The 115343-nt window shown below is 37.1% G+C and carries 92 protein-coding genes and 1 pseudogene (1 of these 93 running past the window's edge); 38 read left to right on the top strand and 55 right to left on the bottom strand.

Features of this window, described 5'->3' with window-relative positions; all coding sequences use genetic code 11:
- A protein-coding gene (locus tag MP478_RS19005) for a Na+/H+ antiporter (protein WP_257201338.1) crosses the window boundary here: on the top strand, positions 1 to 380 show its 3' portion. It extends 1204 nt beyond the left edge of the window; only the last 380 of its 1584 coding nucleotides appear in the window; its start codon lies beyond the left edge, outside the window; it ends in the stop codon at positions 378 to 380.
- Between the two features lie 184 nt (positions 381 to 564).
- Complete coding sequence (locus MP478_RS19000) at positions 565 to 1836, top strand: Y-family DNA polymerase (RefSeq protein WP_257201337.1); 1272 nt, start codon at positions 565 to 567, stop codon at positions 1834 to 1836.
- Positions 1837 to 1894: 58 nt separating this feature from the next.
- Here MP478_RS19000 and MP478_RS18995 read toward each other — a convergent pair whose 3' ends face one another.
- Together MP478_RS18995 and MP478_RS18990 are read right to left on the bottom strand one after the other, a co-directional pair.
- Entirely contained in the window at positions 1895 to 2506 is a 612-nt protein-coding gene (locus tag MP478_RS18995) for a YdeI family protein (RefSeq protein ID WP_257201336.1), read from the bottom strand.
- Positions 2507 to 2509: 3 nt separating this feature from the next.
- Positions 2510 to 3643 carry a serine hydrolase gene (locus tag MP478_RS18990; protein WP_257201335.1) on the bottom strand — a complete coding sequence of 378 codons (1134 nt, stop codon included), beginning with the start codon at positions 3641 to 3643 and terminating at the stop codon, positions 2510 to 2512.
- 99 nt (positions 3644 to 3742) lie between these two features.
- Between MP478_RS18990 and MP478_RS18985 the strand changes: the two genes are divergently transcribed.
- Complete coding sequence (locus MP478_RS18985) at positions 3743 to 5056, top strand: M48 family metallopeptidase (RefSeq protein ID WP_257190294.1); 1314 nt, start codon at positions 3743 to 3745, stop codon at positions 5054 to 5056.
- A gap of 21 nt (positions 5057 to 5077) precedes the next feature.
- Here the strand turns inward: MP478_RS18985 and MP478_RS18980 are convergent, their stop codons facing one another.
- The 3 genes from MP478_RS18980 to MP478_RS18970 form a co-directional block, all read right to left on the bottom strand.
- Positions 5078 to 6610, bottom strand: coding sequence for a hypothetical protein (locus MP478_RS18980; RefSeq protein ID WP_257201334.1), 1533 nt, complete (start codon positions 6608 to 6610; stop codon positions 5078 to 5080).
- A gap of 103 nt (positions 6611 to 6713) precedes the next feature.
- Complete coding sequence (locus MP478_RS18975; RefSeq protein ID WP_257190296.1) at positions 6714 to 7535, bottom strand: hypothetical protein; 822 nt, start codon at positions 7533 to 7535, stop codon at positions 6714 to 6716.
- Positions 7536 to 7644: 109 nt separating this feature from the next.
- Complete coding sequence (locus MP478_RS18970) at positions 7645 to 9186, bottom strand: glycine--tRNA ligase (RefSeq protein ID WP_257201333.1); 1542 nt, start codon at positions 9184 to 9186, stop codon at positions 7645 to 7647.
- Positions 9187 to 9438: 252 nt separating this feature from the next.
- On the opposite strand from MP478_RS18970, the gene MP478_RS18965 reads away from it, so the two are divergent.
- Together MP478_RS18965 and MP478_RS18960 are read left to right on the top strand one after the other, a co-directional pair.
- Positions 9439 to 10134: a pseudouridine synthase gene (locus MP478_RS18965; protein ID WP_257190298.1), complete on the top strand. Its 696-nt coding sequence runs from the start codon at positions 9439 to 9441 to the stop codon at positions 10132 to 10134.
- Between the two features lie 432 nt (positions 10135 to 10566).
- Positions 10567 to 11604 carry a quinone-dependent dihydroorotate dehydrogenase gene (locus tag MP478_RS18960; protein WP_257201332.1) on the top strand — a complete coding sequence of 346 codons (1038 nt, stop codon included), beginning with the start codon at positions 10567 to 10569 and terminating at the stop codon, positions 11602 to 11604.
- A gap of 48 nt (positions 11605 to 11652) precedes the next feature.
- Here MP478_RS18960 and MP478_RS18955 read toward each other — a convergent pair whose 3' ends face one another.
- Positions 11653 to 12471 carry a hypothetical protein gene (locus MP478_RS18955; RefSeq protein ID WP_257201331.1) on the bottom strand — a complete coding sequence of 273 codons (819 nt, stop codon included), beginning with the start codon at positions 12469 to 12471 and terminating at the stop codon, positions 11653 to 11655.
- 92 nt (positions 12472 to 12563) lie between these two features.
- Positions 12564 to 13808 (bottom strand): DUF445 domain-containing protein, encoded by a 1245-nt coding sequence (locus MP478_RS18950; RefSeq protein WP_257190301.1) that lies wholly within the window; start codon positions 13806 to 13808, stop codon positions 12564 to 12566.
- Positions 13809 to 14069: 261 nt separating this feature from the next.
- Here MP478_RS18950 and msrB point away from each other — a divergent pair, with 261 nt between their 5' ends.
- From msrB to MP478_RS18930, 4 genes are all read left to right on the top strand, one after another.
- Entirely contained in the window at positions 14070 to 14510 is a 441-nt protein-coding gene (msrB, locus tag MP478_RS18945) for a peptide-methionine (R)-S-oxide reductase MsrB (RefSeq protein ID WP_257201330.1), read from the top strand.
- Between the two features lie 65 nt (positions 14511 to 14575).
- Positions 14576 to 15874, top strand: a complete 1299-nt coding sequence (locus MP478_RS18940) for a Fic family protein (protein WP_257201329.1) — start codon at positions 14576 to 14578, stop codon at positions 15872 to 15874.
- Positions 15875 to 16017: 143 nt separating this feature from the next.
- Entirely contained in the window at positions 16018 to 16770 is a 753-nt protein-coding gene (locus MP478_RS18935) for a murein L,D-transpeptidase catalytic domain family protein (RefSeq protein ID WP_257201328.1), read from the top strand.
- Positions 16771 to 16929: 159 nt separating this feature from the next.
- Positions 16930 to 17352 (top strand): hypothetical protein, encoded by a 423-nt coding sequence (locus MP478_RS18930; RefSeq protein WP_257190306.1) that lies wholly within the window; start codon positions 16930 to 16932, stop codon positions 17350 to 17352.
- A gap of 99 nt (positions 17353 to 17451) precedes the next feature.
- Here MP478_RS18930 and fabF read toward each other — a convergent pair whose 3' ends face one another.
- The 4 genes from fabF to MP478_RS18910 all read right to left on the bottom strand — a co-directional run bounded on the left by fabF (position 17452) and on the right by MP478_RS18910 (position 21313).
- On the bottom strand, positions 17452 to 18693 hold the full coding sequence (fabF, locus tag MP478_RS18925; protein ID WP_257190307.1) for a beta-ketoacyl-ACP synthase II: 1242 nt from the start codon (positions 18691 to 18693) through the stop codon (positions 17452 to 17454).
- A 201-nt stretch (positions 18694 to 18894) separates the two neighbouring features.
- Complete coding sequence (locus MP478_RS18920; protein ID WP_257201327.1) at positions 18895 to 20163, bottom strand: acetyl-CoA C-acetyltransferase; 1269 nt, start codon at positions 20161 to 20163, stop codon at positions 18895 to 18897.
- A gap of 10 nt (positions 20164 to 20173) precedes the next feature.
- Entirely contained in the window at positions 20174 to 20779 is a 606-nt protein-coding gene (locus MP478_RS18915) for a TetR/AcrR family transcriptional regulator (RefSeq protein WP_257201326.1), read from the bottom strand.
- A gap of 114 nt (positions 20780 to 20893) precedes the next feature.
- Entirely contained in the window at positions 20894 to 21313 is a 420-nt protein-coding gene (locus tag MP478_RS18910; protein WP_230033632.1) for an OsmC family protein, read from the bottom strand.
- 203 nt (positions 21314 to 21516) lie between these two features.
- On the opposite strand from MP478_RS18910, the gene MP478_RS18905 reads away from it, so the two are divergent.
- The 12 genes from MP478_RS18905 to MP478_RS18850 all read left to right on the top strand — a co-directional run bounded on the left by MP478_RS18905 (position 21517) and on the right by MP478_RS18850 (position 41294).
- Positions 21517 to 22395 carry an AraC family transcriptional regulator gene (locus tag MP478_RS18905; RefSeq protein WP_230033636.1) on the top strand — a complete coding sequence of 293 codons (879 nt, stop codon included), beginning with the start codon at positions 21517 to 21519 and terminating at the stop codon, positions 22393 to 22395.
- 379 nt (positions 22396 to 22774) lie between these two features.
- On the top strand, positions 22775 to 25732 hold the full coding sequence (locus MP478_RS18900; protein ID WP_230033645.1) for a SusC/RagA family TonB-linked outer membrane protein: 2958 nt from the start codon (positions 22775 to 22777) through the stop codon (positions 25730 to 25732).
- Positions 25733 to 25742: 10 nt separating this feature from the next.
- The gene (locus MP478_RS18895; RefSeq protein ID WP_230033647.1) at positions 25743 to 27368 is read left to right on the top strand and encodes a SusD/RagB family nutrient-binding outer membrane lipoprotein; all 1626 of its coding nucleotides are present in this window, start codon (positions 25743 to 25745) and stop codon (positions 27366 to 27368) included.
- A 165-nt stretch (positions 27369 to 27533) separates the two neighbouring features.
- Positions 27534 to 28826, top strand: coding sequence for an MFS transporter (locus MP478_RS18890; RefSeq protein WP_257201325.1), 1293 nt, complete (start codon positions 27534 to 27536; stop codon positions 28824 to 28826).
- 43 nt (positions 28827 to 28869) lie between these two features.
- The gene (locus MP478_RS18885; protein WP_230033651.1) at positions 28870 to 29841 is read left to right on the top strand and encodes a glycoside hydrolase family 130 protein; all 972 of its coding nucleotides are present in this window, start codon (positions 28870 to 28872) and stop codon (positions 29839 to 29841) included.
- A 114-nt stretch (positions 29842 to 29955) separates the two neighbouring features.
- Positions 29956 to 32187 carry a GH92 family glycosyl hydrolase gene (locus tag MP478_RS18880; RefSeq protein WP_257201324.1) on the top strand — a complete coding sequence of 744 codons (2232 nt, stop codon included), beginning with the start codon at positions 29956 to 29958 and terminating at the stop codon, positions 32185 to 32187.
- A 32-nt stretch (positions 32188 to 32219) separates the two neighbouring features.
- Positions 32220 to 33647 (top strand): glycoside hydrolase family 125 protein, encoded by a 1428-nt coding sequence (locus MP478_RS18875; RefSeq protein ID WP_257201323.1) that lies wholly within the window; start codon positions 32220 to 32222, stop codon positions 33645 to 33647.
- Between the two features lie 112 nt (positions 33648 to 33759).
- Positions 33760 to 36165, top strand: coding sequence for an endo-beta-N-acetylglucosaminidase H (locus MP478_RS18870; RefSeq protein ID WP_257201322.1), 2406 nt, complete (start codon positions 33760 to 33762; stop codon positions 36163 to 36165).
- Positions 36166 to 36266: 101 nt separating this feature from the next.
- Positions 36267 to 37601, top strand: a complete 1335-nt coding sequence (locus tag MP478_RS18865) for an alpha-L-fucosidase (RefSeq protein ID WP_257201321.1) — start codon at positions 36267 to 36269, stop codon at positions 37599 to 37601.
- Between the two features lie 12 nt (positions 37602 to 37613).
- Positions 37614 to 38474: an ROK family protein gene (locus tag MP478_RS18860; RefSeq protein WP_257201320.1), complete on the top strand. Its 861-nt coding sequence runs from the start codon at positions 37614 to 37616 to the stop codon at positions 38472 to 38474.
- Positions 38475 to 38490: 16 nt separating this feature from the next.
- Positions 38491 to 40773, top strand: coding sequence for a GH92 family glycosyl hydrolase (locus MP478_RS18855; RefSeq protein ID WP_257201319.1), 2283 nt, complete (start codon positions 38491 to 38493; stop codon positions 40771 to 40773).
- A 23-nt stretch (positions 40774 to 40796) separates the two neighbouring features.
- Positions 40797 to 41294, top strand: a complete 498-nt coding sequence (locus MP478_RS18850; RefSeq protein WP_257201318.1) for a phosphoheptose isomerase — start codon at positions 40797 to 40799, stop codon at positions 41292 to 41294.
- A gap of 429 nt (positions 41295 to 41723) precedes the next feature.
- Here the strand turns inward: MP478_RS18850 and MP478_RS18845 are convergent, their stop codons facing one another.
- The 8 genes and pseudogenes from MP478_RS18845 to MP478_RS18810 all read right to left on the bottom strand — a co-directional run bounded on the left by MP478_RS18845 (position 41724) and on the right by MP478_RS18810 (position 53817).
- Positions 41724 to 42263 carry a suppressor of fused domain protein gene (locus MP478_RS18845; protein WP_257201317.1) on the bottom strand — a complete coding sequence of 180 codons (540 nt, stop codon included), beginning with the start codon at positions 42261 to 42263 and terminating at the stop codon, positions 41724 to 41726.
- Positions 42264 to 42578: 315 nt separating this feature from the next.
- Positions 42579 to 43622, bottom strand: coding sequence for an ankyrin repeat domain-containing protein (locus MP478_RS18840; RefSeq protein WP_257201316.1), 1044 nt, complete (start codon positions 43620 to 43622; stop codon positions 42579 to 42581).
- Positions 43623 to 43753: 131 nt separating this feature from the next.
- Positions 43754 to 44539, bottom strand: a complete 786-nt coding sequence (locus MP478_RS18835; RefSeq protein WP_257201315.1) for an ankyrin repeat domain-containing protein — start codon at positions 44537 to 44539, stop codon at positions 43754 to 43756.
- Positions 44539 to 45201 (bottom strand): hypothetical protein, encoded by a 663-nt coding sequence (locus MP478_RS18830; RefSeq protein ID WP_257201350.1) that lies wholly within the window; start codon positions 45199 to 45201, stop codon positions 44539 to 44541. Before MP478_RS18830 ends, MP478_RS18835 begins: the two co-directional genes overlap by 1 nt.
- Before the next feature lie 51 nt (positions 45202 to 45252).
- Positions 45253 to 45369 (bottom strand): annotated as a pseudogene (locus tag MP478_RS18825) (type IV secretion protein Rhs); the annotation flags it as partial.
- A 381-nt stretch (positions 45370 to 45750) separates the two neighbouring features.
- The gene (locus MP478_RS18820) at positions 45751 to 49107 is read right to left on the bottom strand and encodes a DUF6443 domain-containing protein (RefSeq protein WP_257201314.1); all 3357 of its coding nucleotides are present in this window, start codon (positions 49105 to 49107) and stop codon (positions 45751 to 45753) included.
- A 5-nt stretch (positions 49108 to 49112) separates the two neighbouring features.
- The gene (locus MP478_RS18815; protein ID WP_257201313.1) at positions 49113 to 52391 is read right to left on the bottom strand and encodes a hypothetical protein; all 3279 of its coding nucleotides are present in this window, start codon (positions 52389 to 52391) and stop codon (positions 49113 to 49115) included.
- A gap of 13 nt (positions 52392 to 52404) precedes the next feature.
- The gene (locus tag MP478_RS18810) at positions 52405 to 53817 is read right to left on the bottom strand and encodes a T9SS type A sorting domain-containing protein (protein ID WP_257201312.1); all 1413 of its coding nucleotides are present in this window, start codon (positions 53815 to 53817) and stop codon (positions 52405 to 52407) included.
- 289 nt (positions 53818 to 54106) lie between these two features.
- On the opposite strand from MP478_RS18810, the gene MP478_RS18805 reads away from it, so the two are divergent.
- Positions 54107 to 54328 carry a hypothetical protein gene (locus MP478_RS18805; protein ID WP_257201311.1) on the top strand — a complete coding sequence of 74 codons (222 nt, stop codon included), beginning with the start codon at positions 54107 to 54109 and terminating at the stop codon, positions 54326 to 54328.
- Between the two features lie 52 nt (positions 54329 to 54380).
- Here the strand turns inward: MP478_RS18805 and MP478_RS18800 are convergent, their stop codons facing one another.
- From MP478_RS18800 to MP478_RS18780, 5 genes are all read right to left on the bottom strand, one after another.
- Positions 54381 to 57068: a TonB-dependent receptor domain-containing protein gene (locus tag MP478_RS18800; RefSeq protein ID WP_257201310.1), complete on the bottom strand. Its 2688-nt coding sequence runs from the start codon at positions 57066 to 57068 to the stop codon at positions 54381 to 54383.
- A 68-nt stretch (positions 57069 to 57136) separates the two neighbouring features.
- Positions 57137 to 57496 (bottom strand): hypothetical protein, encoded by a 360-nt coding sequence (locus MP478_RS18795; RefSeq protein ID WP_257201309.1) that lies wholly within the window; start codon positions 57494 to 57496, stop codon positions 57137 to 57139.
- 19 nt (positions 57497 to 57515) lie between these two features.
- Positions 57516 to 58139, bottom strand: coding sequence for a hypothetical protein (locus MP478_RS18790; RefSeq protein ID WP_257201308.1), 624 nt, complete (start codon positions 58137 to 58139; stop codon positions 57516 to 57518).
- Between the two features lie 78 nt (positions 58140 to 58217).
- A complete protein-coding gene (locus MP478_RS18785) occupies positions 58218 to 58904 on the bottom strand; it encodes a response regulator transcription factor (protein WP_002982671.1) in 687 nt (228 codons plus the stop codon).
- Positions 58905 to 58993: 89 nt separating this feature from the next.
- Positions 58994 to 60529, bottom strand: a complete 1536-nt coding sequence (locus tag MP478_RS18780; RefSeq protein ID WP_230033695.1) for a sensor histidine kinase KdpD — start codon at positions 60527 to 60529, stop codon at positions 58994 to 58996.
- Positions 60530 to 60729: 200 nt separating this feature from the next.
- On the opposite strand from MP478_RS18780, the gene MP478_RS18775 reads away from it, so the two are divergent.
- Entirely contained in the window at positions 60730 to 61215 is a 486-nt protein-coding gene (locus MP478_RS18775; protein ID WP_257201307.1) for an SRPBCC domain-containing protein, read from the top strand.
- 111 nt (positions 61216 to 61326) lie between these two features.
- Here MP478_RS18775 and MP478_RS18770 read toward each other — a convergent pair whose 3' ends face one another.
- The 5 genes from MP478_RS18770 to MP478_RS18750 all read right to left on the bottom strand — a co-directional run bounded on the left by MP478_RS18770 (position 61327) and on the right by MP478_RS18750 (position 68063).
- Positions 61327 to 61665, bottom strand: coding sequence for a hypothetical protein (locus MP478_RS18770; protein ID WP_047484784.1), 339 nt, complete (start codon positions 61663 to 61665; stop codon positions 61327 to 61329).
- 256 nt (positions 61666 to 61921) lie between these two features.
- Positions 61922 to 63967 (bottom strand): S9 family peptidase, encoded by a 2046-nt coding sequence (locus MP478_RS18765; RefSeq protein WP_230033704.1) that lies wholly within the window; start codon positions 63965 to 63967, stop codon positions 61922 to 61924.
- Positions 63968 to 64125: 158 nt separating this feature from the next.
- Positions 64126 to 66471, bottom strand: coding sequence for a T9SS type A sorting domain-containing protein (locus tag MP478_RS18760; RefSeq protein WP_257201305.1), 2346 nt, complete (start codon positions 66469 to 66471; stop codon positions 64126 to 64128).
- 170 nt (positions 66472 to 66641) lie between these two features.
- The gene (locus tag MP478_RS18755; protein ID WP_047485086.1) at positions 66642 to 67382 is read right to left on the bottom strand and encodes a uroporphyrinogen-III synthase; all 741 of its coding nucleotides are present in this window, start codon (positions 67380 to 67382) and stop codon (positions 66642 to 66644) included.
- Positions 67383 to 67394: 12 nt separating this feature from the next.
- Positions 67395 to 68063: a DUF4271 domain-containing protein gene (locus MP478_RS18750; RefSeq protein WP_257190331.1), complete on the bottom strand. Its 669-nt coding sequence runs from the start codon at positions 68061 to 68063 to the stop codon at positions 67395 to 67397.
- A 224-nt stretch (positions 68064 to 68287) separates the two neighbouring features.
- On the opposite strand from MP478_RS18750, the gene MP478_RS18745 reads away from it, so the two are divergent.
- From MP478_RS18745 to MP478_RS18730, 4 genes are all read left to right on the top strand, one after another.
- Positions 68288 to 69004 (top strand): polyprenol monophosphomannose synthase, encoded by a 717-nt coding sequence (locus tag MP478_RS18745; protein ID WP_257201304.1) that lies wholly within the window; start codon positions 68288 to 68290, stop codon positions 69002 to 69004.
- A gap of 86 nt (positions 69005 to 69090) precedes the next feature.
- Complete coding sequence (locus MP478_RS18740; RefSeq protein ID WP_257201303.1) at positions 69091 to 69456, top strand: DUF4296 domain-containing protein; 366 nt, start codon at positions 69091 to 69093, stop codon at positions 69454 to 69456.
- A 67-nt stretch (positions 69457 to 69523) separates the two neighbouring features.
- The gene (gene tgt, locus MP478_RS18735) at positions 69524 to 70654 is read left to right on the top strand and encodes a tRNA guanosine(34) transglycosylase Tgt (RefSeq protein WP_230033720.1); all 1131 of its coding nucleotides are present in this window, start codon (positions 69524 to 69526) and stop codon (positions 70652 to 70654) included.
- 6 nt (positions 70655 to 70660) lie between these two features.
- Entirely contained in the window at positions 70661 to 71773 is a 1113-nt protein-coding gene (locus MP478_RS18730; protein WP_257190333.1) for an LptF/LptG family permease, read from the top strand.
- Here MP478_RS18730 and MP478_RS18725 read toward each other — a convergent pair.
- Positions 71767 to 72480, bottom strand: a complete 714-nt coding sequence (locus tag MP478_RS18725) for a biotin--[acetyl-CoA-carboxylase] ligase (RefSeq protein ID WP_257201302.1) — start codon at positions 72478 to 72480, stop codon at positions 71767 to 71769. The two genes, MP478_RS18730 and MP478_RS18725, sit on opposite strands and share 7 nt — an antisense overlap.
- An 87-nt stretch (positions 72481 to 72567) precedes the next feature.
- On the opposite strand from MP478_RS18725, the gene rsfS reads away from it, so the two are divergent.
- The 5 genes from rsfS to MP478_RS18700 all read left to right on the top strand — a co-directional run bounded on the left by rsfS (position 72568) and on the right by MP478_RS18700 (position 77246).
- The gene (gene rsfS, locus MP478_RS18720) at positions 72568 to 72936 is read left to right on the top strand and encodes a ribosome silencing factor (RefSeq protein ID WP_230033733.1); all 369 of its coding nucleotides are present in this window, start codon (positions 72568 to 72570) and stop codon (positions 72934 to 72936) included.
- A gap of 17 nt (positions 72937 to 72953) precedes the next feature.
- The gene (gene ftsH, locus MP478_RS18715) at positions 72954 to 74975 is read left to right on the top strand and encodes an ATP-dependent zinc metalloprotease FtsH (protein WP_257190335.1); all 2022 of its coding nucleotides are present in this window, start codon (positions 72954 to 72956) and stop codon (positions 74973 to 74975) included.
- A 134-nt stretch (positions 74976 to 75109) separates the two neighbouring features.
- Entirely contained in the window at positions 75110 to 75691 is a 582-nt protein-coding gene (locus MP478_RS18710; protein ID WP_209800513.1) for an LUD domain-containing protein, read from the top strand.
- A gap of 24 nt (positions 75692 to 75715) precedes the next feature.
- Complete coding sequence (locus MP478_RS18705; protein WP_257201301.1) at positions 75716 to 76588, top strand: phosphatidate cytidylyltransferase; 873 nt, start codon at positions 75716 to 75718, stop codon at positions 76586 to 76588.
- Positions 76589 to 76592: 4 nt separating this feature from the next.
- The gene (locus tag MP478_RS18700) at positions 76593 to 77246 is read left to right on the top strand and encodes a phosphatidylserine decarboxylase family protein (RefSeq protein WP_257190337.1); all 654 of its coding nucleotides are present in this window, start codon (positions 76593 to 76595) and stop codon (positions 77244 to 77246) included.
- A 151-nt stretch (positions 77247 to 77397) separates the two neighbouring features.
- Here MP478_RS18700 and MP478_RS18695 read toward each other — a convergent pair whose 3' ends face one another.
- The 4 genes from MP478_RS18695 to MP478_RS18680 form a co-directional block, all read right to left on the bottom strand.
- A complete protein-coding gene (locus tag MP478_RS18695; RefSeq protein WP_257190338.1) occupies positions 77398 to 77745 on the bottom strand; it encodes a DUF1801 domain-containing protein in 348 nt (115 codons plus the stop codon).
- A 19-nt stretch (positions 77746 to 77764) separates the two neighbouring features.
- Positions 77765 to 79603: an ABC transporter ATP-binding protein gene (locus MP478_RS18690; protein ID WP_230033751.1), complete on the bottom strand. Its 1839-nt coding sequence runs from the start codon at positions 79601 to 79603 to the stop codon at positions 77765 to 77767.
- A 232-nt stretch (positions 79604 to 79835) separates the two neighbouring features.
- On the bottom strand, positions 79836 to 80759 hold the full coding sequence (locus tag MP478_RS18685; RefSeq protein WP_257201300.1) for a M28 family peptidase: 924 nt from the start codon (positions 80757 to 80759) through the stop codon (positions 79836 to 79838).
- Between the two features lie 177 nt (positions 80760 to 80936).
- The gene (locus tag MP478_RS18680; RefSeq protein ID WP_230033755.1) at positions 80937 to 81326 is read right to left on the bottom strand and encodes a DUF4293 family protein; all 390 of its coding nucleotides are present in this window, start codon (positions 81324 to 81326) and stop codon (positions 80937 to 80939) included.
- A 144-nt stretch (positions 81327 to 81470) separates the two neighbouring features.
- On the opposite strand from MP478_RS18680, the gene rho reads away from it, so the two are divergent.
- Positions 81471 to 83309 (top strand): transcription termination factor Rho, encoded by a 1839-nt coding sequence (gene rho, locus MP478_RS18675; RefSeq protein ID WP_257201299.1) that lies wholly within the window; start codon positions 81471 to 81473, stop codon positions 83307 to 83309.
- A 218-nt stretch (positions 83310 to 83527) separates the two neighbouring features.
- Positions 83528 to 84124, top strand: a complete 597-nt coding sequence (locus tag MP478_RS18670) for a superoxide dismutase (protein WP_230033759.1) — start codon at positions 83528 to 83530, stop codon at positions 84122 to 84124.
- 56 nt (positions 84125 to 84180) lie between these two features.
- Here the strand turns inward: MP478_RS18670 and MP478_RS18665 are convergent, their stop codons facing one another.
- The 4 genes from MP478_RS18665 to MP478_RS18650 form a co-directional block, all read right to left on the bottom strand.
- Entirely contained in the window at positions 84181 to 86019 is a 1839-nt protein-coding gene (locus MP478_RS18665) for a T9SS type A sorting domain-containing protein (protein WP_257201298.1), read from the bottom strand.
- A gap of 17 nt (positions 86020 to 86036) precedes the next feature.
- A complete protein-coding gene (locus MP478_RS18660) occupies positions 86037 to 86774 on the bottom strand; it encodes a hypothetical protein (protein WP_257190343.1) in 738 nt (245 codons plus the stop codon).
- A gap of 199 nt (positions 86775 to 86973) precedes the next feature.
- Positions 86974 to 87393, bottom strand: coding sequence for a DUF6146 family protein (locus MP478_RS18655; RefSeq protein WP_230033766.1), 420 nt, complete (start codon positions 87391 to 87393; stop codon positions 86974 to 86976).
- Between the two features lie 52 nt (positions 87394 to 87445).
- The gene (locus MP478_RS18650) at positions 87446 to 88645 is read right to left on the bottom strand and encodes an endonuclease (protein WP_257190344.1); all 1200 of its coding nucleotides are present in this window, start codon (positions 88643 to 88645) and stop codon (positions 87446 to 87448) included.
- A gap of 393 nt (positions 88646 to 89038) precedes the next feature.
- On the opposite strand from MP478_RS18650, the gene MP478_RS18645 reads away from it, so the two are divergent.
- Both MP478_RS18645 and MP478_RS18640 read left to right on the top strand, forming a co-directional pair.
- Positions 89039 to 91783: a TonB-dependent receptor gene (locus MP478_RS18645; RefSeq protein WP_257201297.1), complete on the top strand. Its 2745-nt coding sequence runs from the start codon at positions 89039 to 89041 to the stop codon at positions 91781 to 91783.
- Positions 91784 to 91793: 10 nt separating this feature from the next.
- A complete protein-coding gene (locus tag MP478_RS18640; RefSeq protein ID WP_257190346.1) occupies positions 91794 to 93953 on the top strand; it encodes a DUF5689 domain-containing protein in 2160 nt (719 codons plus the stop codon).
- Positions 93954 to 94022: 69 nt separating this feature from the next.
- Here MP478_RS18640 and MP478_RS18635 read toward each other — a convergent pair whose 3' ends face one another.
- The 6 genes from MP478_RS18635 to MP478_RS18610 all read right to left on the bottom strand — a co-directional run bounded on the left by MP478_RS18635 (position 94023) and on the right by MP478_RS18610 (position 98452).
- Positions 94023 to 94592 carry an inclusion body family protein gene (locus MP478_RS18635; RefSeq protein WP_257201296.1) on the bottom strand — a complete coding sequence of 190 codons (570 nt, stop codon included), beginning with the start codon at positions 94590 to 94592 and terminating at the stop codon, positions 94023 to 94025.
- Between the two features lie 256 nt (positions 94593 to 94848).
- Positions 94849 to 95319, bottom strand: a complete 471-nt coding sequence (locus tag MP478_RS18630) for a DUF6702 family protein (RefSeq protein ID WP_257190348.1) — start codon at positions 95317 to 95319, stop codon at positions 94849 to 94851.
- A 58-nt stretch (positions 95320 to 95377) separates the two neighbouring features.
- Positions 95378 to 96130 (bottom strand): TIGR00730 family Rossman fold protein, encoded by a 753-nt coding sequence (locus MP478_RS18625; protein ID WP_230033778.1) that lies wholly within the window; start codon positions 96128 to 96130, stop codon positions 95378 to 95380.
- A 10-nt stretch (positions 96131 to 96140) separates the two neighbouring features.
- On the bottom strand, positions 96141 to 96854 hold the full coding sequence (locus tag MP478_RS18620) for a nucleotidyltransferase family protein (RefSeq protein WP_047484835.1): 714 nt from the start codon (positions 96852 to 96854) through the stop codon (positions 96141 to 96143).
- A 71-nt stretch (positions 96855 to 96925) separates the two neighbouring features.
- On the bottom strand, positions 96926 to 97342 hold the full coding sequence (locus tag MP478_RS18615) for an RNase adapter RapZ (protein ID WP_257190349.1): 417 nt from the start codon (positions 97340 to 97342) through the stop codon (positions 96926 to 96928).
- An 84-nt stretch (positions 97343 to 97426) separates the two neighbouring features.
- The gene (locus MP478_RS18610; RefSeq protein WP_257201295.1) at positions 97427 to 98452 is read right to left on the bottom strand and encodes an aminoglycoside phosphotransferase family protein; all 1026 of its coding nucleotides are present in this window, start codon (positions 98450 to 98452) and stop codon (positions 97427 to 97429) included.
- 121 nt (positions 98453 to 98573) lie between these two features.
- Between MP478_RS18610 and xrtF the strand changes: the two genes are divergently transcribed.
- Both xrtF and MP478_RS18600 read left to right on the top strand, forming a co-directional pair.
- Positions 98574 to 99104 carry an exosortase family protein XrtF gene (gene xrtF / locus MP478_RS18605; RefSeq protein ID WP_257201294.1) on the top strand — a complete coding sequence of 177 codons (531 nt, stop codon included), beginning with the start codon at positions 98574 to 98576 and terminating at the stop codon, positions 99102 to 99104.
- A complete protein-coding gene (locus MP478_RS18600; protein WP_257201293.1) occupies positions 99091 to 99525 on the top strand; it encodes an exosortase F system-associated protein in 435 nt (144 codons plus the stop codon). Before xrtF ends, MP478_RS18600 begins: the two co-directional genes overlap by 14 nt.
- Positions 99526 to 99556: 31 nt before the next feature.
- Here the strand turns inward: MP478_RS18600 and MP478_RS18595 are convergent, their stop codons facing one another.
- The 11 genes from MP478_RS18595 to dnaB form a co-directional block, all read right to left on the bottom strand.
- Positions 99557 to 100555, bottom strand: coding sequence for a cation diffusion facilitator family transporter (locus MP478_RS18595; RefSeq protein ID WP_257201292.1), 999 nt, complete (start codon positions 100553 to 100555; stop codon positions 99557 to 99559).
- A gap of 56 nt (positions 100556 to 100611) precedes the next feature.
- Positions 100612 to 101604, bottom strand: coding sequence for an aspartate-semialdehyde dehydrogenase (locus tag MP478_RS18590; protein WP_115916649.1), 993 nt, complete (start codon positions 101602 to 101604; stop codon positions 100612 to 100614).
- A gap of 74 nt (positions 101605 to 101678) precedes the next feature.
- On the bottom strand, positions 101679 to 102119 hold the full coding sequence (locus MP478_RS18585; protein WP_230033799.1) for a hypothetical protein: 441 nt from the start codon (positions 102117 to 102119) through the stop codon (positions 101679 to 101681).
- 85 nt (positions 102120 to 102204) lie between these two features.
- The gene (locus MP478_RS18580) at positions 102205 to 104808 is read right to left on the bottom strand and encodes a TonB-dependent receptor (protein WP_257190353.1); all 2604 of its coding nucleotides are present in this window, start codon (positions 104806 to 104808) and stop codon (positions 102205 to 102207) included.
- A 208-nt stretch (positions 104809 to 105016) separates the two neighbouring features.
- Complete coding sequence (nadC, locus tag MP478_RS18575; protein ID WP_230033810.1) at positions 105017 to 105877, bottom strand: carboxylating nicotinate-nucleotide diphosphorylase; 861 nt, start codon at positions 105875 to 105877, stop codon at positions 105017 to 105019.
- A 13-nt stretch (positions 105878 to 105890) separates the two neighbouring features.
- Entirely contained in the window at positions 105891 to 107462 is a 1572-nt protein-coding gene (gene nadB / locus MP478_RS18570; RefSeq protein WP_257201291.1) for an L-aspartate oxidase, read from the bottom strand.
- 30 nt (positions 107463 to 107492) lie between these two features.
- Entirely contained in the window at positions 107493 to 108119 is a 627-nt protein-coding gene (locus MP478_RS18565) for an NAD(P)H-dependent oxidoreductase (protein ID WP_257201290.1), read from the bottom strand.
- Positions 108120 to 108239: 120 nt separating this feature from the next.
- Entirely contained in the window at positions 108240 to 110501 is a 2262-nt protein-coding gene (locus tag MP478_RS18560; RefSeq protein ID WP_257201289.1) for a T9SS type B sorting domain-containing protein, read from the bottom strand.
- A 93-nt stretch (positions 110502 to 110594) separates the two neighbouring features.
- Positions 110595 to 112850, bottom strand: a complete 2256-nt coding sequence (locus MP478_RS18555) for a T9SS type B sorting domain-containing protein (protein ID WP_257201288.1) — start codon at positions 112848 to 112850, stop codon at positions 110595 to 110597.
- 165 nt (positions 112851 to 113015) lie between these two features.
- The gene (gene rnhA / locus MP478_RS18550; RefSeq protein ID WP_257190358.1) at positions 113016 to 113492 is read right to left on the bottom strand and encodes a ribonuclease HI; all 477 of its coding nucleotides are present in this window, start codon (positions 113490 to 113492) and stop codon (positions 113016 to 113018) included.
- Between the two features lie 46 nt (positions 113493 to 113538).
- A complete protein-coding gene (dnaB, locus tag MP478_RS18545; RefSeq protein ID WP_257201287.1) occupies positions 113539 to 115128 on the bottom strand; it encodes a replicative DNA helicase in 1590 nt (529 codons plus the stop codon).
- Between the last annotated feature and the right edge of the window lie 215 nt (positions 115129 to 115343).

The raw sequence follows: 115343 nt of genomic DNA, 5'->3' as shown, positions 1-115343 counted from the left end.
AAGGACTTACATTGCCTTATTTTATAAAATATGGAAAGGTATTTGAGGATTTTATAGATGAAGAAAAAGAAGAGCTAGCCCGGAAGGAAGTCAAACAAAAATTAAGAGAACACGTTTATCATTTTCTTAAAAATAAGCATGAAAGTGAACTTCACAGTCATGCAGGAATAGAACGGCTGTTGAGACATTGGGAAGAAAAAAATAAAGCCAATGATGCAGACTGGATGAACGAAAAATTCAAAGCTGTTTTTATTGAAATGCTTGAAAGTCAAAGGCAGTTTCTCACAGAGCTTAACAAGGATATTTCGATTGATGAAGAAATCATTCGTCATCAGCTTTTCCAGCTTGATCTGGAAGAAGAACGTCTGAAAATGATCTAAGGCTAAATATGCAACGGATACTGTTTTTGAAGACCAAATTAAAGCGCTGATGCGACAAAACCTGTCGTATTATAAAAAATTAATTATTTAAAATACAGTATGTTAAAAGTGATGTTAATGTTTAACTGAAACTGATTTTATACTTTAAAAGTTATAATTTTGCAGTATATATTCACACTTCATCATGTATGCCCTCGTAGATTGCAATAACTTTTTTGTTTCCTGTGAAAGGACTTTAGACCCTTCCCTTGAAAACAAACCCGTTGTGGTTCTTTCCAATAACGATGGATGTGTGGTATCCCGGAGCAAAGAAGCAAAAGAGCTGGGAATTCCTATGGCAGCTCCTGCTTTTAAATATAAAGAACTCTTCCAGAAGTATGATGTGAAAAGCTTTTCGGCAAAATTTGAATTGTACAACTACAAAAGCCAGCAGGTGATCAATATTGCTAAATCTTACGTTATTGAATACGAAGTATACAGCATTGATGAGCTTTTCCTTGATCTGACAGGCTTTAAGTATATTGATATCCACGAATACTGCGATAACATCAGAAAAGAAATTGAAGAAAAAGAAAGTATTCCTGTAAGCATAGGAATTGCCCCCACCAAAACGTTGTGTAAGGTGGCCAACAGAATCGTTAAAGACTTTCCTGCTCAGTTTAAAGGGGTATATATTCTGGATACGCCTGAAAAAATTGAGAAAGCCCTGAAATGGCTCAATATAGGTGATGTATGGGGAATAGGAAGGAAGCTGGCTGTAAAAATGAATGACAATGGGGTTTACAAAGCTTGGGATCTTCTTCAGAAACCTGAAATGTGGATCCGCAAGATTATGGGGATTCATGGGGTAAGAATGCTTAACGAGCTGAAAGGAATCCGCCAGCTGGAACTGGATGCACCATCGCCGAAAAAATCTATAGCCGTTACCCGAAGCTTTATGGAAATGCTGACACAAAAAGAGGAGGTACGGGAAAGAGTAGAAACTTTTGGAATGTACTGTTCAGAAAGACTGCGGAAACAAAGCACATGCTGTAAAATGATCACCGTTTTTGTGCAGACCAATCGTTTCAGAAAAGATCTTCCCGAATATAGAAATGCAGTGACCCGGATCCTTTCCAATCCTACCAATTCCTCCATTATAATAGGAAGAGTGGTGAACGAGCTTTTTGAATCAATTTATAAAGATGGTTTTCATTATAAAAGAGCCGGCGTTATGGTCAATGATTTTGTTCCCGAAGATCAAAGACAGATTGGTCTTTTTGAAGAAGATACCCAAAACCAACACCTTCCTGTAATGAAAGCCATGGATGCTATGAACAGGAAGTTTGGAAAAGATAAAGTGCGTCTTGGAAGTATGAGCGGCGAAAATACCTTTGGCCGGGCACAGCTGTCCCCTGAATATGAAGCTTTCTTAAAGAAAAATACACTTCCTGAAGCTAATTTTAGGTTTCATTAGTCTTTATTCCTGTCTTATGTTTAAATGTCTTGAAAATTCTGTTTCTTTCCCGAAGTCTCTACTTCCTCTCATATTTCCAATTCCGCCCTTTCCCTTCTGCAATCCATTCCAGGGCCTGTTCCATCCTTTTATTCCGGGTGGCTTCAGTTTTAGCTTCAGTGATCCAGGTGATGTATTCTTTTCTGAAGGACGGTGAAGCTTTCTCAAAGACGTCCAATGCTTTTGCATTAGCGTGTAAAGCATCATGAAAATATTCCGGAACCTCCATTTCTGTTTTAGAAGGAGCTGCTTTCTTCATGGTAACTCCCATGTCCGTAAGCTCCATAGCCTCTTTAATGGCTTTTTTAAGTTGAAGTTTTGAAGGAAGATCTTCCATTTTGGTGATCTTGCCCAAGCTGAACATCGAACTCTTTTCGGCTGTAGTTTCTATTTCCTTTAAAGTTTTCATTTCCTGGTGTAGCCAGAACCCAAGACTGCAATAGTGCTTAAAAGAAGTAATAGAGCAGAGAATCTTTCCTTTATACATAAAGGTGGGAAACTTCCATTTGATAGCTTCTTCTGCATCAGGGCAGGCTTCATGAATTATTTCACGAAGATAAATTAAGACAGGTTGAGTAAAATCCGGAGATTTATCGATATATTCATCAACTTTGATGCTGTATTTTTCCATGTTTTATTGAAATAATTGTACGGTTTCATTCACCAGGAACCCTACCTGGTCCGGCCTTCCTCTGTCATTTTTAGGGCTGTTGAAGTAGCTTCCCGTTCTTACAATGACCATATTATATTCAGGGATCATAATGATATACTGCCCCTGAAGTCCCAGAAAATAATAATGTTTGATTGGGTTGTCGTGATTGATCCAAAGGCCCATTCCGTAAATGTTTTCAGACTTTTCTGTAGGAGTTCTCATGTGTTCAATAAAATCTGTATTAAGAATCTGCTGATCCCCAACTTTGCCATCATTCAGAAATAGCTGTCCCAGTTTGGCAAAGTCTCTCGCATTGGAGTGGATGCAGCAGTATGCTTTTTCTATTCCGTGGTTGTCTGTGCTCCATTTGGCATTTTGTTCCATGCCCAACGGAATCCAGAATTTTTCAGAGAGGTAGCTTGCCAGAGGCTTTCCTAATGCTTTTCTTACCGCAAAACCCAGAAGCTGTGTAGATCCGCTTTGGTATTCAAACCTTGTTCCCGGCTCTTCTTTAAAATTTCTTGTGAGCACGGCTTTTACAAGATTTTTCCCGTAATAGGCTTTAGCGTTGGGAAGGAAAGGATTATTGTAATTCTCATCCCAGTCGAGTCCGGCTTCCATTTGAGCCAGATTTTTAAGTGTGACTGTATTTCCGAATGTTTTCTCTTTGAGTTCAGGATAAAATTCTGAAATTTTTTCATCAATACTTCCTATAATACCTTCTTCCAGAGCTTTTCCCAGAAGCATTACCGTAACGGCTTTTGCCATAGAGAAAGAGTTGGTTTGTGAAAGCTGATTATAGCCGGCCCAATACTGCTCGTGCAGAATTTTACCATTTCGGATTACCACAAAAGCAGCCGTTTTAGACGCTTTTAAATTATCAATTAAATGCTTCGGTAATTCCTTTTGGTTGTAACCGGAATCTTCTTCCCAGAGCTCGGGTGCTTCAGTATCAATAGGGTTGCTGGGGAAAAGATCTCCGTCATCAATATAGGCGCTTGATTTTCCTTTAAGGTAGGTTTTGGAAATACCACTAAACAAATAATCATATCCCAAAAAATAAGCTGCCACAGCACCTGCTGCCGCTCCACCTATCATATACTTTAATATTCTCATATTCACGTGAATCGGTCTCTAACAAATTTAAAATAATTTAGTTAGAAAAATGAAAATGAATGGTCAAATAAGCTATTTTTGTTTTATTGATGAAAAAATATGATCAGAAAACTTATTGTATCGATGGGCTTCCTATTTTCGATAATGGGAATGGCACAAGCTTATAAAGCGATAGACACAGCAGATTATTTACAGAGAAAAGAATTTTTGAAGGGTTTTGCCGGGAATAACGAATCTACCATTAAAAGATTAAAATCACAGTATTCCGGGAAAACAGGTTCAGCGTTATCTAAGATTTATAATGAATTTGAAACAGACTTTGAAAAGCAGGTGAAGAATAAAGACTTCATCTTTAAATCTGAATTTGAAACCAGTATACAGTCCCTGATTCAGCGCCTTAAAAAGAATAATCCCCAGATTCCCCAAGATCTGAAAATTTTAATAGCAAGAGATAATACCCCTAATGCTTACTGTCTTCCAGATGGAACTTTTGTTATTAATATGGGACTTTACAGCTGGTTTAAAAATGAAGAACAGATTGCAGCAGTGATCTCACATGAATTGGGGCACAAAATACAGGAGCATTCCCTGAAATCTTTTTTAAAGCTTATTGAGCAGGATAAACTTGATAAAATTACAGTTCAGGATATAAAGGCCACCACTTCCAGCCGCAGCCAAAGTCAGAACCAGAAAGCTTTTGATATTTTGAAAAACAAAGTCTACAAAAAAGGAGTAGAAAGAAGGCAGCAGGAAATGCAGGCAGATTCTTTGGGATATATCATTTTTAAAAACAGTAATTTTAAGAAGTCCGAATTTGTGAATGCACTTCAGAGATTGCAGGATTTTGATACCATTTCACCAAGGGAACTTAAGATGGAAACATATAAAAAACTTTTTAATCTTCCAAAGCAGACTTTCAATGATAAGTGGATGAAAAAAGAAGACTTTTCGCTATACAATTATAATTTTTATAAAGAAAAACTGGATAAAGATTCTCTGGCCTCCCATCCTGAAATGTCGAGAAGAATAACTATGCTGAAAAAAACGTTTACAGAACTTACAGCTTTAGATCCATCGGGAGACCCTGCCGATTCTTTTATTGCGTTAAAGAAAACAGCGAGGGCGGAAGTCTTGCCCAATTATTTTCATGCAGAAGACTACGGTGTAGGGATTTATGTAGCCATGCAGTTTTTACAGGATAGTGAAGAAGAAAAATATTATAAAAGCTGGCTGGGGAAATGTTTTTCTAAAATATATGAAGCCAGAAAAAATTATAATCTCAACAGATATTTAGATAGAGTAGATCCCAAAAACCAAAGTGAAAGCTATCAGCAGTTCCTGAGCTTTATGTGGAATCTGAGTCTGGATGAAATAAAAAATATTGCAGATTATTATCAAACAAAAGAATCCTGATGTCATCAGTATTCTTTTTATCTAGTAGTTCAGTTTTTCCAAACGGATTTTATTGAATTTCTCTTTTTCATTAAACTCACGAAGTAAAATATAACCTTCTTTTCCTACGTACGGGATTACCGTGTAATTATCTTTTTCTGAAATAGGAATGGTCTCCTGCTTAAACTTTCCGTCGATAATGGTGTTGATGAAAAGGTTCCATCTTTTCTGTCTCGTTACTTCGTCTTTTTGATAGTCGCGGTAGAAAAATACTACATCTTTCCCTCCATTGAGGTATTGTGAGAATAGATAATCATTGTTACTCCATTTTGTTTTTTCTTTTTCAAAAACTTTAAGATCTTTGATTTTAAAATCCTTATCAGTGTAAACATACACTAGATCTGTAGTTTTTGGAGCGTTATATTGCCCTGCAGGTTTATATTTTTCTGTAAGGATACCCACACTGCCATCACTCATAAAATATAAATCTTTAGTTTGAAGATAATATCCACTTTCTACAAACCCATGTCCATCAATTTTAGGGAGATAAGGCACAAAATCCGGTTTATAATCAAGTGTTTTTACACTAACGGTGAAGTCGGATTTATTAATCATTAATCTTGCAAATCCTGTATCATAGTCGTCGATCCCATAATTTCTGCCTGTTAATACTATTTTGTCATCAAAAGTTTTATCATTATCAATGGGACTGTAATTGGCGACAAAAGTATTTATATATTCAATAGTCTTGTCAGAAACTCCTGTGATGGGCTTACTCACAACCTCCTTTCCTGTTTTCATATCCAGCACAAGAAGGCTGAACGTTTTCTTCCTGTCATCTACTTTTTTCATGATGCAGTACATATAGTTGTCATCTTTTTCCAAAGGAGACAACGTAGAGAAAACCTTTTTGTCGCCATTGGTATTGTACTGATACTTCCATACTTCTTTTTTGTTTTCATTAAATTTCATCAGGCTATTGTTGTTCACATACTTTCCGTAATCTTTGTATTCAATAACAAAGTAGCCGCCTTCTTTTATTTCTCCCACCGCCGAAATGTAATTGTAGCCTTTTTCTTTTTTCTCTTCCCTATTTTCTTTACGCTGCTCTTTCCAGCTTTTAGGTTCGTTAATCTCTTTGAAACTTCTGTCTTCGAGATAATCATAATAAATTTTTCGGGTAATGGTATTGGTTTTCGGATCAATTATCATGGAAACAGGTGTAAATACTTCTCTGCTTTTTATCAGAGAATAATCGATCATGGAAGGTTTTAAGATAATCTGTCCTTTGAAGTCAACATAGCCCATATAGGAAGCCGCGGTAATATCTCCTTCGAATTCCTTATTGGCAACGGGGTTGAGGTTTTTGTCTAATACTACGTATTCAAATTTTTTGGTCTTGTCTCCGGATTTCCCATAAGAATATAGTGAAATATAGCCATAAAGATTATCTTTATCGTCAAACAGGGCATTCATGCCCACATGGTCTCCTGTGGCCAATGCTGTCAAATCCTGAGTTTGGGAAAATACTAATGTTTGGATGAGCCCAAACATTAAGAAAGTTATTTTTTTCATATTTGAATTTTTTGAGATCTAAAATAATAAATTAAGAGATAAGGTTGAAAATAAAAAAAGCCCTGAAATTATTCAAGGCTAAGTATGGTAATAAATAAGATCATTACTTGTTATACTCATAAAGATAAGTATGCTTATTGGTTCCCAAAGCAGAACTGGTATATGTCATAACCGATTTGGTAGGATAATCGGAACTGTTAAGCGTATGAACCCCGGTGGTTCCACGTGTTCCACTTACGGTTCCTGAATAACTTCCGTTGTAGCTTAACAGGTTATTGTAAGCCATTTCACCATCATCAAGCGAAAACATCTCCATTTTTACGAAACCTTTTACATTTTTCATAGGATGGTTATTGGAGTCATACATAAATGTGGCATTGTATGTAGTTCCATTGCTCGTATAGCTGGAAGAAGCTATATTCCCGTTAGAATTAAGATAAACATCTTTCTGAACGTATTGTATATTGGAATAAGTTCCTGTTGACGGATTATATGTAGCGGAGCTATACTTATTATACCTTACATGGTTATCGCTCAGGTACTGGTAGTTTTCTGTGTATACCAACGTTCCAGCCTGTTCTTTATCAGTCACTTTTTCAGAAGCAAGCCTTCCGTTAGAATAGGTAAATTCTCTCATGAATTTCATGACTCCATTCCTGAACAGTTCTGTTTTTACAATATTATCCCCGTCATAAGTGTATACTTCCTTTTCGTTGTCTGTAACGTCAAAAGCCTCAGTTATTTTATTTCCGTCGTACTTATATTCCACAACATAAGATTGCCCGTCTTGTGTAACTTCGGTAAATTTTTTTAAAAGATAAGGGGTATTGTCATTAGTATTGTTGTTGTCTTCCGGATTATCGTTGGATGAACTACAACTTACGATCACTGCCATAGCCAGTGATGAAATAATTAATTTCTTCATAGTTATTATTTTTTTAGCTTTAAAAGTTCTCCAAAAATAATAATTTCCGTAATATATTTATCTATTGTGTGTAAAAATAAAAAAGCCCTGAAAAATCAGGGCTCTTACATTATATTTTAGAAAGTAAATTTCTGAAGTTGGTTTTCTCATCAATGATCCTTCTCAGTTCAGAAACAGGAACTCTTTCCTGCTTCATCGTGTCTCTGTCTCTTATCGTTACAGTGTGATCCGTTAGAGAGTCATGATCAATGGTAATACAGTAAGGCGTACCAATCGCATCCTGTCTTCTGTATCGTTTTCCGATTGCATCTTTCTCTTCGTAGAATAAGTTGAAATCATACTTCAGGTCGTTGAAGATATTTTCTGCATACTCTGCCAAACCATCTTTCTTCATCAATGGAAGAATAGCTGCTTTAATTGGTGCTAAGGCTGGTGGTAAAGATAAGACCGTTCTCTCAGATCCATCTTCCAATACTTCATCTCTTAAGCAATGAGAGAAGATAGAAAGAAATAACCTGTCTAAACCTACCGAAGTTTCCACCACATAAGGAACATAGTTTTCGTTTCTTTCAGGATCAAAGAACTGAAGTTTTCTTCCTGAGAATTCTTCGTGAGCCTTTAAGTCGAAATCCGTTCTTGAGTGAATCCCTTCCAGTTCCTTAAATCCAAACGGGAAGTTGAACTCAATATCAGCCGCTGCATTCGCATAGTGAGCCAGTTTTTCATGATCATGGAATCTGTAATTGTCATTCCCTAATCCTAGAGCCAGGTGCCAGTTCAGACGTTTTTGCTTCCATTGTTCGTAGAACTCTAATTCAGTTCCGGGAGCAACGAAGAATTGCATTTCCATCTGTTCAAATTCACGCATTCTGAAGATAAACTGTCTGGCAACAATCTCATTTCTGAATGCCTTACCAATCTGTGCAATACCGAAGGGAAGTCTATGACGTGAAGTTTTCTGAACATTCAGGAAGTTCACAAAAATACCCTGAGCTGTTTCCGGTCTCAGGTAAAGGTCCATAGCACTGTCTGCGGAAGCACCAAGCTTGGTTCCGAACATTAAGTTGAACTGTCTTACTTCCGTCCAGTTTTTAGAACCTGTATCAGGATCAGCAATTTCAAGCTCTTCAATTAAAGATTTTACATCAGCAAGGTCTTCGTTTTCCAAAGACTTTGCCAGCCTTGAAAGAATAGCCTCTCTTTTTGCTCTGTATTCCAAAATTTTTGGATTGGTAGCTTCAAACTGAGCTTTATCGAAAGAATCACCAAATCTTTTCGCCGCCTTTTCGATTTCTTTATTCTCTTTATCTTCAATTTTAGCGCAGTAGTCTTCTACCAAAACATCTGCTCTGAAACGCTTCTTAGAATCTTTATTATCAATCAATGGATCATTGAAAGCGTCTACGTGGCCCGATGCCTTCCATGTAGTAGGGTGCATAAGGATTGCTGAATCAATACCCACAATATTTTCGTTAAGCTGTACCATAGCTTTCCACCAGTATTGTTTGATATTGTTTTTTAGTTCAGCCCCGTTCTGTCCATAATCATAAACAGCGGATAAACCATCATAGATCTCACTCGATGGAAAAATAAAACCATATTCTTTAGCGTGAGAAATCACTTTCTTGAAAACATCTTCTTGCTTTGCCATAATTTTTTTAACGTCTGATGTGCAAAAATATGAATTTGAATTCCAATTCCATGAAATTCAACAAAAAAAGCAGTAAATAAAAGTTCAAAAATTTACATTTTAATTCCTAGGAGCCGGGAACCTGCTTTCACTACTCGCTATTTTGTAGGAATTGGCGCGGCGGCAGAGCCGCCGCGCCAATTCCTACAAAATGAGCTCAAACATACCGCTTCAATCAGGGCTAGATCGGTCGAAAATTTCTATTTTTGTCCCATGTTAGAAATTCTTTATCGTGACGAACATATTATTGCCATCAACAAACCCAGCGGATTACTGGTTCATAAATCCTTCTATGCGGGAGAAGCTGATACTTACGCTATTCAGGAGCTGAAGAAACAGATTGGACAAAAAGTGTTTCCTGTACATCGTTTAGACCGGAAAACTTCAGGTGTTCTGCTGTTTACTTTAGATAAAGAGACCCTTAGAATCATGAGCGAGCAGTTTGCCTCACGCGAGGTGGAGAAGAAATATCTGGCAATTCTTCGTGGTTGGACAAAAGAAGAAGAAACAATTGATTATGATTTAGTTAATGAAAATGAAGTCAAGCAAAATGCAGTTACCTACTACCGTCGTTTGCAGACTTCGGAAATAGATTTACCCTTTTTAAAACATCAGACTTCGAGATATTCTTTGGTAGAAGCCATTCCTGAAACAGGAAGATTTCACCAGTTAAGAAAACATTTTAAGCATATTCTGCATCCTATTTTAGGTTGCCGTAAACATGGATGCAATAAACAGAATAAGTTGTGGCTTCAAACATTTGAGATTAGCAAAATGACGCTGCATGCCCATCAATTGATTTTTAATCATCCTATTTCTAATGACAGGATTACGGTAAATGCTACTATAGATGATGAGTTTGAAAGGGTAGGGAAGATTCTGAACTTTGATTTGAGCCCCTATTCTTAATTTAACCAGATATTTTAAACATTTTATAAAGGAATCTTCAGGATAGAGCCTTGCCAAGGTTTTAAACCTTGGCAAGGCTCCGTTACCACATCACCACAAAGTTTGCCATCCTGTAAGGATTTTAAGATTGTATTAGAAAATAGTATGGAAAGATCTAGGTCTGGATTCCTGCGGAATGACAAACTTTGTGGTTATTTCATCATGTTGGAATAAAAGACCGCAACCTTAGCCCCGATTGTAATGAAAATCCTTTTTTTGCAAAAAAAGATTGCAATGAAAAGCGGGAAATAGCTTCAGCTAAAAATTTTTATACAACTGTATCTTGCAAATGTTCCTGCTTTATAGATACTGTTTATCAGCTATTTTGATAAAAGGACATATGTTAATCCACGATTAATTTTAAAATGAGTAATTTTGTAAAACTTTTTTTCAATGTACAAATCGCTCATTCGTCCGATTCTTTTCAAATTTGATCCTGAAGAAGTGCATCACTTTACTTTTTCAATGCTCAGGAATTTTGGATTTCTCACCAAATTATTTCTCCCAAAACCTATTGAAGACAAACGTCTGGAAAGAGAAGTTTTCGGATTAAAATTTAAAAATCCTGTAGGACTGGCTGCCGGTTTTGATAAAAATGCTGTTTTATTCAATGAATTGGGAGACTTAGGTTTCGGTTTTGTGGAAATAGGAACTGTGACACCAAAAGCTCAGGCAGGAAATCCTAAGAAAAGATTATTCCGTCTTATTGAAGATGGCGGAATCATCAACAGAATGGGCTTCAACAATGAAGGGCTTCAGGCAGCAATCGAAAAATTAAAATCCAACAAAGGAAAAATAATTATCGGTGGAAACATCGGAAAAAACACCAATACAAATTCGGAAAACTATACACAGGATTATCTGGATTGTTTTGAAGGTCTCCATCCTCATGTAGACTATTTTGTACTGAATGTAAGCTGCCCGAATGTGGGAAGTCATGCCAAACTTGAAGATGTAGAATATCTGCGTGAGCTGATTACGGAAGTAAAGAAAATCAACCAGTCAAAATCTGTACAGAAGCCGATATTACTGAAAATTGCTCCGGACCTTAATCACACTCAGCTGGATGAAATTGTTGAGCTGATTGCTGAAACAAAAATAGATGGAGTAATCGTTTCCAATACCTCAGTAAACAGAGAAGGTCTGAAAACCTCTCCTGAAGTTTTAGAACAAATAGGAAATGGAGGTTTAAGTGGAAAACCAATTCGTGAGAGAAGTACAAAGATGATCAGATACCTCTCTGAAAAAAGCAACAGAGCTTTCCCTATCATTGGGGTGGGAGGAATACATTCTGCAAAAGATGCCATTGAAAAGTTGGATGCCGGAGCGAGCTTGATACAATTGTATACAGGGTTTATTTATGAAGGCCCACAACTGATCAATGATATCAATCAGGAACTGTTGAAGAGAGCAGGCCGACTGCCAAGATAAATATAAAAGAGAGTTTGAACAGCTCTCTTTTTTGTTTTTATATTTCCGTTACTTTGATTTGGAAACCGAAGCATTTTTTATATCCACGGTCAGAATATAAGGAGCAGCAGCATATGATTTTTTAACATTAAACTGTAATACATTGGGATCTTTGGTCTTTATCTTTTGTGTTTCTGATATTCCTTCCAGACAACTTTCAGTAAGGAATTCTTCATAGTTTTTATAATTCCAGTTCTTGGTAAAATACAAAACCCTGTATCCTTTTTCACCATCACTGGCTCCGCATATTCCGCAAAAATTAAAATTGGACAGGTTTTCAAAATAAAGCAACACCCTGTTTCCTGTACTATAAGAGGCTGTTGATAACAGTGTATTTCCTCCCAGCCGGTTCATAAAATCAAAAGTATTGAGTTTCTTATTGTCCGGAAGAAGTAAATAGTTATTATACCGGTAGATTGTCGGATTGCCGGTGTATAATTTAGCGGGTTGGGATTGCTTTCCCATATAAAAAGTTCCGGAAACATCCTGTTTAGTATCATTTTTTTCAAATAGCAATGCTTCTTTGGGCTTTAAAGTGCGGGCAATGCTGTCTGTTTTTTCTACTTTACGCGGAGAAGTGATCACTTTCCTTAATTCTTTTGCATACAGTGTATGCTTATTTCCAAAATTATAGAGATAAAGAGTTCCCAAATCATAAATTCCTGTAAGTGGAATTTTCTTTTGATATTTGTCATAATAGTACCAGCCTTCTACAAAATGCTGATACTGATTACAATCAACAATTCCTGTATAATTAAGCTGCATTGTAATAGGAACTCCCGAAATTGCTCCTTTGAAAACCTGGGAAGAATCTGTTATAGCTTTCAATTCAACTTTTTGACTCACACAAAAGATGAAAAAGGGTAGGAATACTGCGGTGCATATTTTTTTCATGGCTGGAAGATGGCGGATTTAATTTTTTAAATGAAAAAGTTGGCTACGGTATAGATAATCAACCCTACCAGGCCGCCCACTAAAGTTCCATTTACCCTGATAAACTGTAGATCCTTTCCTACTTCCAGTTCCATTTTTTCACTCAGTTCTTTTCCCTGCCAGTTTCCTACGGTTGTACTGATGAGGTTTCCAAATTGGTGGGTGTTTTTAAGAATATATTTATAAGCGGTGACACGAACCCAATGATCTATTTTATTCTGAAGGTTTTCATCAGTCTTTAAATTTTGTGAAAATTCATCCAGGTTTTTATACAGATAATTTTTCAGTGCTGACTGCTCTTCCTGAAGTTCTTTCATGAGTGTTTTCTTGATAGAAATCCAGATATCACTGGAATATTCATCCAGCTTATCATTTTTCAGAAGTCCGTTTTTGATGGTTTTAAACTCATCATCCCATTTCGGATCTTCTTTAAGATCAACAGAAAATTCATATATTTTTTGTGTGATTAATGCCCTTACTTCATGTTGGGAATTTTCTTCAATTTCCCTGAAAAAATCAGAAAGCCCATCTGTAATCTTGTCTGCTATTTTATTATCCACAAAAGAGGGAACAAATGAGTAGCTTCCCTGTTTTACCCGCTCTTTGATCATTTCATCATTTTCAATAATATAATCTTTAATCTGCTTAGAAAGATTGGTGATAATTCTCTGATGGTCGTTCTTTTCCAGGATATAATGAATTCCGTTTCCTACGACTTTGTTGAGCTTGATATCATCTGTCATGTCAGATACCTTCTTACTGATGAATTGACTTACCGTAGAATCATCAAGCTTATTAAGGATATCCAGTACGATATCTGAAATATTTCTGATCAGGATATTTTGGTTTTTTTCCTTACCCAGCCATTCGCCCACAAAGTTTGAGACCTTAATTTTTTGAATGTAGGGACGTATATTTTGAGGCGAAAGAAAATTACTGACCACAAAACTTCCCAGATTATCACCGAGCCTTTGTTTGCTGTTTTCAATCAGGTTGGTATGCGGAATCGGCAGCCCGAGTGGATGACGGAATAAAGCCGTTACAGCAAACCAATCTGCCAGTGCACCCACCATTGCCGCTTCAGCAAAAGCCCTGACATAGCCTATCCAATGAGAATGGTTAGATTTCTGTAAAATTGTGGTAATAATGAAAATAACGGCCATCAGAACAAATAATCCCGTGGCAAATGCCTTGTATTTCCTTAGCTGTTTTCTTTTTGCTTCGTCATTCATATTCTCAAATTTACTAAATTTGGCTATTAAACCATTTACTATTTAAACCACAATAGACACAAAATTTTTGTTTTTAAGACTTTTGAACACTTTAGTGGGTTGAGAATAATACCCTATTGACTTAAGTGTTTACATTTCCTATCACTTTTGTGGTTAAGATATGAGCAATTAAAATTGACGGTGAAATTTTTAGTTTCAATCATCATATTAACTTTTCTGCTGGGATGTAAGCAGAAACATCAACCTATTAAAATTACTTCTATGGAAAATAAAGAAGCAAAAAACAATCCATATTATTCAAGAACTGATACCACCAAACTGAGCATTTCCAATGAGGAATGGCGAAAAATTCTGGCTCCGGACCTGTATGCAATATCCAGAGAAGCCGCAACAGAAAGAGCTTTTACCGGAAAATATAATGAATTTGATGAAATAGGAGATTATTATTGCGCCGTTTGTGGAAACCACCTGTTTCGCTCTACATCAAAATTTGCAAGCAGCTGCGGATGGCCAAGTTTTTTTGAAGCAGACAAAGAAGGGGTGTATTACAAAAAAGATCAGACCTACGGAATGGAAAGGGTAGAGGTGCTTTGTAAACGATGTGATTCCCATCTGGGACATGTTTTTGATGACGGCCCAAAGCCTACCGGATTGAGGTATTGTATGAATTCTGTGAGTCTGGAATTTGTTGCTAATGAGTAAAAATTGCGAGATTTCGATAGAATATCGCAATTTTTATATATATTTGGTTTACTAATAATTAAGGTATGATAGAGAAAACTCCGCAATACATAGAAGATGCTGAAGCCTTGGAATTATCTATTAAAATTAGACTTTCTGGGGAAATGAAGAGAATTGATGATGATTATTTATATTGGGATAAAGTTAAATATTTATCAAAAGAAACAGAGCCTCAAAAGTATTGGAATGCTGTAAAATTTTATCGTAACCTTAGAACAAATAAAATAAAATTTGGGAAGTATTATTTTAAATACTTCTTGACAGAATATATACAAAAGTCATTGCACTTATTTGATTTAAATATAGGGGGGAGTTTAGGTAGTAACATTGGTATTGCAGAAACAGATAAAAATAAATTTGTTATTAGTTCTATTATGGAAGAAGCTATTGCAAGCAGTCAAATGGAAGGAGCTAATACAACTAGAAGGAAAGCAAAAGAGATTATTCAAAAAGAACTCAAACCAAGAACAAAATCTGAGCAAATGATTGTAAATAATTTTATAACTATGCGCCATATTGTTCAGAATAAGAACTTGGATCTAACAGTTGACAATTTACTTACAGTTCATCAATTGATTACTAATGGTACTCTTGAAAATGAAGAGGAAGAAGGAAACTTCAGAAAAAATGATGAAATTTTTGTCGCAAATTTTTCAAATGGAGATATTGTTCATATTCCTCCCGATCATAAAGAAGTTAATGAGTTAATTGCTGATTTATGCCTGTTTTTTAATAACGAAGGTGAAGATTTTATACATCCAATTATTAAAGGTATTATTATCCATTTTATGATTGGTTGGATTCATCCATTTAGTGATGGTAATGGAAGAACTGCACGTTCGGTTTTTTATTGGTATATGCTGAAAAGAGGTTATTGGCTTACAGAATATCTTTCAATATCTAGAATTATAAAAGATACAAAGAATCAATATGAGAGAGCTTATTTATACACAGAGAATGATGAAAATGATTTAACCTATTTCATTAATTATAATATTAAGACTATGGATAAGGCTTTTGTTGCTTTAAAAAATTATATAGGAGAAAAGCAAAGAGAAGTTATTCAGGCCTCAAAATTTTTAAGAATTCCAAATGTAAATGAAAGACAAGCCCAAATTCTTAAAATACTTAATGAAGATTCTGATAGGATCTTAAATGTTAAGGAAATAGAAAACCGTTTTAAAATCTCAAGTTTCACTGCAAGACAAGATCTGAATGGGTTAACAGAACTAGGTTTTCTTCAAATTATAAAAGTAAATAAAATTAAGAATAACTATATAAAATCGAAAGATTTTGATAAGATTTTAACTTCACATTCTTTATAAAAACAGCGAGATTCTATTAAAATCTCGCTGTTTTTATTAGGTTAAAGTTTCTTAAATTGCGTTAAACTTTTTGGATTTATAAGTGTCTGACAGTTATGTTTTTATAATTTTGCCCCACTAATTTGGAATTAATATATTATTGAATGAAAGGATTTTATGGCCTGATCGGCCTTGTATACATGGTAACGACTTCATTCTATCTTTCTCCAAGACTGGCGGTAAAGAATGAAAACGGTATTACGACAAAAACTGAAAAAGTAACTGACATGAAATCTGAGAAGAAGGCAGCTGCATCTTCATCAGAGGTATTATACCAATCAATTGCATTTGACCCGGAACATGAATTAAACTATGAAGTGTTCTCAAAAGCATTGACGGGATTTGAAAATTTAAAGAAAGCGGGATTGCTTACTGAGGAGTCGCATTTATTAACAATCTGTGATTTTTCTATGTCCTCCAATACAAAAAGACTTTGGGTAATTGATCTTAATGACAAGAAAGTGCTGTTCAACTCACTGGTTGCTCACGGAAAAAATACAGGTGAAGAATTTGCGACGAATTTTTCTAACAGGGAAAGTTCGTTGCAGAGCAGCCTGGGATTTTATATCACGGATGCAACATATCAAGGGGACAACGGATATTCTCTTAAATTGTTAGGAATGGATAAAGGCTTTAATGATGCAGCATACAGAAGAGCAATTGTACTGCACGGTGCCAATTATGTAAGTGATGACTTTGCTGCAATGCATAAGAGAATTGGAAGAAGCTGGGGTTGCCCTGCTGTTCCTAAAGAACTTACACAGTCTATCATCAACAGTATAAAAGGGAGAAATCTTCTGTTCATTTACTATCCTGATCAGAATTACCTTTCCTCCTCAGAATGGTTAAAAGCATAAGAGAAAAGCAGTCAATTTTGACTGCTTTTTTTATCAATTTCCGTGAAATCTTCCGGGTATGAAAATTATGTAGGGACTTCCTGTTTTATGTAAGAAATGGTTGTTTTTATTTTTAAATAATTAAATTTATCAAAGCCAACTATGTAAGTATTGACGAATATGAATGCAGAGCACGAAAATAACCTCGATATAAACCTGACTTCGGAAATTTTCACAGAATTTATTCCCGCTGTAAGGCTTTTGAATAATGCCGATGGCTCATGTACATTCGAAAAAGGGAAAATGCCCAGCCTGAAACTTATACCCACTACAGGATTTTGGTTCAGTACGAGAACCGAAGAATGGGAGAAAAATGCACATGTTGCTCCCCGAAAACAGTACGTTATTACAATCAAAGGAAATATAAGATTTAAAGTAAGTGATGGTTCAACATTTATGATTGAACCGGGAATTGTTCTTTTAGCAGAAGATCTTAAAGGAGACGGACACAGTTGGGAGATGGTAGAGAGTAATGAATGGGAAAGGCTCTATATCCCAATGACAGAGAGTATTGAAGATTTTTTTATTCCGGATCCAAAGTAATAATCTCTTATGTGGTAATCTACCCAATCTGCAATAAAAAAACAAAATCCCCTGCATTATTATCATGTAGGGGATTTTAAAATTATTTTTAGTTGAAGGCTAGCTGAATTTCTTAAATACAACAGTTGCATTGTGACCTCCAAATCCAAAGGCATTACTTAGTGCAAAGTTGATTTCCTTTTCTTTTGCCTCTCCGAAAACAATATTGATATCCCTCGGAATATTTTCATCAATACTATGAAGGTTGATGGTTGGAGGTATAATACCATTTTGAATAGCCTTAATAGAAAGAATAGCTTCAACAGCTCCCGCAGCACCCAATAAATGTCCGGTCATTGATTTAGTAGCGCTGATATCAAGGTTTTTACTTCCTTTAAATGCATTGTTGATTGCTTTCAATTCAACAAGATCTCCCAATGGAGTGGAAGTTGCGTGGGGGTTGATATAGTTGATATCTTCCATATTGATACCGGCCTCTTTCACTGCCAGTTGCATTGCTTTGATAGCTCCGGCTCCTTCAGGATGAGGGGCTGTCATGTGATAAGCATCTGCAGTCATCGCTGCTCCTGCCAGTTCTGCATAGATTTTGGCTCCTCTGGCTTTTGCATGCTCATATTCTTCAAGAACCAAAGCTCCTGCGCCTTCACCCATTACAAAACCGTCTCTTTCCGCATCATAGGGACGGCTGGCTGTAGCAAAGTCATCATTTCTTGTAGACATCGCTTTCATCGTAGAGAAACCACCAATAGAAGCTGGCGAAATAGCTGCTTCAGATCCTCCGCTGATGATCACTTTTGCTTTTCCGAGACGGATATAATTAAATGCATCCATTAATGCTGTGTTTCCTGTAGCACAAGCAGAAATAGTGGTGTAATTAATCCCCTGAAGCCCATATTTCATGGAAATCATTCCCGATGCCATATTGGCAATGAACTTAGGGACAAAAAATGGATTGAAACGCGGTGTACCATCACCTTGAGCAAAATCCATCACCTCTTTTTCAAAGGTCCACATACCGCCTTGTCCTGTACCCCAGATTACTCCGGTATCAAAAGGGTCCATTTTTTCAAGCTCCAAACCTGAATCCTGAATAGCTTCTGAGGATGCATACAGAGCATACTGTGTAAACAGATCGCTTCTTTTGATTTCGTTATGGTTCAGGTAAGCTTTCGGATCAAAATTCTTAACCTCACAGGCAAAGTGTACCTTAAACTTTTCAGTATCGAAATGAGTGATTAATCCAGCACCGCTAACCCCGTTAATACTGTTTTGCCAAAATTCTTCGACATTATTTCCTAAAGGCGTCACGGCGCCTAATCCTGTAATGACAACTCTTTTCATATCTAGTTACTAATTTTAAATAGGCAAAATCTCTATAGACTACTATCAATGTATCTACAGTCTGTTTTGCTTCTTTATTGTATCAATTTAGTTTTAACCTGCAATATTATCAATTTTCTTTCGCTATACACGAATATTTAGACATATTATTTGTGGCATAGCAAAAGAATTTTTGCCGTTAAAAACTCTTTTATTATATTGTTACTTTTCTAAGATCATTGTGATGCCCTGCCCACGGGCAGCGCAGATAGAAATAAATCCTTTTCCGCTTCCCTTTTCATTAAGAAGTTTGGCCAATGTGGCAATAATTCTCCCACCGGTTGCTGCAAACGGATGCGCTGCTGCAAGGCTTCCTCCTTTCACATTCAGTTTATTCCTGTCAATCTTTCCTAAAGACTTTTCTAAGCCGAACTTTTTAGCAAGCTCATCATCTTCCCAGATTTTTATAGTGGCTAATACCTGAGCGGCAAAAGCTTCATGAATTTCATAATAATCAAAATCTTCAAGGCCTATCCCGGCTTTTTTAAGCATCCTTTCTGCTGCAAAAACAGGAGCTAAAAGTAGATTCTGTTTAGTGTCAACATATTCTATCCCTGCCAACTCTGAAAAAGTAATATAGGCTAAAATTGGAAGATGATTGGCTTTGGCCCATTCTTCACTGGCCAGCAAAATGGCGGAGGCTCCATCGGTAAAAGGAGTGGAGTTTCCGGCTGTTAGAGTGCCATTTTGCTTATCAAAAGCTGGTTTTAGCTGAGAAAGTTTTTCCAGGCTGGTATCACGGCGAAGATTATTGTCTTTATCCAAACCAAAAGCTGGAGTAATCATATCATCAAAAAATCCTTCGTCATAAGCTTTTGTCATATTTTGATGGCTTTTAAATGCCAGCTCATCCTGTTCCTCTCTGGAAATTTGATAATATTTGGCCGTAATTTCTGTGTGTTCACCCATAACAAGCCCTGTTTTGGGTTCCTGTCCTTTATAGGGAACAGGCATCCAGTCTTTCAGTTTTGGGCTTAGCAGGTGTTTCAGTTTCCCGAATGCAGATTTTTCTTTATTGGCTTTTAAGAGTGCTTTTCTTAATCTGTCAGAAGACTCAAAAGGAATATTACTCATAGCTTCTACACCACAGGCAATACCGCTTTCTATTTGACCAAGAGCAATTTTATTTCCGATATAAATGGCAGCTTCAATCCCGGTATCACAAGCCTGTTGAAGGTCACAAGCCGGAGTAGCAGGATCAAGAGAGGTATTCATGACGGATTCTCTGATGAGGTTACTTTCTGAAATATGTTTAATCACAGCACCACCGGCAACTTCTCCAAGAAGCTTACCTTTTAATCTGTAGCGGTCTATCAAACCATTGAGGGCAGCCAGTAAAAGATCCTGATTTCCCTGTTCTGTATAGGCTGTATTCATTCTGGCAAATGGGATTCTGTTGTATCCTACAATAGCCACTCTTTTTGTTTCCATATGGTGAAATTTATGATGGAAGAATAGTTAGTTCATGGTCAATCATGTGGGTGATTTTATCCAGGGCGTCATTCAGAAAACTTTGAGTACCCATGGTTTTTGAAAGCAGGATTCCACCTTCAATAAGCATAATAAATAGTGAAGCATATTTTTCAGCATCTACTTTCTCATTGATTTCTCCGTTTTTTTGGCCCTGTAAAATGACTGTTGATATTTTTGCCATCCATAGTTTAAAAGAATTTCTGACATAAGGCTTAAGAGCCGGAAAGGAGTCATCTGCTTCTGTTGCTGCATTCATCAGGGGGCAGCCTCCATTGGAAAAGACCGTCTTCCAGTTTTTTCGGTAAAACTCTACAAAAGCATGTAATTTCTCAGCTGACGTAGGATATTCATCCCCAAAAGAATAATTAATTGTTTTACTTAATAGTCCAGCATTGTATTTGTAAACTTCAATAGCCACTTCATCTTTATTTTCAAAATTTCCATAAATACTGCCTTTGGTAAGGCCGGTGGCCTCCGTAATATCCGATAGGGATGTAGAAATATAACCCTTTGTGTTAAATAAAGTTGCTGTTTTTTCGATGATGTGCTGTTTCGTTTTTGCTGCCTTCGACATATTGGTATAATCCTGAATACAAATATACAAAAATATACCACTCGGTATATTTTGTTTTAAGATTAAATCTGAGAATTTATAAGACTCAGATTTAATATATGATAAATTTGAATTTTACTGTTCTAAAGTAGCATTCAAAGTAATCTCAAAATTGAATGCGGCGCTTACAGGACATCCTTCTTCAGCAATTTTAGCATATTTCTGGAATTCTTCTTCAGAAATTCCCGGAACTTTAGCTGTTAAAGTCAACTCAGATTTTGTAATTTTCCCAATGTTTGGATCAAGAGTGATTACAGAAGTTGTTTTAAGCTCTTCAGGATTGTAGCCGGCTTGTGAAAGTTCTGCGTCTAGCTTCATCGTAAAACATCCTGCGTGAGCTGCGGCCAGTAATTCTTCAGGGTTTGTTCCCACGCCATCAGCAAAACGGCTGTTGAAAGAATATTGAGTCTGGTTTAAAGTAGTACTTTGTGTTGTTAAATGTCCTTTACCTTCTTTGATAGTACCGTTCCAAACGGCTGTTGCGTTACGTCTCATAATGTTTGTTTTTTATTTTAATACTAATTGTTTTTGATGTTACAAAGAAAGGATTAATTATTTAAACAGTGCTGTATTGTGATATCGGAACTATTTTACGAATAAAAAAAATCAAAAATATATTTTTACATTGATATTATTTTATCACTTTTACAAAGATTTGTACTACACCCTTATTGCTTAATTATTTTCAAAACTGCTGCATGAGTGAATTAGAAAATATTTTGAGAGAAATAACTCCACTCTCTCCGGAAGACAGTTTTCTTGTATTCGACAGGATCAAGGCTTCCTTTGATTTTCCCTATCACTATCATCCCGAAATTGAAATCAATTTTATCTATAAAGGAAAAGGATATCGAAGAATGGTAGGAGACCATACCGGGGAAATTGGTAATATCGAATTGGTACTTATAGGTCCCAATTTGCCGCATTGTTGGGCAAATCATAATTGTAAGAACAGGAAAACGCACGAGATTACCATACAGTTTAATCAGGATTTCTTTAGCCAGTCTTTAATGCAAAAAAATATCCTGAAACCCATCAGTAACCTGGTAAAGGATTCCATCAGAGGAATTCTTTTTTCTACTGAGACAGCTGAAAAACTAAAGGACTCGTTTCTTAACCTGTCAAAAATGAACAGCTTTGAATCTTTTATAGAAATGATGAAGATCCTTAATGAACTGGCAATTGCGGAAGATAAAACGTTTTTATCCTCTTACAGCATAGAGCTTGAAAGTTTCGCGGATAATGATAAAATGAAGATTGTTCATGATTTTGTTCACAAAAATTTTGAAAATAAAATAACTCTGGATGATGTCGCTTCCCTTATCAATATGAGTAATGTTACTTTTAACAGGTTTATTAAAAAGAGGACAGGGAAAACTTTTGTTAATTACCTTAATGAAATAAGAATCAGCTATGCTGCCCGCTGGCTGATGGAAAAAAATCTTACCGTTTTTGAAATCGCTTTTGAGGCAGGGTTTAATAATATTGCCAATTTTAATAAAGTCTTTAAATCTATTAAGAAAACAACTCCTACAGAGTTTAAAGAGCAGTTTAAGGGAGTTAAAAAAATTGAATAGTCTATTAAAACTTAATAAAATACTTTATCAGAGATCCGGATTTGATTATCGGATCTTTTTTTTAAATAAAAAATGAAATAAATTCTCTTTAATTACATGCTTTCAGAGTATTGTATATTGTTGTAAATCACTTATTTGTGATAGGAATTTAAAATTGTATGAAAGAATAATATCGTTTTATGACAAAATAGTATTATATCGGACTGCCAACAAAATTTAGATTTGCTAATATGAATTAAATCTTAACAAAACTTTAAATTATTTAATACATAAAGAGCATTTTATTGCTTAAAAAATAAAAGAATTTTGTATTAAACACTAAGGAACTATTTAAAGGGATGTGATTGATTTTCAAATAAATCTAACTAATCTAAACCTTATGAGAAAAGCAGTTATACCGGTTCTATTAGTTTTTTCCTTTTTTGCAAGCGCACAGGAGAAAAAAGCAGCCGACACCACGAAGGCAACCGATATTCAGGAGGTCGTTGTCACTTCTTTGGGGATAAAAAGACAGGCTCGGTCTCTTACTTACTCCAGCCAGCAGATTGGTGGAGATGAGCTTACAGAAGTGAAAACTCCCAATCTTTTAAATTCTATCAATGGGAAAGTTTCTAACGTGCAGATCAATAGAACAAACGGAGTAGGAAGTTCTGTAAGGGTGATTATGAGGGGGAATAAGTCCGTTTCTAACAGCCAGCCATTGTATGTAATCGATGGGATTCCTATTATTAACGGATCAGGGAAATCTGCGGATATAAGCCAGTATTCCAATATGCCGGATCCCGGAGATGTATTGAGCTCGATTAATCCGGACGATATTGAAAGTATCAATTTCTTAAAAGGGGCTTCTGCGTCAGCATTGTATGGTTCTGCAGGAGGGAATGGAGCCATATTGATTACCACAAGAAAAGGAAAAATAGGAAGGAGTTCTATCTCTTATAGCACCAGCTTAACTGTAGAACGCGCATACAGTCTTCCAAAACTGCAGCACAGCTATTTATCTTATGATCCATCTGTATCTGGCCAGGTTCCGGGGGATAATATTGAGAGTTGGGGTGCAAAAGGAGGTTCCAAGGATTACCTTAAAGATTTCTTACAAACAGGAACGACATGGGTTAACAGCCTTTCTTTTCAGTCAGGAAATGAAAAATCAACCAACTACTTTTCTATTGGAAATACAACTAATAAAGGAGTTATTCCAATGTCATATTTTGATCAGTATAACATCTCTTTCAGAAACTCAAGCAAGTTCTTGGATGATAAATTAACATTGGATGCTAACTTCATAGGCTCTTTACAGGATTCTAAAAACAGACAAACTCCTGGGGCTTCTTTTTCACCGTTGGTAAGTTTATATTGGTTGCCGAGAGGAGTGGATTTTGATCAGTATGGGCCAGATAATTATTCCTATTTAAATAAAAGCAGGCTATTACCTGCACAAAACTGGTGGGAGGTAAAACCTGACGGAGCCTTTAAAGGGAATCCGGAAACACAGAATCCCTATTGGATTTTAAACAGAAATCAGGTAGCAGTTAAAAATAAAAATGCATACAGTGCAGTTACGTTATCTTATGAAATCAATCCATGGTTGACGGCAAGGGTAAGAGGAAACTATAGCTGGAATAGTTCGGATAGCCAGCGTGATATTTCTGCATTTTCAGCACCAAGTTTGTTGGCTGGAGGTGAAAATGGAAGAATTCTTAAGAATGTATATGAAAATTCTTCTACCTACGGCGATGTTTTGCTTATCGGTAGCCCGAAGTTAAGTGAATCTATTTCTTTGGACTTTACGATAGGAGGAAGTGTAAATTCTACCAGTAATAAAGTAACACAGGTTGATAATGCTTACTTGGCAAATCCAAATTTGTTTGCATTAAACAACCTGCAATGGAACGTAGACAGAAGTCCAGGGGATGGATACCACAATATTTATTGGAACCTAAAGAAACAGGTTCGATCAGTTTTTGCAAGTGCTTCTGTAGGATATAAAAATATGTTCTATATTGATATGACCTTTAGAAACGATTGGGATTCTACTTTGGCATTAACCGGAAGAAGTGGGTTTGACTACGAATCTATAGGTGCTAATGCTATATTATCTTCAGTTTTTAAGCTTCCGGAAATATTTAATTTCTGGAAAGTAAGGGCTTCTTATGCCAGTGTGGGGTTGGGGTTACCAGCGAATATATCTAATGCAATGGTTGCTTATTATAATGCCTATTCTTATGGAGTAGATGCAGGAACTATTGTATATCCAAAAAGTTCGTTTGTTACCGACAGAGCAGAACTGATACCAAAACCGGAACTTAATAAAACATTTGAGGCAGGAACGGAACTAAGAATGCTTAATAACAGGTTAAATTTTGATATTACCTATTATAATTCCAATGCTACCAATCAATTGTTAGAGACCACGATAGGTTCTAACTTTGGAGGAATTCCATCAGGTTCGTATTACATTAATGCCGGAAAGATACGCAATACAGGTTTTGAATCATCCGTATCATACAAAGTGTTTAATACAGAAAAATTTGGTTGGACAACTACATTAAATGCTTCAGCAAACAAAAATGAAATTGTTGAATTATTTCCATCAAGTTTACCTATTTCAGAAAAACAGCTTTTCTCACTAACAGGAGGAGGAGATTTTACAAAGCTTAGGCTGGGAGGGTCTTTTGGAGATCTTTATGGAGTTAAATTCCAAAGAGATGATCAAGGCCGTGTTTTAGTAGATGCCAATGGAGTTCCATTAGGCACTACAGGAGATCCGCAATATTTAGGTAATCCAAATCCCAAATTTATTCTAGGGTTTAATAACTCTTTTAATATTGGTAAACTGGGAATATCTTTCCTTATTGATGGTAAATTTGGAGGTAAAGTATTATCTCTTACGGAGAAAGCAAATGATTTGTATGGTGTAAGCCAGACTACTGCTGATGCAAGAGATGCCGGAGGAGTGTCTATCCCGAATGCTGTTTATGCTCCGGGAACACCTTTGGCAGGACAAGCCTATACTGGAATAACCGATCCAAAAGCTTACTATAAAAGAACCGGAGGTGCCGGAGGTATGGGCACCGGAATTGATGAAGCCTATATGTACAATGCTACAACAGTTCGTCTGCGTCAGGCATCTATTTCATATACTTTTGATATTAATACAAAATATATGAGAAATGCTACCGTAAGTTTGGTGGGAACTAATCTGTTCTTCTTCTATAAAAAAGCACCATTTGATCCTGAACAGGTATCCGGAAATACACCGGGGGGAGTGGGAGTTGATTCATTCGGACTTCCTATTACACGATCTATCGGACTATCATTAAAGGCTAACTTCTAATTTAACGAAAATGAAATTCAATAATATTAAAACATTGGCATTCGGAGCAATAGTATTGTTTTCCGTTTCAGGATGTGGTGATCTAGATCAATATAACCAGGAAAAGCTGGGAGATCCTGAAAACTTTTATGCAGATTATAATGCGGTTGTAAATCCTCTGAAATCCATTCAAAGAGGTCTGCAATCAGATTATCAGCTGTATCCCAATCTGAGTGCAGATATGTTCAGTGGCATGTTCAGTACGGCAACTCAGTTTAATGGGGGAAAAAATAATATGTCCTACTTTATGATGGATGGGTGGAATAATAGGATTATTGCAAGACAACAGGATATTTTTAATTATTCTATCATCATTGACAATGCTGCTAAAAATTTCTACCCGGATGTAGACTTTACCGCTACATTTGCGGTTAAAAAAATATTAAAAGTATTCACTGCTGCAAGAGTATCAGATAACCATGGCCCGGTAGTATACAGTAAATATGAAACACCGAATGCTAACGGAGTAACCGATTTTGACTCCCAGCAGGATGCATACCAATATTTTATCAATGACCTTAGTGCGGCTATTATTAATTTGCAGAAAGTACAGAATATGCCTGCTGGAGAAAATGAAGGAGATAAATCTGCACTGAAAAGAGCAGACTTGGTGTTTAATGGAAATATTGGCCAATGGGCAAAATTTGCAAACTCTCTTAAGTTGAGATTAGCTATGAGAATGAGCTATGCCGATCCTGCAAAGTCAAAGCAATATGCTGAAGAAGCGCTTGCATCATCTGCAGGATTGATTACTGATAATGCTGATAATGCCTTGATCAGTGTAGGACAATCTGAATTGAGTTTTATCATCTACTCTTGGGGAGATTGTTTGATAGGAGCTCCTTTAATGGCCTATATGAACGGGTATAATGACCCAAGGCTGCCTGCATATGCAATTCCTGCAACAGACAGCCAGGTTCAGGGAAAATATATCGGAATTCGTCAGGGAATAGATTTGTTAAATGGAAAAACTACTTACGGAGGCTTTTCTCAGCCACAGGCAAAATCAGCTAATGGAGATTATTTCTCCGGAACAAATGGAAAACTTAAATTATTTACTGCTGCGGAAGGTTGGTTCCTGAAGGCTGAAGCTGCTTTGAGAGGTTATGCAGGCGCTGGAGATGCCCAAACCAATTATGAAAGCGGTGTAAAACAATCTTTTGGAGAATGGGGTAAAAGTGCAGATGTAGCAGCTTATCTTACCAACACGACGGCTACCGAAGCGCCTTATATTGACCCTAAGAATGCTGCCAACAACATCAATATCGGAGATACTCAGCTGAGCACCATTACCATTGCCTGGAACAATGCTGATTCTCCTGAAAGAAAATTAGAAAGAATTATTACCCAAAAATGGTTATCCCTTTATCCCAACGGACCTGAAGCATGGGCTGAACAAAGAAGAACGGGTTACCCTATTTTGTTCAAAATCAGACAAAATGATAGTGGCGGACTGATCAGTACAGAGGCAATGATCCGAAGAATTCCTTTCACTACAGATACAAAAACGTCTCTTTATAATTATCAACAGGCTTCACAAATGCTTAATGGACCAGATAATGGAGGAACAAAATTATGGTGGGATAAGAAATTATAATTAATCAGAATCATTTATATACAGAGGCATCTCAAAAAATCAGGTTGTACCTGAGTATTCATTTCAAGGAGAGGAGAATCTCCGATAATTTATTCTTCTATAGTTTCGTTTTAAGTCGGAATGAAATTTTGAGATGTCCTCTTTTTCTTAGAATCTTATTTTAATATGGGAAAAAACAACTCTGAACCCCGTTCAATACAACCCATCCTTTGGATATCCACATTATATTTTGCAATGGGAGTACCCTTTGTAACCATTAATGCAGTTTCCGGGATTATGTATAAAGATATGGGAGTTTCAGATGCCCAAATTACATTTTGGACAGCTCTTGTTATGTTCTCATGGACGTTGAAGCCTCTTTGGAGTCCTTTTCTGGAGATCTATAAAACCAAAAAATTCTTTGTTGTGGTTACCCAGTTTGCGATAGGAATTTTATTTGCTTTGGTGGCATTAAGCCTTCCTTTGCCGGATTTTTTCAAATACAGTATTGCTCTTTTTGCGGTTATTGCCTTTTGTGGAGCTACTCATGATGTGGTAGCAGACGGAACCTATATCAGTTTCCTGACCAATAAAGAGCAGGCAAAATATATAGGCTGGCAGGGAGCTTTTTACAATCTGGCCAAAATTATCAGCAGTGGGGCATTAGTTTATTTTGCAGGAGTTTTAGAAAAAACAAAAGGGGTAACCCATGCATGGATGATCATTATGGTGATTTATGCTTTATTGTTTTTTGTATTAGCCATATATCACTACCTGATCCTTCCAAAAGAAACCAAAGAAGTATCAGAGGAAGATAAAAAAACAGCAGGAAATGTCCGTAAAGAATTGCTGGAAGTTATTACTTCCTTTTTTACAAAGAAGAATATCCTATGGTCTGTACTGTTCATTATTTTGTACCGTTTTGCTGAAGGATTTGCTATAAAAATTGCTCCGTTATTTTTTAAAGCACCAAGATCTTCAGGAGGATTAGGATTATCAACATCAGATATTGGACTTATTTATGGAACGTATGGTTCTGCAGCATTTATTTTAGGATCTGTACTGGCAGGCTATTTTATTTCAGCCCGCGGATTGAAAAGATCATTGATATGGCTATGCTCGGCATTCAATATTCCATTTATAGTCTATGCCTTATTAGCATACTACCAGCCTGCAGACCTCTTACCGGTAGGAATTGCGGTGGTGGTGGAGTATTTTGGATACGGCTTTGGATTTGTGGGACTTATGCTGTATATGATGCAGCAGATTGCCCCGGGGAAACATAAAACTGCCCATTATGCATTTGCAACGGGGATTATGAATCTTGGGGTGATGATTCCGGGAATGTTCAGTGGGATGATCAGCGACTGGATAGGATATAAAATGTTTTTTATCTGGGTACTGGTGGCCACTATTCCGGCATTTCTTGTCACATTATGGGTGCCGTTCCCGTATTCGGAAAATCAAAAAGAACAATAAATCAATTAGTAAACAAATTTAAATAAAAAAGTAAAAATACTTTATGACAGCTCAATCAGTAATGATCCCATGGCAGGATCGCCCGGAAGGTAGCAATGATATCATGTGGAGGTTTTCCGAAAACCCGATCATTAACAGATATGCAATACCAACGTCAAACAGTATATTCAACAGTGCAGTGATTCCTTTTGAAGATGGATTTGCAGGGGTGTTCCGTTGTGATAACAAAGCGGTACAGATGAATATTTTTGCAGGTTTCAGTAAAGATGGAATCAACTGGAAAATCAATCATGACCCTATTGAAATGAAGGCCGGAAACACAGAGATGATTGAATCTGACTACAAATATGATCCCCGCGTTACTTTTATCGAAGATCGTTACTGGATTACATGGTGTAACGGATATAACGGACCTACCATCGGAATTGGATATACTTTTGATTTTAAAGAATTTTTCCAGTGCGAAAATGCTTTTCTGCCGTTCAATAGAAATGGAGTGCTTTTCCCTGAAAAAATCAATGGAAAATATGCGATGCTGAGCCGTCCGAGTGATAACGGGCATACACCTTTTGGAGATATTTATATCAGCTACAGTCCTGATATGAAATACTGGGGAGAGCACCGTTGCGTAATGAAAGTAACGCCTTTTGAAGACAGTGCATGGCAGTGTACAAAAATCGGGGGAGGTCCGGTTCCTATCAGAACAGAAGAAGGATGGCTGCTTTTCTATCATGGGGTAATCAATACCTGCAGAGGGTTCAGATATTCAATGGGAGCGGCATTACTGGATCTTGAAGATCCTACAAAAGTATTGTACAGAACAAAGCCTTATCTGCTGGCTCCGGCAGAAGTGTATGAACTGACAGGAGACGTGCCGAATGTGGTTTTCCCATGTGCTGCACTAACTGAAGGGGATAAAGTAAGCGTATATTATGGTGCTGCAGATACAGTGGTGGCTATAGCGTTTGGATATATTTCAGAAATTATTGATTTTATGAAAAAAAATTCAATCTAAATGAGGTTCTTTAATATGTTGATCAGCTTAATTCCCTTTATTATTGGGATCTTTGTAATGGTTTTCATATTTTTAAACCAATTTTTAAAATAAAAAAATACTGATACTCTTATCATGAAAAAAGAATTGCTTATCTGTTTTTTTACAGTCCTGGTTTCTACGGTGAATGCCCAACAACAAAAGGGTGATATCTTGTCCTGGGTAGATCCTTTTATCGGAACAGGAGGCCACGGCCATACGTTTCCGGGAGCTACCACACCGTTTGGGATGATTCAGCTAAGCCCGGATCAGAATACAAAAAGTGGAGACTGGGACTGGTGTTCCGGTTACCATTACAGCAGTAAGACGATCATGGGATTCAGTCATAATCACCTTAGCGGAACAGGATGGGCAGATCTTGGAGATATTCTGGTTATGCCTACTGTGGGCCAGGTAAAGATGGTTCCGGGATCAGAAGATAAACCTGAGACAGGCTACCGCTCAAAATTCAGCCATGAAAAAGAAACGGCGGCACCGGGATATTATTCTGTAATGCTGGACAGCTATGGAATCAAAGCCGAGCTTACCGCTTCCCCAAGAGTGGGATTTCATAAGTATACATTCCCCAAGAGTGATGAATCCAATATCATTATTGATCCAACCAATAAAATTTTTGGAAATATTTACCATACCCTGGTGAGTGTAGAAGGCAATAATAAAATAAAAGGATACTGCTACAGCAATGGTTGGGGAGGTAAGCGATTTGCTTATTTCGTGATGGAGTTTTCAAAACCGTTTAAATCTTACGGGGTGTATGCGGAAGGGAAAATAAAAAATAACGAAAAAATTGCCCTTGCTAAGGACGCGAAAGCTTTTGTAAGGTTTTCTACAGAAGATAATGAAAGTATCGAAGTGAAAGTTTCTTTATCTCCGGTAAGTACAGAAAATGCACAGGAGAACTTTGATGCTGAGGCTACGAATGTGGATTTTGTAAAAGCTAAAGAAACGGCACAAAAGACATGGAGAGACCTTATCGGAAGATTTCAGGTGGCAGGAGGTACAGACAGTCAGAGAAAGATTTTCTACACAGGGGTTTATCATACATTTATAGCTCCTAACCTTTATATGGATACCAACGGAGATTATGTGGCAGCTCAGGAAAACATGAATACCAAATGGTTTACCAACTACAGCACCTATTCTTACTGGGATGGCTTCAGAGCAACCCATCCTCTGCTGACCATTATGGATCAGAAACATACCAAAGAATTTGCCAATTCCCTGATCAGCAGATATACAGACCGTAAAGACCATATGCCCATCTGGGAACTATGCGGATATGATAATTTCTGTATGCTTGGCTATCACAGTGTATCGGTCATTTGGGATGCTATTTCAAAGGGGGTACCGGGTATTGATGCTGAAAAAGCGTTTGCTGCCATGAAAGATGCTTCTTTAACAGATAAAATGAGCAGCAGTGACGGCGGCGGAGGCCTCAACGATTATATTAAGCTGGGATATTCTCCTTCAGAGAATGGAGCTTCTGTTTCTGCCACCCTTGAATATGCTTATGATGACTGGTGTATTCAGCAGCTTGCAGAAAAATTGGGTAAAAAAGAGGATGCAGAAGTCTATAAAAAACGTTCTATGAACTTCCTGAACACCTTCAATAAAGAAAATAACCATTTCTGGCCAAGACAGAAAGATGGAAAATTCTTAGCAGATTTTACACTGAACGACTGGAAAAAGCTTCAGCCGCATTGGGTTTCAGGGAATATCTGGGCATATGATTTTTTTGCCCCTCATCAGATTGATGAAATGATGAACCTGTACGGAGGGAAAAAAGGGTTTGAAGAAAAACTGGATAAAACATTTACTGAGGCTCTTAATATGCAGGGAGAGCAACATGTGGATATCTCAGGGTTCATCGGATCTTTAGGATTTGGAGACGAACCTGGGCATCATGTTCCATATCTGTATAACTATGCGGGAAGTCCTTATAAGACTCAGAAAATGATCAAATATATCCGTGATAATATGTATGCAGCTAAGCCTGATGGAATTGTGAATAATGAAGACTGCGGACAAATGTCAGCATGGTATATTTTCTCTTCATTAGGATTTTATCCGGTGACACCGGGGAAACCAGTCTATGCAATTGGCGCTCCTCAGTTTCCTAAAGCTTCATTGCAGCTGGAAAATGGGAAAACATTTACCGTGGTAGCGGACAAGATATCCGATAAAAATATCTATGTTCAGAAAATGTTCCTGAATGGGAAAGAGTACAAGAGCTGGGAATTGAACCACAGTGATATTATGAATGGCGGAGAGCTGAGATTTGTAATGGGAAGTAAGCCTGTAAAATAAGACTCATAAAAATAAACGAAATAAAAGTATCAATGGAAAGGAGAAATTTTATTAAAACAAGTGCACTGGCAGGAGCCGGATTGCTGTTTACACAGAATGTTTTTGCTAAGAATCTGGTTGTGGACGATTTTCCTATTGTTCGTGTTCCAAAGGATAAAAGACATTTTACCAGTGAATCCGTAGAAAGTGCTATTGCAGCTTTTAAAAAGAAAGTAAAAAATAAAGAATTAAACTGGCTTTTTGAAAACTGTTTTCCGAATACATTAGATACGACTGTTTTTTACAGTGAAAGCAACGGAACTCCGGATACGTATGTGATTACGGGTGATATTGATGCCATGTGGCTCCGTGACAGCTCTGCCCAGGTTTTTCCTTATCTGCAGTTTTCAAAGAAGGATGAAAAACTTCACAAACTTATTTCAGGGGTTATCTATAAACAGACGAAGTTTATTCTTAAAGACCCTTATGCCAATGCATTTTATAATGATGACAAAAAAATAAGTAAGTGGAAAGAATATGATCATACAGATATGAAACCCGGTACCCATGAAAGGAAGTGGGAAATAGACTCATTGTGTTATCCTATCCGTCTGGCTTATCATTTTTGGAAAACAACAGGAGATACAAAACCTTTTGATGCTAATTGGCTGCAGGGCATTAAACTTACGCTGCAGACATTTACAGAGCAGCAGAGGAAAAAAGATCTGGGGCTTTACAAATTTGAGCGTACAACGGCTTGGGCTACAGATGGGGTTCCTATGGGAGGATATGGATATCCTACAAAACCGGTTGGACTGATCAGTTCCATGTTCCGTCCAAGTGATGATGCTACGATTTATGGATTTTTAATTCCTTCTAATTTATTTGCGGTGGTAAGCCTACGTCAGGCAGCAGAGATGGTTTCTCAGATCAAAAATGAAAAAGGATTGGCTCAGCAACTTACAAGCCTTGCCGATGAGGTGGATGCTGCCATTAAAAAATATGGAATTTATAATCATCCTGAATATGGAAAAATATATGCTTTTGAAGTCAATGGCTTTGGAAGTTATAACCTGATGGATGATGCCAATTGCCCTAGTTTATTAGGTCTGCCTTATTTAGATGCTGTAAAGGCAGATGACCCTGTGTATATGAACACAAGAAAATTCGTCTGGTCAGAAAATAACCCATTCTTTTTCAAAGGTAAACTGGCAGAAGGTATAGGAGGACCACACATTGGACTTGATATGATCTGGCCGATGAGTATCATTATGAAAGCACTCACCACTAAAGATACGGGTGAGATTAAATGGTGCATAGACACCTTACAGAAAACGCACGGTGGGACAGGCTTTATGCATGAGTCCTTCCATAAAGACAACGACAAAAAATTCACCAGAGAATGGTTCGCATGGTCGAATACTTTATTTGGAGAATTATTATGGAAAACCTTTAACGAAAACCCGGAGCTGCTGACATAGCCTCCTTATTTTATATTGCCTTTCTATATTAGGTATGTTTCTTTAAAATGGGCATACCCGGGGAGTGGTATATAAAATCCAAACACCAAAAAACATCAAAATAATGTATACTATGAAAAAAAAATCCTTTTTTATGGCGCTGATGGCAATGATGCTTCAGTCAGGTTCTCTTCTCAATGCACAACAGCTTAATAATCCTGTCGGAATATGCTATGTGGAAGTAAATAACAACAATATGCTGAATGCAGGATCCTATACCCTGCAGAACAGTGGAAAACAGCTCTTTGATGTCGCTATTATTTTTGCAGCCAACATTAATTATGATGTGTCCAAAAGCAGAGCCTACATCTCAAACAATAACAATGTTACTAAAGTATTGAATGATGTCAATACGTATGTGAAACCTTTACAGCAAAAAGGAATTAAGGTGTTACTTGATATTCTGGGAAATCACCAGGGAGCTGGGATCTCCAATTTCCCGAACAGAGAAGCTGCGAAAGATTTTGCCTTACAAATAGCAAATACTGTTTATACATACGGCCTGGATGGGGTAGACCTGGACGATGAGTATGCTGATTATGGAAATAACGGAACAGGACAGCCCAACAGCAGCTCTTTTGTAATGCTGCTGCAGGAGCTTAAAGCGGCAATGCCTGATAAACTGATTACCTTCTATTATCTGGGCCCTGCAACTTCAAGACAGAGCTACAATGGAGATCAGGCCGGAAATTATATTGATTACAGCTGGAATGCCTATTACGGAACCTACAGCGCGCCCAGTGTACCTCCTCTTACCAAAGCTAAGCTTTCTGCTGCGGCAACATGGATCAATAATACCTCTACTTCTACGCTTTCCAGTTTGGCTACCAATTCAAAAAATGACGGCTATGGCGTATTTATGTGGTATGACCTCCCTGGAACGAACATGGCCAGCTATTTAAGTACAGGATCCAATATATTGTATAACCAAAATACATTATTGTCTGGCCAGCTTTATTCATGGACTCAGGGAGCCGCCTGTGATCCGCCGCTAGGATTAGGAACCAGCAATCTTACAGGAACTTCTGCGAAATTAAACTGGACCTCCAGCGGTTCCCAGACTTACAATATAGATTATAAGCCGGCCGGTTCAACAACCTGGACAAATGTAACAAGTAATTACACGGGAAGCAATATTGTAGTAAATAATCTGACAGCAGATACAGAATACGACTGGAGAATACAGTCTAACTGTTCTTCAACGTCAAAAAGCACCTACATTTTTGCCCCAAGATTTAACTCAGGAAACGGATGTGCCACTCCATCCAATTTAACGGCATCCAATACTCTTGGAACGACCACCAAATTATCCTGGGATACCGTAGGAACAGCAGCTTCCTATACTTTACAATATAAAACTTCAGCAGCCACAACATGGACAACGGTTCCCAATATTACCGCCAATACGCATACTCTTCAGAATCTGACTGCCAATACCAACTATGTATGGAAAATACAGTCTGTATGCGGAGGAACAACCACCAGTGCCTATTCAGCAGATACTCCATTCAATAGTGGGATCGTTCCTGTTACCAGTCCTGGTCCGAGATCTCTTTCTTTTAACGGCAGCAGCCAATACCTTAATGGCGGACAATTTAATCTCAGTGGAAATGCTGTGACCTTTGAAGGCTGGGTAAAAGTAAATGCATTCAAAACTGCCTTCCCTTATATTTCGTCAGTAATCGGGATTGAAGTGGGAGATAATAATTCCGCAATACTAAGATTGGGAGATGCTAATCTTGCCAACAATAAACTGCAGTTCACCTTAAGTTTTGGTTCATCCCAGATAAAATTGAACGGAAATACAGCTCTTAATGCCAATACATGGTATCATGTGGCAGCTACTTATGATGGTGCAGCTATGAAGCTCTATGTCAATGGTAATCTTGATGCAAGTACTGTGGCTACCGGCAATTTTACAGCAAACGGTATCCTTTATATGGGCAGAAATTATGATAACTCCCGTGCACTTAACGGATTGCTGGATGAATTCAGAGTATGGAAAAAAGCATTGACCGCTCAGGAAATCCTGGATAACAAATGTGATATTGCGGCTAGCTCAACGAGCCTGGAGGCCAACTGGAAAATGGATGACGGAAGTGGAAACGGAGCGGTAGATGCTACTCCAAACGGTCATTCCGCTACTTTAATCAGTATGTCGGATGCGAACTGGAAAACAGAAGTTCCTTGTCCTTCATCTTTATCTGTAAAAACAGCAAAAGGAATTGAAAATAAACAGGAAGGTACAGCTTATCCGAATCCTGTTAAAAGAGGAGAAGATATTAAGTTTAGAATTGACGACAGGTCTGCAAGCGAAATATCAGTGTATGGAGCTTCCGGAACATTGTCTAAAAAACAGAATATCAATCAAAATAATAATGTAGTTAATACACAGGATTTGCCAGCCGGTACTTATCTTTACAAAATCACATCAGCCAATGGTAAGGTGATATCTTCCGGTAAAATACTTGTGAAGTAAAATAAAATATAATAAAAAAACTGCGTTATGTTCTTATGGCATAAGGCAGTTTTACCTGTTTTACCCGTTGAAGTTTAGAAAATAATTTAAAAAACCAAATCATGTTAAAAAAAGTACTATTAATAACACTGATGATGAGCTCTTATGTAGGGTTCTCACAGCAGAAAGACCAGCCTTCGCAGGTTAATCTTAAAGCAAGAACAGAATTTCAGAATGAAAAGTTTGGTATGTTCATCCATTTTGGATTATATAGTGAATTGGGCAGGGGAGAATGGGTGATGAATAATGATAATATCCCGGTGAATGATTATGCTAAACTGAAAGGTTTCTTTAATCCTATTGAATTTAATGCCAAAGATTATGTTTCAATGGCTAAAAATGCAGGGGTAAAATATATTACACTGGTTACGCGGCATCATGATGGATTCAGCATGTGGGATACCAAGTATTCAGATTTTAATATTATGAATACCCCTTTCAAAAGAGATTTGGTAAAAGAACTGGCGGATGAATGCCATAAGCAGGGGATAAAAATAGTCTTTTATTATTCACTGCTGGATTGGACAAGAACTGATTATTCCTACTGGACGGGCCGCACCGGGAAAGGAACCGGCCGTACTGAGAAAGGCAACTGGGATGACTATATCCGGTTTATGAAAAATCAACTGACGGAATTATTAACCCAATACGGTGAGGTTTCCGGAATATGGTTTGATGGATATTGGGATCAGATGGAAGAAGAGAAGGCAGGCAGAAACGAAAAAACGTATGTAGATTGGAAAATGCCGGAGATCTATGAACTTATTCATAAGCTTCAGCCTCAGTGTCTTGTAGGGAATAACCATCATATCAGCCCTTTGGCGGGAGAAGACTTTCAGATGTTTGAAAGAGATATTCCGGGAGAAAATAAAGGTGGACTTAGCTTTCAGAAAACCTCACAGCTACCTTTGGAAACCTGTGAAACTTTAAACGGCTCCTGGGGATTCGACTTAAAAGATAACAAGAACAAAACAGGGAAAGAGCTTTTAGATTTATTGGTCAATGCAGCAGGAAGTAACGCCAATTTACTCATGAATGTAGGACCTATGCCTAATGGTAAAATTCCGGAACCTTTTATTCGCTCATTTACAGAAATCGGAGATTGGATGAAAGTTTATGGAGAAAGTATCTATGGGACAAGAGGAGGATATATGCCTAAACAGAAATGGGGAGCAATCACTCAGAAGGAGGGTAAAATCTATGTTCATATTCTTAATAATAATGGAGGAAAAACAATTACTTTGGAGAAATTTCCCTTTAAAAAGATTAGCTCTGCTTATTTGCTGAAAGATAAAAAATCAATAAAATATAATTTAAAAAATAATATCTTAACATTTGATAGTTACCCTGTGGATAATGAAAACCCAGATGTTGTGATAGCTTTTGAAGGAAGATAAACAAAAAAAATAATGCAAAATATACTAGGAATAGATATTGGAGGATCTCATATTACGCTGGCTCAGGTAAGTCCTGAAAAACGCGAAATCATTTCTTCAACATATGTGCGGGAGCACGTCGATTCTTTTGAATCTAAAGAAATTATTTTCTCTGCATGGGTTTCAGCGATTGATAAAGCAGCTCATGATTTGAATAAAGAGGATCTTTTATTGGGAATTGCAATGCCCGGGCCTTTCGATTATGAAAATGGAATATCTCTGATGCAGCAAGGGAAATTTATAGACATCTATCAGGTTAATATCAAAGAAGAACTGGCCAAAAGATTGTTTATTTCTCAGGATCGGATATATTTTGCGAATGATGCTGCAGCCTTTATGGAAGGTGAAGTTTTTGGAGGTTGCGTGCAGGATTTCAACAAGGTTTTTGGAGTAACATTGGGAACAGGGCTGGGGACTACTTTTTATAACGGGGAATTTGCCACTGACGAAGATTTGTGGGATTCACCGTTTAAAAACTCTATTTGTGAAGACTATCTGGCAACACGTTGGTTTGTTAATTATTACGCTGAATTAACGGGGGAGCAGATTTCAGGAACCAAAGAACTGTTAGATAAACCCATTGAAATACAAACCAAAATATTTGATGAATATGCAGATTCTTTTTCCGAATTTGTCGTAAAATATGTGAGCCATTATGAGTCCGAAGTTTTAGTAATAGGAGGGAATATTGCGAAAGCATATCCTTACTTTGAGAAACGGTTTATTCAGAATTTAACAAAGAATAATATTAACTTGCCCGTTAGAATTTCTGCTATTTTTGAAGATGCAGCCATCTTAGGTGCAGCTAGTTATGCTTTGAAAAAGTTTAAATAAATAATAAAACGATACAATGAAGTCTCTATTTTCTACTTTTTTTCTTTTATTACAGGTCTGTGCATTCAGCCAGAACGTATCTCTGGTAGATTACGTGAACCCGTTAATGGGAACTCAGTCTAAGCCTTCTTTATCCAATGGAAATACCTATCCGGCAGTCGGGCTTCCCTGGGGAATGAATATCTGGACTCCACAGACAGGTAAGATGGGTGACGGATGGGCGTATACTTATGATGCCGACAAAATAAAAGGATTTAAACAAACCCATCAGCCTTCTCCATGGATGAATGATTATGGCGCTTTTTCTATTATGCCGGGTGTTGGTCAGCTAAAATTTAAAGAGGACGACAGAGCAAGCTGGTTCAGCCATAAAGCTGAGGTCTCAACCCCTTATTTTTATAGTGTATACTTAGCTGATATTAATGTAACTACTGAATTTACACCTACAGAAAGAGCCTCTTTCTTTAAGTTTGATTTTCCTAAAACAGACAGTGCTTACGTAGTCATTGATGCTTTGAATAAAGGCTCTTACATTAAAATTCTTCCTAAAGAAAAAAAAATCCTGGGGTATACGACCAGATATTCAACAGGGAAATATGAGAATTTTAAAAACTATTTTGTGATTCAGTTTGATAAAGATTTCGAGCTGACAAGAGCCTGGAAAAATGATAAACTGGTCAATGATCAGTTAGAAATTACCAGTGATCACGCTGGTGCAGTAGTTGGATTTAAACTCAAAAACAAAGAAGCTGTTTATGCAAAAGTAGCCTCTTCATTCATAAGCTTTGAGCAGGCTGAGCTGAATCTGAAAAGAGAAATTGGCAGCAAAAATTTTGATCAGGTAAAAACCGATGCTAAAAATGTATGGAACAAAACATTAGGAAAAATAGAGGTGAAAGGAGGAACGGACCAACAGATGAGAACCTTTTATTCTTCTTTATACAGAACCTTGTTTTTCCCACAAAAATTATATGAGGTTGATGCTCAGAATAAAATAAAGCACTGGAGCCCTTACAATGGCAAAGTGCTGGATGGGAGAATGTTTGCAGGAACCGGTTTCTGGGATACATTCCGTGCCTTGTATCCTTTCCTGAATCTGGTATATCCGGGGATCAATGTTGAAATGCAGGAAGGATTGGCTAATGCCTATAAAGAGGGAGGTTTCTTACCGGAGTGGAGCAGTCCGGGATATTCCGATATTATGATTGGAAACAATTCTGCATCCGTAGTGGCAGATGCTTATATAAAAGGACTTCGTGGGTATGATGCAGAAACCCTTTGGCAGGCGGTAAAACACGGAGCCAATAATGAAGGACCTATAGAAGCTGTAGGACGTGCAGGTGTAGAGTATTACAATAAGCTGGGCTATGTTCCTTATGATGTAAAGATTAACGAAAACGCAGCCCGGACACTGGAATATGCCTATGATGATTTTTCTATCTATCAATTGGGTAAAGCATTAGGAAAACCGGCTTCAGAAATTGATATCTATAAAAAAAGGGCCTACAATTATAAAAATGTGTTCGATAAGGAAACGGGCCTAATGCGTGGTAAGAATAAGGATGGTAACTTCCAGAAACCTTTCAATCCCTTCAAATGGGGAGATGCCTTTACAGAAGGAAACAGCTGGCATTACACATGGTCTGTTTTTCAGGATATTGATGGGCTTGCCACATTGATGGGAGGTAAAAAGAAATTTGAAGCGAAGCTGGATGAGGTTTTCTCTCTGCCACCGGTTTTTGATGATAGCTATTATGGAAGTGTGATCCATGAAATCAGAGAAATGCAGATTATGAATATGGGACAGTATGCCCATGGAAACCAGCCTATTCAGCATATGATTTATTTATACAATTACGCCGGCTCTCCCTATAAAACACAATATTGGGTAAGACAGGTTATGAATAAATTATATATGGCAACACCTGATGGGTATTGTGGTGATGAAGATAACGGGCAGACTTCCGCCTGGTATATTTTCTCAGCATTAGGTTTTTATCCGGTGACACCGGCCACAGATCAATATGTTTTAGGGGCTCCATTGTTCAAAGAAGCTACTGTTCATCTTGAAAATGGCAAAAAAATTGAAATAAAAGCTCCGGAAAATAATTCCGAAAACCTGTATGTAAAATCATTGAATGTAAACCAACAGCCCTATTCCAAAAACTGGTTAAGCCATAAAGAGCTGATGAATGGTGCTGTGCTGGATTTTAAAATGGATAGCCAACCTAATAAAGAAAGAGGTTCACAGGAAAAAGATTTTCCATATTCAATGTCAAAAGAAGAATCAAATAAATAATTTTAACCTACAAATATAACTGTATGAGTACAGAAAAGAAAGAAATATTCGATAGAGTAGAAAAAATGCTGGCGACGCAAGGTTTTAATCTTGCCGCAAAAGATGATACAAGACCATGGGGTGGTTTTTTTGTGATTGATGAAACCCAGGCACAGGATTTTGCCAACCAATATTTTGATGGGATTGATGTAGACCGTTTAAGAATAGGAGGAAAATTAAGTCCTAAAATTCTTATAGTGGCTCCTGCAGCAAGATTAAGCTGGCAGTATCACCACAGAAGAGCCGAGATCTGGCAGGTAGTGGAAGGAACAGTAGGTATTAAAAGAAGCAATACCGATGAAGAAGGAGAATTGAAAACCTACCATTCGGCAGATCAGGTAAAACTTCAGCAGGGAGAAAGACACCGTTTAATCGGTTTAGACGGTTGGGGAGTTGTTGCTGAAATCTGGCAGCATACCGATGCTTCTCATCCTTCTGATGAAGATGATATTGTAAGAGTACAGGATGACTTCGGAAGATAGTTCAGGATAAGTACAAATAAATATCCCATTTTAGCTGATCATTTGATGTCTAAAATGGGATATGTTTATTTCATTCAGGAAGAGATGCTAAACATTCAATTCTTATTTTCCTGCCATGTATTTTTCTGCGCAGGAAAAGAAAAAAGATACTGTAATCTATCAGTACAAACCACGCATTTTTTATCCGTATGATTGCTCCTGACGTGAAAAGGTTATTTACAAAGAGCTAAAACCAGGAGATAAAGAGTTAATCCTTACGAGTATAAAGCAAAAACCAATTAGAATGGATTCACTCTACAACAAAAAAGATCTGCCTTTTGATAGGTTGATATAACCGAAACAGACTGCTTTGAAAATGGCAGCCTATTTATCTTTATTCTAAGGCACGAGCATGATGCTCAATTAATGTTAATTTCTTTATTTTTTAATTTACCATGAGTATGATTCTCTGTTTAAATCCCATAAATCGTCTATTTCATTTTCTTCCAAAAATTCTTCAAAACTATTCCATCCCTTTTCTCTTATCAATTCAGCTTCTTCATTATAAATGGGAATGATTAATGGAAAAATCACTGCTCTATCTTCCAATTGCAGTTCTTGTAAATCATAATCAAAATAAAAAGGCAAAGTAAAATATAATGAATTCATTTTAGTCTCCGAAGTCAGAGTAAAATCAAATGTTATCACATCACCTTTAAGTATTCCTTTTTTACCATCAATAAGGTATTCTGAAAAACTCGTTAGAAATGAGGCTATTTCATTTTCATCATAATTGGATTTACAAACAAAAATTAACTCAAAATAATAGTCAATAAAATAACGGTTGAGCCCTAATGTTATAAAGGTTCGAATTCCTTCAAAAGGAATATTGTCATATAATGATATTGTCAGGTCATATTTTTTGTCTACAATATCTGCACCTCTGGATATTTCACCAATATACTTTTCTAAATGTTCTATTACTTTCATATATTAAATCTTAGATGAATATACTTTATGAATCGATTAGAAGTAATGAGATTTTTTTATAAAACAATTAGCTTATAACCAATAAACTAACTGTTACTGAATTTTATAGATTGCTTATATGGGTTTCTGAAAGACAAGCTTCTTTGTAATCGAATGTATTTTCAGATGCATACTTGGTTCCCATTCCTACACCTGCAGCATTAAAAGTAATGGCGGCATTTCCGGTAAGATTGGAATTAAGAGCTGCCTCACCTCCTCCTAAAGAGTGACCTAATCATAAAAAGAGAGACTGTTGTAAAAACAGCCTCTTTATAATTATAAACATCCTTTTTTCTTCAGAAGTGCTACGATCTTAGAATATTCCTTGGCGGAACGATTTGCTTCAGTCTCTATCCAGTCCCGCATGTAAACACTTCTTAAACTATCACCACTGTCTTTTTTGTATAATACTTTACTACAATCAGCTCCCTTTTCTAAAAGATATAGAACAATATCATAATGACTTAAGGCGGCTGATAAGGCATACTCACCATTAGGACTGACATAATTTATTTTCGCTCCATTTTCTATTAACAGCTTTACAGTATTAATATTTCCTCTTATTGATGAATAGATTAAAGGTGTTCTATTAGTTTTCTGTTCTTCTTTACCACTACTACATTCAACATAGTTAACATCTGCATTATACTTAATTAATTCTTCAACATACTCAGTTCTATTATCAAAATTTTCACAAGCAGTTATCAAAGGAGAACTACAGTGCATAGAATCTGATATATTTGGGTCTGCTCCTAATTTCAACAATTCTTTAAATCCTTTATAATTATCATTATAGATACTTAAATGTAGTAATATATTCCCATATGTTTTTTCCTGATAATTTAATATTTCAGGATTCTTCTTTACTTCTTCATCTATCTTATCTACATCGTTATCCCAAACTGCTTTTGCCAGTTCCCAAGCAGCCGTTTCCTGAAATAATCTGTAATCTTTTCCCAAAAGTCTACCTTTGTCAACTTTTCTATCCCTAGTTATTTTATTACAAGCTATTGTCGAAAGGAGCAGGATACATAATATTATTTTGTTTTTCATTTTATTTTTTTTGTATTTATCCGAATTAATACCAAATTCTTTCAACATATTGTCCATACTGTGTCCATTATATAGAGAACCTGCACTCGTAGGTGTTACATAAAGTCTTTTTCCATTTACATTAGGCAGAGCACTGTTATTTTGAAGATTGTTAAGAGGATCTGTCCGCATAATATAGGCGTTAATTTTACCTTCTGTTCTTAAGGCTGCTGTAAGTCCTCCAAACCAACCGCCTTGGTTTTTCCCATTTAAATACTTGGTTCCCATTCCTACACCGGCAGCATTAAAAGTAATGGCAGCATTTCCGGTGAGATTGGAATTAAGAGCTGCCTCACCTCCTCCTAAAGAGTGACCTAATTATAAAAAGAGAGACTGTTGTAAAAACAGCCTCTTTATAATTATAAACATCCTTTTTTCTTCAGAAGCGCTACAATCTCAGGATATTCCTTGGCAGAACGCTTTGCTTCATTTTCTATCCAGTCCCGCATATAAATACTTCTTAAACTATCACCACTGTCTTTTTTGTATAACACTTTACTACAATCCGCTCCCTGTTGTAAAAGGTATAAAATAACTTTATAATTACGAGATAAAGTTGCCGAACCCAAAGCTGAACCCGCCTGCCTACCATCATTATAGTTAATCTTAGCTCCATTTTGGACTAAAAGTTTTACTATATCCAATTGGTTCCTACCCGACGCTGTAATTAGCGGGGTTCTATACATCTTCTGTTCATTTTTACCACTGTTACATTCTACATAATTAACATCGGCTTTGTATTTAATCAACTCCTCTACATATTTTGTTTTATTATCAAAACTTGCACAAACTACAATTAAAGGAGAGCTACATTGCATAGAATCAGATATATTAGGATTAGCTCCTAATTTCAATAGTTCTTTAAACCCTTTATAGTTATCATTATATATACCCAAATGCAAAAGAGTATTTCCATATTTGCTTTCCTGATAATTTAATGTTTCAGGATTCTTTTTCACTTCTTCATCTATTTTATCAACATCATTATCCTGCACCGCTTTTGCTAATTCCCACGCTGGGGTAGCCTGGAATAACCTGTAATCTCCCGCTAAAATCTTGTTTTTATCTACTTTTTTATCCCTGTCGATTTTATTGCAGGATACTGCCAATAATAGCAGCCCAAATAATATTATAATTCTTTTCATTATTTATTTTTGTATTTATCGGGATTAATACCAAATTCTTTCAGCATATTGTCCATGCTATGCCCGTTATACACAGAACCCGCTGTTGTTGGAGTGATATAAAACCTTTTGCCATTAGCACTAGGCAGTGCGCTGCTGTTTTGAAGATTATTAAGCGGATCTGTTCGCATAATATAGGCATTTATTTTCCCCTCTGTTCTAAGAACTGCTGTAACGCCGCCAAACCAGCCTCCTTCTTTTGCACCATTCAGATACTTTGTCATTTTGCCAATGCCGGCAGCATTAAAGGTCATTGCCGCATTTCCGGTAAGATTAGAGTTAAGTGCAGCCAATCCTCCTCCTAAAGAGTGTCCGGTAAAGGTAAGTTCTTTATCACCTACCTGATTGGAAATTTCTCTGGCATTTGATGCAGATATAGAATATTGTTTTGAGGCTCCTAAAGGCTGCGCCGCATCCGCAAGGCCATCTTTTTTCAAATCCTCTGTTCCTGCTGTAACATAAGAATATTCTGTAACCTTTCCACTTACTACCCGTTCATAAATCTGAGATTTAAATCCTGTCTTTTGATTTTCTAATTCAACACCTTCAAATTTCGTTTGCGACACTCTCCACCCACCAGTAAGAATATTATCTTTTTTATCCCCATACACATGGGCTGCCATGGCTGCGGCTTCTTTAGGGGTGGGTTTGTAGGGTTCTCTTCCATCGGGATCCATAAATGAAACCGGGTTACTTAACCCAAAAGCATACGGCGAGATAAACGGCATCTTTTCAGCAGCCGGATCTATCTGCCAGAAGTGAGGAGCATCCGGAGAGTACATCCTTGCTCCGAAACGGTATCGATAAGAAGGATTTCCGGTATTTCCGCCTGAACCATGCCTTGACCCAAAAGGATGGTAGTTATTTTCCTTTCTTGTTTTTCACTTTAAAGTAATATAAAACCAGCTTGTATAAGACAAACCATAGAATTAAAAAAACTATTGATTGAAGTATGAAAATGGATAGAATTGAGTTATCAACCATTACCAACCCAAATAAAGTGATATTTACAGGAAAAGTCACTATCACTAATGGCATCCATAATGGACTGTTATAATCAAAGCCTAAAATTGAATATTTAGGAAAACTTACAACTACTGCAATAGTACCTAATATTACATAAATCAAACTAAACAACATTGTATTAAATAAAATTTTTCTGTTTTTCATACCTAGGGATGTGTTAATATTGATGGAACTGTTATAGCTTCTCTTACTTTACTTATTATTTGTTTTGGAGCTGAAGCGCTACCTAACCCATTTCCTATTACGGTAGACTGAAGCATCAATTTATACTTACCTTCTTTTTCATACTTATCAGATAGTTTTCCCATTCGCTCAACAAAACGATTATCAGCAGATATAGTCGCAGGGTTCACAAAAAGACCATTTGCACCTTTTGCTCCCAGCGCATCATAATCCTTATCGTGAAGATAAGCAGGAACTTCAATTTCTGTAGGAGGGACAGAATAATCTGATTTTCCATTATACTTTCTCGGATTATCAGGACCTGGATAGCTGTATCCGAATATATTCTGATTTAGGGTTTCCGGATTTAACTTATCAAGATTTACTTTACCGTCTTTTAATGAAGAGTATAAAGTTTTAGCCGCAGATTCACTCAACTTTGCATCTTTATAATTTTTATTAACATATGTCTGTAACGTTTTTGCATTATCTCCTTTATCTTTAATCAGACTCCCTTTGCCATCTTCATGCCAATCAGGTTTTTTATTAATATCTTCCGGTATCATTCCTGTCGGATCAATAAATCTCAATGGGTTATTAAGCCCAAAAGCATAGGGCGAGATAAACGGCATCTTTTCACTGGCAGGATCTATCTGCCAAAAGTGCGGAGCATCCGGAGAGTACATTCTTGCCCCAAAATCTATAGCCCTGAGTTCGTCCTGATCTTCCTTCCCGTTAAAACGGTATTTATAATCAGGATTGTTGGCCAAACTGTTATACCCGGAATGGCGCATCCCAAACGGATAGTAATTGTTTTGTTGAAGAACTTCTGCGCTGCCACTTAATGCTTTAGTGTAAGAGAGACGAATATTTCCTACCTGATCTGTGTAATTGTAAATATAAGAATACTTTTTAAAATCATAATACCCTTCTGAGGTAGGTACAAAACTTAATTCATTATTAGTATACTGAAACCCATTCAGATAATCCGTAGTTTCAATAGTTTCAATTTGTGCTCTTCCCGGTCCATAAGTATAGATCTTTTTTAGTTTGGCTCCCGCTGCATTACAGAGATATTTTGTATTGACATTATATGTGTTTTCGCCATCATGAGTGAAATACTCTTTATTAAATTTTATGGAGTTGGAAAGATTAAGGTAGTTGTAATCAATCTGCAATATGCCTTTATCAATCTGGCTCGTCATATTCCCATTATTATCATAAGTGATAAGATTGCCGGAAGTACTTGGATAGCCTCCATAATTTCCTGAAGTATCGGCTACTGTATTAAGCCTGTTCCCGGTATAGGTATAGCTGAGGTTATCCATCACTACAGCTAAATTTGATAACAACCTGTTTCTTTTAAGGGTTTGGATATTTCCGTTTACATCATAGGTCAGGGTCTCATTATAGTAGTTATTCTGTGGAACCGTGGCAGTAGGTTCTGAGTATATTCCATTCTTTAGCCTATCCAATCCATCATACTGATAATTGTACCTTTTCAGTTTTCCATCATCCGAGCTTGCCCAGTCGATCTCTGCAATATTTCCATTGTACTTCCCTGTAGAAACATTAGAGTAAGAAGGATTATGGTATTTGATTTCATAGGCAAAAAGCTTCCCATTTAAAGTGGCAGGATCGTTGACTTTGCTAAGCCATCCCCTGATATTGTAAGAAAGATCTACAGACTGCAAAGGGATCCCTGTAGTATTGCCTGTTTTTTTATTGACTAACTGCCCCAGATCATTATAGGTATTCTCTGCCAGTAATTCTTCGGGCAGACTGTTTACCTGATGATATTGTTTGAGAATTCTTTTCTGATTGTCATAAACAAATCTTTCCTTGATTTTCACCTCCGTGTCTGAAGGACTTTTAAGATGCCAGGTGTAGCTTTCTTCCGCCATACCGGAAAAATCAACCTTAAAATCTCTTTTGGTATACCCGCCAAGATGATTCCAGCTCTTTTCCCCAACTTTTCTTCCTTTTGTATCGTAATAAAAGTAAGTTTTGGTCCAGTTGTCGTCTTCAATGTTTTTTACATAAGAGGCAGTGGGCATACTGGAAGTGGACACCCCTCCATTAGCAGTACCATCGGCATTAATTACAAATTGATCAAGAATTTTGGAAGGTGGAAATTCTTTCGTATCCCTTGGGTAGCTATCATAATAATTAACTGTTAATACCGTAGATATTGTACCTGCAAAATAATTGTCTGTATAATAGACCATTATCCCATTCTTATTAAATCCGGAGGTAGTCTGTGTTTCGGTAACATTTAAATTATTAATCGCATTTTGATAGGTTGTTCTTTCTCCCCCCGTAATCAACCCCGTATAGGCCACTCTGCCCAACTGGTCATATTTTGTGATCATCCATTTACTCTGGGCACGTAGGTTAACATCCTGTGAAAGAATAGGCCTATCAGCATTATCATAGACTGTATATTCCCAGCCTTTTCCTGGTAGCTTTTTTTCAACCTCTCTGCCCTGTCCGTCATAACGATACTGATAACATAAGTCATCAAGAATCGGCTGGCTGATCACATTATTATTTTGTTCAACTTGTTTGATTGCTAATGACGGAATTACAAATGCTTTCTGATTGTATTCGTTATAAACATAGTAAGTATCAATATTTTGTGTTCCATCATTCCTCCTGATAAGTAATGTCTGTCTACGCGCATTTTCAAACTGAGTGACAGGATTTCCATCTTCATCGGTTACCGTATTTTTATAAAGTGTGCCTGCATTATGAAAACCACTACCAGCAGCAACAGGTATAGAATTAACAGTAGTTGAAATGCCATTTGCCGTACTTATAGAGGTACTTGTTACAAACTGCTTTACTTCATTCCCGGTGTTGCTTTCATATTTGTATTTTGTGGAATGTCCTGATCCCAATTTCCAAACATCGCCTGCCTGTCCCTGTTGCAGCACCCTGTCCAGGGGAGAGTTTTCTATTTCTTTTTCAGCATAGGCATTGCTTACTCCATAATAAGAATTAGCTGTATTTTCATTCGTTACTCCTGAATGGATGGATGAATTTTGTGTAGCTATTGGAACCGGAAGTATATCTTTGGTTTGCCTGCCGAAAACATCATAGGTTATTGGTGTAACTAGGTCTTTTCCAGTTGTCGTGGCTTTTACATTGATGACCTGCTTAGCTCTTCCTAATCCATCAAAGTACGTAATCGTTTCTGATTTTTGTGTACAATCACCATTCAGACAAGTTTTTGACTGGATATAGTTTTCCGTTTGGGTTTGTGCATTGGATAATGATAAGGTTGATATAGACAATAAACCTGTTACTGCCAATAGTTTTCTAATAAATTGCTTTTTCATTGGTGTTACGGTTTATAGTTAAACGTGAATTGCTTAACGGTTCTCATGATGTAATTTCCCGAAGCGTCTTTTTCCCTGACCTTTACTTCTTTGAGCCTATTGGTAGTATCGTAAATATATTGCTCTCTGATTCCGGATGGAGGGATAATATGCGTTACACCCACCAACGGATCATAGGTGTATTTTGTGACCGAACCGATCGGCTTAAAATTTTCAAGCGCTATAAGCAAGGCCGCTTCTTTTGTAGGATCTGTGGCATCTTCATTCGATTTGGCTACAATATCAGAGATAAGGCTTTCAACCTGGCTATAGGTCGCTCCAACAATCTCTGCAATTGGTTCAGTCTTATTATATCCCCAGACAATACTAACTGGAATACCATCCTTTTTCGTGTATTGCAGAATATTCCCCTGTTCATCATATTTATCAAAGCTGACCTCTTTAGAACTTGCATTGTTTAGATTATCATAACTTAAAATAGAAACAGGAAGTACGAGGTTTCCAGTGGAAACGTGTGGTAAAACCGTTGGATAAATGGTCTCTGTTCTGGAAAGGGTTTTTGTTACATTATTTACTGTTTGCACCGTTTTCGTTTCCAAAGGGATACCAATCATATTTTTACTGATCATCAGTGGATTTCCTTTTTCATGGGCATAACTATAATTTGTCTCCTGAGCCGAGCCGTCCGTAAATACAGTTTTTGAAGAAGTTACCTGATAATGATTCGGGTTGGCATAACTACTGAAGCTGGTGGTAGTCATGGTAGAATTGTCCGGCAAGTATTCTGTTGTTTTTACTTCCGTAGGATTGTAAAAACCATAATAATTGTCATAAAATCCATATGAGACATTGAGGAGCTGATCCTCCGTAGGGTCTGGATAATAAGTAAAATTTTCCTTAAAGACATAGTTTTTAAGGCTTTTTAGCTGGCCGTAATCATACTTATAAGCTTTTGTAAGCTGCTTTTTAAAAACTGCATTCTCATATTGATAGCTGTTTTCCTCCAATAGTAAATAAGATTTTTCCTCTCCAGAATTGGTATCCGCGGTATTATAAATCGCAGGTGGCCTTCCTATACTGTATCCTGAGTTGGGAATATAGCTAAACTTTTTCTCTACCGCACTTTTATTTTCTATAATCTCTGTAATCTCTGTATAGGTCACCTTATTTTTTCTATGGTTAAAATTAGGGACCAGGTTGTCCTGGCTGGCTGTATAGATATTGACTATTTCTACAGATGGAAATGTACCGGACAGACATGACCTTGAAGTTTCACGCAGCGCTGCTCCTATATAATTCGGGTTATAATCTGCAACCGAAGTCTGGGAGCTCGCAATATTGGCAAGAGGATTATAATAAAACTTCCGGGTATAGCTATGACCTTCTACATCGGATTCTTTGATGGATGAAACCCTACTTCCTCCAAAATATATGGGTTCATAGGTTGTAACATCATGGGCATTATAGCTGGTACTAGCAGCTCCGGATACTGCCCCGGTTCCTCCGACGCTATATTCCACTTTATAAGTATGTCCGGCTACGGTATTGACAGGATGATAAGCTCCGCTAGCTTCAGAATCGAAGTAGACAGAAGCTTTACCACTCACTGAATACACCAGCGTTGCCGTTGTTTCATCCCTGATAGACAAACTATGCCTGTCCCTTACGGGATCCGGCTCACCGCATGCTTCTACCGGATCATAAGATGCCGATGCATAAAAATGGATAGGCTTTCCATTGGAAACAAACGTAAATGACTTCTTGGGATAATTTTGTTGTGCATTACAAGGATTATACCGGGCTTCTACACCACCTGTTTCTTCTACCACTCTGGTGATAGGGGCAGCGCTCGAATTGGGATCATAAAAAATTTCAGAAATTCCTTTGGTGGAATGTGTGATCTGCTTTAAATTCCCTGTTGAAGCCCATGATGGCAGCACTTCCCTGTTAGCAGAAAGCATTGTTAAAGGCATATAAGCTCCCATCAATTTAAAAATACCAAAGTTATTGGTAGGTCCGGGAACAGGGAAAGGGGAAACATTACTGGCATTATTGGGATATCCGTAATAATCCGTATTTAAACTGAATCTTGCCGGAAGCTTTTCCAGACTGTAATAGCTGAAATCTGTACTGATATTTTTAGTAACGTTTTTTAATGATTTTAAAAAATGCCTGTTTCTGGTAGTTATTTCGTTAGAAGGAAGGCCATAATAAGTAGCTGCAGTTAGTGCCTGGACATCCTGATATTCCAAGCTATACTTTTCTACCAGTAAATTCCCGTTTTTTATTTCGATGGAAGTCAAAAGGTTATTTTCAGCATTGCTGATAAATAAATCATTTCGTGCTTTTCCATAAATGAAAGACACATTTTTATTATCTTCTGAAATAAGAGTAAGTCTTGGTTTATAGGATTGCTGGCTTACTTTGTTTTTAACGATATCATTATAGGTATATTGATCACCAGTTGGAGCACTTGGACATTTTTGAAGTAAGTTAAACCCGGCATTCAATGAGGAATAATAATTAACATTTTCTGTGATATAGGTAAAATTAGTTTCCTGTTTGTCGGGGCTGATGATTTTGTATAAATACCAGCCTGTAATAGCACTACGATCGGGTCCGGCGCTTTGAGTAGTGGACCTTTCAATATTCTCTACCGACCCTCCGAAATAATATTCTGTTCCGGTTTTATCGGTCAGCTTAAAACGGAAAAGTTTTCCGTATCCCATGATTGGTGCATTCAGGTCAAAAATCTCAATTTTAACTTTATCTTTTGACTCCGTAAAAACCTGTAAATTATTGTTAATGTAGAAGCTCCCGGATAATCCATTGGCCACAGAAAAATTAAACCAGTCGTATTCAGTATCTATTCCATTACCTGTTCTTGCAGCTTCTTTTATGGCGAATAAATCAACTGTCTCACTAATCGTTTCGGGTTTCCAATTGGTGTTATTTTCGTCTGTTTCATCTTTTACCACTCTTGAAATAACGCCCGGAGCAGTCAACATCCATGACATTCCTGTACTTGTACCAATATCATCTGCCTTTACACCACTGGAATAGCTTAAAGATATTGGCGTTCTAAGCTGGCTATAAATGGGAATCTGATGAGTAAAATCACCATTGGAAGATTGTTCAAAGCTGATCCTGCTACTGGCAAAAGTTTCCTGGGATGGCGCTACTATTTTGGGTAATCCGTAGTTATTATTGGGCTCGGATGACGCCTGCCCACTGTATAATTGAAATGCCAGAAGCATACAAATGGGCACATTTATTTTTTTCATGATTTCTAGTTTTTTATTTTTTAATCAGCTTAGCATTTGCTGTTTTGTTTGTATCCGTTTTTATGGTCACCAGATAAGCACCCTGAACAAGCGCTTGTGTATTGATTTTGGTAACATTATTTTTAGTTTTTATATTCTGAAGCTGTCTTCCACTCATGTCGTACAGCATAATGTCAGCTTCCTTAAAATCAAAGCCTATTTCTACATAAGCATAATCTGAAACCGGATTCGGATAGATCTTTATATCATGCTTTTCGATCAGCTGATCCACCTGTTTGTCTCCCAGCTTTACGATCTTCCAGTTCTCTTTTCCTAATTCCTCAGCACTGGTTCCGGCCAGAATAATTGAGCCGTCTCTGTTAAGTTTCAGATCCGAAAGTCTCTCCTCTCTTTTTCTGGAGTCTCCATTTACATGTTTTCTCCACTGTTCATTGCCATTGCCATCCAGATACAACATCCAGAAAGTTTCATCGTCCTTTTCTATTCTTCCTTCCGCCTGAGTATACCCTCCCAGCAATATTCCTTTGGTGGCATCTTGATTCTTGGCTCCTGACTCTTGGCTCTGAATCACATTCATCCCCATCAAAATATCCCTGTTCTTGAAATTGTAGGATTTCTGCCACAGCTCATCACCTCTTTCATTCAGTGAGATCAGCCAAAGGTCTGTTCCTTCTTCAATACCTACTGATTTATTTCCGGATCTTTCGGATCTGGATTCTCCTCCGATAATGAAACCGGTTGAAGTTAAGGCCAAGGTTCTGATATGGTCATCGCCTTTTCCTCCAAAGTTCTTTTCCCATTCAACCTTGCCCTCCTTATTGAGCTTGATTATATAATAATCTCCTTCTCCGTAATTTTCTGTTTTCTTTGATCCTCCAAAATTGCTTCTGGAATAAATACCTAATAATGCTCCTCCGTCTTTTGTTGGGATCATTTTTTCCACTTCGTCTAGTCCTTTTCCCCCTAGAATAAGCTGAGAGAGTTCTTTTCCGTCCTTATCCAATCTCGTAATCCATACATCTTTTGAACCGTAGCCTTTCGATGAGTTTTGTATATTTCCGGCAACAAAAAATCCTAAATCTGTAGTCTGAATGACAGCTTTGGCTTCTTCATCTGAGGAAGTACCCAAGGTTTTCTGCCACTGTTCGTCTCCAAACGAATTGATACGGATAAGCCAGATATCTGATCCTCCCTTAGATTCATCTTTCTTATCCAAACCTTTGTTTGAATAGGAGGTACCTGAAATCAAAAATCCTCCCTCTTCAGTTGCCACAGTAGAAGACAAATAATCATGATTCTGACCGGAGAAATACTTCTCCCACTTTATATTCCCTAGCTGGTCAAGTTTTATTAAATGGAAATCATAACCATTGTTCTGTTTACCGTCTTGTAGCTTACTGCTCTGAATCGAGCTGCCTGTAATCAAATATTGACTATCAATGGTTGTTGTAACCTGGCTTAGAAAATCCTGTGGGTACTGGATTTAATATCTCGTTGCCAAACCACTTCCTGCGAATAAAACAGGCTAATAGTACACATTGTAAGTATACTCATGTAGAGTTTTTTCATCTGTTGTTGTTTTTTTAGTTAATTAAAATTTTCGCGAATTTAATATAATTTTTCAACATCTGTTGAATTATTTTTAAAATATTTTTTTTCATTATATAGTTGATTTATTGTTATGTAGCAAAGATATATTTGCAAAGCGACAGAACATGTCGTATTTTATTGTAACCTTTACAAAACCAATAAAAAAACAGAATAAAATAATAAAAGCAGGTAAACTTGATACAATAGAAAAAGCGTGGTACTTTGTTTACTGCTCTGGAGGTACTGGCTTACCCGACAAACAAATAAATAAGCCCACGCCTAGCGTGAGCATTGCCTATCCTTGTTTGCCTTTGAAAAGTGCCAGTTTTCCAGAACAAGGAAGCTAATGCTTTATATTTTTTCCGTTAAATATATATTTTTTCTTAGGTCGAAACCATTTTAAAAAGTAACATCCAATCCTACATAGAAATTAGCTTTCATAATAGGAGCGTACACCATTCCTCCATCAAAATAACTTCCAAAAGGATTTTTAAAATCAATAATTGCATTTTTCTGATAGTATGAAGTAAGGTTCTCCCCACCTACATAAGCTCTGATCTTTTTATTGAAGTTTCTTGAAATCTGTGCATTAAGTATGGCATAAGATTCAGAATACACCGGTAGCTGGAATTCTGCGGGATTACTTGATGTATCCGGAAGTCTCTGTTTTCCTACCCAGTTTAAAGTAGTGTCAAAACTCCAGAATCCGCCTTTATCATTTTTATTGGTGGCATAGGCTAAATTCACAAATCCTCTGTGTTTGGCCATAAAAGGAATTTCTCTTCTTCCACCGATATAATCTGCCTGCACATCGTAATATTTATAAGCTAGTCTTACATCAAAGTTTTTGAAAGGTGTAAAATCCCACTGCGTTTGGAATGAGTTGGCAAAAGACTTGCCTTCCAGGTTATAAAATGTAAGCTGCTGAGGCGATTTATCCAAATCTACCAACACCTGGTCCTGGAAATCCGTTCTGAAGAAATCTGCAATAATGGTTGATTTTCTCCCGAAAATTTTGAATTCCTGTTGCAGGCTTACTCCATAATTCCATGCTATTTCCGGTTTTAAACCATAGATGTTTCCTCCGTTTGATAGAATATTAATGGCTCTGTTGGAAGCAAAATACTGTTGGTTTTCTGCAAAAACATTAGCTGTTCTGAATCCTCTTCCCGCAGAAAGCCTTAAGATCGTCTGGGGAGTGAAATCATATTTAAAATTAAGTCGGGGGGTAAACTGAGTTCCTGCCAAATTATGAAAATCAGCTCTTGCTCCTGCTACTAAGGTATATTTTAAGCCCGTTAAAGTATACTCTGCAAAAATTCCCGGAACAATTTCGTTTCTCTTAAGATGATCTGTCAGGTAATTTTCTTCATAGCCATCATATAAAAAACTTGCCCCAGCCTTGTATTTGTGGTTGGTATTTCCAATAATACTTTCAAAAATTAAGTTGGAATAATAGGTATGCTGTTTCCCGTTATAATTTCTCAATCCGAAAAAGCTGTCCTGCTGGTGATATACATACTGGTTCATCCATCCAATACTCTGGTAAGGCTTTCCTTTAAAAACATATCCTGTTTTGTTCCAAACCTGGAATCTTGAAATATCAATACCCACCCCATACAGATACTGCTCATCCTGAGCCCGCTTTTTATCAAAACCTACTTGCCCGGCAGTTCTCTCATCTCTGATAAAATTAATTCCAAAGTGAGATCCGAATCCGGATTTTTCCAGATCATTATAATTAAGAAGGTAAGCCGCATTGATCTGTGTCCCTTTCGGCCTGTCCAGGAAGCCGTCATCATTCATATCTGTATTTCCGAAAGTTCCGTTTCCATGAAGTAAAAATGTCTGTGACCATTTCTCATTGATAGGAGAAACACTTGTAATATTGGCTTCAGCTCTTCCATTGAAGTCAGAAAAAAGATTCAGGGACGTTTCGGGTGTTTTTGCATTTTTCAGAAGCTCGGTATTGATCTGCCCGGTAATACTTTCATACCCATTGGTTACCGTACTTCCTCCCTTTGTCAGCTGAATACTTTCAATCCATCTTCCTGGGATGAAATTCAGCCCATAGGCAGAAGCTAATCCTCTGATTTCGGGCAACTGCTCTTTTGTTAAACTGGTATATTTCTGATCCAGTCCCAACATTTTTAACTGCTTGGTACCTGTAACTGCATTACTGAAAGATACATCTACCGTGGCATTGGTTTCAAAACTCTCAGAGAGATTACAGCAGGCAGCTTTTAAAAGTTCTTTTTTATCAATATTAAAAACAAGTCCGGCTTCTTTCTTACTTAAAGATGTCGCGGCTTTATACCCTGTTACCACTACACCGTCAATATTCTTTTCATGCTGGCTGTGATCTTCGGTATTGGCTTGTTGCTGATGCTCTTTATGATCCTCATGCTTCGTTCCTTCTTCATAATGCACATTAGGATTTGCTTCTCCAAACGGAATAGCTCTGTCATACAGGCAGCATCCCGGAAGGTTTTTGTAAATGGCATCGGAAGTTTTATACTTTTCATTATCATGACCTGCATCAGCAATTGCTTTTAAAATCTTATCTGATGAGGTTTTTGAGGCATCAAAATCCATCGTTACGGTTTGTTTTTCTGCGCTCCATTCCGCCGATCCGGCTCCCGCATCTTTAGCTGCTTTTTCAATTCTTGCTTTACAGGAGGCACAGTTTCCTTTTACATAAAACTCGTTTTCTTTCTTAGGAGCATGATGGTTGTGAGATTCCGTAGCAGCAGGCTGAAGATCTCTATCGTAATGACAGCATCCCGGAAGTCCTTCATAGATATCATTGGAAGCTTTGTATTTTTCATTATCATGACCTGCATCAGCCACTTTCTTTAAAATTTCATCTGCTGAAACATGCTCTGTTTCTAATGTTAAAGTTTGTAGATCAATTGAGTATACGGCGGTTTTTGCCCCTGCTTTTTTAGCGGCTCCTTCAATTCTGGTTTTGCACATTTCACAGTTCCCTTTTACTTTGAACTGATTTTTTGAAAGACCCTGAGCAGCCATAAATTGTGTAAACAGGAATAAGGTACCAAGCAGTAACCTGGAAATATATAATTTCATTTTGTTTAAAAGTTTAGATTAATTAAAAAACGGTTCATTACATCATGTAATGAACAGGCTCTGTTTAATTAACCTATTTTAGGCGGCTGCCAGATTTCTTTTAAACGGTCAGAAAGATAAGGATCTGAGTGTTGAAACTGAGGATTCTTATTGGATTTGTAATAAGACAGTTCCAGACGTAAATTTTTTGAAAATGGAGTTTCTATAAAAGTATAACAGGCAATACATGATGAGCAGCAGTCGTCATTACAAGATCTTGTTGTGCTGTCTTTGCTGTCTTTTTTAGAAGAATGATTTTTGCAGCAGTCGCTCTTTTTAGATTCTGCCTTACAGCAGGTATCCTGCATGGATTGGGCATAGAAGCTGTCTCTAGGAACCAAAAAAATTCCTAAACAAAATACTATTATAAATAGGTGAAGCAGCTTCATGCCTGCAAAAATACAACATTTATGGCAAAGGATCACCAACTTTTACCGCGCAGTTATGCCAGGGCTCACCATGAGCAGGATTGGCCTTTGGTTTTTCTCCCATAGCCAGGTTCTGCGAGGCCGGACCCGGTGCTGGAGTTGGAATAGTCTGTACATTGGCCGTTGGCTGAGGAGCCGGTGCCGGCTTACTGTTTAAAGGCTGTCCCACAGGAATATCACATCGGTGCCCCGGCTCCCCATGAGGAGGATTCATCCCCGGAGCGGTTTTTACCTGCTTACCGTTATTGTCAATGGTAATTTTTCCGGGAGAGACAGCATTAGGGTCAATTTTAATGGCATTATTTCCGTTTACTGTTATGTTTTGAGAAGCCGGAGTAGGGCTGCTGTTTAAAGGCTGTCCTACAGGAACATCACAGCGGTGTCCCGGCTGTCCGTGTGGCGGGTTCATTCCCGGAGCTGCTGCAATAGGAGAAGGAGTGGGGTTAGATTGAATTCCTGCCTGATTCAGCAGGGATGCTTTTGGAGAATTCAATGCTACTTCAGGCTGAGAGCCTGCTTCTTTTATATAGGTTGCTCTTTCATCCTTTTTACAGGAAACAATAAGTAATGATGCGGTCATTAAACCTACAAATGTATTCTTCATATCCATGGGTATGAAACAAAATTAGCAAAACATTTTGAATTGTTTTGCTAATTTTATATTTATAGTTTGATTTTAGAACTAATTTTTCACTAAAAGTCTGAAACCTTCTCCGTGAACATTGATAATTTCCAATCCTTCATCGTCTTTTAACAGCTTACGAAGCTTTGCAATATATACGTCCATACTTCTGGCCGTAAAGTAATTCTCTTTCTTCCAGATTTTTCTTAAAGCAAGATCTCTCGGCATGAAATCATTTCTATGGATACAAAGAAGTTTTAACAGCTCATTTTCTTTTGGAGAAAGTTTGTACTCTTTGTCACCTACTTTTAGCTGTCTCAGCATAGAGTCAAAGAAAATATTACTGATTTTGAACTGTTCCTGTTCTTCATTTTCAAGGGTAGAGCTTCTCTGAAGAATAGCTTTGATCTTATATAAAAGAAGTTCAGTGTCAAAAGGTTTGGTGATATAATCATCAGCTCCCAATTGGTATCCTTTCAAAATATCCTCTCTCATATTTCTTGCCGTAAGGAAGATTATAGGGGTGTTTTTATCAATCTTTTTTACATCCTCAGCTAATGAAAACCCGTCTTTTTTAGGCATCATTACGTCAAATATGCAGATGTCGAATTCGTTTTCTGTAAACTCTTTAAGTCCCTGCTCTCCGTCAGTGGCAAGGGTAACTTCAAAATTATTGATTGTTAAATAATCTTTAAGCACCGCTCCAAAACTCTGATCGTCCTCTACTAATAATATTCTGTTGCTCATAATTTCAATAATTAAAAATTAATAATAAGAATGAACTTTCTCACTCTCTCTTCTATATTTTGTTATTTGATTTTTTACTTCATTTAATGCTAGCTCATGGGCAGCTTTATGGTGAATGTGCTTCCATTTCCTTTATTGGAATCTACAATAACCTGTCCTTTGTGCAGCTCTACAATTTTCTTAACGTACGAGAGACCTAATCCCTGCCCTTTTACGTTGTGTATATTTCCGGTTTCTTCCCTAAAGAATTTTTCGAAAATCTTGGTTTTGTTCTGGGTATCCATTCCCATTCCTTTATCAGAAACTTCAATAATATACCAGTTTCCTTCATTTTTCGTTTCTACATGAATTTCAGGAGCTTCGGGAGAGTATTTGTTGGCATTATCCAATAGATTAACCAGCATATTGGAGATGTGAAATTCATCTATTTTAAAAGTATAATGCGTCGCTGTAAACTTCTGGGTAAGTGATCCATTCCTCTGTCCTACAATAAGATTGAAGGATTCTGTAGTTCTTTTGATGAGTTCCCTTACATTGGTTTCCTTCAGGAACAGCTTTACTTCATTTCTTTCAAGCTTAGACATATTAAGCACATTTTCTACCTGCTTTTTCATCCTTAGGTTCTCCTGTTTGATCAGTTCCGAGTAATATTTTACCTTATCGGGATTGGTGGCAATTTTATCATTGGCTAAAGAATCTGTAGCTACGGAAATAGTAGCTAAAGGTGTTTTAAACTCATGAGACATATTATTGATGAAATCTGTCTTTACTTCAGCCAGTTTCTTCTGTCTCATCATATAGTTGATGGAAATAATATAGATCCCGAGAATCGTAAGTAACGATAGAAAAGTTCCCAGCAGCATAGGCCAGTTATTCATCGCCAGGGAGTATTCTTTTTTAGGAAAAACCAGGGCAAGACTGTATAAGGTATTCTTTTTGTCGGTAAAAAGTGGATAGTTATACGTATTGCTGTCTTTTTTCTCTTTATATGTTTTATTGGCAATACTGGTGAGCTTATTGTTTTTGTCAATAACTCCATATCCAAATTTTGCTGTAATACCTCTTATTTTCAATTCTTTTGCAATAACGGAATCCAGAATAACGGGATCCACTCTCTTCGCAATCGGTAAGTTGCTGCCGTATACTTTTACAAACTCTTTAATGGCATAGTCTCCATTTTCAATATCTGTATTAAGATCAGCCGTAAGAAGTTCCCGGTTGGTGGTATCTCTCTTGATCTTATAGGCTGCCTCGTCAGTATATAAAGTAGTCAGCTTTACGGTGTCTCCTTTTTTAGAAATCGGAAGCTGGGTATTTGAAATAATATTTTTAGAGTAGATGATCTGTCTCTGGGTGCCAGAGTCCTCTACCTGTTGAATAGTTGTCAAAGAAGGTTGGCTACTGTTGGCAAGAATTGTTTTTCTGTTTTCTTTATTCAGGTATTTATCAGCTTCAATTTCTTCAATATTCTTGGATACGTTTTCCAGAGCTGAATAAACTTTGTTGGAAAAGTCCTGTTCAAGAGTGCCGTAATAACGTTTCAGCCAATAAAATTGGAGCGTAACAAAGACAATCAGTGAGATCGTCATAAACACCGAAATTATTGGGATGAATTTATTATTCATTATTTTATTTTATATGTTTTGGAAAAATGAATGTTAAAATTAATTGTTTTAAGACAAGGTAAACAAAAAACGAGCCAGAAAATTGTGTTTTTTTTCTTAAAAGGATGTTTTTTAACAATTATTTATGAATTATATAATACTTGTCATATGAAAAGTACGGTAAATAAATAAAGAAGTAACTTTATTAAAAATAATTAATTATGGAATCAACGATCATTTTCAACAAAGATTTTGACTCAAATGCTGTCTATGTAATGAAAGTTTACGAAGCAGATGTTTCAAAAGTATGGAACTATTTTACTCAATCCGAATTATTGGATCAGTGGTGGGCGCCCAAGCCCTGGAAATGTGAAACAAAGAGGCAGGATTTTCAAGAAGGTGGAATTTGGTTATACGCTATGGTAGGACCGGAAGGGGAAAGACATTATGCGCAGGTAAAATATGGTGAAATTATGGAACATAGAAGTTTTGATGGAGTCGATGCTTTCTGTGATGAAAATGGCAATATAAATGAAAATTTCGGGCAGTCAAAATGGCTTATCGGGTTTACCGGAGTAGAAGAGGGTACAAAAGTGACTGTCAATATTCATTTTCCGTCGGCAGAAGCATTAAAACAACAATTGGAAATGGGCTTTGAAGAAGGATTTAAAATGGGACTGAATCAGCTTGAGGAAATTTTAAAATAATTAAAGATTTATTTAGCTGTTAAGAATCTAATATACCTGGTATAAAATCAGTGTTCTTCTTAATGAAGCTGGTGAGTAAAAAAAGCTTGGAAAACATCCAAGCTTTTATCTTTATAGCAATTCTTCATCCTGAAAATACTGAATAATCGCCTTTTTCATAAGCAGAGACTGCTCATTGGGTCTTAATTCAGGCAGGCCCTCTACTTTATCAAAATGGGGCCATCCATCTTCGTAATGTGTAAATTTATAATATCCAAAAGGTTCTAATAATCTGCATACCGCAATATGAAGGATATTCAGTTTATCGTCTTTCGTATATTTTTGCTGGCCACTCCCCAGTTCCTGAAGCCCAATCAAAAATAATATGGTTTCAATTGGTGGATTTTTTTCTGTCTGGAAATTATCTTCAAAGAATTGTTCTATTTTTTTCCAATATTCGGATTCGTTCATACCTTTATAAATGATAAATTATAAGTGCTAAATGATAAAGTTAATTCTTTAGCATTTTTCTTTAGGAAGAAATAATTTTTAGTATTTCTTCCGTTTTGTTTTTTATATCTGTTTACTATCTCTTTTTAGATCGTAATATTTTTTTATGACCCAAAAAAACTTCGTTATAAGAGTTTTGATAATTCCTTTAATGATGGTGATGGCTAACTGTTTATTTAAAGCCGAAAATTTTGTTATAATCTACACCATCCATCATTTATAAGCTATCATTGATTTTTAAAAGAAACGCATATTCCAGCGCATCTTCCTTCAGTGATTCAAATCTTCCACTTGCTCCTCCATGTCCTGAGCTCATATCCGTTTTGAACACTAAAATATTATCATCTGTTTTTAATTCTCTCAGCTTTGCTGTCCATTTTGCAGGTTCCCAATACTGTACCTGTGAATCATGAAACCCTGTAGTAATAAGCATATGTGGATAATCTTTTGCTTCCACATTGTCATAAGGAGAATATTCTTTCATGTAATGATAATATTCTTTATCATTTGGGTTACCCCATTCATCATACTCCCCGGTTGTTAAAGGGATGGTATCATCCAGCATAGTTGTCACTACATCCACAAATGGAACCTGTGCTACAATTCCATGGAATAACTGAGGTTCATAATTAACAACAGCTCCCACTAAAAGCCCTCCGGCACTTCCACCCATTGCAAACATATGTCTGGATGAAGTATAATTTTCTTTTATTAAATATTTTCCGGCATCAATAAAGTCAAAAAATGTATTTTTCTTAAAGAGCATTTTTCCATCTTCATACCATTCTCTTCCCAGATATTCGCCACCTCGGATATGGGCAATAGCATAAATAAATCCTCTGTCCAGAATTGACAATCTCACATTGGAGAAGCTGGCATCTACGGTATGTCCGTAACTTCCATAACCATACAGAAGAAGGGGAGTGTCTGCAGATTTTTTGGTGTCTTTATGATATACCAGAGAAATTGGAATTTTTGTTTCCCCATCTCTTGAATCAGCCCATATTCTTTCGGAAATATAATTTTCAGGGAAGAAATTTCCGCCCAAAACTTCTTGCTGCTTAAGAAGTTTGGTTGTTTTTTCTTTCATATTATATTCATAGGTAGAGCTTGGCTGCGTCAGTGAAGTATAGCCATAACGCAGAATCTCGGTGTCAAATTCGAGATTCACACCAATATAGGTAGTGTAAGTGGGATCTGAGAAAGGTAAATAATATGATTCCTGCGTTTTTTCATCAATAATTTTGATTTGCAGCAATCCTCTTTCTCTTTCTTCAAGAACCAGATAGTCTTTAAAGATTTCGAAACCTTCCAATAAAACTTCAGCACGGTGAGGAATTACATCAACCCAGTTTTCCATACCACAATTGCTGATCTTTGTTTTTACGATTTTGAAATTGAAGGCATCATCAGCATTGGTAATGATATAGAATTCATCTTCATAATGCTCTACAGAATATTCAAGATCATCTATTCTTGGCTGAATGATCGTCCATTCTGCAAATACATTATCAGAAGGAATGAAACGGTGTTCATCAGAAATAGTGCTTGAGCTTGCAATGAAAATATATTCTAATGATTTTGTTTTGAAAACATTTACGTCAAAAGTGTCATCTTCTTCATGGAAAATCAAAATATCTTCTGATGAATCAGTTCCCAGCTCATGTCTGTATACTTGAAACGCGCGGAGGCTTTGATCTTTCCTGATATAAAAAACATGCTTGTTGTCATTGGCCCATACGGCCTTTCCTGTGGTATTGGGAATACTGTCCGGAAGGATCTCTCCTGTTTCCAGGTTTTTAAATTGCAGGGTGTAAATTCTCCGCCCTACATTATCCGCAGAAAAAGAAGCCAGCTTATTATCCGGGCTTACTGCTACACTCCCCACTTCAAAGAAGTCTTCACCTTTGGCAAGTATGTTGACGTCAAGTATAATCTCTTCCTGATTGTCCAGGCTCTTATGTTTTCTACAGAAAATAGGATATTCTTTACCCTCTTCATAGCGTACAATGTACCAGTATTCATTAAAGAAATAAGGAAGAGACTCATCGTCTTTTTTGTAACGGGCCTTCATTTCTTCAAAAAGCGCTTCCTGAAGTTCTTCAGTGTCTTTCATGATGAATTCTTCGTAAGCATTTTCCTCTTCAATATACCGGATAACTTCAGGATTCTCCCTTTCGTTAAGCCAAAAGTAATTGTCGGTCCTTTTATCGCCGTGAGTTTCTAATATTTTTTCTATTTTTTTTGCCTGTGGAGCTTTCATCCGAATATTTTGATTTTTTACTGAAGAAAATAAATCCTGATACCTTTCATTTTGAAAGGAGCTTTATACGGACATTTCATTCAATGTTAATTTTTATTCAAATATAAGAAAGGCTATCAAAAATCAGATAGCCTTTACCATTAATATCGTTGAAGAAATTATTTTTTTATGGTTTTTATGGTTTTTGAAGTTCCATCTTCCATATTTAAAGTGATTAAATACATTCCTTGTTTTAAATCACCTAAATATATCGAAGATGAAGGTTTCTTAATTACCTTGGTTAATCTTCCTGAAATATCTGTTATATGAATAGATTTTACGTGAGATACATCAGAAATGGTAAGAATATCACTGAATGGATTAGGAAATACCTGAATTTTGTTGCCATTTTCAGAAACTTCATGGGTGGATAATAACGTGTCATCATATGCCGAAATCTGGAATTCCCCACTGTCTGTAGTGTCACGATATTTCCAGACACTGATATATAAAGTAGTGCCAGGAGTTTGCCCCGTTAACGAAAGAAGTGAAAAATAACCGTCACCACCATCCTCGTTACAGCCAACTTCCGTTAAAGAACCACAACTTCCACTGTAAACTGTAAGTACAGTGTCATCAAAACCGGAACCGGAAGCTTCCTTCGTTTCTATCTTAAGATTTCCGCTTTGTGGTACTACAACTGTAAACCATACGTTTTCCACGGCATATGAATTGCATGTAGGCAATGAGCCATCAATAGTTGCTCCTGTGTTATCGGAAGTAATTGAACCCGACGCAAAATCTGTTCCCACGTTTAATGGTGATGCTCCTGAACAATTATCATTACTAGGAGGAATAAATTCATAGGCTGAGATTTCGAATTCTCCATTATCTGCATAGTCGTTAGATTTCCATACACTTATGTATAATGTAGCTCCCGGTGTCTGACTTGTTAATGAAATGGAACCAAAATCATCTTTACAGGCAATTTCTGTCAGTGAATTGCAGTCTCCGCTATAAACAGAAATTGTTGAGTCATAAAATGCAGAGTTGAAAGTTTCTCTGGTTTCTATGGCAATATTTCCACTTGGCGGAACAACTGCAGTAAACCAGACATTTTCAATAGCATCCGGATTACAGGAAGGGGAAGACTGATCAGTGGAAGCTCCTGTGTTATCGGAAGTAATTGCTCCTGAAGCAAAATTTGTTCCAACGGTTAGAGCGATTGCTCCTGTGCAGTCATCATTGGCTGGTGGAATAAGTTCATAAGCTGAGATTTCGAATGCTCCATTATCTGCATAGTCGTCATATTTCCATACACTTATATACAATGTGGCTCCGGGAGTCTGTCCGGTTAATGTAATGGGAGAAAAATAATCTTCACAGGCAATTTCAGCCAGGGAATTGCAGTCTCCACTATAAATAGAAATTGTTGAGTCATAAAATGCAGAGTTGAAAGTTTCTCTGGTTTCTATGGCAATATTTCCACTTGGCGGAACAACCGCAGTAAACCAGACATTTTCAATAGCGTCCGGATTACAGGAAGGGGAAGACTGATCAGTGGAGGCTCCTGAGTTATCGGAAGTAATTGCTCCTGAAGCAAAATTTGTTCCAACGGTTAGAGCGATTGCTCCTGTGCAGTCATCATTGGCTGGTGGAATAGGATCATAAGCTGAGATTTCGAATGCTCCATTATCTGCATAGTCGGCAGCTTTCCATACACTTATATACAATGTGGCTCCGGGAGTCTGTCCGGTTAATGTAATGGGAGAAAAATAATCTTCACAGGCAATTTCTGTCAGTGAATTGCAGTCTCCACTATAAATAGAAATTGTTGAGTCATAAAATGCAGAGTTGAAAGTTTCTCTGGTTTCTATGGCAATATTTCCACTTGGCGGAACAACCGCAGTAAACCAGACATTTTCAATAGCGTCCGGATTACAGGAAGGGGAAGACTGATCAGTGGAGGCTCCTGAGTTATCGGAAGTAATTGCTCCCGAAGCAAAATTTGTTCCAACGGTTAGAGCGATTGCTCCTGTGCAGTCATCATTGGCTGGTGGAACAGGATCATAAGCTGAAATCTGAAAATCACCACTATCTGTAGTGTCATCATATTTCCAAACACTGATGTATAAAGTAGCCCCTGGAGTTTGCCCGGTTAACGAAAGAAGTGAAAAATAGCCGTCACCATCATCCTCGTTGCAGTCAATTTCTGTTAAAAACCCACAGCTTCCACTGTAAACTGTAAGTACAGTGTCATCAAAACCGGAACCGGAAGCTTCCTTTGTTTCTATCTTAAGATTTCCGCTTTGCGGTACTACAACTGTAAACCAAACGTTTTCTACAGCGTCTGAATTACATGAAGGTAAAGAGCCGTCAGTAGTTGCTCCTGTATTATTGGAAGTAATTACTCCCGAAGTGAAATCTGTTCCTATAGTTAGGGAGATTGCTCCTGAGCAGTCGTCATTTTGTGCATTTACAAATACAATTGCGAATAAAAATAAAGAGAATAATATTTTTTTCATAATAAAATTTTAATAAATATAATTATAAAAAATCCCAATATTGTGAAAAAGAATAATGTATTAAATATTTGATTTTAAGCAGTATATTTTTTATGCTTAATTGCTTTTAAAATAAAAAAACCATCTTTCCCCTATGGAAAAGATGGTTTTTTTTAAATTCTTAGTATAGACTATTTATGCAGAGCCTTAACATATTTTTCCAGAGCCATTGTCATGGACGGAGTTTCTTTAGTGGGGGCCATTAGATCTACCTTTAAACCCGCTTCTTCAGCTGCTGCTAAAGTAGTGTTTCCAAAAACACCGATTTTTGTTTCCTCTTGTTTGAAGTCAGGGAAATTTTGCTGTAAAGATTTAATTCCTTGTGGGCTGAAGAAGATCAGCATATCATAATCTTTAATGGTGATATCTGTCAGATCACTGCATACCGTACGGTACATAATAGCTCTTGTCCATTCTACATTGGAAGAATCGAGAGTTTTTACAATATCCGGACTTAAAACATCTGAAGATGGCAGCAGATACTTTTCAGTAGGAAATTTTTTGAAAAGAGGAAGCAGGTCTGAAAAATTTTTCTCTCCAAAGCTGATTTTTCTCTTTCTGTACACAATGTGCTTTTGAAGATAGTTGGCAATGGCTTCGGACTGACAAATGTATCTCATCGTGTCCGGAACTGCAAAACGCAGATCCTCTGCAAGTCTGAAGTAATGATCAATCGCATTCTTACTGGTAAAAATAATCCCGGTATATTGCGTCAGATCAATCTTCTGAGTTCTGAGTTCTTTATTGTCAACTCCTTCGACGTGGATGAAAGGGCGGAAATCAATCTTTATTTTTTCCTTCTTCGCTATATCCAAATATGGAGAAGACTCACTAGGCGCTGGTTGAGAAACCAATATAGACTTTATTCTCATCATTGACATTTATTAAAAAAATAACAACTTCCAAAGCAGTAATAATGGTGCTATTTGGAGGGTGCAAATATACAAAAATTTATAATACCATTTCTCAGGAAGAATCTTGTTCTTGTGAAATAAATAGAAAAAGACCTTGAAAATGAACACGAAAGAAAAGAAGAAAAAATAGTAAACAAATATTTTATTTCTGTCAATAGGGAAGTAATAGTGGGTTACACAAAGAATTATTAATAAAAATGACAGGATAAAATAAAATTTAGTGGAGGTAAAATAAAAAATAGACCATTTTTTTCCATCTCCTATACTTTGGTAAAATAAAAAGCCCAATGCAGATTTTATGAGATAAAAAAACAGAACCGCCAGTAATGTATACCCAAATTTATTGAGCTGGTACCCTAAGAGCTGTACATCTGCAATATATTTAGGCACCAGCGGAATGTACTGGGAAATTAAAACAGACAGTGTAAGCGTTGTTACACATGATGTAATAATCCAGCTTGGCAGGTTATTGCTTGCGTCAAAATACTTTTGAAGCAGAAAATCTTTAAGGCTAGCATCTCTTTCTATGATATTCATCATAAAAACATATAAAAATATGCAGCCTACAAGAATGAAGATGACCCAGTCATTATTCTCGGGTATTCTTACTTGATTTATAAAGTTTTGTGACGATAGCAAAGTTTATTTTTTTTAATTTTTATGTAACCACAAATAACACAGCTTGGCACAGATTTTTATTATTACTTCATCTGTAGCTAAAATATATTCCTCCATAATATTATATATGATTCAGATTTAGTGAATATCAAATTCGGTTAAACCTGTGAGAAGTATTTTTTGCAAAATTATAGATTATTTTGTATAAAATAAAAAGGTTAAATAAACTATCTTTGCAAACTGAAATGAAAAAACTAGTCATTATCCCCACTTATAACGAAAAGGAAAATATTGAAAATATTATTTCCGCAGTTTTTGCATTGGAAGATGACTTTCATATTTTAGTGGTGGATGACTCTTCTCCGGATGGTACTGCCGAGGTGGTAAAAGGAATTCAGAAAAGATTTTCCCATCATCTGCATTTGTCTGTAAGGCGTATAAAGGACGGTTTGGGAAAAGCATATATCCATGGATTTAAATGGGCCATCGAAAATAAATATGATTACATTTTTGAAATGGATGCCGATTTTTCTCACAATCCGAATGACTTGCCTAAGCTTTATGAAGCCTGTCTTCATGCAGATATGGCGATTGGATCCCGTTATTCCAAAGGGGTAAATGTGGTCAACTGGCCCATGGGAAGAGTGTTGCTTTCTTATTTTGCCTCAAAATATGTGAGATTTATCCTGGGACTTTCAATTCATGATACTACAGCCGGCTTCGTTTGCTTTTCCCGAAAAGTATTGGAAGATATAGGCTTGGAGAATGTGAAACTAAAGGGATATGGGTTTCAGATAGAGATGAAATTCAGGGCTTATAAAAAAGGCTTTAAAATTGTAGAAGTTCCTATTATATTTACCAATAGAATTTTAGGAGAGAGTAAAATGAACGGTGGCATCATTCATGAAGCTGTTTTTGGTGTTTTAAACTTAAAGTGGAAATCAATTATCAACAGATTATGAAGCAACGCATGACTAGTTCTTCTCATACAGAGGGAAATTTACATGTGAAGCTCCATCAGATCGTTAAAAAATATAAAAATAAGCTGATGAAAAAGCTGATGTTTATTTTCGTTTTGTTAAGCATGTTTTCATGCAACGATTATATCGATAAGCCTAAAAATCTGGTCGATAAAGATTTGATGGCTGAAATTCTGGTAGATCTTACGATCAATGACCAGGCAACTTTTATGTATCAGAACAGTAATTTAGAGGCAGGTACAAGATTCATTCTTAAGTCTCATAAGGTAAAACCCAATGATTTTGTTGAAAGTTTTAAATATTATGTGATCAAAGACGAGATGCAGGATATTGCCAATAATGCTCAGGAGATTTTATTGAAAAAAGATCCGAAAGCAGATAAATATATAAAAGATAAGCAGAAGAATAGTGGAATTCCACCTATCATGAAGTAGTGATGGTATTGGAGTCCCTATTTGATAAAATTATGAATTACTGACCCGATCAGTTAAAAGTATACTAATGAAATTTTTTAATATAGAAAAAACCTCCGAAGGAAAGGCCAGAGCAGGAGAAATTACCACAGATCATGGGAAAATACAGACGCCCATTTTTATGCCTGTGGGAACAGTAGCGAGTGTAAAGACAGTTCATCAGAGAGAATTAAAAGAAGACATTAAGGCCCAGATTATTCTGGGAAATACCTATCACCTGTATCTTCGTCCGGGTATGGAAACAATGCAGGCTGCAGGAGGGCTGCATAAATTCATGAACTGGGATCTTCCTATTCTTACAGATTCAGGAGGTTTTCAGGTATTTTCATTGGCGAGCAACAGAAAAATGACGGAAGAGGGAGCGAGATTTAAATCTCATATTGACGGAAGTTATCATATGTTCTCACCGGAAAGATCAATGGAGATCCAAAGACAGATCGGAGCCGATATTTTTATGGCTTTTGATGAATGTACTCCTTATCCTTGTGAGTATAATCAAGCCAAATTATCAATGGAGCTTACCCATCGCTGGTTAAAAAGATGTATAGAGTGGACCAATGATAATCCTGAATTATACGGACATAAACAAAGGCTTTTTCCTATTGTACAGGGATCTACCTATTCAGATTTAAGAAAAATTTCTGCTGAAGTTATTTCAGAAGCCGGAGCAGAAGGTAATGCTATTGGAGGTCTTTCTGTAGGAGAGCCCGAAGAGGAAATGTACCGGATTACAGATGAAGTTACGGATATTCTTCCAAAAGAAAAACCAAGATACCTGATGGGAGTGGGAACTCCCTGGAATATCCTCGAATCTATTGGATTAGGAATTGATATGATGGATTGCGTAATGCCTACAAGAAATGCAAGAAATGCAATGCTTTTCACATGGCAGGGGGTAATGAACCTTAAAAATGAAAAGTGGAAACAGGACTTTTCTCCTTTAGACGAGTTTGGTACAAGCTTCGTAGACAGGGAATATTCAAAAGCGTATCTTCGTCATTTATTTGTATCCAAAGAATATTTAGCAAAACAGATTGCTTCTATCCATAATCTGGCATTTTACCTTGATTTGGTTAAAGTAGCGAGAGAGCACATCCTTGCAGGAGATTTTTATGAGTGGAAAAACTCTGTAGTTCCGGTTCTCAGACAAAGACTGTAGAAGACTATGCTTAAAATAATAGACAGATATATCATCAAAAAATATCTTGGAACCTTTAGTTTCATGCTGATACTGCTGTCTATAGTAGTACTCGTTATTGATGTTCAGCAAAAGATTCCAAGGATAGAAAATGCAAAAGCTATTGATGCCAAGCTGGATCTGGTGTACTTCCTTATTCATTTTTATCCTTTCTGGATTATTAATCTTGTGGTAACATTTCTCTCTATTCTGGTGTTTATTACAGTGATTTATTTTACATCCAGAATGGCCAATAATACGGAAATTGTAGCCATTATAAGCAGTGGTGCCAGTTTTCACCGTTTTGCAAAACCTTATCTTTATACCTCCATTCTGATTGCCTTGATGTCTCTGGTGGTCAATCATTTGGTTCTTCCGTGGGCCAATATCAAGAAAAACGAACTGGAGGCATATACCTATAATGCTGCCAATAAGGAAAAGATTTTAGGAACAGCCCCGGCATCTTCACAGCTTAGTAAAACGGAGTATATTTTTGTTGCTTCATGGAATAAAAGGGATAAAAGAGGGTCCAGTTTTATATATCAGAAGTATGATAAAGACAGAAGAATGGTTTATGAGCTGAAAGCCAGTGAGGTATATTGGGATCTTACCAAGAAGCAGTTTGTACTGAACAATTATCTTGAAAAAACCATTAATAAAGACAATACCGAAAAACTGGGTAATGGAATAGAGCTAAGGAAAAACTATGGGCATTCCCCGGAAGAGCTTTTCCCTAATGAGCTTTTAGGACAGAATAAAACTACACCGGAGCTTTTAAAATTTATTGATAGAGAAAAAGCCAGAGGAAACAGTAACCTGAATTCTTATCTGAATGAGCTGTATCAAAGGACTTCTATGCCTGTTTCTATCATTATCCTGACTTTTTTAGCGCTTTCATTATCCTCGCAGAAGAAAAGAGGAGGGCTTGGAGTTAACCTTGCGATTGGGATCTCATTAGCATTCCTTTTTGTGTTTTCATTTGAAGCTTTAAAGGTGGTTTCTGAGAATAAAAGCCTGCCGCCGGCTTTGGCGATGTGGCTTCCGAACCTGGTATTCCTTCCGCTTACTCTTTATTTATATATCAAAAGAGCCAATCAGTAAAGGAGCTTTACTTCTTTGTGGTAAAAAGAGCGTAATCCGTTTTCCAGTTCTATCCAAAGTTCACCTTTTTCATCAGCATGACGGATAATGCCATTTTGGCGTTCTTTTTCAATTTCAAAAACCGAGATCTCATCTTTCCGGAACAGATTTGCATTGAACAGGTCCAGAATTTCCTGGTCAGAAGGAATATTTTTCAGTTTTTCAGATACATATTCATGAAGGTTTACCGCTACATTTTCGAGATCAAATAGCTGTCCTGTTTGCGTGAGAAGGGATCCTGCATTGGAAATCTCGTCAAACTTCTCCTGAAGGATATTAATTCCGGCTCCGATAATGAAATAATTATTTTGATTAATTTTTTTCTTTTCAATCAAAATTCCAACGATTTTTTTACCTTTAAGGATAATATCATTCGGCCACTTTATTCTGATGTCATGATCAGCCAATTTGGCCAGGAAATCCCTGATAATAATTGCGGTATAATAATTGAATATAAAGTCAGAGCACAAGATGCTCTGAGACTTTACTGCCAGCGTATAAGCCAGGTTTTTTCCGGCAGTTTGAGTCCATACATTTCCATACTGACCGCGGCCTTTCGTTTGGTTAAAAGTATGAAGTCCTATAAAATCTGAATTTTCATAAAGTAAAAACTTGGATATTTCGTCATTAGTAGAAGAACATTCTTTCAGGTAGAAGAGTTGGCTCATTTAAGAAAACTTTAAGACATTAAAGGGGTAAAAGTAAGGGTAAAGTAAAGAAAAAACAATAAATTTGCAGATTATAGTATTTTTTTAATGAATAAAACAGCAGAAAAACAAGCATTATTAGATAAAATCGTTGAAGCTATCCAGGATGTTAAGGGAGAAGATATCATGATCTTCGATCTTTCAAACATTGAAAACTCCGTAGCAGAGACGTTCGTAATATGTAGTGGAAACTCAAATACACAGGTATCTGCATTGGCAGGAAGTGTAGAGAAGAAAGTAAGAAACGAACTTCAAGATAGACCTTGGCACGTAGAAGGTACGGAAAATGCAATGTGGATACTTGTAGATTATGTTTCAGTGGTAGTTCATATATTTCAAAAAGATGTACGCGAGTACTATGACATAGAAGAACTTTGGGGTGACGCAGTCATTACCAAAATAGAAAATGAATTTTAAAATTTTAAAAAGTATAAATGAATAATAAAGGATTCAACTGGTTCTTTCCTATTGCAATCATAGCTCTTTTGCTATTTTTCGGCTCCAATTTTTTAGGAGGAGATAGTGCAAAATCTATTGATGAAGATGGTTTCTTTAGAGAAATGCAGGCGGGGAAAGTCCAGAATGTAATTATATACAAAGACACAGAGAAAGCAGACGTTTTTCTTACAAAAGCAGCAAAAGCAGCAACGGTAACTAAATCTGCCAATGAAAGTAACCCACTTTCGGCGTTGGAAATGGCTCCTAAAGCAGATTTTTCTGTAAAATATGGAGATCTCCAGCTTTTCCTTCAGAAATTTGATCAGGTTAAAGCAACAAACCCAGCTATTAAAACGACAAAAGATTACGGAGCAGGTAAAAACCCGTTCATGGATATCTTAGTGTCTGCATTGATCTGGATTGCGATCTTAGGATTATTTTACTTCCTTCTTTTCAGAAAGATGGGAGGTGGCGGAGGCCCTGGCGGACAAATTTTCTCCATCGGAAAATCTAAAGCAAAACTGTTTGACGAAAAAGAAAGAATTCAGGTAACATTTAAAGATGTTGCAGGATTGGAAGGAGCTAAAGAAGAAGTTCAGGAAGTTGTAGACTTCTTGAAGAACTCTGAAAAGTATACCAAACTGGGTGGTAAAATCCCTAAAGGTGTTCTTTTGGTAGGCCCTCCGGGAACCGGTAAAACATTATTGGCAAAAGCTGTTGCTGGTGAAGCTAAAGTTCCGTTCTTCTCGCTTTCAGGTTCTGATTTCGTAGAAATGTTTGTGGGAGTAGGTGCTTCAAGAGTAAGAGACCTTTTTGCCCAGGCAAAGGCAAAATCTCCGGCGATTATCTTTATTGATGAGATTGATGCCATCGGACGTGCCAGAGGAAAAAATAATTTCTCAGGAGGTAACGATGAAAGAGAAAATACCCTGAACCAGCTTCTTACAGAAATGGATGGTTTCGGAACAGATGTGAATGTAATTGTAATGGCAGCGACCAACAGAGCGGATATCCTTGATAAAGCTTTGATGAGAGCCGGACGTTTCGACCGTTCTATCTATGTAGACCTTCCTGAATTGCATGAGAGAAGAGAGATCTTTGATGTTCATTTGAAAAAAATCAAACTGGATGACAATGTAGACAGAGACTTCCTGGCAAAACAAACTCCTGGATTCAGTGGGGCGGATATTGCTAATGTTTGTAATGAAGCCGCTCTTATTGCAGCAAGATACAATCATACCTCTGTTACAAAACAGGATTTCCTTGATGCGGTAGACAGAATCATCGGAGGTCTTGAAAAGAAAAATATGGCAATTAAGCCTTCTGAAAAGAAAAGAGTGGCTTATCATGAAGCGGGTCATGCTACCATCTCATGGTTGGTAGAACATGCTTCTCCACTTTTAAAGGTAACGATTGTCCCAAGAGGACGTTCTTTAGGGGCAGCATGGTATCTTCCGGAAGAAAGGCAGCTTACCACTACGGAACAGATGCTGGATGAGATGTGTGCTACGTTAGGAGGTAGAGCAGCAGAGCAAGTAATCTTTAACAATATTTCTACTGGGGCACTATCAGATTTAGAAACAGTGACGAAAAGAGCTCAGGCAATGGTTACAGTTTACGGATTAAGCCCGAATATTGGTAATATTTCTTACTATGACAGTTCAGGGCAGTCTGAATATTCTTTTGGAAAACCTTATTCTGAAGATACGGCTACGAAAATTGATGCTGAAATCAAAATGATTATCGAAAATCAGTATGAAAGAGCTGTAAGAATTCTTACAGAAAATAAAGATAAGCTTGATGCCTTAGCCAATAAGCTTTTAGAAAAAGAAGTTATTTTCCGTGAAGATTTGGAAGACATATTTGGAAAGAGAGCATGGGATCCTGAACTGACAGAGAAACCTGTGACCAATACAATTCCGGAGAAAGACAAACAGGAAATATTGGATATTCCTCAAATAAAAGAGAAGGAAGAAGAGAGCGAAATACAGGCTCCGGAAACTCCGACACAACTTTAAAGATCTTTAAAATAAGATAAATATAACCTGACAATTTTAAAATTGTCAGGTTTTTTCATATTTAAGGAGATATTTTAGAATCTATTGTAATTAATTTTCTATTTTTGTATAAAGTTGACTAAAAATAGATTAAGTTGAATTTATTCAAGAGAATTGTAAGCAAACTTACCAACCAGCCTGAAGAAGAGGACAAACAGAGTCTGGAGAAGCTTGGGGACTCGCTGAAAAATGCGGATCTCGACTATAAGTTTGCGCAATTATTTACGCATTCGGGGGGATTTTTTAATTATTGTGCAGATGAAGCGGAGGCTCTACAAACTTTAAATCAAATTATTAAGATAGAAGGTATTGATAGCCTGTTCTGTTGGGATAAAGAACTTCAGAACTTTTTGAACGTTGTGAGGTCTTCTTACACATCAGAATTACAGCCATCCAACAACGCTGCATTTATCACTTGTGAATATCTGATTGCCTATGACGGAAGAATTATGCTTTCACACAATAATATCCTTCACTACCATTCTTCAAGGTTGCCAGATAAGATTATTATCATTGCCAATGTTTCACAGATTGTGAACAACCTTAATGATGCAATGGGAAAAATAAAAAGGAACGGAAATATCAAGAACCTTACTTCCATTAGTGGAGGGCAGTCAAAATTAGACGGTTCTTCTTCCTCCAGTCCTAAACTGTTTCTATTACTGCTTGAAGACTAAGCACGCAATTCTAAATTTTAAATTTTGGACAAAAACCTTATTCAAAGAACGATCTCAGGTATTGCTTATGTAGCTATAATCATTCTTTGTACCACTCCGATTGGAGCACAATTGATCAACAATATTTCCCCGGGACTTATTAAACAGCAATACCTTTACCATGGGCTGATCAGCCTTTTATTGGTGGTGGGATCATGGGAATGTATTAAAGTTATGAAGTTTGGAAAAGGATATGAGAAATGGGTGGTATTTCCACTGGTCATTTTTATATTTTATATTTTTTCCAAGCGGTATTTCAATCATGATTTCTTTTTTGATTTCAGGTTGAGTGAAATACTGGCCCTTGCTTTAATTGGGATTGCTGTAGTCACTCTATTTAAATATTCTAACGAATTATACTACGACAGCGGAAAACTGATTTTTACAGTCATTTACGTAGCTTTACCGTTTAGTTTTGCATTGGGGCTGCCTAAGTTCTCCAGCTATAACGATACGTTCTCTCTGGAGGTTCTTTTTCTGTTTGTCCTGATCTGGAGCAGTGATACCTTTGCGTACCTTGTAGGAAAATTCTTTGGAAAACATAAAATGGCTCCTAAAATTTCTCCTAAAAAAACCTGGGAAGGTTATGCTGGAGGCGTAGTTTTAACATTGGTTTTATCATACTTCATAGAACAGTATCAGCCGGAACTTAGAGGAAACTGGATGGTAGTCGGGTTTTTAGTGGCTGCTTTCGCTCCTTTAGGTGATCTGGTAGAAAGCCAATTGAAAAGAAATTTCGGGGTAAAAGACAGTGGAAACATCATTCCCGGGCATGGAGGAGTATTAGATAGGCTGGATAGTTTCATAATCTGTGTTCCTGTCGTATATTTGTACTTTATTTTAGAAAAATTTATTTAGTCTCATGAAATTACATAGAGAATCAAAAGGAACGATTACCGTAGCAACCCTACTTTTTATTGTATTGGGCGTGTTAGCGATTTACTTTCTTAAAATCTGGTCGTTAGTGATCATTATGCCTTTATTGGTTATTTACTGTCTTGTATTCTGGTTTTTCAGAGTTCCGGACCGCAGTATCCTTGACCATAAAGAAAATGTAATAGCTCCGGTGGACGGAAAAGTAGTAATGATTAAAGAAGTGGAAGAAAGCGAATTTCTGAATGGAAAAGCAATCCAGGTTTCTATTTTCATGTCTCCTCTTAATGTTCACATCTGCAGATATCCGGTAACGGGGAAAGTGATCTACAAAAAATACCACCCAGGAAAATATCTGGTAGCATGGCATGAAAAGTCTTCTACAGAAAATGAAAGAACTACCGTTGCTGTGGAAACGCTGACGCATCATAAAGTAGTCTTCAGACAGATTGCAGGATATGTGGCAAGAAGGATTGTTTTCTACTGTAATGAAGGAGATCAGGCAAAAGCAGGACACGAGTTCGGATTTATTAAATTCGGTTCCAGAATGGATGTATTCCTGCCGTTGGATACTGAGATTACTTGTAAGATCGGAGATATAACAACAGGAGGGTTGGATGTAATTGCCAAATTAAAACATTAAGATTTACAATAAATCATATAAATGAGACCGTTCGAAAGAGAACGGTCTTTTTTATTTTTAAGCACAAATACCACGAATGGATGTACAAATGTCATAAAAAACGGGACAGCTTTTCATCTTTCTTTTTATATCAAGCGTTTTGTAATCTTTCTTATCTGATGTATTGTTTAATCTCATCCAGCAGGCTCAATATAAATTCCAGGGGTAAGTCCTCTTCCACGTCAATTAGAAGGATTTTAAACTTCTTTCTGCCATCCTGAGTAAGTTCGGGATAATCCAGTTTATCACCATGATAAAAACTGATATAATGTTTCTTATATTTCTTGCTGTAGTAGAAATAGCACAGCATCTTCTTCTTGTATTTGATAAAAGGAAGTCCAAAGCTGAAAGTCTCAGTAATGTTTTCCGTATCCGATGCTAATATTTTTTCACGCAAAAATAAAAGAGTACTTCTTTCAGGCTCTTCGATTCTGTAGAAATACTCTTGTATAGGGTTCATTTTAAATTACTTAAAATAGTTAGTCGAAGTTTTGAAGCTCCACAAGCTTATTGTACATTCCTTTTCTGGCAATCAGTTCATGGTGGGTTCCTTGTTCTACGATATCACCTTTTTCCATAACTACAATCCAGTCAGCTTTTTGGATCGTTGAAAGCCGGTGGGCGATAATAAGGGAAGTTCTGTTTTCCATCATTTTTTCCAGGGCATCCTGTACGAATCTTTCAGATTCCGTATCCAGCGCAGAAGTGGCTTCATCCAGGATCATGATCGGTGGGTTTTTCAGAACAGCCCTTGCAATAGAGACCCTTTGTTTCTGTCCTCCGGAAAGCTTACCGCCATCATCTCCGATATTTGAATCATATCCTTCAGGAAGTCTTGTGATAAATGCGTCTGCATTGGCAATTTTTGCTGCGGCAATAACTTCTTCTTTTGTAGCATCAGGCTTACCCATCAGGATATTATTGTAAACGGAATCATTGAATAATACAGATTCCTGCGTTACCATGCCTAAAAGCTTGCGATATTCCTGTAATTTTAAATTTTTAATATTGGTTCCGTCAATCATGATTTCTCCTTCAGAAACATCGTAGAATCTTGCTAAAAGATTGGCAATTGTTGTTTTGCCGCTTCCACTTTGCCCAACCAGAGCGACCGTTTTTCCTTTTGGGATAGAAAGTGAGAAGTTTTTAAGAATCGTATGATCTTTATCGTAGAAAAAGCCAATATTATTAAACTCGATTGAATTATTTAATGTTGATATAGAAACAGGATTTGCTATTTCGTCAATTTTCACATCAGCATCAAGAATTGCTAGAACTCTTTCAAGAGAAGCTTCTCCCTTCTGCACATTCGAAATTGACTGAGATAAACTTTTCACAGGAGGTAAAATCTGGAAAAAAATACCCAGGAAAACCAAAAAGTCCGCAGGTGAAATACTTTGTTCTACAATGATTTGTTTTCCACCGTACCAAGCGATAATTAAAAAAGTAACCGAACCTAAAAATTCGCTCATTGGAGATGCCAATTCTTTTTTTCTTCCTAAGCTTATAGAGCTGTTAATCCATTTCTGCATTGACTGCATAAAACGATTGTCCATTATTTTTTCTGCACTGAAAATCTTAATCACCTTTGTAGACTTTAATGTTTCGTCTACAATCGAGAAAATATTTCCCATTTCATTTTGAGCTTGATGAGAGTCTTTTTTCAGGCTTTTTCCTATTAAAGCAATCATCGTCCCCATTACAGGTAATACTAGAAGTGAAAAAAGAGTCATTTCTGTACTTAAAAAGAAAAGAGTAACCAGTGTGCTTATCAGCATAAAAGGTGCATTGATTAATTCAACTAAACTTCCCAAAATATTACCTTCAACTTCACCCACATCATTTGACATACGAGACATCAGATCTCCCTTTCTGCTTTCTGTAAAAAAGGAAACAGGCAAAGAAAGAATCTTTCTGTACATTGCTCCACGAAGGTCTTTAGTAACGCCTACGCGATAATTGATCAATAAAAATGAACCTAAATATCTGAAAAGGTTTCTCAGTAAAAACATAAAAGCCGTTATCACACAAAGCCAAGCCAAAACGTTAAGTGCACCATGCTCTGTTACTAAACTCTGAACATAATAATTGGCATATTCTTTTGCGTAAGAGAAAAAATCTAAAATTTCTCCTGAATAAACAGGTGCTTTGCTGTATTTTTTAGCCTCAATGGTTCCGAAAAGCATCCCCAAAACAGGTAAGATAGTTCCCAGGGAAGCAATCTGAAAAACAGAGTACATAAGGTTGAAAAATAAACTTCCGTAGATGTATTTTTGGTGAGGTCTTGCGAACTTCAGTATTTTAATATATTGGTTCATTCAATGAAAAAATTGGATAGCAAAATTACGTAAAATTAAAAGATAAGACGTTCTTAATCCTATTTTACTTTATCTTATATGTTTCAAAAAATACCTTTTTGTTACACCAGGGAAATGTTCTCTTTTATTTTTGAAGCAAAATAAGGGGGATAATACTATGGAAGTATTGAAATGAAATGACGGTATGATAAAAAATAAACCGCCATTACGGCGGTTTTATTGCTGTTAAAGATTAGTTAAATTTAACCTGGTCATTATATTTCGGAGTGAAATTCTTAGGATTTAACTGGTCTAATGTTTTTCCGAAGTTATTGATGATCTGTGTCATATTATTAAAATCAACAATGTTAATATCATCATTTTCATGATGATAGTGTGATGCTTTAGTCATGTCAACCGTTGAAAATGAATGGGCAATAATTTTCTTTTTTACAAAGCTCACATTATCTGAACGGTAAAAAAGCTGTTCTTTTGCATAGGGGTCTGGTTTTATTGCCAATCCATTTACGGCATTTTTATTGAAAAGTTCATCTAAGTCTGAGAAGCTGTCACCGGTCATATATAATGCATTTTTCCCCCATTGAGATTCGGTGGCTACCATTTCAAAATTGAAAAGAGCGGTCATTTTATGATAGATCTTATCCAGATTTTTATCTTCAGAAATTGCTGTGGAACCGAGCATTCCTTTTTCTTCTCCGTTAAAGGCCATGAAAACCATTGAAAACTGAGGTTTTTTATTTTTAAAATAATCGGCAATACCTACCAAAGTTGTAATTCCACTGGCATCATCATCAGCGCCGTTATAAATATTATCGCCACTTTTATTGCTGGTTCCAATATGGTCAAAGTGTCCGGAAAACCCTAAATACTGATCTGATGTTCCTTTTTTAACCCCACATACATTGTATGCTTTTTGGCCTTTGTATTGAAAAGGAATCAGGTAAGAGTTTCCTGTGCAGTATTCGAGATTATTTTCTTTGAAAAGTGCGGCAATATAGTTGGCTGCATTTTCATTTTCAGGAGTTCCTATTTCACGTCCTTTCATTTCGTCTGACGCAAGGGTAGAAAGGATGGTTTTCACTCTTTCCTGTGAAACGTCCTGTGCAAAAGTACATATAGAGAACACTGATAGAGCGAGGTAGGTTAGCTTTTTCATTATTTTTTTATTAATATTATTATGATCTGTCGTACATTTAAGTGAAATGTTGCATGAGATTACATCAATAAAGATAATTAATTTGTAGAAATTGTTTTATAAGAGGCAGAACCTGTTTCTGATAAAAAAAACAGCTCCTAAAAAGAAGCTGTTCTCACTCAAAAAATCGTTGTAAGGTTACCGAAGTCTGTCTACAGATTTCACGAGCCTCTCATCTTTACGGATGTATACATTTGCAATAAGCAAACAGATCACCGCGATTAATGGGAAAATCGGCTCAATACCCTTCTCAGGAAATTGAATTCCTCCGGATAAGCTTAGCAGCCAGTACGCCAATACACCAATCAACAAAACGTTTATAATGATGCTGACAGAATTCAGCAAAATTTGTCTTTTTCTGTTTTTAAAACTGAAAATACTTAATGCTCCGGCTAAAACCAGCAGGATACACCCTATAGTAAGCACCGGAATGTTGTTCAAAATAACAACATCCTGTCCTGTAATGAAAAGAAAAACAGCAGATAAAACTGCCAGTAACGTCCATATGGTTTGTATTCTCTGTAGCATTGAATATTAAATTCTTGGCAAAAATAACATAAATTTTGCACAATTCAAAAATAAGTGTAGATTTGCATTATACAATGTACTTGAAAACCAAAGTCACCGGACTTACTTTTCTTACTCACAATTAATTACATTTTTACATTAAGTATGTTTAACATAGAAACGTTAAGGTCAAAATCCGTAACGGAACTGACGAAAATCTTAAAGGATTTAGGCGTTAAAGTTGCAAGAAATAGCAATGAGAATGATAAAATCTTTGCAGTTCTTGACTTTCAGGCTTCCAACCCTAAAGTTGCAAAAGATTATTTCAACGCCACAGAAACCAGTCCAAATACGGAAGAGGCCACAGCAGATAAACCTGTAAAAGCCCCGGCAAAAAAAGCTGCTCCAAGGAAAATGGTAGCAAAGCCAAAAGTGAATGCCAAAACTCCGGTTGAACCGAAAGTGGAGCAAAAGGCAGAGGAAACGGTTCCTGTTTCTGAAGAAATAAAACCCGAAGAACCTAAACCCGAAGCAGTGGTAGCCGCAGCAACAGAAGAAGTGACTGCTGCATCACAAGCTAAAAAGAAAAGAAAAAGGGTTTCTGGAAATACAGGTGATACAGAAGTATCTCAGGAAAGAACAGAAGCTCCTAAAAATACAGAATCTCCATCTCAGGAGCCTGCCCAGGCAGAAGAGAAGCCTAAGAATCCTCAGCAACAGGCTAACAGATCCCCAAAAGGACACAACCATCCGCAGAACAGCGGAAATCAACATAGAAATCAGCATCAGCAACAAAATCAACAACAACAGCACCAACACCAGAACCAGAATCAAAACAGACATTCTGAAAAGGCAGAGGAACAGACTGACCATAAGAAAGAATTTCATTTCGACGGTATGGTAAGTATTGAGGGGGTTTTAGAGATACTGCCTGATAACTATGGATTCCTTCGTTCTTCAGATTTCAGCTATATTTCTTCACCTGATGATGTGTATGTTTCTACAGCACAGATCAGAAACTTCGGTTTAAAAACCGGAGATACCGTGAAAGGAATTGTAAGACTTCCGAAAGAAGGGGAAAAATATTTTTCTTTACTAAAACCTACGGAAGTAAACGGACGCGATCTTGCTTTTATCAAAGACCGGGTTGCCTTTGAATATCTTACACCACTTTTCCCACAAGAGAAATTTAATCTTGCAGGGAGCGAATCTACCATTTCAACAAGAATTGTAGATTTATTTGCACCTATCGGAAAAGGACAGAGAGCAATGATTGTTGCGCAGCCTAAAACTGGTAAGACCATGTTGCTTAAAGATATTGCCAATTCTATTGCAGCGAATCACCCGGAAGTATACATGATGGTTCTTTTGATTGATGAACGTCCTGAGGAGGTTACTGATATGGAAAGAAGCGTGAATGCAGAAGTAATTGCTTCTACATTTGATGAAGCGGCTGAAAAGCATGTAAAGGTAGCTAACCTTGTTCTTGCAAAAGCTCAGAGAATGGTAGAATGTGGGCATGACGTTGTTATCCTGCTGGATTCTATCACAAGGCTGGCAAGAGCATATAATACCGTGACTCCGGCTTCAGGTAAAGTTCTTTCCGGGGGAGTTGATGCGAATGCACTTCACAAACCGAAAAGATTCTTTGGAGCAGCGAGAAAAATTGAAGGAGGAGGTTCTTTAACGATTATTGCTACAGCACTTATTGATACCGGTTCCAAAATGGATGAAGTGATCTTTGAAGAATTCAAAGGTACCGGAAACATGGAGCTTCAACTGGACAGAAAAATTGCTAACAGAAGAATTTATCCGGCTATTGACTTGATTTCTTCAAGTACACGTAGGGATGATCTTCTTCTTGACGAGGTTACCTCTCAGAGAATGTGGATCTTTAGAAAATATCTTTCTGAAATGAATCCTATAGAAGCTATGGAATTTGTAAATAAAAACATCAAAGGAACTCTTAATAATGAGGAATTCCTGATGTCTATGAATAAATAAATTTAATTATTGTTAAATAGAAAAAGCATGGATCCTGTTTTGGGATTCGTGCTTTTTCATTTTTAGGAGGGTAATAAGTACATGCGGGTATTTTATTTTAAACTTTAATTCATTCTAAATCAATATATCAATGTTAAAGATTTATTAAAGTAATCCCCAAACCTTGATAATACCTTAAATATTGGCTAATTTTGGATATAACATTAAAAATAAAGATTATGTCATTTGAATTACCAAAACTAGGATATGCATACGATGCATTAGAGCCAACTATTGATGCAAAAACTATGGAGATCCATTATACAAAACATCACCAGGCGTATATTGACAACTTAAATAAAGCAATTGAAGGAACTGAGCTGGCAGGGAAAACTATCGAGGAAATCTGTAAAACAGGAACTGATAAACCGGCAGTAAGAAACAATGGTGGAGGACACTTCAACCATTCTTTATTCTGGACTATTTTAACTCCTGGAGGAAGTAAAGAACCTGTAGGAAACGTAAAAGCTGCTATTGAAAACTATGGTGGTTTAGAGAAATTCAAAACTGATTTTTCTGATGCTGCTAAAACAAGATTCGGTTCAGGATGGGCTTGGCTAGTGAAAAATGCTGACGGTTCTGTATCTGTTTCTTCTACTCCAAACCAGGATAACCCGTTAATGCCTGTTGCAGACGTTAAAGGAACTCCGGTTTTAGGATTAGATGTTTGGGAGCATGCTTATTATTTAAACTACCAAAACAGAAGACCTGATTATGTTTCTGCATTCTTCGATGTAGTAAACTGGGATAAAGTAGAGGAGTTATTCAACAAATAATTTTCAGCTATTATAAACAAAAGGTTCAGAAATTTCTGAACCTTTTTTGTTGTGTATTATTTTAAGATAACGGTTTTACTCACCTGCCTCTTTTCAAGATTTATTTTTAAGAAATAATTACCTTTTAAAAGATTCTGAAGATGGGCTTCAGAAGTATTTCCTTTCAGTACCATCTTTCCGGAAAGGTCATACATTTCCCATGAAAGAAGTTTTTCATTGCCTGTACTTATTTTAAAATACCCTGAGGCAGGATTGGGATGGATTTTAATCTCTGCCGGTAATATTTGAGTTTCAGAGGTCCTCATTGAATTTACAGGAGGGATTTTGGTAAACGTATTGTTTTCTTCGCAGGGGCCGATATATGCATGAAATATTCCAACATCCTGGCCAGTAGCGTAGAAGCCTGGCAATAGATGAACCTGATATCCCGCTCTATAAGTAACTTCAAGGTTAGGATAAATCTGTGAGCTCGCATAGATTCCTCCGCTTGCCTGAAAAGTTTGAGACGTAACTACCTTTTCATTGATGTACATTTCTTCAAAACATGGGCTGTTACAGTTTTTAAATGAAACATCGGGACCAGGAGGGTTGGTGTAGTTGGCCGAAACTTCCGGCTGGTTAATTCCTCCCATATTATAAACCATTCTTACCCTAAAGTTGAACTCTGTATTAGAGGTCATTCCTGAGGGGTAAAAGGAGTAACTACTTACATAAAAACTGAAGCTATTAGTATTTGGAAAGTTGGGAGAAATTAAGGTCGTTACAAGATTTCCTGTGCTTGCTTCTAAGATATCTAGCTTAATGCCGGCTCCGGGCATTTGAAACGTTGCATTGGGAGGAAGCTGATAATTACCCGTGATATACATAGGGTCTTGGGGACATCCTGTTTGGTTTCGGGGATGAAGATTGATTGTTCCAACAGTAGGAATATTGCAGTTAGGAGGCAGCCCGCAGAAATCATCAAAATAACCATATCCGTAATGGCCGCTGTTTCCACAGTTTGACATAATGATTTCCAGTGTTACAAACTGCCCCATATATTGTGAAGTATCAATGTTTTCACATCTCCACCCTGAGTATAAAATATTGTTTGCCGGATTATAATTGAAAAGAGGATTGGAGACTCCGTCAACGGTTCTTTGGTATACTATATTTCCACTGCTGTTTTTAAGTCTTACCTGATAATAGGGATATCTCGTATCGTTTGTGTGGCCTCCGTCTGCAGGATTTTGGAAAAATAAAGCATAGGCATAGCTGATGCTCCTCTCATTAACAATAAACTGCCTTCTTAGCAATGAGGCTCTTCTGGACAACACACTGGTAGGCTGGTTGAGCCTAATGGCATATTTTCCGGAATATACCCTGGGAATACTTGGAATGTTGGGATCTGCAGAACTGGTATCTACTAATGTAACGTTGGAGTTGGGCGCAGGGTTGACCACAGTGGTCGGTGTAAGGGTGTATTGTGCCCAGGTAGACTGATCATATACATCACTGGCAAATCCATAGCCTGCTGTAGAGCCGCCATTATCTTCAAAACCTCCATTGGTACACTGCTGAAGAACCTGTGCGAAATACAGGCTTACTTTTTCAGGATTTCTTTTGAAATATTCATTTCTTAGCTTTTGCCGCTTTGCCGTATTAAGTGCAGTGTTGTAGTCTGAGACAGAAAGAGGCTGTCCGGTTTCTTTATTTGTAGTATCTGTAGCGTTGATGACTTCTGTAAAATCAAATGTATTGATATTCTGAGTGATAAAGTTTTCAATTTCTATTTCAGTAAGAGTTACTTTATCAAGCCTTTTCTTCTCATCTTTCAGATAAGTTTCCTCATAACTTTGTGCGGTAATCTGAATTACAGCCAGGCACAAGGTTAATAGTATTAGAATTTTTTTCATAAATAATACTGTATAGGTTATTTTTTAGCTTGTTCTAAAGCCTCGATTCTTTTTTGCTGTTCCTTAATCAGCTTATTCTGTTCAATCGTATAAAGAGTAAGTTCTTCAATTTTCTGCAACAGTAAATTGGACATTTCCCCTATATTCAGTCCTTTTTCCTGTATTTCTTTTGCCGATGGAATATTCGGAAGGTGGTTGTTTTCCTTGGTGAATTTTTCTACATCTTCAAGAGTAGGCATTGTATATTCCGGTTGTAAGCTGGAAGCTCCTGTGTAATATTTCTGGAATACATAATCAGCAGGCACGTTAAGATCCACTTTTACCTCTTCAGCATGGATCTTTCCTTTTACAGTTAACTTGGCATCCGGATTTAAGGAACCCATTCCAATATTTCCATTGTCGTGAAGGAATAGTGGAGCATCACAGATTCCTGTTGAGCAGGGAGAAATAGCATCATACCTCATGAAAGCTAATCCTTTTGCCCATTGATTTCCTTTCCATATTGCCCATTCTTTTACAGTTCCCTGCTGAGTGTAAGAATCATCAATAAACCTTAAGCCAGTGGGAATATACCCACCGTTTCCTCTTATTATGGGGATATTTCCATTAGCGTTAATATCTAATGACCCTTGGGGAGTTGAAATGTTAATTCCAACATTTGTATTCGTGGAAGCAGACAGTGTTCCCGGAACATAAAGCTGAGCGCTTAGCAGGCATACGGATAGCACAGACAGTGCTGAAAACATTTTCTTCATGAGTTAAATTAGTTTTATAGGTTATTAGTTTACTGAAAATCAAAATTCAGTGATATACAAATATAATTAAATCTTATGATGAATTTCTAGATAATTTATTAATTTTATTCTGGTATTATAGATAATATGCTGTGTAATGAATGGTTTAAATAATAAAGGTCCAGAAATTTCTGAACCTTTATTATTTTATTGGATGTTATTATCTTATTGCATCACTTCCGGACAGGCCATTCATTTTGAGGCCGTATTTCCAATTTACGTATGCAAAGACCTGATACAGTTTATATTCAAATTTTATCCCGTAGTTTTCCCGTGGATCATAATCTATTCCTGATTCTATAACATTTCTGTATTTGCCGGTGTTGTAATAACTATTCCATTCATTGACCAGGAATGTATTCTTGTTTTTCAGATAAGATTCTGAATACTGATTCATAGGTTTGGCAATAGCATTCAAAAAATAATCAAACTGGGTGTCTATGACAACAATATCCCACTCTCCATCTTCATTTTTAGAAGGTTTCATTTCTGCATGTTCTTTATTATTTTTAGGTGTATTCTGAGAATAGCAACTGTATGGAAGAATGGCCATAAGCAGCAGTAAAACAAAATTTTTCATGATTCAATTATTTATACTAAAAAAGCACTCCAATAAGAGTGCCTTTCTATATTTATTTTTTAATATATTCTTTCTGAACTACAGAAACCGCAGGGAAGTGGTCACTGTATCCGCCTGTGAACCGGTCTCCATCCCAGGAACGTAATGGATATCCTTTCCATTGTCCTTCCTTGTTTACAAGATAAGGCGGAGCATAGATCTCTGCTTTATAGATGGTATAGGTAGGCGTTATTTTTTCCGGTGAGTAAAGATTTCTTGAAACGATAATCTGATCAAATAAGTTCGGAGCATCTCTGTATGCCAGTGAAGCAACGCCAGCTTTATATAATTTATACATCAGGTTGTAATAAGGAGTCTTATCTGATAACTCACCTGGATCACCTACGGCAGCTAAGTGTTTTTTCAAACTCGGGCTTACAGGGTCGTCGTTGTAATCACCCATTGAGAATAGCTTTATTCCCGGATTTTCAGCAGCTATTTTATCCATTTCACTTTTCAGGACAGTGGCAGCTGTATTTCTTTTGGCAAGAGAAATTGCCTCACCACCCCTTCTGGACGGCCAGTGGTTCATAAAGAGACCTACTTTTTCTCCATCCAGTAATCCAATAGCGATAACAATATCTCTGGTATATTCTCTTCTCCCGTTTTCATCGTAAATTTTGATCTCTTTTTTATAAGAATCCAATACGGAAAATCTTCCTTTTTGATAAATAATGGCTACATCAATTCCTCTGGAATCATAAGAATTAAAATGAACAATCCCATAATTGCTTTTTGCCAAAGCTGGCTGTTTGATTAAATCTTCAATGACCTGTCTGTTTTCAACCTCTATTAATCCACAGATTGCAGGGTTGTCATTGGTGTATTGTCTTCCCAGTTCCGAAATCACCTTAGCCTCATTAGCCAGTTTCTGATTATAATATTTTGTTCCCCATCTTTTAGGGCTGTTGGCTGTAAAGTCTTCAGATAAAAACTGTTTTCTGATCACTTTTTTTCCAATCAACAGATCATCGCTCCATTCTCCTTTATAATCTTCCGTTGTTTCAAGAAACTTTAAAGAATCTACAGGTACACTTCTGTGAAATTTAGGATTAGAAAGAGGAAGAGTTCCATCAATATAATCTGCAGAAGGAATGGTATCCCAAAGGTTTTCTACGTTCAGGAAGGCAATAGCTGCTCTTTTGACCTGCTTTTGTTGTGAAAAAGCAGAACTGAAGCAAAACAGAGCGGCGATGATTAAATATTTTTTCATATTCTTAGTATATTCAAAAAAACTGAGGGGGTAAAATTACTAATTTTATATAAGAATAAAGACTAAAATAATTTGAGTTCAGTTTAATAAGAAATTAAGGATTAGGTTGAAAGCCAAAGCTGGAGCTAAGAAAAGCTATTATTTTACCTTTCCCGGCTTCCGGATTTCTTATATTATATACGAAAAAAGGCCTTCATTTTTAAGATAAGTTTAACTATAAGAATATTATTATTCTATTTTTTGTAATCGATGGAAATTAGCATATATTTTTATGATAATACCGGGGCGTTAAGAAAATTTAATAGAATAAACAGCTAAAACTGTTTGACTTAATGAAAATAGTTCTAAATTTGTTGCCCCTTAAATAAAGAAGGAGTTAAAAATAAGTTTATTATGATTAAAAAACTATCCCTAATCTCTTTATTTACTTTAATGCCTGCATCTTTTTATTTTGCGCAAACCACTGTATATGCGTATGTTAAAGATCAGGATGGTAAGCCTTTGGAGAAAGCAGAAGTAGATCTGGCACAATCCGTTGACGATGTGACTGCGGATAAAATTGGATACTTCCAGTTTGTGGATTTAAAACCTGGACACTATCTTATTACAGTGGCAAAACCAAACTTTGAGTCAAAAATCTTAGAGTTTGATGTAGCTGAAAATGAGAAGAGAAAAGACTTAGGTGTTATTACACTTAATTACACTTTGGGATCAGATGCAGGAGTAATAGTCATTGATGACTCTGCAAGTGATTCTGAAGACGGGGGCTCATCTATGCAGCCTACTGTAGGACTTTTAAGCTCAGGAAGAGATGCTTTTCAGAATGTTTCTGCTTTTGAACTCGGTGCTTACTGGTTCAGACCAAGAGGGGTAGACAACAGATTTGAAGATGTTCTTTTTAACGGTGTATCCATGTCTAAGAATGATGACGGAAGAATAGACTTCAACAATTGGGGAGGGATGAATGATGTGACGAGATATCCTTATGAGAATGTAGACAATATTACTCCTTCAGAATATACCTTTGGTAATTTAGGTGGGGTAGTATATTATAATACCAGAGCTTCCAGCTATAGAAAACAAACTTCATTAGCCTATTCATTTACGAACAGAAGTTACCTGCACAGAGCCATGGCTACCTATTCATCAGGTCTTACTAAAAACGGATGGGCTGTAACTGTTTCTGCAAGCAGAAGATGGGGAGACAGGGCAATTATTGATGGTGTTTATCAGGATGCCTATGCTTATTTTGCATCTATTGAGAAAAAATTCACGGATAGACACTCCATTAATTTAACAGCCTTTGGGTCTCCTACGTACAGGGCTTCCAACGCTCCGAATACTCAGGAAGTATACGACCTGATGGGTAAAAATTATAATTCGTACTGGGGATGGCAGGATGGAGAGAAAAGAAACTCCAGAATCAGAAATGTTTTTGAACCTATGTTCATCTTAACAGATTACCTGAAAGTGGGTAAAAACTCTAACTGGACAAACACTGTATCTTATCAGTTTGGTAGCGATGCAAGAAGCAGACTCGACTGGTTCCATGCTCCAGACCCAAATCCTACTTATTACAGAAAACTGCCAAGTTACGGACTTCTTTCTGCTGATGAATTCAGACAGCAGTCACAAATAGACTGGAATTCTCTTTATAATGCCAACCGTCTTAACCTTGTTGATGGTGAAGGAAAGCCAAGAGGAGCTGTTTATACTATTGTAGAAGATGTTAATAAAGATAAAACATTCAACTTTTCATCTCATTTTGATACAAGGCTGAAAGATAACTGGAAATTGAATGTAAACTTCAACTATCAGAATTTAAAATCTGATAACTTCAGAAGAGTTAAAGATTTATTAGGAGCTAATTTTGCCAGTAATCTCAATGCATTCAACGGTGATACAAGATATGATGCAGATAATGCTAATGCAGAAGTAAGAGAAGGAGACAGAACTCAATATTCTTACGAGCTGACAAGAAATCATTATTCACTGAACATTTCTTCTGAAATAGATTTCAATAAATGGAATGTAGTGGCTTCTGTATTCTCTTCTTATTCTGAAGCATACAGAGAAGGACACTTCAGAAGTGGAATTGCCAGATTCAGAGACAATTCCAAAGGTAAAAGTACAGTATATGATGCCTTGGATGCCGGGGTTAAAGGGAAGATTACCTATAAAATCAACGGTAAGAACTTTATTGTTTACAACGGGGCATTCTTTAGCTTAGCACCTACACTTAATGAAATCTATATCAACCCTAGGATGGTGGATTACCAAACTCCGGGAGTTACCAACCAGATGATCAATTCTAATGATCTGAGCTACGTAATGAGAGGACAGATTTTAAAATTGAGACTATCAGGTTATTTAACAACGATTCAAAACGCCACGGAGATTTCAAGATATTATGCTGACGTAAACGACGGTACCCTGGGAAATTCTTTCAGTACTTTGGTTAATGAAGCGATGAGTGGAGTTAATAAAAGATACATGGGGCTTGAATTAGGTTTCGATGTTAAGATTACACCTACCTTAAATGCAGTAGGGGTAGCCAGTGTAGGAGAGTACAAATACACCAACAATCCTGAAGTGTCCACTTTTGATGACTTAAACGGGTTCAGAGGAACAGACGTTTGGGGTAAAGCTAATGTTAAAGGATATAAAGTAGCCGGAACACCTCAAAAAGCATTCTCTTTGGGATTAAAATATAATTCTCCGAAATACTGGTGGGTAGGAGCATCTGCGAACTACCTGATGGATCAGTATCTTGATTTCTCAGCGTTGAATAAGACGCCTTATATGTATACGGATCCACAGACTAATGATCCTTTTGCCGGAGTAACTCCTGAACTGATTGAGCTTATTACCAAGCAGAAAAAATTTGATAACCAGTTTATGCTGAATGCCAATGCCGGCAAATCTTTCCAGTTTGGAAAATACAGAATGGGAATCAGTGTTTCTGTAAATAATATCCTGAACAACAGGAATTATGTGACCGGAGGATTTGAACAAGGACGAAATGTAAACTTTAGTGATGCACTTGCTGATGCGCAGAGAGAAACTCCTTATTTCGGACCAAAACTTTGGTATGACAGAGGAATAACTTTCTTTACTAATGTTTATTTAAGATTCTAAAACGACTACAATGAAAAAATATAACTCAATTTTAAAATATATTTTTATCACAGCAGCTTCCTTGTTCATAACGACAGGATGTGTGCATGATGATAAATACGACCAACCCAATCTTGACGGGTATGACTGTGCCGACAAAAATGGGATTATAATGCCTTTTGCCGACGTTAAAGCTAAGTTTCAGAATAATGTAACCTATGTTTTCCCGGAAGATACCACACCCAATAATGAGGAAGATGATTTATATATGGTAGGGTATGTTTCTTCTACGGATGAAACAGGAAATATTTATAAGACGATCTACGTTCAGGATGCACTGGAAAATCCTACACAGGGGTTTACCGTGAGTGTAGATGCAGTAAGTACTTATACCAAGTATCCTCAGGGATCAAAAGTATATATCAAGCTTAACGGCCTTGCTGTAGGTGCTTATGGAAACCTTGTACAGCTTGGTATGAAAACAGGGGCGGAAACCACTCCTTCGTCTGTATCAAGAATTCCTGAAAAACTTGTTGGAAAGCATATCTTCAGATCTTGTGCTCCAAAAGGAAAGATTGTACCGAAAATAATGAAACTGGCTGACATGGTTCCTGCCAATGACCAATATTTCGGATGTCTTATTCAGGTAAATGATGTAGAATTTGATGCGAGAGCTTTATGTACTACGTATGCACCCAATGGAGTAACGGTAGATAAAACAATAGGTGAAGGATGGACAGCTGGAAAATATGCAAAAACTGCGGTGGTAAGAAACAGTGGATATGCTGCATTTGCAGGTCAGCTTCTTCCTTCTGGTAATGGTAAATTTGTTGGGATTTACAGTAAATTCCAATCTGGAAATACACCTACTTATCAATTATATGTAAACAAGTCGGAAGATCTTGATATGAAGAAGTTCCCACGTTTAGACGGTCTTACAGAAGGACCATGTGACTTTAATCCAGGTTCACTTACCGCTAAAACAGTGGCTGATGTGAAACAGTTGGCTGCAGGCACTACAAACTGGGTACAGATCACTTCAGATTCTTACCTTAAAGCTCAGGTGGTAGCTAATGATGAAACAGGAAACCTTTATAAGTATATGTATGTAGAAGATGCTACAGGAGGAATCAGAATAAACATGAACAAAACGAACCTGTATCTTGACAGCAGATTCAGATTAGGTAAAGATGTGAATATCAAACTTAAAAACCTGTATGTAAGAAGTGTAAACGGAGAAGTTCAGTTAGGGGCTTTATTCAATAATGATACACAGTTCGGACAGATAGAGGAAATAAATATGTATAAATATTTCTTCGACAGCAATACCGCTTCAAGACCGGTGGTACCTACCGAAAAAACAATTTCTCAGTTAACAGCCGGTGATGTAGGAAGATGGATTAAAATTAAAGATCTTCAGTTTGTTGATGGAGACCTGGGAAGAACACTAACTGATGGAAGTGCCGTAACAAGCAGAACGCTTCAGGATTGTTCAGGAAATACTGTTGTCCTGAGAACAAGCGGACAGGCAAAATTTGGTACTGTTGCTCCGGGAGGTTACGAAGTAAAAGGAGGAAAAGGTGATGCATACGCTATTTTAAGTATCTATAATGGAACCTATCAGTTGTGGATCACTAAACTGGCGAATATTGACTTTGATGCACCAAGATGTGACGGAAGCGTATATACGCCACTTCCGGTTGTGTACAGTGATGATTTTGCAGCAGGTGGATTCAGTTCAGACTGGACGGTAAAGAATGTGACGGGTCCTCAGGTTTGGCAGACATCTAACCAAGGAAACGGGCAGAATTACTACGCAATGATGAATGGTAATGCCGGAGGTGCCGGAAATAATATTGTGAACGAAGACTGGTTGGTTTCCAAAGCGGTGAGCCTGGTTGGAAAAACTAAAGCTGCAGTAAGCTTTTCAACAGACGTAAGATACGCAGGAAATGCATTACAGGTGTATGCTACAGATAACTATACCGGCGATCCTGCAACCACAACGTGGACTCTGTTACCGGCTACTTTAGATACCAACGCCAATGCATTCGGCGACTGGGTTGGGTCAGGTAACGTAAACTTAAGCGCTTTCCTAGGGAAAAACGTAAGAATTGCATTTAAATATACTTCTACTACTGCTGCCGCAGCAACATGGGAAGTAGATGATTTCAAGATAAAAGCACAATAATCATTGCTTATGATATGAAAAGCCGGCTCGCAAGAGCTGGCTTTTTTATGCCATATAAAATAATAGGTACTACTTAACCGTAATTGTAGGGTCCCAACGACAGTAACTATAAAGATTTTGTTTATCACTGTTTTCTGGATTTAAAGTATATAAAGCAAAATAAATATAATAGCTTCCCTGTCCGGTGCTGCCTACCCTTGCATCCAGGCTTTGAAAAAGAATATTGGCAGATAAAGCAGGAAGGCCATCGGCTTTTGTATGATCAGGTATTGCAGCTTGCTTTCTTTCTACGCCCTCATATTGAATAGTATTGCCATTAAATACATCCACTCCGGCATAGTTTTGAACATTGTAGATAATAATAGCATCATCTGAGTTCTGATATATCGAACAGCCTCTGAAACATACAGTATCTCCGGCTCTTGCGGTGAAGTTTAAGTCTCCTGTTGCCTGCCCACCGGCAACGTTGGCAGTGGGAACGATCATATACTTTCCTGCATGATCAATAGGTACCGCTTTAGTGCTGTCATCTGTACAAGGGGTAAGGTTATTTAATTTCATGTATTCTTTTACATAATCAGTGTCTATTACGACCATAATGTCTATTTCCCTGCTTGATGCTAATTGTGATGTGTCCATGTGATTTGTTTTTTAATGATTGTTTTTCCTACTCGTTGGCTTTTCAGATTCCGCCCCGTTTTTTATGTGATGTCGGCTTCAACATTGTAATTACATGACAAATGTAGGACGTTAAAAAGACGTGTGTTAGCGTATAAGTGCGGAATTTGCAGTCAGTATTTTTACGTATTAATCCCTTATTGGTGATTTTTATTATAAAAAAATACCCTGAAAGTTTAACTTTTAGGGTACTTATACTGGTTAAATTTAATTCTTTTTAAAAAGAAACCTCGTTCACTTCTTTTCCTCTCTGGAAGTTCATTGTTTTCTGGCTGCCTTTATAGGCGATGTTCACCAGGTTGATTTGCTTCGGAAAGGAGCTTAAAAGGATCGTGTTTTTAATTTTTAAGGTGTTGATATCTGAAACTCCTGCGGTTTCAAAATACACCCATACAGTTTCTCCGCTTACCTGGCTTCCGGTGAAGGTTATTGTTTTGGGAGCACCATTGACAAATACATCAAAATTGTTATTCACATATTTTTTAACTTCAGCTTCAAATCCTGCTGTGTTAGGATTTATTTTAATAGCGTCAGAGATATGGCTTGTATTCATTTTTGTGGTAAACTTCAATGTTTTGCTTCCATCAATATAATCCACCTTGGTCATTGAAGAGAAAAAGTCTACATACATAAAACTCATTAACACAAAAAATGTTAAAATTCCTGATATATATAAAAGTTTTTTCATCTTAATTAATAGATTTACAATCATACTTGCTATTTATAAGTCACAAATAATATGCCAATTAAAAATTAACATTTACAGAATATTTATCATAAAATGCTTTAATATGCGCTACGGCCTCATCTGCAGTGTCTACCACCCGGTAAAGATCCAGATCATCTTCGGCAATCATCCCTTCTTTCAGTAAGGTTGCTTTGAACCAATCCAGCAATCCGCCCCAGAATTCACTTCCTACCAGAACAATGGGAAATTTCCCTATTTTATTGGTTTGAATCAGTGTCATTGCTTCTGTAAGCTCATCCAAAGTACCAAAACCTCCCGGCATAACCACGAAGCCCTGAGAATATTTTACAAACATTACTTTTCTCACGAAAAAGTAATCAAAATTCATGGAATAGGATTTATTGATGTAAGGATTGAAATGTTGTTCAAAAGGAAGATCAATATTAAGTCCTATGGATTTCCCTTTAGCATTGAAAGCTCCTTTATTTCCTGCTTCCATGATTCCAGGGCCTCCTCCGGTAATAATTCCGAATCCTAATTTGGTGATCTTTTCAGCAATTTCTACAGCCATTTCGTAGTATGGGCTTTCCGGTTTCAGCCGGGCAGAACCAAATATCGAAACACATGGGCCTATCCTGGCCAGTTTTTCATAGCCGTCTACAAACTCAGCCATGACCTTGAAAACCATCCAGCTGTCCTTAGCGATTGTTTCGTCCCAGGTTTTTTGCCTGAAACTGTTAAGCAATTTTGTTTCGTTAATGTCGAGCTCTGGATTTACTAAACTTTCATCCCTGGTTCCCTCAATTTCCATGTGCAAAAAATTATTTAAAATGTTTTTCGGCTTCTATTACAGATTCCGGTCTTCCGACATCTACGAGAATACTGTCATGTACAAAACCGTGAATATGTTCGGTAAGCATCAGATCCAGATATTCTTCCATAACAGAGAATTTGCCTGTTCTTTTTATTTTTTCAAAGATAAGAGGGTTGATGCAGTGAACACCACTGAAGGCAAGAGCTTTAAATCCTTTATTGAATTCTGCAAGTCTCTGCTCTCCTGTTTGTACATTCAGCCAGCCTCGTAAAACCATCTCATCGTTGAAAAGGAGTTTTCTCGAACTTTCACGGTCCGAAACTGCTAAAGTAGCAAAATCTTTTATCTTTTTATGATATTCTACCAATGTATTGATGTTTATATTGGTTAATATATCAGCGTTCATGATTAAAAAATCTTCACCATGATCAAGAAATTTTCTTGCAAAAATTAAGCCGCCTCCGGTTTCCAGAAGTTCATTGGTCTCGTCAGAGATTTCTATCTTACAGCCGAAGTTATTGTTTTTATGTAAAAAATCAACAATCTGATCTCCAAAATGATGAATGTTGATTACAAAATCCTGTATTCCAAAACTTTTTAAATATTTGATATTTCTTTCCAAAAGAGGAATACCATTCACTTTGGCCAAAGCTTTCGGATGATGGTCTGTAAACGGTTTAAGCCTTGTGCCTTTTCCTGCTGCGAAAATAAGAGCCTTCATAATAGTAAGAGTAATGAGTTAATGAGTAATCGAAAATAGGGAATGAGTAATAAGGGTATTCCTTATGCTGATTACTGATTACCAATGTTCAGTTGATGTTGTTCATCATGATGAAGGCTTATTTCTGTCCCTTCAGGATATTTCTCCTTGATGAATTCAGCAATTTTAATTGCACAGTATACTGATCTGTGCTGTCCTCCGGTACACCCGAAATTGATCTGAAGATTTTCAAACCCTCTAGCCAGATAGTCCTCGATATTAATGGAGATGATGGATTTTACCAATTCTAAAAACTTAGGCATTTCTGTCTTTGTTTCCAGGTATTCCTGAACTCCGATATCATTTCCGGTCTGTATTTTATATTCCTCAATTCTTCCGGGATTTAAAATTCCTCTGCAGTCAAAGGCGAAACCACCTCCGTTTCCTGAGCTGTCTTTTGGAATTCCTCCTTTTTTATACGAAAAGCTGTGTATGTCTATGTGTAGCATTTTTCTTCTTTTTTATTTTTTTACCATTAAGGTATTTAAAGTTTTTAAGATAAGGTAAGATTTTGATCCATCAAAAAAACATTCTTAATGGTTTAAATTTAAAATTTCCTTAATTTTTATTTTTGATTTTTCATGGGATAAGTGTTGAATAACCTTTTTAAGTTCAGGATAATTTTTCATACCCTCCCAGGCATCAGCAAGCTGAGTGATATTTTGGATTCCTTTTTCCAGGCTTGCCATAAAATGCTGTTTCCTTTGGATTAGTCCCCGGAATCCATACGCTCCCAAAACCTGTAAAAACCGCATCATCTGGATAGGTTTCACAGCATTGTGTAGCTGAGTCCTTGCCTCCGGATCTTCAAACTGCTGAATATAATACGCTAGCATTTCATTTTTGAAATCTTCCGGAAAATCAGCTTTTGCCTGATAAAGAAAGGAGATGACATCATACATCAAAGGACCTTTCATGGCAGACTGATAATCAATGAATGAAACTTCATTTTTCTTATTCACCATAATATTTCTGGCCTGAAAATCACGGATCATTATTCCTTTAGGCTCCAGATTTTCTATAAGAAGGGCAATTTGCTTGAATTCCTTAAGCAGGGTAGATTTGTTGTACTCCAGCTCTAAAATATCTGCTACAAAGTTTTTAAAATAGTATAAATCATGAATAACAGGGAGTTCATCATAATTTTCATATTCAAAAGTTTTTGTAAAATCAATTCTTCCCTGGGTTTGAATCTGCAGTCTGAACAGCTGTTTCAAAGTCTGTTTTACAAGGTATTTTACATCAGGCGATAGCTGCTCTTTTGTAATCACCTCCGAAAGGGTCTGCTCCCCCAAAAACTCCTGTATATACATTTTTCTATCCTCTGAAACCGCCAAAATCTTTGGGGTATTAAGGTTTAGTTCAGAGAAAACACTGGAATAGTAAAGGAAACTTTCGTTTTCGGGAATGTTTTCATTATAAGTGATAATGTATTTTTCAAGGTCTGTTGTAGCCAGAAAATTCACCCTGGCAGAGCCACTTTGAGCTAATGTGACGAATTCGGAAGATTTTTTACCACAATGGTTTTCAAAAAATTGTTTTGCGTTTTCAGAAGTCATAATATAAAAACAAATATACTAATTTAACATGAGTTGGAAACAAGAGATTATTACGGCTTCCCATCTTAACTTTTTTCATTAGTGTTCAGGTTATTACAGCCTAATTTTTATCTTTGTAGTTATGTTAAAAGATTTCAAGCCGGTTTTGGGTATTTTGCTGCGATTCATCATCGTTTATCTGGTACTGCTTCTTGCCTATCAGTTTTATCTGAACAGTGAGGAAGATCATGGGCTGGATTCTTTTTCACGAATGATCGGAAACCAGGTCAGCTATCTTCAAAATAAAGGGGGTTATGAAACGGCTCTTTATGATGATGTAAAGAATGAGCAGGTTTGGTTTTATGTAAAAGGGCAGTACGTAACCAGAATGGTGGAGGGCTGTAATGCTGTTTCGGTAATCATTCTATTTATGTCTTTTGTTTTTGCTTTTTATAAAGGAGCGAAAACCTTTGTTTTTGTGGGAGTAGGATTGGTTTTACTCTATATCATGAATCTCCTGAGAATAGTAGGATTGAATATTGTCATGTCAGACTATCCGGAGTATGGTAAGATGTTCCATGATTTTATTTTTCCGGCTATAATTTATGGGAGTGTTGTGGTGCTTTGGTTAATCTGGATTAAATTCTTTGCTTTAAAAAATGAAAATTCTTAACTGGTTTCTGGTTATACTCGGTATTGGCGGTCTTATAGGAATAAGAGTGCTTGAGGACAGCCTGTTTTATGATCCTTTTCTTGCGTATTTTCACGAAGCCAATAAAAATATTGAGTTCCCGGAATTTGAATGGGGGAAATTAATTGTAGGCTACCTGTTCAGGTTTATTTTAAATCTTCTTTTTTCATGCCTGATTGTTCAGGGGTTATTTGAAAACAGACAATGGACATTGCAGGGCGCTGTTTTAATGAGTATTGTTTTCATTATTACTTTTCCTGTATATCTATACTGTATCCATAACAAATTTGAAATAGGATATCTTTTTTCCTTTTATATGAGACGGTTTGTGATCCAACCGTTGATTATACTATTAGTGGTTCCTATATTTTATTACAGAAAGCACATGAATAAACTAGACTGAGAAATAGAGTAAGGGGTTCGCCTATTTATTTCTATTCTGCGGTATGCTTATCTACACTGGTTACATTTTCAGGGGTCCATTCCACACGTTTTACGAAATCTTTTTCACGAACAGGGCAATCTTTAATCTGGCATACCGGACATGAGATCGGTTTACAGTCATCCATATGAAAATTAAATTCTATGCTCCGTTTCATATGTTTTGCCAAGAGGAGGATTACTTTTTCCATCTCATTGTGAGCATCGCGAAGGCTGTAATACCAGGGAAGGGTAATATGGGCATCAATATGAAGAGAAGCGCCAAATTGCTGGATTTTCATGTTGTGTACATCAATCCATTCTGTCCTTCTGTGCTCTTCAAGGATCCTAATGATCTGGTTTAATATTTCAGGATCTTGTTCATCCATAATACCGCTTAAAGACTTGCGGACAATCTTATATCCTACAACAATAATATAAAGACCAAAAATTAAGGCTACTACAGAATCCAGCCAATAGATTTTTGTAAAATAAACAATCACTAAACTGACAACAACTCCCAGTGTGGTAATGGTATCAGACTGAAGATGTTTTCCTGAAGAAATGAGTACCAGGGAATTTTCCCTCTTTCCCTTTTTTATCGAAATATACCCCAAAAGATAATTAACAATAGCTGTTGCGGCAATGATCCATATTCCCAGATCAATTTTGCTCAGGGTTTTACCTACAATAAGACTGTTAATTCCTTCATAGATGATCATAATTCCTGCAATGGCAATTAGGGCACCTTCTATTCCGGACGTTACAAATTCTACTTTCCCATGGCCATATGGGTGGTCTTCATCTTTAGGTTTTGCAGCAAGATGAAGAGAGTAGAGGCCCATAAATGCACTGATGACATTGACTACACTTTCCATGGCATCAGAAAATACAGCATCAGAATTGGTAAGTTTCCAGGCAATAATTTTTCCGACAAAAAGGATAACCCCAAAGGCAGCAATGATCTTTTGGAATCCTATTTTTTCTTTGTGAGTGTTTTTCTGGGTATTCATATGGAGTTTGATAAAAAAAAGAATCTCAATTTGAGACTCTTTTTTATTTTGTTAGTTTATACTAAGTTGTTTGCTACTAGGTATTCTGCGATTTGCACGGCGTTGGTTGCCGCTCCTTTCCTCAGGTTGTCTGCTACAATCCAGAGGTTAAGCGTTTTCGGCTGTGAGAGATCCCGTCTTATCCTTCCGACGAAGACTTCGTCCTTCCCTTCCGAATACAGAGGCATTGGATAGTGGTTGTTTTTTACATCATCCATTACGACTACTCCCGGAGTCTCAGATAAGATTTTTCTTACTTCATCCAGCTCGAATTCGTTTTCAAATTCAATATTTACACTTTCTGAGTGCCCTCCCTGAACAGGAACTCTTACGGCTGTTGCCGTTAAATTAAATGTGTCATCCCCTAAAATTTTCTTAGGCTCTTTCATCAATTTAATTTCCTCCTTAGTATAATCATCTTCCGCAAATACATCACAGTGTGGCAATGCATTTTTGAAGATCTGGTAAGGATATACTTTAGCAACAGAATCATCACCGCTGATCTCACCATTTAACTGGTCAACCGCTGCTTTACCTGTTCCTGTTACGGATTGATACGTAGAAACAATTACTCTTTTTAAATCATATTTTTTGTTCAATGGTCCAAGAACCATTACCAACTGAATGGTAGAACAGTTTGGATTGGCAATAATCTTGTCCTCCTTTGTCAAAACATCAGCATTGATCTCAGGAACCACCAGTTTTTTATCAGGATCCATTCTCCATGCAGAAGAATTGTCAATGACTGTTATTCCTGCTTCTGCAAATAAAGGAGCAAATTCAAGAGACGTAGAACCTCCGGCAGAGAAGATCGCAATATCCGGTTTGGCAGCTATAGCGTCCTTCATGCTTACAATTGTAAATTCCTTCTGTTTATACTTCACCTTCTTGCCTACAGATCTTTCGGATGCTACCGGAATTAATTCTGTTACAGGGAAGTTTCTCTCCTCCAAAACTTTAAGCATAACTTGTCCAACCATTCCTGTTGAACCTACTACAGCTACTTTCATTGATTTAATTAAAAATTTAAAGATTAAACTATTTATAAATTATAACGCATAATGCATAATTTCCTTATTGTATTTTATGCCCCAAAAACTCTTGTCCAAGGGAAGGCAAATGCAAATAAACCTGCGGCAATCAATCCCATAATTACGATTCCTAAAGAAATAGTATCATTGGATTTTACCTTTTTATTGATAATGGTCATCAATACAGCCGCAATAAGCATAGAAAAAGGGTGCTCAACAAATGTTTGTCTGCTGTAGGCATCCTTCATTAAGGTTCCTGCATCTAAGGCTGCTTTGAAACCTGGAGAAAATATGAATAACAAGCATATTCCTATTAAAAACTGAACGTGAAAGAAAATCATGGTGAATAAAGTTGTTTTCTTTAAAAACTTATTCACTTTTCCACTGAACCCGAACATAGTAGCTAAAAGTGCAATGATAAATAATGCAACTAAAAGGAGTTCTAAGTATCCAAATCCTTTGTGTGCACTAAGAAAAATCTTGTAAAAATCCATAATCCTATTTTTTTGTACACAAAGATAACAAAAATCCCGGCTCAAAGCCGGGATTCATATTTATAAAATCTAATATTATGATTTATTAGAAATTGAATGATAATGTTGCTGCCCAAGTAGTTCCGAAACCGAAGTAAGCACGGTTACCAGTTGCAATACCATTGTACATCATACCTAATTGTTCGTAAGTCTGATTTTTAGAGTTAGGTGTTTTTCCATCAGCTAAAAATCTTGGCTTGTCATCAGAAAATACACTTGTTGCAGAATCAGAGATATAAACTTTGTCAAATAGGTTGTAAACGTTAGCTCCAATAGTAAAATACTGAGCCTGGTCTCTTAATCTAATTTTATAAGAGAATCCTACATCAAATAAATTGAAGTCAGGTAACTGTAATACACCTCTTTCCTGTGCAGAAACATTGGTAAATGTTCCAGCATCTACAGTAGAATATAGTTTACCTACATATCTCCAAGTTCCGAAGATATTAAGATCTTTTACCGGTTTTACAGTTACACCCAATGATGCGGTCATCTGAGGGATACTGTTGTTACTTGTTCCACCAACTTTTACTTTATCAAGATATAATGTATTTCCTGAAGCTCCAGCTAAAGTAAGTGGATTGTTGTTATCATCAAATGATGCTACGCTAGCATTTCCTTTGTAATAGTAATCTCCCCATGAGAACATCCCCTGGAATTCCAAGAATGTAGTTGGTTTGTAAACTCCGTCAAATTCTACTCCCTGGTGAACTTCAGTAATACCGTTGATTTCAGAATAACCTGTTGTTGTTGTATTGTCAGGCAATGTAAATGTTTGGCTGGTTTTTCTTAACCATCTGTCTTTCCATTGTGTTCTGTACACGTTAACGTTTGCACTGAATTTTGCAGATCTGAATCCATAACCAATTTCAGCAGAAGAAATCTTCTCGTTAGTTAAAGTTGGGTTGATAAGTTGTTGGTTACTTGGATAAACTGTGTTAAGGAAAGGCTGTTTGCTATAATAACCAATGTTTGCAAAAACGTTATGCTGTTCATTAATGTTATAGTTAGCACCCGCTTTGATGTTATATCCAAAAAGGTTTTTGAATCCTGTTTTAGTATTAACTGTTTGCCCTTTTAACGTACTTCCGTCTACTACATAATTATCAATTCTTTGATAAGCCTGGTTAGAAACGGAACCTTGTAAGAATGTAGATAATTTATCTTTAGTATATTCTACCTGTGCAAATCCACTATACCAAAGAACCTCTCCGTCATTGCTATATCCTACCTGATCTTCAGCTGGGGCCATTTTACCTCCGAAAGGATTCCATGCAAGTTTTTTGTAATCATATACATTGCTTACAATTCTAGGTGCTAGATTTTTGTTAGCATTATCTTTATATCCTGCAGCTCCGTAAAGGTCAGTAAGAACCTGATAGTGGTAACCATAGTAATATCTGTCATCTGTACCTACTGAGAAGTTCCAGTTGTCATTGATTTTATGCTGGAAGTTTGCCAGGATACCGTACCAGTTGTGAGAGTTAATGCTTGATCTACGAACGATCGTACTTCCTGCACCTGCTGTATTTAAATTAACTGCTGCGTTAGCTGCAAAAATAGCATCATAGTTAATGTGTCCTGAGTTGTCAGTAAAGCTCACATCATTGATGGTTTTAGTTCCAAGTTTCCCTAGGTCACCAGTTCCACCACCTCTACCATTTGACATATATAAAACAGTACTTAACTTAGATTTTTCGTTCATTGTCCAGTCCCAGTTCAACATCATTACCGGCTTAGAGTAATAGTTGGCTCTGTTGGCTAGAGCAACTTTGTTACCTGCAGCATCTGTGTAGTATCCGAAGTCAGAGTTATATTTTCTGTAAGGACTTGTTCCATCATATTCAGGATTGTAGTTGATATAATTTTGAATTGTTGGAGCAAATGTTCTTTGATCGTGCCATTGAGGAGCAGAAGTGATCGTAAACTGTAAGTTATGTTTTGGATTGATTTCATATCCTAGTGCTAAAAAGTAAGCATAGGATTCATAATCTGTATTTTGGATATAAGTACCTCCTGCTTGTCTGCTCATTAAGAATGATGCAGAAACTCCGTTTTCGGATTTTCCGGTGTTATAAGCAAAAGAAGTCTTTAAATAATCATTGTTACCAACTCCTAATCTTATTGCTCCTCCTTTCTTCATATCCGCTGAACGGGTAAGGAAGTTTACTGTACCTCCTACAGAAGCAATTGCTAATTTAGATGAACCAAGACCTCTTTGAACCTGTAATGTACTTGTTACATCAGCTAAACCAGTCCAGTTAGAGAAATAAACAGACCCACCTTCCATGTCGTTAACCGGCATACCGTTTACCATTACTGCAATGTTTCTTGATTCGAAACCTCTAATGGTAAGACCTCCATCACCAAAACCACCTCCGGATTTAGTAGCATAAACAGATGGAGTCGTATTCAAAATCTCAGGTAATTCCTGATTTCCTAATCTTTCTACCAGCTGCGCTGCTTTGATTGTAGATGCAGCAACGGGTGTTTTTCTATCTTTGGCGATATCCGTAACACCTCTTAGGATTACCTCATCAATGTCTTTTGACTTGGCTTGCACCGTATCCTGAACTTGTTGAGCGTAATAAACACTAGCTGTAGATAAAGTAATAACCGCAGTTAGTATCGATTTGTTGATTAATTTCATAATCGTTAGTAATAGTTAGATTTAATTTTCTGCAAAATTCGCAAAATAAAATTTAACCATTATTAACTCAATGTTAATTTTTAATCAATCTTAATAATATCAAGTACTTGATTCTCAATATTATAAATAAAAATTGAATTTTTGTATGAAAAAAGTCATGTTATTGTATTTTTAACAAAGTAGGGTTGTTTTTGTTAAAAATACAACGCTATTTCACAGCTTTGAGACTCAGATCAATATTTTCAGCCGAGTGTGTAAGGGCTCCGGCAGAGATAAAAGTAACTCCTGTAGAGGCAATTTCTTTTAACATATCGCGGGTAATTCCACCGGAAGCTTCCGATTCACATGATCCATTGATCATTTCCACTGCCTGCTTCATCATCTCCACATTCATATTATCAAGCATGATTCTATCCACTTTTGCTTTGATGGCTTCCTGAACTTCTTTAAGGTTTCTGGTCTCCACCTCAATTTTTAATTTTTTCTTAGTCTTTTTAATATAATCCTTTGCCATCTTTACAGCATTGGTAATGCTTCCGTTATAATCAATATGATTGTCTTTAAGCATAATCATGTCATAGAGCCCATATCTGTGATTGGTTCCGCCTCCAATAGCTACAGCCCATTTTTCACATATTCTGAAATTGGGAGTGGTCTTTCTGGTATCCAGAAGTTTAGTTTTCGTACCTACCAATCTTGAGTCCCAATCATGGGTAAGGGTGGCAATGCCGCTCATTCTTTGCATACAGTTAAGGATCAGCCTTTCAGTAGAGAGAATAGACCTGGCGCTTCCAGTTACAATAAGGGCGATGTCTCCCACTTTTGCAGCATCTCCATCTTTAAGGAAGATTTCAACTTTTAAATCTTTATCAAAAGTTTTGAAAATAAACTCAGCCAGCTCCACACCTGCTAAGATGCAGTCTTGTTTTACCAGAAGTTTAGCACTTTGTTTCAGATCTTGGGGAATTGTGGACAGAGTGGAATGATCACCATCCTGGATATCTTCTTCCAGCGCATTCTTTATAAATGTCTTTAATGCTTTATCGGTAACGTAACTTGGTTTTTTCATTATGTATGCTTTTTTAAGCTAAATCTTTATTGTAAAATGCGCCCTTATTTTCTGTCATTTCCATAGACTGGGTAATGATAAGATGGGCCACGGTAGTTAAATTTCTTAGTTCTGAGAGTTGGGGAGAAAGAATGGAGTAGTGGTAAATCTCATCTACAGCTGCTGCAATTTCCTGATGCTTCTGCAATGCCATATTCAGACGTCTGTTGCTTCTCACAATTCCTACCAGGTCACTCATCATTTCCTGAAGCTGTTTTCTAAGGTAGCTGATGATCACCATTTCATCCATGATTTTCATTCCTTCCTCATTCCATTCAGGAACAGCCTTCAGATCGTCAAAATTGAAATTGTTTTCGTTCAGCAATGCCATTGTTTTCATCGCAGCATTGTGTCCGAAAACAAGCCCTTCAAGTAAGGAATTGGAAGCCAGCCTGTTGGCTCCGTGTAATCCGGAATTGGTACATTCCCCTACGGCAAAAAGATTTTTAATAGAAGACTGCCCGTCTCTGTCTACTTCAATTCCTCCCATCAGATAATGGCAGGCAGGAACTACGGGTATCAATTGAGTGAACGGATCTATTCCTTCATCTTTACATTTTTTGTAAATATTCGGGAAATGTTCCAGAAATCTTTCCTGGTTCATCTCATGACAGTCAAGACCTGCATATTCGTCCCCTGAAATTTTCATTTCGTTGTCAATGGCTCTGGCAACGATATCTCTTGAGGCAAGTTCTTCACGTTCATCATATTTCTGCATGAACTTTTCGCCTCTTTTTGTTCTTAATTTGGCACCATCACCTCTTACGGCTTCAGAAATAAGGAATAGCATTCCGTCAATCTTGCTGTATAAAGCTGTAGGGTGAAATTGATAGTACTGCATATTGGAAACCTTCCCCTTCGCACGGGCCACGAAAGCAATTCCATCTCCTGTTGCAATCTTGGGATTGGTTGTGTTTTTATAAACATGTCCGGCACCTCCGGTGGCTACCAATGTTATTTTAGAAGTGATTTTTTTAATCGTTTTGGAATTTTCATCCAGAATATAGGCCCCATAGCAATGGATATCTCCTTCGTTCAGTTCTTTTCCGGGAACATGATGCTGAGTGATGATATCAATGACATAGTGGTGATCTAAAATTTCAATATTAGGACTGTTATTGGCGGTTTCCAATAAGGCCCTTTCAATTTCAAATCCGGTGATATCTTTATGATGGACAATTCTGTTTTCGGTGTGACCTCCCTCTCTTCCCAAAGCAAATTTGCCATTTTTCATGTCGAATTGGGCTCCCCACTCTACAATTTCATTGAATCTTGCAGGAGCTTCCCTGACTACCATTTCTACCACATCCCGTTTGTTTTCTCCATCTCCGGCCCTCATGGTGTCATCAATATGCTTCTCAAAATTATCATTCTGAAAATCTGTAACTACAGCAAGTCCGCCTTGAGCATATTTGGTATTGCTTTCATCTTCATCAGATTTTGTTACGATAATAATCTTGGCATCAGGGAGCTGTTCGGAAACTTTAATGGCATAGGAAAGTCCGGAAATGCCGGAACCAATTACTAATACATCCGCTTTTATCATATGCTTGCTTTAGGTACAATCGTTTAAATATTACATAAATTTAAACAATTTTTCGTTTGGTTTTCTTACTTTTTTCATGTGTTGGAAGTAATCTTCTTCAGAACGGTAGCCTAAAGCGAGAGTAACGGTTACTTTTTCTGTTTCTGGATTTATGTTGAGAATTTCTTCTATGATGTCCTGTCGGAAACCTTCCATTGGACAAGAGTCAATATTTTCTATAGCCGCTGCATACATTAAGTTGGCCAGTACTATATAAGACTGTTTCTCTGCCCAGTTGAAAATTTCATCCTGTGTTTTCTGTACAATATGCTGGTTAATACTGTTTTTGAATGGCTCAAGCTTCTCGAGAGAAGTTTCCCTTACCTCAGAAATATGATTGAAATACCCCCGGATATAGCTCTCATCAATTGTTTTTTTTGAAATGATTACAATAAGGTGAGAACAGGTAGAGATTTGTGATGGATTATAGAAAGCCGGAATCAGTTTCTTTTTCATAGCTTCACTTTCAACAACTAAAATTTTATAGGGTTGAAGTCCCAGTGAGCTGGCAGAAAGTTTTCCCGATTCAAGAATGTTATAAAGTGTTTCCTGAGGAATCACCTGATGATTAAATTTTTTTACAGAATATCTTCTGCTCAAAGCTTCCAAATAATTCATAAGGCAAATTTAAGAATTGAATATGAATAAAATGGGTTTAAAATGAAATATATCCTCTTAAATAATGCTAAAAATCACTCCTTTATCGGGAGTGATTTTTTTAATATAGGTCAGTTATTTTTAATCTCTGTTTTTTACCATGATCCAGCCGGAGAATTGTATCGGTGTATTTTTCTGGTTGTTTTCATTCCATGTTACAGAATACCAGTAGTTTCCTGTAGGAACTTTTTTGCTTCCATGGATGGTTCCATTCCATTTATATCCGTTAGATTGATCGGCCTGGAATATTTTATAACCATACCGGTCAAATACTGATATTTCGAGATTTCGTTTGCCTGATAATGCAGAATAGTCTACGAAATCATTGACGCCATCATCGTTAGGGGTAATTACATTAATGAGATTAGGAACAGTAATGGTGATTTCAATAGGTGTACAGTTATAGCTGTCTTTTACATAAACTTTAGCCTCACCTCTGGCAATATTGGTAAATACGTTGGAATCCTGCCAGTTAATATTATCCATAGAATATTGGTAGGGAGGCGTTCCTCCGTTAACGTATACTGTGACAGTTCTTCCTGATACATCAATACTCGTTACTACCGGGTTTTCCGAAGCGTATACTTTTACAGTTTGTGTGACAATACAGTCTCCGGTCTTTAATTTTACCCAGTACATACCTACTCCTACATTATTGATAGCCTGTGTAGTGGCGCCAGTGCTCCATTCATAACTTTTAAACCCTGGCCCTGCATCTAAAGTCGTTTTGGTTTCTATACAGATAATCTTGTCTTCTAAAATAGTAGAAAAGGTTGGTGGTATAACAGTTATGTTAATTTTAGCTATTGCATAACATCCGTTTGAGTTCGAAACTTTTACATACACAACACCGGTAGGGGCTATGTAAGTAGATGCATTGGTAATCTCATTGGTTTCATTGATAGCATCAGTTAATGAAGGATAATATTTTTTTGTTGTTCCATTTTGAGTGGTCACTACAGCTCCGGTAAGGTTAAATGAAGCCATTGACGGATTGCTTTCTATAAAGCAGGACCTTATATCAGTATCACTAACAACAACTACCGGGTGAATGTTCAATGTGATCTTGGAAGAGCTTACACATCCCTGGGGAGTCGTCACTTTTACATAGATAGTTGCTGCTGCAGAAGCATAGGCTGTAGGATTAGTTATTTGATTAGTTCCTGCGTTCATATCAAACAGGGTAGGGTAAAACTCTTTAATGACTCCGGGGATAGAAGTTACCGTTGCTGAAGTAAGGTCAAAGGTAGCCGTACCTGCATTGTTGTTATTACATTCTGTAAGATTGGCATTATCTGCGGCAAATGGTGTCGGATTAAGCTGTATAATTCCATCTCCGTTGTCACAGAGAGTGGAAGTAGGGTCTTTAACGATTACCTTAATGGTTGTATTTCCTGAATACTGAAAGCTGGCAGGATTGGCAATAGATGTTGGACTTCCTAAAACATAATACGTGAAAATATAATTTCCGGGATTATTGACAAATTGAGAATTATAAGAAGTAAGGTCCACAACACCATTTCCTGTTGCCGGGTTGGTGCATACAAATGGGGTGATCGTGTTGCTTAATATAGGCACTTTGTCTACGAATACCTTTGCGTTTTTAATAGAATGTCTGGCACTGGCTCCTCCTGTTGCCGCGGAAAATCCAAAATAGCCCTGCGACATTCCCGCTGCTGCACCGGAAGGAGCAAAAGACTGGTCAACAATAAGAACTCCGTCTATTTTTATTTTGATGATCCAGTTGGTTGGGTTGGTAAGATCTGTTTCTCCATTCACTTCAACGTGTTTATAGGTGTCACCCACGAAAGGTTGGGTAGCGTTAAGGTCAGGTGAATGAAAGGTGCTTCCGGCAGTATTGTTAAATTCTATATTGTTGCCTGCTGTATTGTTGGTTCCATATAAGAGGTGTACTTTGCTCATCTGACCCTCGGTAGTATTGTTGAAAATATCAAATCCTACCATCAGTCCTGATGCATTGGCTGGAATTCCTAACCCTCCTCCTGATACAAAACCTGTGGGTGGGTTGGCAAGATACCAGAATGTGAATCCGTCACCTCTTCCAAACTGTGTTGTTCCGTTTCCGTCAATTCTGAAATCAAATTCTACTTTCCACTTGTCACAGTAGCTTAGCGTAATGGGATCTGCCAAGGTTATAGCGCCAAATCTACTTGTTTGGTCAGTTGTAAGTCTTATAAAATCCGTACTTACAGTAGCATCTGAAACAAGATTCCAGCCGGCTGTATTAACCGGATTTCCTACAAGCTGATAGGTTTGGGAATATATTGTGCCGGGTAAGCAAAATATGAAAATAAATAAAAAAACAAGTATATCTTTTTTCATAATCTTTTGGTTGTAATTATTAGTGATTGTAAAGTGGAAGGGTGCTTTTTTCATGTAAAAAACTATCCCTTTAAAAAGGATAGTTTTTAAAATTTATTCTCTGTTTTTTACCAATACCCATCCTGAGTATTTGGTTTCAGTATTGTTTTTATTATTTTCATTCCAGGAAATAGTATACCAGTAAGTTCCTGTAAGAATTTTTTTCCCGGAAGCAGTACCATCCCATTTGAAGTTTCTTATTTTGCTGGCTTCATAGAGTTTGTTTCCGTATCGGTCATAAACAATGAAAACTAAGTTTCTCTTATAAGCCAGTGCAGAATAATCAATAACATCATTGATGTTGTCTCCATTGGGAGTAATGGCGTTGATCAGATTCGGAACTGTGATCTGTACTTCGACAGGAGTACAATTGTAGAAATCTTTTACAAAAACTTTTACTTCACCTCGTGGAAGCCCTGTGAAAGTGTTTGAATCCTGCCATGTAGTGCCATCTAGAGAATATTGATAGGGTGGATTTCCTCCCGATACATTTACAGCAATGCTGTTATTATTGATGTCAATCGTTGAAATAACAGGATTTGCAGAAGGAATTACTTTTACAATCTGTTTGGTAATACAGTTTCCTGTTTTCAGAAGTACCCAGTAAAGTCCTGCGGTCACATCTTTTATAGATTGGGTTGTTGCTCCGGTGCTCCATTGATATCCATCAAAGCCTGGCCCGGCATCTAAGTCTGTTTTACTGTCTATACAGATTATTTTATCTTTTAAAACAGCAGATGTGACAGGTGGCAGTACGATGAGGTTGATTTTAGTGATGGCAAAACACCCATTTGCATCCGTTACTTTTACGTAAACAGTAGTGTTTGGTGAGATATATTGAAGGATGTTTACAATCTCGTTGGTTCCGTCTAGTGCATTGTTTAAAGTAGTGTAATATTTCTTGCTTGCCGTTGTTAACGGAGTGACATCAGCTGATGTAAGGTCAAACTGGGCATTTGTAATATTATTTTCAATAAAACATGACCGGAGGCTTGCTTCTTTTACTTCTGTTTCAGGATAGAATGTCAGAGTTATTTTTGCTGTACCTACACATCCCTGTGGAGTTGTTACCTTTACAAATACGGTTCCGGGAGCCGATAAATAATTATCAGGATAAGCAATTTCATTGATATCGGCGTTCAGGTCATTTAATGTCTTATAATATTTTTTTACAGCACCTGGAACACCCGTTACATTAGCTGTAGTTAGATTAAAAACTGCAGTGCCGGCTTTATTATTGTTGCATGCCGTAAGTGTTTTATCTTCTGCTTTAAAAGGAGCCAGAACCAGTAAAATCCGGGCATCGGGATTATCGCACAATATTCCTGCATTATCCTTGATGACAACGGTAACAGTGGTGTTGGCATTGAATTCATAATTGGCGGGAGTGGCAATTGGAGTAGAGCTGCCAAGGGGATAATAGGTGAAAGTGTAGTTAGCGGGATTGCTGACGAACTGAGAATTGAATGTTGTTAAATTTACATTTCCATATCCTGTAGTTGGATTAGGACAAAAAGACTGAGTTGCCGTGTTCTGCAGAATAGGAACTTTATCCGTGTAGATTTTTACATTTTTAATGGAATGTCTTGATCTTGCCCCTCCTGTAGAAGCTGAAAATCCAAAATAGCCTACCGTCATTGCCGCGGCAGTACCCGAAGGAGCGAAAGACTGATTGCAGATTAAGGTGCCGTCAATGGTTATAGTGACAATCCAGTTGGTAGGAGCGGCCGGATCTACCTGCGCACTTACTTCAACGTGCTTAAAGGCGGTGCCTTGAAAAGGGAGTGTGGTATTCATATCCGGTGAGTGAAAAGAACTTCCCGGAACATTAAAAAACTCTACGTTGTTGGTGTCGGTTGTATTGATAACCTGGCCGTACGCAACATGAACCTTACTCATGGTAGCGGTAGTTGTATTGTTATAGGTGTCAAACCCTGCAATAAAGCCAACTGCATTTTGGGAAACCCCAAGACCGGACCCCAGTACACTTGCAACCGGTGGATTGGCCAGATACCAAAAAGCAAGACCGTCTCCATTTGAAGTCTGGTTAGAATCCATTCTGAAATCGAATTCTACCCTCCATTTGTCACAGTATTTTAAGTTAATGGGATCATTCAGCCGGATGGATCCGGATTGGTTGTTGGTATCAGGTGTGAGCTGAATAAAATCACCATTTACCTGAGTAGGAGAAACCATGGTCCATCCTGTAGTATTAACGGGATTTCCGGTAAGTTGATAAGTTTGGGCGAAAGATTTTCCCGGTAAACAAACTAGTAGAAGGATAAGGAAAAAAAATAAATTTTTATTCATTTAAGTGGGACTTTTGATTAATAGGTAAAGATATTAAATCCCAACTGAATAATATGTATTTAATGTTAATTTTACTAAAATTTATAGTTTTTATTCAAAATATGATACATATTTATAGTTAATAATGAATGTTTTTAGCGGGTATTTAAATTTATATTGATTGGATCAAAATAGGGAATTGCTTTCCAGCCCCTCAAAATAGGTGTCAATTTCCAGATTTTGGGAAGCTGCAGCCGCAACGGCCAGCTTATCGCAAAGTTCATTTTCAAAATGTCCCGCATGTCCTTTTATCCAATGCATTTTGGGTTGATGCTTGTTATAAAGATCAATGAATTTTTTCCAAAGATCAGGGTTTTTTACATTTTTCCATCCTCTTTTTATCCATCCTGAAATCCAGTTTTGATTGATAGCATCCGCTACATATTTACTGTCTGTATAAACATGGATGTCGTTTTCTGCAGACTTTAACTTTTCCAGCGCTGTAATCACTGCCAGAAGTTCCATTCTGTTGTTGGTCGTCTTTCGGAAGCCCATGGAGAAAGTTTTCTGATAATTTTTTTCAGGAACACGCATAAGAATGCCATATCCTCCTTTACCGGGATTTCCACTGCAGGCTCCGTCCGTATAAATTTCGATTTTCAAATTGATCTTTTTAAATTGATTTGCTTTCTAAAGCTAAGCTCTGGTTTTAAAACGGAAAATCATCATCGTCATCAAAATCATTCATTGACGATCCTGAAAGTTTTGAACTATCCGGCAAATCAAATGCTGCGCCAGGCTGGATGGTTGTTTTGATTTTGTCGAAGCCACTTGGGTCAGGAGAACCAAAATTGGAAGGATATCCTCCGCCGGCACCATCAAATGCTGCTTCAATATCACCAAATTTCGCAAAATGCTTCAGGAAAGATAATCGGACATCAGCCGTAGCACCATTTCTGTGCTTGGCAATAATCAGCTCAGCCTGATTTTCTGTAGAAGTCTCCTGTCCTTCATCATCATTATCCCAAACCGTAATTTTATAATACTCAGGTCTGAAGATAAAAGATACAATATCCGCATCCTGCTCAATAGCTCCGGATTCCCTCAGGTCAGAAAGCTGAGGTCTTTTTCCCGGGCGGGCTTCCACACTTCTGGAAAGCTGAGAAAGTGCAATAACGGGAACATTTAATTCTTTTGCAATAGCCTTTAGTGAACGGGATATCATAGAGATTTCCTGCTCACGGTTTCCAACACCCTTTCCACTGCTTCCGGCTGTCATCAGCTGAAGGTAATCGACCATGATCAGCCTCACCCCGTGTTGCATTACCAGTCTTCGACATTTGGCACGGAAGTCAAAGATTGATAATGATGGAGTTTCATCAATATATAGAGGTGCATTTTCCAATTCGGAAACATTAGAAAACAGCCTTTGCCATTCTTCATCATCAAGAGTTCCTTTTCTCAGTTTTTCAGATGAAATTTTAGTCTCGGAAGCAATCATCCTGGTGATAAGCTGTACCGAGGCCATCTCGAGAGAGAAAAGGGCCATTGGGATCTTGTGGCCTACTGCAATATTTCTTGCCATAGAAAGAAGGAATGCTGTTTTACCCATTGCGGGACGTGCAGCAATGATGATAAGATCGGAATTCTGCCATCCCCCGGTTTCTTTATCAATATCTCTAAAACCAGACGGAACTCCGGAAAGTCCTTCCTTATCTTTTAATGATTTAATGGTATCAATAGCTTGTTTTACTAATGAGTTGGCAGTGTCGAATCCTTTTTTTATCGTTCCGTTGGTGATCTCAAAAAATGATTGTTCCGCTTTGTCTAAAAGCTCAAAAACATCAGTGGATTCCTTGTATGAGGAATCAATCACATTAGCAGAAACATTAATCAGACTTCTTAAAATATATTTTTCAAGAATGACACGAACATGGTATTCAATATGAGCCGATGAGCTCACACCCATCGTCAGATCTATAATATAATGGTCTCCTCCTGCCTGGCTAAGCTTATCCATTTTTTTTAAATCCTGGATAATCGTCATTAAGTCTACAGGATGGTTACCCTCATAGAGCTTTAAGATCGCGGAAAAGATGACCTGATGTCTCGGGTCATAAAAAACTTCGGGAGTAAGGAGATCAATGGAATGATCCAATCCTTTTTTGTCAATTAAAAAAGTTCCGATAACGAGTCTTTCGAAATCCACTGCATTGGGTGGCATTTTTCCATCCGCAATAGACAGCTCTTTTGCAAAGTTTCCGTGTGTTAAGGATGATAATGTTTCTTTCTGCGCCATGGTGCAAAGATAGCTTATTTAGAAAATAATTAAAAAATAGTATTCAACAAATTATGATCAGTTGTCAGGAATATACTGTAAACAGGCGGTTCATTATGTTGATAAAAAAAATCACCCCGGTCCGGGGTGATTTACATGAGGTTATGAATAAAATTTATTCTTTATTTTTCACCAATACCCATCCTGAATATTTGGTTTCGGTATTGTTTTTATCG

Source organism: Chryseobacterium sp. WG14 (assembly GCF_024586945.1).
Lineage (GTDB): Bacteria > Bacteroidota > Bacteroidia > Flavobacteriales > Weeksellaceae > Chryseobacterium.
Note: the sequence above shows the minus strand (reverse complement) of the source record. Positions and strands in the feature narration are given on the sequence as shown.

Coding starts and splice junctions, on each gene's coding strand:
- MP478_RS19000 (WP_257201337.1), top strand. CDS start 565: ATGTATGCCCTCGTAGATTGCAATAACTTTTTTGTTTCCTGTGAAAGG.
- MP478_RS18995 (WP_257201336.1), bottom strand. CDS start 2,506: ATGGAAAAATACAGCATCAAAGTTGATGAATATATCGATAAATCTCCG.
- MP478_RS18990 (WP_257201335.1), bottom strand. CDS start 3,643: ATGAGAATATTAAAGTATATGATAGGTGGAGCGGCAGCAGGTGCTGTG.
- MP478_RS18985 (WP_257190294.1), top strand. CDS start 3,743: ATGATCAGAAAACTTATTGTATCGATGGGCTTCCTATTTTCGATAATG.
- MP478_RS18980 (WP_257201334.1), bottom strand. CDS start 6,610: ATGAAAAAAATAACTTTCTTAATGTTTGGGCTCATCCAAACATTAGTA.
- MP478_RS18975 (WP_257190296.1), bottom strand. CDS start 7,535: ATGAAGAAATTAATTATTTCATCACTGGCTATGGCAGTGATCGTAAGT.
- MP478_RS18970 (WP_257201333.1), bottom strand. CDS start 9,186: ATGGCAAAGCAAGAAGATGTTTTCAAGAAAGTGATTTCTCACGCTAAA.
- MP478_RS18965 (WP_257190298.1), top strand. CDS start 9,439: ATGTTAGAAATTCTTTATCGTGACGAACATATTATTGCCATCAACAAA.
- MP478_RS18960 (WP_257201332.1), top strand. CDS start 10,567: ATGTACAAATCGCTCATTCGTCCGATTCTTTTCAAATTTGATCCTGAA.
- MP478_RS18950 (WP_257190301.1), bottom strand. CDS start 13,808: ATGAATGACGAAGCAAAAAGAAAACAGCTAAGGAAATACAAGGCATTT.
- msrB (WP_257201330.1), top strand. CDS start 14,070: ATGGAAAATAAAGAAGCAAAAAACAATCCATATTATTCAAGAACTGAT.
- MP478_RS18940 (WP_257201329.1), top strand. CDS start 14,576: ATGATAGAGAAAACTCCGCAATACATAGAAGATGCTGAAGCCTTGGAA.
- MP478_RS18935 (WP_257201328.1), top strand. CDS start 16,018: ATGAAAGGATTTTATGGCCTGATCGGCCTTGTATACATGGTAACGACT.
- MP478_RS18930 (WP_257190306.1), top strand. CDS start 16,930: ATGAATGCAGAGCACGAAAATAACCTCGATATAAACCTGACTTCGGAA.
- fabF (WP_257190307.1), bottom strand. CDS start 18,693: ATGAAAAGAGTTGTCATTACAGGATTAGGCGCCGTGACGCCTTTAGGA.
- MP478_RS18920 (WP_257201327.1), bottom strand. CDS start 20,163: ATGGAAACAAAAAGAGTGGCTATTGTAGGATACAACAGAATCCCATTT.
- MP478_RS18915 (WP_257201326.1), bottom strand. CDS start 20,779: ATGTCGAAGGCAGCAAAAACGAAACAGCACATCATCGAAAAAACAGCA.
- MP478_RS18910 (WP_230033632.1), bottom strand. CDS start 21,313: ATGAGACGTAACGCAACAGCCGTTTGGAACGGTACTATCAAAGAAGGT.
- MP478_RS18905 (WP_230033636.1), top strand. CDS start 21,517: ATGAGTGAATTAGAAAATATTTTGAGAGAAATAACTCCACTCTCTCCG.
- MP478_RS18900 (WP_230033645.1), top strand. CDS start 22,775: ATGAGAAAAGCAGTTATACCGGTTCTATTAGTTTTTTCCTTTTTTGCA.
- MP478_RS18895 (WP_230033647.1), top strand. CDS start 25,743: ATGAAATTCAATAATATTAAAACATTGGCATTCGGAGCAATAGTATTG.
- MP478_RS18890 (WP_257201325.1), top strand. CDS start 27,534: ATGGGAAAAAACAACTCTGAACCCCGTTCAATACAACCCATCCTTTGG.
- MP478_RS18885 (WP_230033651.1), top strand. CDS start 28,870: ATGACAGCTCAATCAGTAATGATCCCATGGCAGGATCGCCCGGAAGGT.
- MP478_RS18880 (WP_257201324.1), top strand. CDS start 29,956: ATGAAAAAAGAATTGCTTATCTGTTTTTTTACAGTCCTGGTTTCTACG.
- MP478_RS18875 (WP_257201323.1), top strand. CDS start 32,220: ATGGAAAGGAGAAATTTTATTAAAACAAGTGCACTGGCAGGAGCCGGA.
- MP478_RS18870 (WP_257201322.1), top strand. CDS start 33,760: ATGAAAAAAAAATCCTTTTTTATGGCGCTGATGGCAATGATGCTTCAG.
- MP478_RS18865 (WP_257201321.1), top strand. CDS start 36,267: ATGTTAAAAAAAGTACTATTAATAACACTGATGATGAGCTCTTATGTA.
- MP478_RS18860 (WP_257201320.1), top strand. CDS start 37,614: ATGCAAAATATACTAGGAATAGATATTGGAGGATCTCATATTACGCTG.
- MP478_RS18855 (WP_257201319.1), top strand. CDS start 38,491: ATGAAGTCTCTATTTTCTACTTTTTTTCTTTTATTACAGGTCTGTGCA.
- MP478_RS18850 (WP_257201318.1), top strand. CDS start 40,797: ATGAGTACAGAAAAGAAAGAAATATTCGATAGAGTAGAAAAAATGCTG.
- MP478_RS18845 (WP_257201317.1), bottom strand. CDS start 42,263: ATGAAAGTAATAGAACATTTAGAAAAGTATATTGGTGAAATATCCAGA.
- MP478_RS18840 (WP_257201316.1), bottom strand. CDS start 43,622: ATGGGAACCAAGTATTTAAATGGGAAAAACCAAGGCGGTTGGTTTGGA.
- MP478_RS18835 (WP_257201315.1), bottom strand. CDS start 44,539: ATGAAAAGAATTATAATATTATTTGGGCTGCTATTATTGGCAGTATCC.
- MP478_RS18830 (WP_257201350.1), bottom strand. CDS start 45,201: ATGGCAGCCCATGTGTATGGGGATAAAAAAGATAATATTCTTACTGGT.
- MP478_RS18820 (WP_257201314.1), bottom strand. CDS start 49,107: ATGAAAAAGCAATTTATTAGAAAACTATTGGCAGTAACAGGTTTATTG.
- MP478_RS18815 (WP_257201313.1), bottom strand. CDS start 52,391: ATGAAAAAAATAAATGTGCCCATTTGTATGCTTCTGGCATTTCAATTA.
- MP478_RS18805 (WP_257201311.1), top strand. CDS start 54,107: ATGTCGTATTTTATTGTAACCTTTACAAAACCAATAAAAAAACAGAAT.
- MP478_RS18800 (WP_257201310.1), bottom strand. CDS start 57,068: ATGAAATTATATATTTCCAGGTTACTGCTTGGTACCTTATTCCTGTTT.
- MP478_RS18795 (WP_257201309.1), bottom strand. CDS start 57,496: ATGAAGCTGCTTCACCTATTTATAATAGTATTTTGTTTAGGAATTTTT.
- MP478_RS18790 (WP_257201308.1), bottom strand. CDS start 58,139: ATGAAGAATACATTTGTAGGTTTAATGACCGCATCATTACTTATTGTT.
- MP478_RS18785 (WP_002982671.1), bottom strand. CDS start 58,904: ATGAGCAACAGAATATTATTAGTAGAGGACGATCAGAGTTTTGGAGCG.
- MP478_RS18780 (WP_230033695.1), bottom strand. CDS start 60,529: ATGAATAATAAATTCATCCCAATAATTTCGGTGTTTATGACGATCTCA.
- MP478_RS18775 (WP_257201307.1), top strand. CDS start 60,730: ATGGAATCAACGATCATTTTCAACAAAGATTTTGACTCAAATGCTGTC.
- MP478_RS18770 (WP_047484784.1), bottom strand. CDS start 61,665: ATGAACGAATCCGAATATTGGAAAAAAATAGAACAATTCTTTGAAGAT.
- MP478_RS18765 (WP_230033704.1), bottom strand. CDS start 63,967: ATGAAAGCTCCACAGGCAAAAAAAATAGAAAAAATATTAGAAACTCAC.
- MP478_RS18760 (WP_257201305.1), bottom strand. CDS start 66,471: ATGAAAAAAATATTATTCTCTTTATTTTTATTCGCAATTGTATTTGTA.
- MP478_RS18755 (WP_047485086.1), bottom strand. CDS start 67,382: ATGAGAATAAAGTCTATATTGGTTTCTCAACCAGCGCCTAGTGAGTCT.
- MP478_RS18745 (WP_257201304.1), top strand. CDS start 68,288: ATGAAAAAACTAGTCATTATCCCCACTTATAACGAAAAGGAAAATATT.
- MP478_RS18740 (WP_257201303.1), top strand. CDS start 69,091: ATGAAAAAGCTGATGTTTATTTTCGTTTTGTTAAGCATGTTTTCATGC.
- tgt (WP_230033720.1), top strand. CDS start 69,524: ATGAAATTTTTTAATATAGAAAAAACCTCCGAAGGAAAGGCCAGAGCA.
- MP478_RS18730 (WP_257190333.1), top strand. CDS start 70,661: ATGCTTAAAATAATAGACAGATATATCATCAAAAAATATCTTGGAACC.
- MP478_RS18725 (WP_257201302.1), bottom strand. CDS start 72,480: ATGAGCCAACTCTTCTACCTGAAAGAATGTTCTTCTACTAATGACGAA.
- rsfS (WP_230033733.1), top strand. CDS start 72,568: ATGAATAAAACAGCAGAAAAACAAGCATTATTAGATAAAATCGTTGAA.
- ftsH (WP_257190335.1), top strand. CDS start 72,954: ATGAATAATAAAGGATTCAACTGGTTCTTTCCTATTGCAATCATAGCT.
- MP478_RS18700 (WP_257190337.1), top strand. CDS start 76,593: ATGAAATTACATAGAGAATCAAAAGGAACGATTACCGTAGCAACCCTA.
- MP478_RS18695 (WP_257190338.1), bottom strand. CDS start 77,745: ATGAACCCTATACAAGAGTATTTCTACAGAATCGAAGAGCCTGAAAGA.
- MP478_RS18690 (WP_230033751.1), bottom strand. CDS start 79,603: ATGAACCAATATATTAAAATACTGAAGTTCGCAAGACCTCACCAAAAA.
- MP478_RS18685 (WP_257201300.1), bottom strand. CDS start 80,759: ATGAAAAAGCTAACCTACCTCGCTCTATCAGTGTTCTCTATATGTACT.
- MP478_RS18680 (WP_230033755.1), bottom strand. CDS start 81,326: ATGCTACAGAGAATACAAACCATATGGACGTTACTGGCAGTTTTATCT.
- rho (WP_257201299.1), top strand. CDS start 81,471: ATGTTTAACATAGAAACGTTAAGGTCAAAATCCGTAACGGAACTGACG.
- MP478_RS18670 (WP_230033759.1), top strand. CDS start 83,528: ATGTCATTTGAATTACCAAAACTAGGATATGCATACGATGCATTAGAG.
- MP478_RS18665 (WP_257201298.1), bottom strand. CDS start 86,019: ATGAAAAAAATTCTAATACTATTAACCTTGTGCCTGGCTGTAATTCAG.
- MP478_RS18660 (WP_257190343.1), bottom strand. CDS start 86,774: ATGAAGAAAATGTTTTCAGCACTGTCTGTGCTATCCGTATGCCTGCTA.
- MP478_RS18655 (WP_230033766.1), bottom strand. CDS start 87,393: ATGAAAAATTTTGTTTTACTGCTGCTTATGGCCATTCTTCCATACAGT.
- MP478_RS18650 (WP_257190344.1), bottom strand. CDS start 88,645: ATGAAAAAATATTTAATCATCGCCGCTCTGTTTTGCTTCAGTTCTGCT.
- MP478_RS18645 (WP_257201297.1), top strand. CDS start 89,039: ATGATTAAAAAACTATCCCTAATCTCTTTATTTACTTTAATGCCTGCA.
- MP478_RS18640 (WP_257190346.1), top strand. CDS start 91,794: ATGAAAAAATATAACTCAATTTTAAAATATATTTTTATCACAGCAGCT.
- MP478_RS18635 (WP_257201296.1), bottom strand. CDS start 94,592: ATGGACACATCACAATTAGCATCAAGCAGGGAAATAGACATTATGGTC.
- MP478_RS18630 (WP_257190348.1), bottom strand. CDS start 95,319: ATGAAAAAACTTTTATATATATCAGGAATTTTAACATTTTTTGTGTTA.
- MP478_RS18625 (WP_230033778.1), bottom strand. CDS start 96,130: ATGGAAATTGAGGGAACCAGGGATGAAAGTTTAGTAAATCCAGAGCTC.
- MP478_RS18620 (WP_047484835.1), bottom strand. CDS start 96,854: ATGAAGGCTCTTATTTTCGCAGCAGGAAAAGGCACAAGGCTTAAACCG.
- MP478_RS18615 (WP_257190349.1), bottom strand. CDS start 97,342: ATGCTACACATAGACATACACAGCTTTTCGTATAAAAAAGGAGGAATT.
- MP478_RS18610 (WP_257201295.1), bottom strand. CDS start 98,452: ATGACTTCTGAAAACGCAAAACAATTTTTTGAAAACCATTGTGGTAAA.
- xrtF (WP_257201294.1), top strand. CDS start 98,574: ATGTTAAAAGATTTCAAGCCGGTTTTGGGTATTTTGCTGCGATTCATC.
- MP478_RS18600 (WP_257201293.1), top strand. CDS start 99,091: ATGAAAATTCTTAACTGGTTTCTGGTTATACTCGGTATTGGCGGTCTT.
- MP478_RS18595 (WP_257201292.1), bottom strand. CDS start 100,555: ATGAATACCCAGAAAAACACTCACAAAGAAAAAATAGGATTCCAAAAG.
- MP478_RS18590 (WP_115916649.1), bottom strand. CDS start 101,604: ATGAAAGTAGCTGTAGTAGGTTCAACAGGAATGGTTGGACAAGTTATG.
- MP478_RS18585 (WP_230033799.1), bottom strand. CDS start 102,119: ATGGATTTTTACAAGATTTTTCTTAGTGCACACAAAGGATTTGGATAC.
- MP478_RS18580 (WP_257190353.1), bottom strand. CDS start 104,808: ATGAAATTAATCAACAAATCGATACTAACTGCGGTTATTACTTTATCT.
- nadC (WP_230033810.1), bottom strand. CDS start 105,877: ATGAAAAAACCAAGTTACGTTACCGATAAAGCATTAAAGACATTTATA.
- nadB (WP_257201291.1), bottom strand. CDS start 107,462: ATGATAAAAGCGGATGTATTAGTAATTGGTTCCGGCATTTCCGGACTT.
- MP478_RS18565 (WP_257201290.1), bottom strand. CDS start 108,119: ATGAATTATTTGGAAGCTTTGAGCAGAAGATATTCTGTAAAAAAATTT.
- MP478_RS18560 (WP_257201289.1), bottom strand. CDS start 110,501: ATGAAAAAAGATATACTTGTTTTTTTATTTATTTTCATATTTTGCTTA.
- MP478_RS18555 (WP_257201288.1), bottom strand. CDS start 112,850: ATGAATAAAAATTTATTTTTTTTCCTTATCCTTCTACTAGTTTGTTTA.
- dnaB (WP_257201287.1), bottom strand. CDS start 115,128: ATGGCGCAGAAAGAAACATTATCATCCTTAACACACGGAAACTTTGCA.